Source organism: Virgifigura deserti (genome assembly GCA_003576685.1).
GTDB lineage: Bacteria > Pseudomonadota > Alphaproteobacteria > Dongiales > Dongiaceae > Virgifigura > Virgifigura deserti.
Genome location: QOZR01000007.1, coordinates 1 through 112930 on the forward strand (window position 1 = coordinate 1; position 112930 = coordinate 112930).

The 112930-nt window shown below is 65.0% G+C and carries 108 protein-coding genes, 1 tRNA gene and 2 pseudogenes (1 of these 111 cut by a window edge); 47 read left to right on the plus strand and 64 right to left on the minus strand.

The window, feature by feature from the left end:
• The coding region (locus DT069_RS13090; protein ID WP_119460776.1) for an alpha-amylase family glycosyl hydrolase at positions 1-1241 on the plus strand (1241 nt) is incomplete at its 5' end.
• A gap of 6 nt (positions 1242-1247) precedes the next feature.
• Here the strand turns inward: DT069_RS13090 and DT069_RS13095 are convergent.
• Positions 1248-2264, minus strand: a complete 1017-nt coding sequence (locus DT069_RS13095) for an SDR family oxidoreductase (RefSeq protein ID WP_119460777.1) — start codon at positions 2262-2264, stop codon at positions 1248-1250.
• Positions 2265-2427: 163 nt separating this feature from the next.
• Here DT069_RS13095 and DT069_RS13100 point away from each other — a divergent pair, with 163 nt between their 5' ends.
• The 4 genes from DT069_RS13100 (at position 2428) to DT069_RS13115 (ending at position 6068) form a co-directional block, all read left to right on the plus strand.
• Positions 2428-2634 carry a DUF2795 domain-containing protein gene (locus DT069_RS13100; RefSeq protein WP_119460778.1) on the plus strand — a complete coding sequence of 69 codons (207 nt, stop codon included), beginning with the start codon at positions 2428-2430 and terminating at the stop codon, positions 2632-2634.
• Positions 2635-2801: 167 nt separating this feature from the next.
• Complete coding sequence (locus DT069_RS13105) at positions 2802-4433, plus strand: alpha-amylase family protein (RefSeq protein WP_119460779.1); 1632 nt, start codon at positions 2802-2804, stop codon at positions 4431-4433.
• Positions 4399-5184, plus strand: a complete 786-nt coding sequence (locus DT069_RS13110; RefSeq protein WP_119460780.1) for a DUF72 domain-containing protein — start codon at positions 4399-4401, stop codon at positions 5182-5184. The genes DT069_RS13105 and DT069_RS13110 overlap by 35 nt, the downstream gene beginning before the upstream one ends.
• On the plus strand, positions 5184-6068 hold the full coding sequence (locus DT069_RS13115) for a Clp1/GlmU family protein (protein ID WP_119460781.1): 885 nt from the start codon (positions 5184-5186) through the stop codon (positions 6066-6068). The genes DT069_RS13110 and DT069_RS13115 overlap by 1 nt, the downstream gene beginning before the upstream one ends.
• On the opposite strand, the gene nfi is transcribed toward DT069_RS13115, so the two are convergent.
• Positions 6065-6721: a deoxyribonuclease V gene (nfi, locus tag DT069_RS13120; protein WP_425450211.1), complete on the minus strand. Its 657-nt coding sequence runs from the start codon at positions 6719-6721 to the stop codon at positions 6065-6067. The two genes, DT069_RS13115 and nfi, sit on opposite strands and share 4 nt — an antisense overlap.
• 173 nt (positions 6722-6894) lie before the next feature.
• Between nfi and DT069_RS13125 the strand changes: the two genes are divergently transcribed.
• Positions 6895-7503, plus strand: coding sequence for an outer membrane protein (locus DT069_RS13125; protein ID WP_162913178.1), 609 nt, complete (start codon positions 6895-6897; stop codon positions 7501-7503).
• A 380-nt stretch (positions 7504-7883) separates the two neighbouring features.
• Here DT069_RS13125 and DT069_RS13135 read toward each other — a convergent pair whose 3' ends face one another.
• Positions 7884-8150: a PGPGW domain-containing protein gene (locus tag DT069_RS13135; RefSeq protein ID WP_162913179.1), complete on the minus strand. Its 267-nt coding sequence runs from the start codon at positions 8148-8150 to the stop codon at positions 7884-7886.
• Positions 8151-8283: 133 nt separating this feature from the next.
• Between DT069_RS13135 and DT069_RS13140 the strand changes: the two genes are divergently transcribed.
• Positions 8284-8691, plus strand: coding sequence for a DUF3775 domain-containing protein (locus DT069_RS13140; RefSeq protein WP_162913180.1), 408 nt, complete (start codon positions 8284-8286; stop codon positions 8689-8691).
• 21 nt (positions 8692-8712) lie between these two features.
• Here DT069_RS13140 and DT069_RS13145 read toward each other — a convergent pair whose 3' ends face one another.
• A complete protein-coding gene (locus DT069_RS13145; RefSeq protein WP_425450212.1) occupies positions 8713-8949 on the minus strand; it encodes a DUF3072 domain-containing protein in 237 nt (78 codons plus the stop codon).
• A 158-nt stretch (positions 8950-9107) separates the two neighbouring features.
• On the opposite strand from DT069_RS13145, the gene DT069_RS13150 reads away from it, so the two are divergent.
• Together DT069_RS13150 and DT069_RS13155 are read left to right on the plus strand one after the other, a co-directional pair.
• On the plus strand, positions 9108-9662 hold the full coding sequence (locus DT069_RS13150) for a superoxide dismutase family protein (RefSeq protein WP_119460786.1): 555 nt from the start codon (positions 9108-9110) through the stop codon (positions 9660-9662).
• A 30-nt stretch (positions 9663-9692) separates the two neighbouring features.
• Entirely contained in the window at positions 9693-10253 is a 561-nt protein-coding gene (locus DT069_RS13155) for a vitamin K epoxide reductase family protein (RefSeq protein ID WP_425450213.1), read from the plus strand.
• On the opposite strand, the gene DT069_RS13160 is transcribed toward DT069_RS13155, so the two are convergent.
• From DT069_RS13160 to DT069_RS13185, 6 genes are all read right to left on the minus strand, one after another.
• Positions 10180-10950 (minus strand): GntR family transcriptional regulator, encoded by a 771-nt coding sequence (locus DT069_RS13160; RefSeq protein ID WP_119460787.1) that lies wholly within the window; start codon positions 10948-10950, stop codon positions 10180-10182. The genes DT069_RS13155 and DT069_RS13160 overlap by 74 nt on opposite strands.
• A 23-nt stretch (positions 10951-10973) precedes the next feature.
• The gene (gene ehuA / locus DT069_RS13165; RefSeq protein ID WP_119460788.1) at positions 10974-11747 is read right to left on the minus strand and encodes an ectoine/hydroxyectoine ABC transporter ATP-binding protein EhuA; all 774 of its coding nucleotides are present in this window, start codon (positions 11745-11747) and stop codon (positions 10974-10976) included.
• 1 nt (position 11748) lies between these two features.
• Positions 11749-12408 (minus strand): ectoine/hydroxyectoine ABC transporter permease subunit EhuD, encoded by a 660-nt coding sequence (gene ehuD, locus DT069_RS13170; protein ID WP_119460789.1) that lies wholly within the window; start codon positions 12406-12408, stop codon positions 11749-11751.
• Positions 12408-13136, minus strand: coding sequence for an ectoine/hydroxyectoine ABC transporter permease subunit EhuC (ehuC, locus tag DT069_RS13175; RefSeq protein WP_119460790.1), 729 nt, complete (start codon positions 13134-13136; stop codon positions 12408-12410). The genes ehuD and ehuC overlap by 1 nt, the downstream gene beginning before the upstream one ends.
• A gap of 183 nt (positions 13137-13319) precedes the next feature.
• Entirely contained in the window at positions 13320-14192 is an 873-nt protein-coding gene (gene ehuB, locus DT069_RS13180) for an ectoine/hydroxyectoine ABC transporter substrate-binding protein EhuB (RefSeq protein ID WP_119460791.1), read from the minus strand.
• Between the two features lie 313 nt (positions 14193-14505).
• Entirely contained in the window at positions 14506-16074 is a 1569-nt protein-coding gene (locus DT069_RS13185) for an OpgD/OpgG family glucan biosynthesis protein (protein ID WP_119460792.1), read from the minus strand.
• A 61-nt stretch (positions 16075-16135) separates the two neighbouring features.
• On the opposite strand from DT069_RS13185, the gene DT069_RS13190 reads away from it, so the two are divergent.
• The 7 genes from DT069_RS13190 (at position 16136) to DT069_RS13220 (ending at position 22592) form a co-directional block, all read left to right on the plus strand.
• A complete protein-coding gene (locus tag DT069_RS13190) occupies positions 16136-16798 on the plus strand; it encodes a class I SAM-dependent methyltransferase (RefSeq protein WP_425450214.1) in 663 nt (220 codons plus the stop codon).
• 155 nt (positions 16799-16953) lie between these two features.
• Positions 16954-17433 carry a hypothetical protein gene (locus tag DT069_RS13195; RefSeq protein ID WP_119460793.1) on the plus strand — a complete coding sequence of 160 codons (480 nt, stop codon included), beginning with the start codon at positions 16954-16956 and terminating at the stop codon, positions 17431-17433.
• 247 nt (positions 17434-17680) lie between these two features.
• Positions 17681-18577 (plus strand): phosphoserine phosphatase SerB, encoded by an 897-nt coding sequence (gene serB / locus DT069_RS13200; protein WP_119461013.1) that lies wholly within the window; start codon positions 17681-17683, stop codon positions 18575-18577.
• Positions 18578-18590: 13 nt separating this feature from the next.
• A complete protein-coding gene (locus DT069_RS13205) occupies positions 18591-19757 on the plus strand; it encodes a phosphoserine transaminase (RefSeq protein WP_119460794.1) in 1167 nt (388 codons plus the stop codon).
• A 13-nt stretch (positions 19758-19770) separates the two neighbouring features.
• Positions 19771-21345 carry a phosphoglycerate dehydrogenase gene (gene serA, locus DT069_RS13210; protein WP_119460795.1) on the plus strand — a complete coding sequence of 525 codons (1575 nt, stop codon included), beginning with the start codon at positions 19771-19773 and terminating at the stop codon, positions 21343-21345.
• Between the two features lie 73 nt (positions 21346-21418).
• Positions 21419-22090, plus strand: coding sequence for a dienelactone hydrolase family protein (locus DT069_RS13215; RefSeq protein ID WP_119460796.1), 672 nt, complete (start codon positions 21419-21421; stop codon positions 22088-22090).
• Positions 22091-22127: 37 nt separating this feature from the next.
• Positions 22128-22592, plus strand: a complete 465-nt coding sequence (locus DT069_RS13220) for a GFA family protein (protein WP_425450215.1) — start codon at positions 22128-22130, stop codon at positions 22590-22592.
• A 12-nt stretch (positions 22593-22604) separates the two neighbouring features.
• On the opposite strand, the gene DT069_RS13225 is transcribed toward DT069_RS13220, so the two are convergent.
• The 13 genes from DT069_RS13225 to DT069_RS13285 form a co-directional block, all read right to left on the minus strand.
• Positions 22605-23468 carry a TIGR01459 family HAD-type hydrolase gene (locus DT069_RS13225; RefSeq protein ID WP_119460797.1) on the minus strand — a complete coding sequence of 288 codons (864 nt, stop codon included), beginning with the start codon at positions 23466-23468 and terminating at the stop codon, positions 22605-22607.
• Positions 23465-24754 carry an FGGY-family carbohydrate kinase gene (locus DT069_RS13230; protein ID WP_119460798.1) on the minus strand — a complete coding sequence of 430 codons (1290 nt, stop codon included), beginning with the start codon at positions 24752-24754 and terminating at the stop codon, positions 23465-23467. Before DT069_RS13230 ends, DT069_RS13225 begins: the two co-directional genes overlap by 4 nt.
• Before the next feature lie 13 nt (positions 24755-24767).
• Positions 24768-25556: a class II aldolase/adducin family protein gene (locus DT069_RS13235; protein ID WP_119460799.1), complete on the minus strand. Its 789-nt coding sequence runs from the start codon at positions 25554-25556 to the stop codon at positions 24768-24770.
• Between the two features lie 40 nt (positions 25557-25596).
• On the minus strand, positions 25597-26634 hold the full coding sequence (locus DT069_RS13240) for a class II aldolase/adducin family protein (protein WP_425450216.1): 1038 nt from the start codon (positions 26632-26634) through the stop codon (positions 25597-25599).
• Between the two features lie 30 nt (positions 26635-26664).
• Positions 26665-28209: a glycerol-3-phosphate dehydrogenase gene (locus DT069_RS13245; protein WP_119460800.1), complete on the minus strand. Its 1545-nt coding sequence runs from the start codon at positions 28207-28209 to the stop codon at positions 26665-26667.
• 32 nt (positions 28210-28241) lie between these two features.
• Entirely contained in the window at positions 28242-29285 is a 1044-nt protein-coding gene (locus DT069_RS13250) for a 2-hydroxyacid dehydrogenase (RefSeq protein WP_119460801.1), read from the minus strand.
• 1 nt (position 29286) lies between these two features.
• The gene (locus DT069_RS13255; RefSeq protein ID WP_119460802.1) at positions 29287-30840 is read right to left on the minus strand and encodes an FGGY-family carbohydrate kinase; all 1554 of its coding nucleotides are present in this window, start codon (positions 30838-30840) and stop codon (positions 29287-29289) included.
• A gap of 2 nt (positions 30841-30842) precedes the next feature.
• Positions 30843-31994, minus strand: coding sequence for an ABC transporter ATP-binding protein (locus DT069_RS13260; protein WP_119460803.1), 1152 nt, complete (start codon positions 31992-31994; stop codon positions 30843-30845).
• Positions 31995-32030: 36 nt separating this feature from the next.
• Complete coding sequence (locus DT069_RS13265; protein ID WP_119460804.1) at positions 32031-33122, minus strand: ABC transporter ATP-binding protein; 1092 nt, start codon at positions 33120-33122, stop codon at positions 32031-32033.
• Positions 33123-33132: 10 nt separating this feature from the next.
• A complete protein-coding gene (locus tag DT069_RS13270; RefSeq protein ID WP_119461016.1) occupies positions 33133-33975 on the minus strand; it encodes a carbohydrate ABC transporter permease in 843 nt (280 codons plus the stop codon).
• A gap of 10 nt (positions 33976-33985) precedes the next feature.
• On the minus strand, positions 33986-34912 hold the full coding sequence (locus tag DT069_RS13275) for a carbohydrate ABC transporter permease (RefSeq protein WP_425450217.1): 927 nt from the start codon (positions 34910-34912) through the stop codon (positions 33986-33988).
• 94 nt (positions 34913-35006) lie between these two features.
• The gene (locus tag DT069_RS13280; protein WP_119460805.1) at positions 35007-36443 is read right to left on the minus strand and encodes an extracellular solute-binding protein; all 1437 of its coding nucleotides are present in this window, start codon (positions 36441-36443) and stop codon (positions 35007-35009) included.
• Positions 36444-36467: 24 nt separating this feature from the next.
• Positions 36468-37541 carry a sugar-binding transcriptional regulator gene (locus tag DT069_RS13285; protein ID WP_425450218.1) on the minus strand — a complete coding sequence of 358 codons (1074 nt, stop codon included), beginning with the start codon at positions 37539-37541 and terminating at the stop codon, positions 36468-36470.
• 174 nt (positions 37542-37715) lie between these two features.
• Here DT069_RS13285 and DT069_RS13290 point away from each other — a divergent pair, with 174 nt between their 5' ends.
• Complete coding sequence (locus tag DT069_RS13290; RefSeq protein ID WP_119460806.1) at positions 37716-37979, plus strand: DUF1127 domain-containing protein; 264 nt, start codon at positions 37716-37718, stop codon at positions 37977-37979.
• A 9-nt stretch (positions 37980-37988) separates the two neighbouring features.
• Here DT069_RS13290 and DT069_RS13295 read toward each other — a convergent pair whose 3' ends face one another.
• The 6 genes from DT069_RS13295 to DT069_RS13320 all read right to left on the minus strand — a co-directional run bounded on the left by DT069_RS13295 (position 37989) and on the right by DT069_RS13320 (position 43943).
• A complete protein-coding gene (locus DT069_RS13295) occupies positions 37989-38783 on the minus strand; it encodes a crotonase/enoyl-CoA hydratase family protein (RefSeq protein WP_119460807.1) in 795 nt (264 codons plus the stop codon).
• 11 nt (positions 38784-38794) lie between these two features.
• Positions 38795-40045 (minus strand): MFS transporter, encoded by a 1251-nt coding sequence (locus DT069_RS13300; protein ID WP_119460808.1) that lies wholly within the window; start codon positions 40043-40045, stop codon positions 38795-38797.
• Positions 40046-40181: 136 nt separating this feature from the next.
• Complete coding sequence (gene gcvA / locus DT069_RS13305; protein WP_119460809.1) at positions 40182-41069, minus strand: transcriptional regulator GcvA; 888 nt, start codon at positions 41067-41069, stop codon at positions 40182-40184.
• A gap of 222 nt (positions 41070-41291) precedes the next feature.
• Positions 41292-41885: a LysE family translocator gene (locus tag DT069_RS13310; RefSeq protein ID WP_119460810.1), complete on the minus strand. Its 594-nt coding sequence runs from the start codon at positions 41883-41885 to the stop codon at positions 41292-41294.
• A 139-nt stretch (positions 41886-42024) separates the two neighbouring features.
• Positions 42025-42771, minus strand: a complete 747-nt coding sequence (locus tag DT069_RS13315) for a glucose 1-dehydrogenase (RefSeq protein ID WP_119460811.1) — start codon at positions 42769-42771, stop codon at positions 42025-42027.
• A complete protein-coding gene (locus DT069_RS13320; protein ID WP_119460812.1) occupies positions 42768-43943 on the minus strand; it encodes an MFS transporter in 1176 nt (391 codons plus the stop codon). Before DT069_RS13320 ends, DT069_RS13315 begins: the two co-directional genes overlap by 4 nt.
• A gap of 116 nt (positions 43944-44059) precedes the next feature.
• On the opposite strand from DT069_RS13320, the gene DT069_RS13325 reads away from it, so the two are divergent.
• Complete coding sequence (locus tag DT069_RS13325) at positions 44060-44956, plus strand: LysR family transcriptional regulator (protein ID WP_119460813.1); 897 nt, start codon at positions 44060-44062, stop codon at positions 44954-44956.
• Positions 44957-44966: 10 nt separating this feature from the next.
• Here the strand turns inward: DT069_RS13325 and DT069_RS13330 are convergent, their stop codons facing one another.
• Positions 44967-46430, minus strand: a complete 1464-nt coding sequence (locus tag DT069_RS13330) for an aromatic amino acid lyase (protein ID WP_119460814.1) — start codon at positions 46428-46430, stop codon at positions 44967-44969.
• A gap of 76 nt (positions 46431-46506) precedes the next feature.
• The gene (locus tag DT069_RS13335; RefSeq protein WP_425450219.1) at positions 46507-47640 is read right to left on the minus strand and encodes an alanine racemase; all 1134 of its coding nucleotides are present in this window, start codon (positions 47638-47640) and stop codon (positions 46507-46509) included.
• 172 nt (positions 47641-47812) lie between these two features.
• On the opposite strand from DT069_RS13335, the gene DT069_RS13340 reads away from it, so the two are divergent.
• From DT069_RS13340 to DT069_RS13360, 5 genes are all read left to right on the plus strand, one after another.
• On the plus strand, positions 47813-48949 hold the full coding sequence (locus DT069_RS13340; RefSeq protein WP_119460815.1) for an NAD(P)/FAD-dependent oxidoreductase: 1137 nt from the start codon (positions 47813-47815) through the stop codon (positions 48947-48949).
• 100 nt (positions 48950-49049) lie between these two features.
• Positions 49050-50621 carry an ABC transporter substrate-binding protein gene (locus DT069_RS13345; protein WP_119460816.1) on the plus strand — a complete coding sequence of 524 codons (1572 nt, stop codon included), beginning with the start codon at positions 49050-49052 and terminating at the stop codon, positions 50619-50621.
• 90 nt (positions 50622-50711) lie between these two features.
• Complete coding sequence (locus DT069_RS13350; protein ID WP_119460817.1) at positions 50712-51728, plus strand: ABC transporter permease; 1017 nt, start codon at positions 50712-50714, stop codon at positions 51726-51728.
• Positions 51729-52643, plus strand: coding sequence for a D,D-dipeptide ABC transporter permease (gene ddpC, locus DT069_RS13355; protein ID WP_119460818.1), 915 nt, complete (start codon positions 51729-51731; stop codon positions 52641-52643).
• 11 nt (positions 52644-52654) lie between these two features.
• Positions 52655-54685: a dipeptide ABC transporter ATP-binding protein gene (locus DT069_RS13360; RefSeq protein WP_162913181.1), complete on the plus strand. Its 2031-nt coding sequence runs from the start codon at positions 52655-52657 to the stop codon at positions 54683-54685.
• A 19-nt stretch (positions 54686-54704) separates the two neighbouring features.
• Here DT069_RS13360 and DT069_RS13365 read toward each other — a convergent pair whose 3' ends face one another.
• Positions 54705-56162, minus strand: coding sequence for a M81 family metallopeptidase (locus DT069_RS13365; RefSeq protein WP_119460820.1), 1458 nt, complete (start codon positions 56160-56162; stop codon positions 54705-54707).
• A gap of 273 nt (positions 56163-56435) precedes the next feature.
• Between DT069_RS13365 and DT069_RS24960 the strand changes: the two are divergent.
• The 3 genes and pseudogenes from DT069_RS24960 to DT069_RS13380 form a co-directional block, all read left to right on the plus strand.
• Positions 56436-56623 (plus strand): annotated as a pseudogene (locus tag DT069_RS24960) (integrase core domain-containing protein); the annotation flags it as partial.
• 191 nt (positions 56624-56814) lie between these two features.
• Positions 56815-57462 (plus strand): sigma-70 family RNA polymerase sigma factor, encoded by a 648-nt coding sequence (locus tag DT069_RS13375; RefSeq protein ID WP_119460821.1) that lies wholly within the window; start codon positions 56815-56817, stop codon positions 57460-57462.
• Positions 57459-58037: a cupin domain-containing protein gene (locus DT069_RS13380; RefSeq protein ID WP_119460822.1), complete on the plus strand. Its 579-nt coding sequence runs from the start codon at positions 57459-57461 to the stop codon at positions 58035-58037. The genes DT069_RS13375 and DT069_RS13380 overlap by 4 nt, the downstream gene beginning before the upstream one ends.
• Positions 58038-58355: 318 nt before the next feature.
• Here DT069_RS13380 and DT069_RS24645 read toward each other — a convergent pair whose 3' ends face one another.
• A complete protein-coding gene (locus DT069_RS24645; RefSeq protein WP_162913182.1) occupies positions 58356-58520 on the minus strand; it encodes a hypothetical protein in 165 nt (54 codons plus the stop codon).
• Between DT069_RS24645 and DT069_RS13385 the strand changes: the two genes are divergently transcribed.
• From DT069_RS13385 to DT069_RS13400, 4 genes and pseudogenes are all read left to right on the plus strand, one after another.
• Positions 58520-59101: a cupin domain-containing protein gene (locus DT069_RS13385; RefSeq protein WP_119460823.1), complete on the plus strand. Its 582-nt coding sequence runs from the start codon at positions 58520-58522 to the stop codon at positions 59099-59101. The genes DT069_RS24645 and DT069_RS13385 overlap by 1 nt on opposite strands.
• A 2-nt stretch (positions 59102-59103) precedes the next feature.
• Positions 59104-59706 (plus strand): MEDS domain-containing protein, encoded by a 603-nt coding sequence (locus DT069_RS13390; protein ID WP_119460824.1) that lies wholly within the window; start codon positions 59104-59106, stop codon positions 59704-59706.
• 29 nt (positions 59707-59735) lie between these two features.
• A pseudogene (locus DT069_RS13395) lies at positions 59736-59819 on the plus strand (integrase core domain-containing protein); the annotation flags it as partial.
• A gap of 176 nt (positions 59820-59995) precedes the next feature.
• Positions 59996-61087: a sensor histidine kinase gene (locus DT069_RS13400; RefSeq protein ID WP_425450220.1), complete on the plus strand. Its 1092-nt coding sequence runs from the start codon at positions 59996-59998 to the stop codon at positions 61085-61087.
• Between the two features lie 111 nt (positions 61088-61198).
• Here the strand turns inward: DT069_RS13400 and DT069_RS13405 are convergent, their stop codons facing one another.
• From DT069_RS13405 to DT069_RS13435, 7 genes are all read right to left on the minus strand, one after another.
• Entirely contained in the window at positions 61199-62359 is a 1161-nt protein-coding gene (locus tag DT069_RS13405) for a xanthine dehydrogenase family Fe-S subunit (protein WP_119460825.1), read from the minus strand.
• Positions 62356-63183 (minus strand): FAD binding domain-containing protein, encoded by an 828-nt coding sequence (locus DT069_RS13410; RefSeq protein ID WP_119460826.1) that lies wholly within the window; start codon positions 63181-63183, stop codon positions 62356-62358. Before DT069_RS13410 ends, DT069_RS13405 begins: the two co-directional genes overlap by 4 nt.
• Positions 63180-65540: a xanthine dehydrogenase family protein molybdopterin-binding subunit gene (locus tag DT069_RS13415; protein WP_425450221.1), complete on the minus strand. Its 2361-nt coding sequence runs from the start codon at positions 65538-65540 to the stop codon at positions 63180-63182. Before DT069_RS13415 ends, DT069_RS13410 begins: the two co-directional genes overlap by 4 nt.
• A gap of 91 nt (positions 65541-65631) precedes the next feature.
• Positions 65632-66732, minus strand: coding sequence for a TRAP transporter substrate-binding protein (locus DT069_RS13420; RefSeq protein WP_119460827.1), 1101 nt, complete (start codon positions 66730-66732; stop codon positions 65632-65634).
• Between the two features lie 67 nt (positions 66733-66799).
• Positions 66800-68182: a TRAP transporter large permease gene (locus DT069_RS13425; RefSeq protein WP_119460828.1), complete on the minus strand. Its 1383-nt coding sequence runs from the start codon at positions 68180-68182 to the stop codon at positions 66800-66802.
• Positions 68175-68744, minus strand: coding sequence for a TRAP transporter small permease subunit (locus DT069_RS13430; RefSeq protein ID WP_162913183.1), 570 nt, complete (start codon positions 68742-68744; stop codon positions 68175-68177). The genes DT069_RS13425 and DT069_RS13430 overlap by 8 nt, the downstream gene beginning before the upstream one ends.
• Complete coding sequence (locus DT069_RS13435) at positions 68699-70153, minus strand: amidase (RefSeq protein WP_162913184.1); 1455 nt, start codon at positions 70151-70153, stop codon at positions 68699-68701. Before DT069_RS13435 ends, DT069_RS13430 begins: the two co-directional genes overlap by 46 nt.
• 397 nt (positions 70154-70550) lie before the next feature.
• Between DT069_RS13435 and DT069_RS13440 the strand changes: the two genes are divergently transcribed.
• Positions 70551-71060, plus strand: coding sequence for a MarR family winged helix-turn-helix transcriptional regulator (locus DT069_RS13440; protein ID WP_425450222.1), 510 nt, complete (start codon positions 70551-70553; stop codon positions 71058-71060).
• 206 nt (positions 71061-71266) lie between these two features.
• Here the strand turns inward: DT069_RS13440 and DT069_RS13445 are convergent, their stop codons facing one another.
• Together DT069_RS13445 and DT069_RS13450 are read right to left on the minus strand one after the other, a co-directional pair.
• The gene (locus DT069_RS13445; protein ID WP_425450223.1) at positions 71267-71785 is read right to left on the minus strand and encodes an aromatic-ring-hydroxylating dioxygenase subunit beta; all 519 of its coding nucleotides are present in this window, start codon (positions 71783-71785) and stop codon (positions 71267-71269) included.
• A 23-nt stretch (positions 71786-71808) separates the two neighbouring features.
• Positions 71809-74772, minus strand: a complete 2964-nt coding sequence (locus tag DT069_RS13450; protein WP_119460832.1) for an FAD-dependent oxidoreductase — start codon at positions 74770-74772, stop codon at positions 71809-71811.
• A 322-nt stretch (positions 74773-75094) separates the two neighbouring features.
• Between DT069_RS13450 and DT069_RS13455 the strand changes: the two genes are divergently transcribed.
• From DT069_RS13455 to DT069_RS13465, 3 genes are read left to right on the plus strand one after another with little or no spacing between them, the layout of a single operon-like run.
• On the plus strand, positions 75095-75463 hold the full coding sequence (locus tag DT069_RS13455; RefSeq protein ID WP_119460833.1) for a putative quinol monooxygenase: 369 nt from the start codon (positions 75095-75097) through the stop codon (positions 75461-75463).
• A 23-nt stretch (positions 75464-75486) separates the two neighbouring features.
• Complete coding sequence (gene maiA, locus DT069_RS13460) at positions 75487-76125, plus strand: maleylacetoacetate isomerase (protein WP_119460834.1); 639 nt, start codon at positions 75487-75489, stop codon at positions 76123-76125.
• Positions 76126-76127: 2 nt separating this feature from the next.
• On the plus strand, positions 76128-77315 hold the full coding sequence (locus DT069_RS13465; protein ID WP_119460835.1) for an amidase: 1188 nt from the start codon (positions 76128-76130) through the stop codon (positions 77313-77315).
• 281 nt (positions 77316-77596) lie between these two features.
• Here DT069_RS13465 and DT069_RS13475 read toward each other — a convergent pair whose 3' ends face one another.
• Together DT069_RS13475 and hpxZ are read right to left on the minus strand one after the other, a co-directional pair.
• A complete protein-coding gene (locus DT069_RS13475; protein WP_119460836.1) occupies positions 77597-77836 on the minus strand; it encodes a hypothetical protein in 240 nt (79 codons plus the stop codon).
• Between the two features lie 78 nt (positions 77837-77914).
• Positions 77915-78298 (minus strand): oxalurate catabolism protein HpxZ, encoded by a 384-nt coding sequence (hpxZ, locus tag DT069_RS13480; protein ID WP_119460837.1) that lies wholly within the window; start codon positions 78296-78298, stop codon positions 77915-77917.
• A gap of 478 nt (positions 78299-78776) precedes the next feature.
• Between hpxZ and DT069_RS13485 the strand changes: the two genes are divergently transcribed.
• The 3 genes from DT069_RS13485 (at position 78777) to DT069_RS13495 (ending at position 81678) form a co-directional block, all read left to right on the plus strand.
• Positions 78777-79775: a TRAP transporter substrate-binding protein gene (locus tag DT069_RS13485; protein WP_425450224.1), complete on the plus strand. Its 999-nt coding sequence runs from the start codon at positions 78777-78779 to the stop codon at positions 79773-79775.
• A 93-nt stretch (positions 79776-79868) separates the two neighbouring features.
• The gene (locus tag DT069_RS13490; protein ID WP_119460839.1) at positions 79869-80375 is read left to right on the plus strand and encodes a TRAP transporter small permease; all 507 of its coding nucleotides are present in this window, start codon (positions 79869-79871) and stop codon (positions 80373-80375) included.
• Positions 80376-80394: 19 nt separating this feature from the next.
• A complete protein-coding gene (locus DT069_RS13495) occupies positions 80395-81678 on the plus strand; it encodes a TRAP transporter large permease (protein WP_119460840.1) in 1284 nt (427 codons plus the stop codon).
• Between the two features lie 77 nt (positions 81679-81755).
• Here DT069_RS13495 and DT069_RS13500 read toward each other — a convergent pair whose 3' ends face one another.
• The 3 genes from DT069_RS13500 to DT069_RS13510 form a co-directional block, all read right to left on the minus strand.
• A complete protein-coding gene (locus DT069_RS13500; RefSeq protein ID WP_162913185.1) occupies positions 81756-82235 on the minus strand; it encodes a cache domain-containing protein in 480 nt (159 codons plus the stop codon).
• Between the two features lie 452 nt (positions 82236-82687).
• Positions 82688-82777: transfer RNA gene (locus DT069_RS13505), tRNA-Ser, on the minus strand.
• A 30-nt stretch (positions 82778-82807) separates the two neighbouring features.
• A complete protein-coding gene (locus DT069_RS13510) occupies positions 82808-83239 on the minus strand; it encodes a winged helix-turn-helix transcriptional regulator (RefSeq protein WP_425450225.1) in 432 nt (143 codons plus the stop codon).
• Positions 83240-83372: 133 nt separating this feature from the next.
• Here DT069_RS13510 and gstA point away from each other — a divergent pair, with 133 nt between their 5' ends.
• The 4 genes from gstA to DT069_RS13530 all read left to right on the plus strand — a co-directional run bounded on the left by gstA (position 83373) and on the right by DT069_RS13530 (position 85705).
• Entirely contained in the window at positions 83373-83978 is a 606-nt protein-coding gene (gstA, locus tag DT069_RS13515; RefSeq protein ID WP_119461024.1) for a glutathione transferase GstA, read from the plus strand.
• A 64-nt stretch (positions 83979-84042) separates the two neighbouring features.
• Positions 84043-84675 carry a glutathione S-transferase family protein gene (locus DT069_RS13520; protein WP_119460842.1) on the plus strand — a complete coding sequence of 211 codons (633 nt, stop codon included), beginning with the start codon at positions 84043-84045 and terminating at the stop codon, positions 84673-84675.
• Between the two features lie 170 nt (positions 84676-84845).
• Complete coding sequence (locus DT069_RS13525; protein ID WP_119460843.1) at positions 84846-85151, plus strand: hypothetical protein; 306 nt, start codon at positions 84846-84848, stop codon at positions 85149-85151.
• Positions 85151-85705 (plus strand): DUF3280 domain-containing protein, encoded by a 555-nt coding sequence (locus DT069_RS13530; protein WP_162913186.1) that lies wholly within the window; start codon positions 85151-85153, stop codon positions 85703-85705. Before DT069_RS13525 ends, DT069_RS13530 begins: the two co-directional genes overlap by 1 nt.
• 167 nt (positions 85706-85872) lie before the next feature.
• Here the strand turns inward: DT069_RS13530 and lepA are convergent, their stop codons facing one another.
• Positions 85873-87675: a translation elongation factor 4 gene (gene lepA, locus DT069_RS13535; RefSeq protein ID WP_119461025.1), complete on the minus strand. Its 1803-nt coding sequence runs from the start codon at positions 87673-87675 to the stop codon at positions 85873-85875.
• A 271-nt stretch (positions 87676-87946) separates the two neighbouring features.
• On the opposite strand from lepA, the gene DT069_RS13540 reads away from it, so the two are divergent.
• Entirely contained in the window at positions 87947-88540 is a 594-nt protein-coding gene (locus DT069_RS13540) for a P-loop nucleotide/nucleoside kinase family protein (protein ID WP_119460845.1), read from the plus strand.
• A 75-nt stretch (positions 88541-88615) separates the two neighbouring features.
• Here the strand turns inward: DT069_RS13540 and DT069_RS13545 are convergent, their stop codons facing one another.
• The 9 genes from DT069_RS13545 to DT069_RS13585 form a co-directional block, all read right to left on the minus strand.
• Positions 88616-89008, minus strand: coding sequence for a phasin family protein (locus DT069_RS13545; protein WP_162913187.1), 393 nt, complete (start codon positions 89006-89008; stop codon positions 88616-88618).
• Positions 89009-89149: 141 nt separating this feature from the next.
• A complete protein-coding gene (gene pheT / locus DT069_RS13550) occupies positions 89150-91546 on the minus strand; it encodes a phenylalanine--tRNA ligase subunit beta (protein ID WP_119460847.1) in 2397 nt (798 codons plus the stop codon).
• Positions 91543-92652 carry a phenylalanine--tRNA ligase subunit alpha gene (pheS, locus tag DT069_RS13555; RefSeq protein ID WP_162913201.1) on the minus strand — a complete coding sequence of 370 codons (1110 nt, stop codon included), beginning with the start codon at positions 92650-92652 and terminating at the stop codon, positions 91543-91545. Before pheS ends, pheT begins: the two co-directional genes overlap by 4 nt.
• A gap of 274 nt (positions 92653-92926) precedes the next feature.
• The gene (rplT, locus tag DT069_RS13560) at positions 92927-93292 is read right to left on the minus strand and encodes a 50S ribosomal protein L20 (protein ID WP_119460849.1); all 366 of its coding nucleotides are present in this window, start codon (positions 93290-93292) and stop codon (positions 92927-92929) included.
• 14 nt (positions 93293-93306) lie between these two features.
• Positions 93307-93507 carry a 50S ribosomal protein L35 gene (gene rpmI, locus DT069_RS13565; protein WP_119460850.1) on the minus strand — a complete coding sequence of 67 codons (201 nt, stop codon included), beginning with the start codon at positions 93505-93507 and terminating at the stop codon, positions 93307-93309.
• A 158-nt stretch (positions 93508-93665) separates the two neighbouring features.
• Positions 93666-94985 carry a PepSY-associated TM helix domain-containing protein gene (locus DT069_RS13570; RefSeq protein WP_119460851.1) on the minus strand — a complete coding sequence of 440 codons (1320 nt, stop codon included), beginning with the start codon at positions 94983-94985 and terminating at the stop codon, positions 93666-93668.
• Between the two features lie 167 nt (positions 94986-95152).
• Complete coding sequence (locus DT069_RS13575) at positions 95153-96421, minus strand: ATP-binding response regulator (protein WP_119460852.1); 1269 nt, start codon at positions 96419-96421, stop codon at positions 95153-95155.
• A gap of 5 nt (positions 96422-96426) precedes the next feature.
• Complete coding sequence (locus tag DT069_RS13580) at positions 96427-96903, minus strand: response regulator (protein WP_119460853.1); 477 nt, start codon at positions 96901-96903, stop codon at positions 96427-96429.
• Positions 96903-98879, minus strand: a complete 1977-nt coding sequence (locus tag DT069_RS13585) for a sensor histidine kinase (protein WP_425450226.1) — start codon at positions 98877-98879, stop codon at positions 96903-96905. Before DT069_RS13585 ends, DT069_RS13580 begins: the two co-directional genes overlap by 1 nt.
• A gap of 298 nt (positions 98880-99177) precedes the next feature.
• On the opposite strand from DT069_RS13585, the gene DT069_RS13590 reads away from it, so the two are divergent.
• The gene (locus DT069_RS13590) at positions 99178-99954 is read left to right on the plus strand and encodes a Tll0287-like domain-containing protein (protein ID WP_425450227.1); all 777 of its coding nucleotides are present in this window, start codon (positions 99178-99180) and stop codon (positions 99952-99954) included.
• 228 nt (positions 99955-100182) lie between these two features.
• Here DT069_RS13590 and infC read toward each other — a convergent pair whose 3' ends face one another.
• The 3 genes from infC to DT069_RS13605 form a co-directional block, all read right to left on the minus strand.
• Positions 100183-100719, minus strand: coding sequence for a translation initiation factor IF-3 (gene infC / locus DT069_RS13595; protein WP_119460855.1), 537 nt, complete (start codon positions 100717-100719; stop codon positions 100183-100185).
• A gap of 90 nt (positions 100720-100809) precedes the next feature.
• Positions 100810-102723, minus strand: coding sequence for a threonine--tRNA ligase (gene thrS, locus DT069_RS13600; protein WP_119461027.1), 1914 nt, complete (start codon positions 102721-102723; stop codon positions 100810-100812).
• Between the two features lie 321 nt (positions 102724-103044).
• Positions 103045-104295 carry a glycosyltransferase family 4 protein gene (locus DT069_RS13605; RefSeq protein WP_119460856.1) on the minus strand — a complete coding sequence of 417 codons (1251 nt, stop codon included), beginning with the start codon at positions 104293-104295 and terminating at the stop codon, positions 103045-103047.
• A gap of 23 nt (positions 104296-104318) precedes the next feature.
• Between DT069_RS13605 and DT069_RS13610 the strand changes: the two genes are divergently transcribed.
• Positions 104319-105140: an alpha/beta hydrolase gene (locus DT069_RS13610; protein ID WP_119461028.1), complete on the plus strand. Its 822-nt coding sequence runs from the start codon at positions 104319-104321 to the stop codon at positions 105138-105140.
• Here the strand turns inward: DT069_RS13610 and DT069_RS13615 are convergent.
• Positions 105098-106000: an SDR family oxidoreductase gene (locus DT069_RS13615; RefSeq protein WP_119460857.1), complete on the minus strand. Its 903-nt coding sequence runs from the start codon at positions 105998-106000 to the stop codon at positions 105098-105100. The genes DT069_RS13610 and DT069_RS13615 overlap by 43 nt on opposite strands.
• A 77-nt stretch (positions 106001-106077) precedes the next feature.
• Between DT069_RS13615 and DT069_RS13620 the strand changes: the two genes are divergently transcribed.
• Positions 106078-106854 (plus strand): tetratricopeptide repeat protein, encoded by a 777-nt coding sequence (locus tag DT069_RS13620; protein ID WP_119460858.1) that lies wholly within the window; start codon positions 106078-106080, stop codon positions 106852-106854.
• 14 nt (positions 106855-106868) lie between these two features.
• On the opposite strand, the gene DT069_RS13625 is transcribed toward DT069_RS13620, so the two are convergent.
• Positions 106869-107537: a glutathione S-transferase family protein gene (locus DT069_RS13625; RefSeq protein WP_119460859.1), complete on the minus strand. Its 669-nt coding sequence runs from the start codon at positions 107535-107537 to the stop codon at positions 106869-106871.
• A 215-nt stretch (positions 107538-107752) separates the two neighbouring features.
• Between DT069_RS13625 and DT069_RS13630 the strand changes: the two genes are divergently transcribed.
• The gene (locus DT069_RS13630; RefSeq protein ID WP_119460860.1) at positions 107753-108661 is read left to right on the plus strand and encodes an LOG family protein; all 909 of its coding nucleotides are present in this window, start codon (positions 107753-107755) and stop codon (positions 108659-108661) included.
• 186 nt (positions 108662-108847) lie between these two features.
• On the opposite strand, the gene DT069_RS13635 is transcribed toward DT069_RS13630, so the two are convergent.
• The gene (locus tag DT069_RS13635) at positions 108848-109444 is read right to left on the minus strand and encodes a TetR/AcrR family transcriptional regulator (RefSeq protein WP_119461029.1); all 597 of its coding nucleotides are present in this window, start codon (positions 109442-109444) and stop codon (positions 108848-108850) included.
• Positions 109445-109537: 93 nt separating this feature from the next.
• Here DT069_RS13635 and DT069_RS13640 point away from each other — a divergent pair, with 93 nt between their 5' ends.
• The gene (locus DT069_RS13640) at positions 109538-111007 is read left to right on the plus strand and encodes an MFS transporter (RefSeq protein WP_119460861.1); all 1470 of its coding nucleotides are present in this window, start codon (positions 109538-109540) and stop codon (positions 111005-111007) included.
• 108 nt (positions 111008-111115) lie between these two features.
• On the opposite strand, the gene gltB is transcribed toward DT069_RS13640, so the two are convergent.
• Positions 111116-112930: the final stretch of a glutamate synthase large subunit gene (gene gltB, locus DT069_RS13645; RefSeq protein ID WP_119460862.1), read on the minus strand. 2736 nt of this gene lie beyond the right edge of the window; 1815 of the gene's 4551 nt are visible here — the last part of the coding sequence; its start codon lies beyond the right edge, outside the window — the gene reads right to left on this strand; it ends in the stop codon at positions 111116-111118.

The following is a 112930-nucleotide window of genomic DNA, read 5'->3' on the forward strand; positions in this document are numbered from 1 at the left end:
CCAAGCGTGCCTGGTACATCTGGCATGATCCCGCCCCGGACGGCGGCCCGCCGACCAACTGGCTGTCCGAGTTCGGCGGCAGCGCCTGGGAATGGGACGCGGCCACCGGCCAGTACTACTACCACGCCTTCCTGAAGCAGCAGCCCGACCTCAACTGGCGCAACCCGGAGGTGGTCGCCGCCATGCACGATGTGCTGCGCTTCTGGCTCGACAAGGGCGTCGACGGATTCCGGGTCGATGTGATCTGGCACATGATCATCGACGACCAGTTCCGCGACAATCCGCCGAACCCGGACTGGCGGCCCGGCATGCGGCCGCATGACCGCCTGAAGCCGCTCTATACGGCCGACCGGCCCGAGATCCACGACGTCGTCGCCGGCCTGCGGCGCGTGCTCGACGAATATGACGACCGGGTTCTGATCGGCGAGATCTATCTGCCGATCGAGCGGCTGGTCGCCTATTACGGCGTCGGCCTGTCGGGTGCCCACATGCCCTTCAATTTTCAGCTGATCGACGCGCCGTGGGATGCGCAGCACATTGCCGGCCTCATCCGGGAGTATGAGGAGGCGCTGCCGGAGGGCGGCTGGCCCAACTGGGTGTTGGGCAATCACGACAAGCACCGGATCGCCACGCGGGTCGGCCGGGACCAGGCGCGCATCGCGGCGATGCTTCTGCTGACCCTGCGGGGCACGCCGACGATGTATTACGGCGACGAGATCGGCATGGCCGACGTGCCGATTCCGCCCGAGCGGGTGCAGGACCCGTTCGAGAAGAACGTGCCGGGCATCGGCGTCGGCCGCGACCCGGCACGGACGCCGATGCAATGGAGCGGCGCGCCCGGCGCCGGCTTCACCGCGGCCGAGCCGTGGCTGCCGCTCGCCGCGGACTACGCTACCGTCAATGTCGCGGCGCAGCGGGACGACCCCGCCTCGATGCTTGCGCTCTACCACCGCCTCATCGCCCTGCGCCGCGCCGAGCCGGCGCTCATCGTCGGGTCTTATATCGACGTTACGGCTTGGGACGGCGTGCTAGCCTATCTGCGGCAGCACGGAGACCGCCGTCTCCTGATCGCCCTCAATCTCGGCCATGAGTCGTGCGAACTCGATCTGCCGAGCGGATCCGAGAACGGCCGCACGCTCCTGTCGACCCATCTGGACAGAACCGACGAGCCGATCAGAAGCCGGATCAAGCTTCGCGGCGACGAGGGCGTCGTCATCAGCCTGGAGGCGCCGTCAACCTAAGATCTTCTATCGACGCGACAACGAACGGCGGGCACGCAGCAAGGCGGCGGTTGCGCCCAGGCCCACGGCAACAGCCGCCGCCGCCAGCGGATTTAGGCTTGCCCTGGTGTAAAGGCTCCCACCGCGGACGAAGCGATTGCCGCTGCCCCGCTCCGAGCCATCCGTCGACGGCTCATAGAGATTGTCATGTGGGCGATCGTCGACCGGCCTGTCGGACTGCTGCGCCTGCCCGGCCGTCTGCTCCATGACGACGTCGGAGAGACGCGGCGCCCAACCGCCCATCGACGCCAGCGCCTTGGCGGCGCCGCCGACATAAAGGTCGCGCACCGGATGCTGCGCGGCATGGAGGATCGCGTCGGCGACGACATCGGGCGCATAGACCGGCGGCGGAAGTTTGGGCTTGGATGCCATGTAGCTCTTGGCATGGTCGGGATAGGGCGTATCGATCGAGGCCGGCTTGATCAGCGTCACCGATATAGGCGCGCCATCCATCTCCAGCTCCATGCGCAAGGCATCGGTGAAGCCCTTAACGGCGTGCTTGGCCGCCGAATAGGGCCCCTGCAACGGCAGAGCGCGGTCGGACAGTACGCTGCCGATGTTGATCAGCGCGCCGCCGCGCGCCCGCAGATGCGCCACCGCGACGATCGAGCCATGCACGACGCCCCAGTAGTTGGCCTCGAAGAGCTGTCGCTGCTCGGCGACGGGAACCTCCTCGATCTTGCCGAAGATCGCGACCGCGGCGTTGTTGACCCAACTGTCGAAGCCGCCGAACGTCTCGATCGCCGCATCTGCGATCTTCCGGACCTCCGCCTCCTTGCCGACATCGGCGGCGACATGCGCGGCTTGGCCGCCCTTGTCGCGGATCTCCTCGACGATCTTTCGTAGCGCCGCCTCGTTCCTTGCCGCAAGGACGACCCGTGCCCCGCGCATGGCGGCCATTCGGCTGGTCGTCAGGCCGATCCCGCTCGACGCGCCGGTGATGACGATGACCTGTTCGCTTATGGTCTTGAGCCGTGGCCACATCTGGCCCTCCCTGCCCTGTCCGGGCTCTGTGACTGCTCTTCCATAACACCGGAGAGACGGGCTGGTTCACCGGGATCGACCGGAAGTCCGGAACTTGCGAGCCGCCGCATCGTTCACATTGCGACCGACGAAGCTGACGATGAAACTGACAAGGAGACGGCACATGACCCGTGGAATGGGCGGGCATTCGCCCGCAAATGTCGCGCATCATTTGAGCGGTATCGATTTCCCCGCAAGCAAGCAGGATCTCGTCAGGCATGCAAAGGAGAAGAACGCCGATCAAGAGGTGATCCAGGTTCTCGATCAGATGCCGGATCAGGACTATGGCAACATGGCCGATGTCATGAAGGGGGTAGGAAAGGTCGAATAGTCATTTCCGACGGACGGCGGCATTCCAGGAGAATGCCGCTGCCTCGCATGTAGGGCCAGACGTCACATCACCACGCCTGCGGGTGCTGGTGCGATTTTGTCCGTTCGCGGCAAGGTGGGTCGGCCGCCTCGACGGTTCCGCTTCAAACAAGAGGTCGGTCGAACCCTATGGACGAGCCTTGGTACAAGAACGCCGTCTTCTACGCGGTCGATGTGGCGCTGTTTCAGGATTCGAACGGCGACGGCATAGGGGACTTCAAGGGCCTGACAAGCCGGGTCCCCTACCTCGCCGATCTCGGCGTCACCTGCGTTTGGATTCTGCCCTCCTATCCGTCGCTAGGACGGGACAACGGCTACGACGTCACGGATTACTATCAGATCCGGCCGCAGCTCGGCACGCTCGACGACTTCCTGGAGTTCCTGCACAAGGCGGGAGAGCATGGAATCCGCGTCATCCTCGACCTCGTCGTCGATCACACCTCCGATAAGCATCCGTGGTTCGAGGCGGCGCGGCGCGACGAGCAATCGCGCTACCGCGACTACTATATCTGGTCGCATGACCCGCCCCCGCCGCCGCCGGGCCAAGGCACCATCTTCCCCGGCCAGGAAAGCAGCGTCTGGAGCTATGACGATGTTGCCCGCGCTTTCTACTATCATCGCTTCTACAGCTTCGAGCCGGGCCTGAACGTCGCCAATCCGGACGTCCAGGACGAGATCTGCCGGATCATCGATTACTGGCTGTCCTTCGGCATCTCAGGCTTTCGTGTCGATGCCGCCCTGCACATGGTCGAGCCGAAGCTTCTCGACAGTACCGAGGCGGAGGACCCACACGGGATCCTGCGGCGGTTTCACGACTTCGCGACATCGCGCCGCCCCAACGCGCTTCTGTTGGGAGAGGTCGACGAGAACCCCGATATACTCGAGGCGACCTTCGGCTCCGGAAACCAGCTCGACATGCTGTTCAACTTCTATCTGAACAACGACATCTTCCTCGCGCTGGCACGGGAAGACAGCGGCCCGGTCATAAAGGCGCTTCAGGTGCTTCCAGAACCGCCGAAGACCGCACAGTGGGCGAACTTCCTCAGGAATCTCGACGAGCTCGACCTCGAGCGCCTCTCCGACGAGGAGCGGGACGAGGTGTTCAAGGTCTTCGCGCCGGAGGACGGCATGCGGATCTTCGGACGCGGCATAAGGCGCCGGCTGGCGCCGATGCTGAACGGCGACCAGCGCCGGATCGAACTCGCCTTCAGCCTGCTCTTCTCGCTGCCGGGAGCGCCGCTCTTCGTCTATGGCGACGAGATCGGCATGGGCGAGGATCTCGCGCGCGAGGGACGCGATGCGGTCCGAACCGCGATGCAGTGGTCCGACCAAGCCAATGCCGGCTTCTCGACGGCAGCAGCGGACAAGCTGACCGCCCCCGTGATCGACAGGGGAGATTTCGCTTACCGGCAGGTGAATGTCGCTAACCAGCTCGAGAGCCCCGACTCTCTTCTGTCGAAAGTTCGAAGCTTCATTCGTCTGCGCCGCGAGCATCATGCGATCGGTTCGGCGGCCTTCCGCCTCGAAGACACCGCCGAGAGCAGCATCCTCGGGCATAGCTACAAAAGCGGGAAGGCCTCGCTCATCCTGCTGCATAATCTGCGGGGTGCCGAGCGCAAGGCGCAGATCGACATAGTCCAAGCCGAGGGGGGTCGTCTGCGCGACCTGCTGAGCGGAGAGGAGCAGCGTCTGGAGCGCAGAACGCAAACCGTCCGGATGGAGCCCTATGGCTATCGCTGGCTCCTCGCCACGCCCGATTGAGCAGAGTGGCGGCATCCGCGTCGGCTGCGCCGGATGGGCCGTGCCAAAATCGTCGGCAGAGCATTTTCCGGCCCAGGGCAGCCACCTCGAACGCTACGCTTGCCGGTTCGACGCCGTCGAGATCAACTCCTCCTTCTACCGGCCGCACCGGCCCGCCACCTATGCGCGCTGGGCGGCCACCGTTCCGGAGCAGTTTCGTTTCTCGGTGAAGATGCCGAAGGAAATCACGCATCTGCGGCGCCTCAAGAATGTGGAGGAGCCGCTCGATCGCTTTCTGGCCGAAGCCGGCGCGCTGTCTGGCAAGCTCGCGGTGATCTTGGCGCAGTTCCCGCCGAGCCTGCGTTTCGACGCGCGCGTCGTCCGCACATTCCTGGCGGCCGTGCGGACGCGCTTTACGCACGCGCTCGTCTGCGAACCACGCCATGCGAGCTGGTTCGACGGCCATGCCGACGATCTCCTCGCAGAGTTTCAGGCGGCCCGCGTCGCTGCCGATCCGGCGCTGGTGTCGGCCGCCGGCAAGCCTGGCGGCTGGAACGGATTCGTCTATTACCGCCTGCATGGCACGCCGCAGATGTATTATTCCGCCTATGCGGCTGAGACATTGGATGCGCTCGCTGATCGCCTGATCGCGGAAGCGCAGCGTCGCGTGCCGGTCTGGTGCATCTTCGACAACACCGCGCTGGGTGCCGCGACGGAGAATGCCTTGAGCCTCGGCGAGCGGTTGCAGCGGGCTGCGATGCTGTCACCTTGATGACCGCGTCCGATCTCGACATTCCGCCCGCCTGGAGCAAGGCCGCCGATCTGGTTCTCGGCAGCGGGTGGCGAAGGATTCTGGTGATCGGTGCGACCGATGTCGGCAAGAGCGCCTATTGTCGCTATCTGAGCGGCAGGCTTCTGGACGCAGGCGCCCGGGTCGCCATTGTGGACGGCGATATCGGCCAGAAGGATATCGGGCCGCCCGCGGCGGTCACTTTGGGCTTTCCCGAACGATCACAGACGTTCTCGGCAACGCCGCCCGTCGGTTTTCATTTCATCGGATCGACGAATCCGGCACCACGGATCACGTCGCTCGTGGTCGGTGTGGCGCGGCTGTCGGAAGCGGCGGCCGGCGAGGCCGTCACTCTGATCAATGCCTCAGGATTGGTCCACGGCCCCGGTCGCCGCCTCCAAGCCCGGCAGATCGAGGCTGTTCGCCCGGACATGATCATCGCCCTCGAACGGGATCGGGAGCTCGCCGCCCTGCTCGATGCCCATAGCCACTATCGCATCCTTCGACTGCCCCGCTCGCCGAAGGCGAAGCGCAAGAGCGCGGCAAAGCGGGCAGCGGCCCGTCGCCGCAGATTCGCCGCGTATTTTCAGGCGGCATCGTGTCACAGACTCCCTCTGGATGATCTTGTCATTCAGCGGTCGCTCTTGTCCGACGAGTCGGCGGAGATTACGCCGAACCTGCTATGCGGCATCGCGGATCGCGCCGGCGCGGGCACGGGGCTGGCGATCATCGAAGCGATCGACGGTCGCGACGACACGATCTCTCTCATCACACCGGTCCCGCGCGATCGGATCAACCTGCTTCAGCTCGGGGACATGCGTATCGACCGCGACGGCCGAGAACTGACAACCGAACCCTCCTCTTAAGGGGCGTGCTCCCGCGACAGACGATCGGCCAGCCGGATCGGCTCGGACAGGCGGAAGCGCGGCGTGCAGCGCAGAACGAGGTCGATCGCCGTCGACAGGCCGACCCTGTGCCCTGGGGAAACGAAGAGCGGCCGCGTTCCCGGGCGGGTTCGCAGCACCGCCCCCACCACCTCGCGGCGATGAAGGAGCGGCGACCAGGCGCCGCGCGCCGGACCGGGTTCCTCGTAGCGCCCGACGAGGCGCGTCTTCGCGACCCCGATCGTCGGAATATCGGCCAGCAGGCCGACATGGCTGGCGAGCCCGAGCCGGCGCGGATGGGCGATGCCCTGCCCGTCAACGAGCAGCAGGTCGGGCGTCCGCGACAGCCGGGCCAGAGCGTCGAGCATCGTCGGCGCCTCGCGAAAGCTCAACAGTCCCGAAACATAGGGGAACGCGGTGCGCTGGCAGGCGAGGACGCTCTCCTCAAGCTCGAGATTCTCGAAAGTCGCGATCACGGCGGCAGCCCAGGTCAGCCCCTGCACCGGAGCATAATGGGCGTCGGCGCCCGCAACGGCGCGGACGGGCCCCAGGCGATCCTCCGTGACCACCTGATCGCGAAGGCGCTCCTGCAGGCGGCGCGCTTCCTCGGGCGATGTCGGCCAGGATTCGGTCAAGGGATGCACTCCGCGGCTGTAAGCCTCTCCGCAATAGAGGCGCACAGAGTTGATTTGGCGTCTTTTGGTTTTGTTTACCAGTCCTGTGTATCATGCCCCGTAGGTACGCGATACTTACTTGGACTAGACTCGAGGAAATTATGAGAAAACTAGGACTTCTAAAGAATGCAACCTTGGGTGTAGCCGCGTCCGTCTGTCTGGGAGCTCCTTCTGCAACTGCCGCTGATGCCGGACCATATGCTTCGGTAGGCATCGGCCTTCTTTCCGTCATGGATAGGGACGGCAGTACCGGCAGTGTTAGCGCCACCGAGTCATATGAATATGGGCCGACAATCAACGGCGCTGTGGGTTACACCTTCGGCAACGGGTTTCGTTCGGAGCTTGAGGTGGGCTACAGCAGCGTGGACGTCGATGAGGTCAAGGCGAGCGATGGGGTTACCTCCGTCACCTTGGATGCTGGTTCTGTCGATGTCAGCATCCTGACGGTTACCGCCAACGCCTTCTATGACTTCCGGCCGGATGAACAATTCTCACCCTATGTCGGCGGCGGGATTGGCTTCGCTCGAATCGAAGCCGATGATTTCTCGCAGGGGGGCTACAACGTCGAAGGCGTTAGTGAAACCGATCTTACGGCCTTCGCTGAGCTCGGCGTTGGCATCGCCCTAAGCGATAAAATAACAGTTGCGCCCGCTTACCGCTTTATGTGGGTCAATAACGGTAGCGGCGGCTGGGACGACAGTCAGGCGCACCTCTTCAAGGTGGGCGCGCGCTTCGCCTTCTGACAGCATCACATAGGCGACGATTGGGGGCGGCTCTTCAGAGCCGTCCTATTCGTTTCGCCGGCTTTGCCTTGTGCCCGGGAACTGCTACATTGCCCGCCCAGTCTGGAGGGGAAAATTGCAGGGTTTCTGCGGGTTTCAGGGACCGCACGGTTTCGCGACCAAAATCCGCCGACCGCAGGGGCGCGGTGCGCTCTGGAAACTCCTCTTCTCGAGACAAGGCCGATCGATGACCGGGACGGTGGTCGCCGTTTTCGTCGCGACCTATCTCGGCATGGCCGTGGGGCGCGGGCCGGGATTCCGATGACGATTCTGTCGATGGGTTCCGCCGTCGCCTGGCTGGGAATCATCGGGTTGATGCCCTGGGGTTGATCGCCGCCGGCTCAGGAGCGTCCGAAGAGCCGCTGCCGTTGACGGTTCAGCCAGTTCGCAGCCTCGTCGGATTTCCTGGCCAGGCCGGGATAGCGCTTCCGCAGACGCTGCCTAAGGAGCCGCGCGCGGGCGGATTCGAGCGACAGGAGATAAAGCCCGACGAGCAGAAACAGGATGCCCTGCAGGAACGGCAGGAACAATCCCGCGACTCCGAGCAGGATGAAGGCCCAGCCGAAACCGAGAATCGCATAACGTTTGAGAGGTGACCGTGCCGCCATGGCGGAGTTATCGACCGGGAGCCGAGCGGAAGGAAAGCGCTTTCTCTCGGGCCGACCGGAAAAACCGGCCGCCGCCGGCAACCCAGGGATCGCTTCTGTGTTCTCCGCAGAAGAGCATTTAGCGGAGAAACGCATGTTGAAGGAGATTTCGGTCGATCAGATCAACGAGATCGCGGATCTGTCGAATGAGGCACGCGATGCGCAAGGCCGTCTTTTGGACAAGACCCAGATCGTCGACCAGTTCGACGATGCCCAACTGGTACAGGAAGAGATCGGCACGTTCGAGACGCTCGATGCCTCGCTGAACAACGAACCACTGACCCGGTTGAAGCAGACGGTCGACGCGCTGGCGCCCGCCGCGCGCCGCGAGCTCATCGCGGTCATGCTGATCGGCCGCGGCGATTTCGCGGCCGGAGAGTGGGACAAAGCCCTGAGCCAGGCGGAGAATACGTCCAACGACTCCGACACGGCGCGGCTAACCGAGAAGGTCCTGCTGCACGATTATCTGAAGAAGGGTCTTTACCTGCTGAGGCCGGCCTGATGACGACCGCTTAAGGCAGGCCTACGGCTTCTTCCCGGTCTTTTGCTGGAGTTCGTCGATCCGCCGCTCGGCGGCTGTCCGCGTCAATGAATCGGTGAAGGGTTCGTTCGCCTCCTGCGACAGGACCTTGAGCTGCGCGGCCTGCTCGTCGGTCATCGGCTCGTCCTGCTCATCGAAATCGTCTGGGCTCTTGGCCGTACCCTTCGCCCAACTGGACGCGGACATCGGCTCTGCACCCGGCTTGTCGCGGTCACCCATGATCGCCCTCCTACTTTGGCAAGACTCCGACATCTCTCGGAGTCTTGCCGGTTCAATGCAGAACGCCCTGGAAGGTTCCGGCCGAAAAGTTCCGGAGGAGGAACAATAGAAGCGCCATTCTGTTTCAGATGGAGTGACGAACCTCGAGGGAGCAATCGATGATTCGGTTATCCGCCCTTGCGCTTGGCGCGCTTCTCGCCGGCCCGACCCTGGCGATTGCGCAAACCGACGAGTTCACGGCCGGCGATCAAAGCCTGGCCACGGCAAACGTGATCAATCCGGACGGCCAGACGATCGGCACGATCGCCTTCGTCGAGACGCCCAGCGGTCTTATCATCCAGCTCGACATCGAGGGCCTGCCGCCGGGCCAGCACGCGATTCATATCCATGAGACCGGGACCTGCGAGCCGCCGGATTTCGAGTCCACCGGCGATCATTTCAACCCGACCGACGCAAATCATGGCTTTCTGAGCGAGGGCGGCCCGCATGCCGGCGACCTGCCGAACGTCTATGCCGGGTCCGACGGACGCCTGCAGGGCGATATCCTGTCGTCCACGCTCAGCCTCACAAGCGGCGAGGGCGCCCTGTTCACGGACGATCAGGGCCGGGCGATCGTGATTCATGAATCACTGGACGATTACGAGACGGACCCGTCGGGCGCCTCGGGTAGCCGGATCGCCTGCGGGGTGATCGAGCTGCAGGCTGCGGAATAGGCATTCTTGGCCCTTCTTGCGAGGGAGCATATGAAACAGGCACTGATGCAGGCTACCAGCGGCGATATGAATCCGCAGGATCTCCGCCGCCGGATCCAGTGGGATGACAGCGCCGAGATGCGGCTTCGCCGGGCGGCGATCGGCACCTCGCTGGTCGGCATCGCCAGCATGGCGATCGTCACCTTGTTTCAGACCGGGGTCATCAAGCATCTGCCGGATCCGCCGCTCGAAAGCTTTCATTCCGACAAGGTCAATTCCTCGAGCGTCGCCTTCGGCTATGGCATGCCCGACGGGCCGATTACGCTCGGCGCCCATGCCGTCAATATCGCCCTGGCGGCGGCCGGGCCGCCCGAGCGGCACCGCGACCGGCCCTGGATCCCGCTCCTCGCTACGGCGATTGCCGGCGCGCAGGCCGCCGTCGCCGCGAAGTATCTGTTTTATCAAATGCCAAAGGTCGACAAAGCTTGGTGCGGCTATTGCATCACCGATGCGCTGACGCATTTCGGGACGTTCGCACTCACCCTGCCAGAGGCCGGGAAGGCGGTCGCCGCCCTGATGGAATCACGCCTTCCCGGGCCACAGCCTCATTGACCCGGGCGTGATGGTGCGACAGGCGCAGAAAGCTCATCGAGACGTGGTTGCGGCGGATCAGCCCGACGGCCCGCATGTCACCGGCGCGTAGCGCCGTCGCGATCTCGGCGATCTCCCGCGCGAAGGCGTCGACCTCCTCCTGCCAGTAATCCATCCCGGGTTCAGACTGGAGCCACATCCGGGCGGTTTGGAAATAGAGGCGTTCGGTGATCTCGCGCAGCGGTGCATTGCCGATGAAGCCGGAGAGCTTCAGCGTGAACAGCATGTTGATGCGGGCAAACTCCTCCGCGTTGCGCTCGTTTCGGAGCGCGAGGCACCGTCGGTGCAGCGCGTCCAGATCCGTAAGATCCGCCGCGGTCGGCGGCACCGGATCGAGTTCGCCGATCAGCTCCGCCAGACGCATGCGCAGCGCATAGACCGTCTTCAGCTCGGCGATGTCGATGCTGGTCACGATCGTGCCGACCCCATGCCGGCTCTCGACCAGCCCTTCGAACTCCAGCCGGTTGAGCACGCGGCGCAGAGGCGTGCGACTGACGCCGAACTCGGCCGCCAGAGCGGTTTCGCTGAGATGCATTCCAGGCGGATAGCGCAGCAGGCAGATGCGCTCGCGCATTTCCTCGTAAAGGGCGGTGAACCGGCTGCGCGCGGTTTCCCGGGAGGGACGGCCCGGGTCCAGCTTCCCCGGGTCTAGCTTCATGGGGCTGGCTTCATGGGCCGCGCTTAATGCGCCTCCAGGACGGCGCTCAAGAAGGCGCGGGTCCGCTCGTTCTTCGGATCGGTGAAGAACTCGTTCGGGGGGCCCTGCTCGGCAATGCGCCCCTCATAGAAGAAGCAAACCCGGTCGGCGAACTCCCGGGCGAAGCCCATCTGGTGCGTCACCATCAGCATCGTCAAGTTGTGCTCGTCGCCCAGCTTGCGGATGACGTTCAGAACCTCGCCGACGAGTTCCGGATCGAGCGCCGAGGTGACCTCGTCGAACAGCATCACCTTCGGCCGCATGGCGAGCGCACGCGCGATCGCCACCCGCTGCTGCTGCCCGCCGGACAGGCGGTTCGGGCGCGATTGCATCTTATCGGCGAGACCGACCATCTCCAGGAGCTCGCTCGCTCGCGCCTGGGCATCCTGCCTCGACAGGCCCAGGACATTCATCGGCGCCTCCATGCAGTTCTGCAGCGCCGTCATATGCGGGAACAGGTTGAAGTTCTGGAAGACCATGCCGATCTTGCCGCGCACGCTGCGCTGATAGCGCTCGTCGGCCGGGACCAGCGCGCCGTTCCGCTCCATATGCGTGAGCGGCTGGCCGTCGACATAGATGATGCCCTCCTGAATCTGCTCGAGCGTCATCAGCACGCGCAGCAAGGTCGACTTGCCGGAACCGGACGGCCCGATGATCGCCACCTTCTCGTTCGGCGCGACGTCGAGGTCGAGTTCCTTCAGCACGCTGAGATAGCCATAGCGCTTGGTTACGCCCTGGAAGCTCACGATCGGGTCCATATCAGCTCCTTCTGCGCCGCAGCCAGGCTTCGCCCTGCCGGATCAGGGCGGCGGAGACAAGGCTCATCACCAGGAAGAATAGACCGACCAGCGTAATCGGCTCGAGATAGCGGAAGGTGTCCGACCCGATGATCTTCGCGGTCTGCATCAGTTCCAGCACGGCAATGGCAGAGAGCAACGGCGTCTCCTTGAACAGCGCCACCAGGTAATTCGCCAGCGCGGGTATGATCGGCGGGATCGCCTGCGGCAGGATAATGTCGCGGAAGGTAGCCATAGGCGCGAGATTGAGGGCCGTCGCCGCCTCCCATTGTCCGCGCGGCACGTTCTCGAGGCCGGCCCGGTAGACCTCGGCGCAATAAGTGCTGTAATGCAGTCCCAGCGCCAAGATGCCGGCCACGAGCGCCGGAAGGACGATCCCGAACTTCGGGAAGACGAAATAGAGGAAGAAGATCTGGATCAGGAGCGGGGTCGAGCGGATGAACTCGATGAAACCCGCTGCCGGGAACGAGATGAAGGGATTCCGCGACATCCGCGCGAGCGCCAGCGCCAAGCCCAGCAGGAGGGCGAGGACGAAGCCGATCAGCGTGGCCTCGATGGTGATGACCGCCGCCTGTGCCAGGATCGGCAGGATCTCGAGGGCGAAGCTCCAATCGAACAGCATCACAGCACCCGTCCGGTTCCGAAGTCGGCGCCGACACGCCGCTCGAGCGCCCGCATGCCTATGGTAATGACCAGCGAGAGGGCGAGATAGACGACGAGGACCAAGGTGAAGATCTCGACGGTGCGCAGGGTCACTTGGTTCAGTTGATAGGCGCGGAACGTCAGGTCGGTGATGGTGATTAGCGAGACCAGCGCCGTCGCCTTCAAGAGCTCGATGAAGAGATTGCCCCAGGGCGGCAGCATCGCCGCGACCGCCTGCGGGATGATGATCCGGCGCATGGTCAGGCTGCGGCTCATATTGAGCGCCGTAGCCGCCTCATACTGTCCCTTCGCCACCGCCTGGATACTGCCGCGGACGACTTCGGCCCCATAGGCCCCGACATTCAAGCCCAGCCCGACCACGGCGACGGTCATCGCCGACAGGCTGATCCCGAAATGGGGCAGGACGAAATAGAGCCAGAAGAGTTGCACCAGCGCGGAGGTGCCGCGGAAGATCTCGACATAGATATTGGCGATCCAGCGCAGCACGCGGATCCGGGAGAGCTTCGCCAGCCCCGCGGCCATCGCCGCAACCACCGCCAGAATGGCCGCCAGCACCGTGATCTGCACGGTAACCCAGGCACCCATCAGCAAACCCGGAATGAACTCCCGGAAGCCGGCAAAGCTGGCCACCATAAGTCCGCCGGTGAAGCCCATGAGCGCGATCAGGAAAGCCAGTCGGATGGTCATCGACCTGCCCCCGTTCCCCCGGTACCGGCTTTCCGTGAAAGTCGGTACATCGGCTTGTTTCCAAGCAACTGGTCCAGGGGATCAGGCCCTGTGACCAGGCACCGGCGCCGCGGTGCGGGCGGCAAGCCGCAGCCGCCGCCCGACAGACTTGCAGTCAGCCCCTGCGGACCCGCGGACGCCGCCTCATTCCCCGGCGCAAAGCTCCGCGGTGGTCTTGGCCGGCAGCTCCGCCTTGGTGAAGCCGAACGGCTCGACCAGCGCAAGGTGCTCCGGCGATCCGATGAACTCTGCCAGATGCTTGTTAAACTCGGCGAGCAGCGCCTCGTCTTCCTTGCGGAAGCCGAAGCCGCCATGCCCCTTAACCGACTCGCCGGCGACCATGCCGAAGGGCTCCGCCCGTTCGACCCCGGCGCCCTCGCCGGCCTTGGCGACGAGATCGCCGATCGACAGGCTGGTCAGCGCAAAGGCATCGACCCGGCCCGCCTGAACGGCGGCCAAGCCGCTGGGCCCATCCGGGAAGGTCAGGATCTGGTCGGCCGGCACACCCGATTTCGTCGCATAGTCCTTCTCGATCGCCCCGGCCATCACGCCGAGCGTCGCCTCGGAATCGGCCGCGATGTCCTCATAGGTCTGCAGGTCCTTCGGATTCCCCTCCTTGACGAGGAAGGCTTGGCCGATGCCATAGCTGGGCTCCGAAAAGGCGATCTGCTCGCAGCGCTTGGGCGTGATGAACATGCCGGCCGCGATCATGTCGAAGCGTCCGGCCTGGAGGCCGGGGATCAGCGAGCCGAACTCGGTCAGCACGCCGTCCACTTCCTCGATCCCCATCTTCTTCAGGACCGCCTTGGCAATCTCCGGTGCCTCGCCGGTCAGTTCGCCGGCCGGCGTCGCATAGCCGTAGGGCGCCTCGTTCGCGAAGCCGACACGGATGTAGCCCTGTTCGCGAGCCTGCTCGAGCGTGTCCTGCGCCGTCGCCGACATAGTCAGGGCCGCCGTCGCAATGAGCCCGGCGAGCGCCGCAACCGCCGTACGATGCAATGCCATCTTGGGTGTCATTCTTAAGTCTCCCTGAGATTATTGTCTGCTTATTGCGCGCCCGAGGGCGCGGGTGCCGGGGACCTCCCCCTCGATCCGGGGATGGGAATCAGACTCTAATCCAAGACCCGCCTATTCGGCAACTGTTGTATACAACACCCTCCGATGCAATCGGAAATATCGGAAGAATGAGTTCTTGCGGCTTAGTTTCCCGAGTCGCCGCCCATAGGGCAACGCCGTTGACCTATTGTTGTATACAAGAGCCGATTTCGGATTCGAGCGCCCAAGAATCAAACGCCCGGCTGTCAGTCCCCGCCGAGACGGTCTGCACCGCTCAGAATTCGAATGGGATGTATTGATAGAGCCAGGTTTCGGTCAGCGTACGGTCGCCGAGACGTAAGTGGCAGCGGAGGTCGACCGGCTCCTGACCGTCGACCGCCAAGTCGAAGAAGGCGCGCCAGCGCTTGGTGCCGACGACCTGAAGCGCATAGACATTATCGACGAGCCCGCGTGAGGCGCTGATCACCGGCTCCACTGGGTCGGGCTTTTTGAGCGCCTCAAGGGTGCCGCCCGCGAAGTCGATCACGAACTTCTTCTTGCCCTCCGGTCGCGGCTGGCCGGGAATGCCGCCGCGCCCGATCCGCGTCGCGATGACGTGTCCGGTGGAAAGCGGGTAGGGCTCTTCGGCCAGCCAATGCAGGCGATAGGAAAAGGACCATTCCGAGCCGGCGCGGACCGGCTCCTTCGGCACCCAATAAGCAACGATGTTGTCGTGGATCTCGTCGTCGGTCGGGATCTCCACAAGCTGCACCGCGCCCTCGCCCCAGGGTTCCAGCGGCTCCACCCAAACGCTGGGCCGGCGATGGTAGAAGACCCCGTCGTCCTCGTAATTGGCGAAACTCCGGTCACGCTGAATCAGCCCGAAGCCCTTCGGGTTCGAGTCGACGAAACTGTTGGTCATCACCGTCGGCGGATTGTTCAACGGTCGCCAGATCCGTTCGCCGGAACCGGTCCAGAGCGCGAGCCCGTCGGTGTCGTGCACCTCCGGACGCCAGTCCGTCGCCCGATGCCGGTTGCTCTCGCCGAACCAGAACATGCTGGTGAGGGGCGCCACCCCCATTCGCTTGATGTCGAGACGCGGAAACAGCTCGGCCTGGACGTGCATGACCACGCCTTCCTGCTTGGCCGCCTCGATGCGAAAAGCCCCGGCGATGCTGGGGCTGTCCATCATCGCGTAGATGATGACCGCATTGGGATTCGCAGCGGACGGCTCCAGCCAGAAATCGGTGAAGCGCGGGAACTCCTCGGGCGTCGACAGGGCGGTGTCGATGGCGACCCCGCGCGCCGACTGGCCATACTGGTCGAGCGCGCCGGAACTGCGGAAATAGGCGGCGCCGAGAAAGGCGAGCCAATCGCTCTTCTGGCCCCGCTCCATCACGCGAAAGCCGGCAAAGCCCAGATCGGCCGGCAGTCCGCTGGCGAACTCGGCTTCGCCGAAGGTGAAGAGGTCGGGCGAATAAAGGACTTCGCGCGCCATGCCCTCCGCAACGACGTGAAGCGCCACCGGCGCCTTGAAGTAGCGGCCGAGGTGGAAGAGCTGAACCGGATAGGAGCCGCTCTCCGTCCAGAGGGCATGATCTGGGCGAAATCGGATCTGCTGATAGGCGTCGTAGTCGATCTTCTCGAGGACGTCAGCAAAACGGATCGTCGGCTGCAGATAGGGGCGTGTCGCCGAGAGCCGCGCCGCCTCGCGCAGCCGGTCGAAACCGAAGGGCTGGGGCGGGCCGAGTTCCGGCCCCTCCGCCGCGACAGCAGCTTGGATCCCGGACGCGCCGAGCCAATGAAGGGCTGGAAGGGAGAGGGCGCCGGCGAGAAGCCGTCGACGATTGAATCCGGATCGCATGAGTTTTCGTATCTAGGTAGAGTTGTCGAACGGGTCAACAGGATTTCTGGATGGAAGCTTCATGCCACCTGAGAATCCGCTATGGCACTATGACGAACTTCGGCAGGTTGGTCTCGATTTCGAGGATGCGGCAGCAGTCGCCGCCTATGACCGCAACCAAGGGTCGAGCCATGTCGAGGACAATGCCCTGCTCGATCGGCTCGAGATCCAGGCCGACCACGTCATGATCGATCTCGGCGCCGGCACCGGGGCCTTCGCCGTCGAGGCCGCCAAACGATGCCGGAAGATCTTCGCGGTCGATGTCTCGGGAGCGATGCTCGCCTTCGAGACGCGGGCGGCCGATGCCGGCGTGGACAATATTGCCTTCAGGAAAGGCGGATTCCTCAGCTACGAGCATGAGGAGCCGTTAGCCGATTTGGTCGTCACCAAATACGCCCCCCACCATTTCCCCGATTTCTGGAAGGCCGTGGCGCTGCTGCGGATCAACCGGATGCTTCGTGTCGGCGGCGTCCTGTTCCTTCGCGACGTGATCTTCTCCTTTCCGCTTGCGCACTACCGCGCCGGGATCGACGCCTGGATCGCCCCGGGTGGCGAAGCCCGCCGGCGGGGGTTTCACCGAAGCCGAATTCGCCATCCATGTCCGCGACGAGCACAGCACCTTCGGCTGGATCATCGAGGGCATGCTTGCGCGCGCAGGATTCCGGATCCGGAAGGCCGACTGTGAAGACCCGGCCCGTGGCGACTATGTCTGCGTGAAGATCGGCGATGCGGAGCCGCCGGGCAGCCGTCCGCTGTAGGTCGTATCTGCCTGGAACCTTACCCGCAAGATATTGTTCTCCTGAAGTTAGGGGCGCTATATCTTGATGAGGTGAGGCGGGTATGACTCGGACTGCCAACCTGCTCCGAAAATGTCGGGATGACCTTCTCCGGCGCGGCGCGTGCTCCGTCGATGATGTGATCCGGTATGCCAAGCAGCGTTACAGGACGGAACTCGGTGCGGAGCGTGAGCGGCTTCTGGAGCTGGCGCTGCGGCGCGAGGTCAAGGATCTGATGCGGGAGGCGACGGGAGAGGACGCGGACGGCCGCGGCGAGATGACGGCGCTGCTCCCCGGGTTGGACGCGCCGCTCGCGATCGCCGTTCCGACGGACACGGGCGGCTACCGCTATGTGCCGTTTCATGCCGCGACCTGGGACGACCTTCTGAAGGCGCGCGCGGAGCGGGCATCGAACTATGCGCGCGCTGGCGAGCGGCTGCGCGATTTCGACCGGAAGCTGGAGGTCTTGCGCCGGTACATGCAGGGCAGCAATAACGTGACTGTCGCCGACGCGTGCGAAATGATGGCGCGGGACGTCGCATAGACGAAAAAAGCGGTCGGTTGGAAAGAAGATATTGCGGTTCCGGTCATGATCCGCAACAGTGTCGGCCGGCATCGACTCCTCGCCACCCGTATTTCCAGTAGCGGATCGCGTAGAATCAGGAACCGTGACGGTTCCCGAACCGACGCGTGCCTCGGATATTTGGAATTGAGCCGGACGCAGAAATCGGGGAAGGGCCTTGTCACGGACCCGTCCGTCGCCGCTGCTTGAACTTGATACGACCTCGACCATGCGAAACGTCCTCACCCTGCTCGGGCCTCCATCCGCCACTGCCCTCAAGGAAGAGGTGATTGCGACCGCCCGCGCAGCGCTCCTCGAACGTGGTGGCCGGGTCGGCGAACCCGACTGGCTTGCCCCCGGCATCGCCTGCGATCTTCCCTTCGAGGGCCGCGATCCGGCGGCGGCCGAAGCGGCGGTTCGCGCCCGACTCGCGGGTGCCGCGCTCGATCTCGCCGCCCAGCCCGCCGAAGGCCGCCGCAAGCGGCTGTTGGTCGCCGACATGGAATCGACGATCATCACCCGCGAGATGCTGGACGAGCTTGGCCGCCTCGCCGGGCTCGGCGACCGAATCGCTGCGATCACCGCACGCAGCATGCGCGGCGAAATTGACTTCGCCCAGTCGGTCCGCGAGCGCGTGGCGCTGCTCGCCGGCCTCTCCACTGAGGTGCTCGACGGCGCAAGGGACCTGATCGAGCTCACACCCGGCGCGCGCGCGCTCGTCCAGACCATGCGGGCGCATGGCGCCTACAGCGCGCTCGTCTCCGGCGGGTTCGATTGCTTCACGGCGGTGGCGCATGCAGCCTGCGGGTTCGACGAGCACCGGGCGAACCGGCTGGTGATCGAAGACGGCCGGATCACCGGGCAGGTCGCGGAACCGATCCTCGACCGCCGAGCGAAACTGGCCGCCCTGGAGCAGCTCGCCGCCGTCCGCGGCCTGCCGCTCGCCGCCACGGCCGCGGTGGGCGACGGGGCCAACGACATTCCGATGCTGCAGGCGGCCGGCCTCGGCGTCGCGTTCCGCGGCAAGCCCGCCGTTGCAGCCGCCACCCGTTTCCGTCTCGACCACGCCGACCTGACCGGCCTCCTGTACCTGCAAGGCTATCGGGCGGCAGAGTTTCAGCACTAAGAGAAGAGAAGTCATGAGTCCGTCCCAGAAGCCGACCCGGCAGCCCCACTGGCCGTTCTTTTCCTCCGGCCCCTGCGCCAAGCGGCCCGGCTGGTCGCCGGCGGCGCTCGAAGGCGCCTGTCTCGGCCGCTCGCACCGCTCGAAAGCCGGCAAGGCGAAGCTCGCCGAGGTGCTGGAGCGGAGCCGCGCGATCCTCGGCATTCCGGCCGATTATCGCATCGGCATCGTGCCCGGATCGGACACGGGCGCGGTCGAGATGGCGCTGTGGTCGCTGCTGGGCGCGCGCGGTGTCGACATGCTGGCCTGGGAGAGCTTCGGCAAGGGCTGGGTCACCGACGTGGTCAAGCAGCTGCGCCTGAAAGATGTCCGAGTGCTCGACGCACCCTATGGCCAGCTGCCCGACCTCGCCCGGATCGACGGCGACCGCGATGTGGTCTTCACCTGGAACGGCACGACCTCGGGCGTGCGCGTGCCCGACGGCGCCTGGATTCCGGCCGATCGCAAAGGTCTGACGATCTGCGATGCGACCTCGGCCGCGTTCGCGATGGAGCTGCCCTGGGACCGGCTCGACGTCATCACCTGGTCCTGGCAGAAGGTCCTCGGTGGCGAAGCCGGGCACGGCATGCTGGTCCTGAGCCCGCGCGCCGTCGCCAGGCTGGAGGCGCACCGGCCGGCTTGGCCGATCCCGAAGCTCTTCCAGCTCGCCAAGGATGGCAAGCTGATCGAAGGCATCTTCCGCGGGGAAACCATCAACACCCCATCCCTCCTCTGCGTCGAGGACGCGATCGACTCGCTGCGCTGGGTGGAAGAGATCGGCGGGCTGCCGGCGCTGATCGGGCGCGCGAACGCGAACTTCGCGGCGATCGCCAGTTGGGTGGAGGCGACACCCTGGATCGACTTCCTGGCCGAGAACCCGGCGACGCGCTCGCCGACCTCGGTCTGCCTGAAGCTGGTCGATCCCTGGTTCACGACGCGCAAGCCGGCGGACCAGGCGCGGATCGCGAAGGATCTGGCGGCCCTGCTTGAGACGGAGGGAGTCGCGTACGACATCGGGGCCTATCGGGACGCGCCGCCGGGTCTGCGGCTTTGGGGCGGTGCCACCGTGGAGACGGCCGACCTCGAAGCCCTGTTTCCATGGCTCGAGTGGGCCTATGACGAAATCCGTCGCAACACTCCATAAGGGCAGGAATATCATGACCAAAGTTCTGATCGCCGACGAGCTGAGCCCACGCGCCGTCGAAGTCCTCCGCGAGCGCGACATCGCGGTCGATGTCCGCCCCGGCCTACCGGCCGCGGAGCTCGAGGCCTGCATCGGCGACTATGACGGGCTCGCCGTCCGCTCCGCCACAAAGATCACGGCGCGGATTCTCGACGCTGCGGCGAACCTCAAGGTCATCGGCCGCGCCGGTATCGGCGTCGACAATATCGATGTGCCCGCGGCGACGCAGCGCGGCGTCGTGGTGATGAACACGCCGCACGGCAATGCGGTGACCACGGCCGAGCATGCCATCGCGCTGATGATGGCCCTGGCCCGCCAGATCCCTGCGGCCGACCGCTCGACCCAGGCCGGCAAGTGGGAGAAATCGCGCTTCCTGGGCATGGAGCTCGCCGGCAAGACGCTCGGCATCATCGGCTGCGGCAATATCGGTTCGATCGTCGCCGACCGGGCGCACGGCCTGAAGATGAAGGTGATCGCCTTCGATCCCTTCCTGTCGGAGGAACGGGCCCGCGACCTCAGCGTGCAGAAGGTCGAGCTCGACGAGTTGCTGGCCCGGTCGGACGTCATCACCCTGCACACGCCGCTGACCGACTCCACGCGTCACATCATCGACGCGGCGGCGCTCGCCAAGACGAAGCCCGGCGTACGGATCGTCAATTGCGCGCGCGGCGAGCTGCTCGTCGAGGCGGACCTGAAGGCGGCGCTCGAATCGGGCCATGTCGCCGGCGCCGCGCTCGACGTCTTCGCGGAGGAGCCGGCCCGCGCCAACCCGCTGTTCGGGCTGGACCAGCTCGTCGCCACGCCGCATCTCGGGGCGGCGACGAGCGAGGCGCAGGAGAAGGTGGCGGTGCAGATCGCCGAGCAGATTGCGGACTTCCTGCTGACTGGCGCCGTCAGCAACGCTCTCAACATGCCGTCCGTCACCGCCGAGGAGGCGCCGAAGCTCAAGCCCTATATGACGCTCGCCCAGCAGCTTGGCAGCTTCGCTGGCCAGCTCACCCGGTCCGGCTTGCGCGCCGTCACGATCGAGTATGAAGGCCACGCCGCCGAGCTCAATACGCGGCCGCTGACCGCGATTGCGCTCGCCGGCCTGCTTGGCCCCGTGCTGGACAGCGTCAACATGGTCAACGCGCCGATCCTCGCCCGCGAGCGCGATATCGCGGTGAGCGAGGTGAAGCACGATCGGCCGGGCGACTACCAGACGCTGATCCGCATCACCGTGACGACCGACCGGCGCAGCCGCGACCTCGCCGGCACCCTGTTCGGCGACAAGCCGCGGATCGTCGGGATCAAGGGCATCCCCATCGAGGCCGAGCTCGGCCGCCACATGCTCTATACCACCAACGCCGACAAGCCGGGCTTCATCGGCCGCCTCGGCACGCTCCTGGGCGATGCCGGGGTCAACATCGCAACCTTCCATCTCGGGCGCGACGCGCCGGGCGACCAGGCGATCGCGCTCGTCGAGATCGACCAGCCCTTGACCGACGATCAGCTCGAACGGGTCCGGAGAATCCCGCACGTCGTTCAGGCCGAGGCCCTGGCGTTCTGACGCCCCCTGGACCGGCGAGGAATGCCGCGTAGATATAGAGTCGGATCCGACGGCAGCCAGCGAGGAGGCGAAGATGGGTGATTGGATCGAGCTCACGGCGAAGGACGGACACAAGCTCAAGGCTTATGAGGCGCCGCCATCGGGCGAGAGCAAGGGCGCGGTCGTCCTGCTGCAGGAGATCTTCGGCGTGAACGGCCATATCCGTCGCGTCGCTGACGACTATGCAGGCCGCGGCTATCACGTCGTGGCGCCGGCCCTCTTCGACCGCGTCGCGCGCGATGTCGAGTTGGGCTACGATTCCGAGTCCATTGCCAAGGGCCGCGACCTGCGGCAGCGCATCGCGCTCGAGGCGGTCCTGGACGACATCCAGGCGGCGATCAACCGCGCCGGCGAGAGCGGTAAGGTCGCCGTCATCGGATATTGCTGGGGCGGCAGCCTCGCTTTCCTCGCCGCCACCCGCCTCGACGGCCTTGCCTGCGCGGTCGGCTATTACGGCGCTATGATCGCGCAGCACAAGGGCGAGCGGACGCGCGTCCCGACGATTCTGCATTTCGGCGAGCGGGATTCCTCGATCCCGATGAGCGATGTCGAGGCGGTGCAACGGGCGCATCCGGACATGTCGATCTTCACCTATCCCGCCGGGCATGGGTTCAACTGCGACGCACGCAAGGATTACGACGCGCAGCAGGCCGACCTCGCGCTTCAGCGGACCCTGCGCTTCATCGCGGAGAAGCTCACCAAGTAATTGCGGAAGTTCAATAGCTGAGCCAACCGGAGGACGGATGATGTCCGATATGTGGAGCGGCGGCTGTCAGTGCGGCGCGGTCCGCTACGAGATCGCGGCCGCGGAAGTCCTCACGCTGGTTTGCTGTCACTGCCGTGAATGCCAGCGCCAGTCGGCGAGCGCCTTTGGCATGTCGCTGATCCTGCCGCGTGCGGCCTTCGCCCTGGTCCAGGGGCATCTCCAGAGCTTCCAGTGGCGTTCCGAGCGTGGCACTGCCCGGCGCGGGAACTTCTGCCCGACCTGCGGCGTGCGGATCTACAATGACGACGCCGAAGCAGGCTCTTGGGTCAGCGTCAAGGCCGGCACGCTCGACGACACCAGTATCCTCGACCCCGTGGGGCATCTCTGGACCAAGCGCGCCCAGCCGTGGGTGAGCCTGCCCGAGGAGCTGCTGCTCTATCCGGCGGAACCGGAAACTGACGACGCAATCAACGCAGCCTATCAGAAGCGGACTCGCCCATAGTCCGCTGCCGCGCTACCATCGAAAGGCCGGGATCGTGAAGTCCGGCATCACCGCATACTCGGCGGCGAGCGCGGCGAGCGCGGCCGAATCGTCGGGGTCGCTGAAGCGATCGGCGTGAATGCCACCGACGACGAACGCCGTCGCCGTGCCGGCTGCCGCCCCGCCGGCGATATCATGCTGCAGGCTATCGCCGACCGCGACGACGCGCTCCGGCGCCATCCCGCCGAGCAGGCTAAAGCAGAAGCGGTAAACCTCCGGATAGGGCTTCCCCACATAGTGAACCTGCCCGCCCAGCTCTTCATAGCGCCGGGCGAGTGCGCCAGGGCTGGGCACGAGCCCCGCTGCCGTGACGCCGACGAGGTCCGGGTTGGTGCAGAGCATGGGCAGACCACGCTTTGCGCCGGACCGCAGATGCGGCTCGTAGTTCACGATCGCGAAATCCGGCTCGTTGGTGCTGCTGGCGAGAAGGAAGTCCGCCGTCTCGACCGTCTGGGCGGTTTCGAGATCCAGCCCGTCGAGCACACCGGGGTCGGCGCGTGGCGCCAGCCGAAAGCAGCGGCGGCCGAGGTCAGCATAGAACGGGTCCGACCGCTCTTGCAGGGCGTGCCATGCGACCTCGCCGGAGGTCACGAGCGCGGTGTAGCTCTCCGCCGGGAATCCGAGGACAGCCAGGCGCTTTAGATTGGAGGCGGCCCGCTTTCCGGAATTGGACAGGATTACGACCGGCTTGCCGAACTCCCTGAGGCGGGCCAGGCACGCGACGGCGCCGGGATAGGGCGCCACGCCGTTATGCAGGACGCCCCATTGATCCACCAGAAAGGCATCGAACCGTTCGGCGAACGCGCCAACACCGGAACAGAAGAGGCTCTCCTTCATGCGGAAGCCGCGCCGCGTTGCGCAAGAAGGGCCGTGCCATAGGCCGCCTCGAGGCTGACCGGCTCCGGCATCGCGACACCGAGACGGCGCGCGCGGATCGCCGTCCAGGCTGGGTTCTGCGCACCGCCGCCGACGTTCCGGACGCTGCGCAGCGCGGGCGCGCCGAGGTCGCGCAGATGCCGGTAGGCCGTCACCTCGATCTCGGCGATGCCTTCGAGCAGGCCTTGCAAGAACAGCGCGTCGTCATCGGGCCGCGGCTCGGTGATGGACGACTTCCCGGGATCGTGGATCGGAAAGCGCTCACCCGACGCGGGCAGCGGATAATAAGAGAGGCCGGTGGGCCGGTCGGGCTGAAGCCGGGGCGTCAGCTCTACCATCCGCTCCGCCGTGAAGAAGCGCAGCAGCGCCGCGCCGCCACTGTTCGACGCGCCGCCCGGCAGCCACAGGTCGCCCAGCCGATGACTGTAGACACCCGAGGTCGCGTCGAACAGCGGTGCATTCGAGAGCAACTTGACCACGAGCGTGCTGCCGAGCGAGGTCACCGCATCGCCGATCTCGAACGCGCCGGTCGCGAGGAAGGCCGCGACGCCGTCGGTCGTGCCGGCGACCATGCGGACGCCGCGCGGCAGGCCCAGCTGATCGGCGACCTTGTCGTCGACCGGCCCCAGCACAGTACCGGGAACCCGAACCTCCGACAGCAGGTCGCGACGGACGCCGAGCGCATCGAACCAGTCGGGCCAGCGTCGGGCAACCACGTCATAACCCATCTTCAGACAGTTGTTCTCGTCCGTTACGCCAAAGCAGTTGGTGAGCCGGCCGGCGATCCAGTCGGCCTGATGCAACGCGTGCCGAGCACCGCCGAGATCTCCGCGGCCCTGGAAATGCAGCAGCTTGGCGAGCGCCGAGGTTGCACCGTGGCCACCACTGTCCGGTGGGGCAACCTGTTTCACCCGCGCCGCCTCGCCGGTGCTTCGCGCGTCGTTATACATCAGCGCGGGCGCGAGCGGCGTACCCGCGCCATCGGTCACGAGCAGCGTGCCGGAGGTCCCGTCAACAGCCAGCGCCACAATCCGCTTGGCCGGCACCGCGGCCGCGAGTTCGCCCAACGCCGTCTCGACCGCGCGCCACCACTGCGCCGGATCCTGCGAAAGCCCGCCGCCCTCCCGATCCGGGGCCGGCATTGCGGCTGACGCTTGGCCGGCAAGAGTCCCGCCCCGGTCGATCGCAACAGCGCGCACGCCCGACGTGCCGACATCGATCCCAACAAAGAGAGGGTCGTGCGCCATGCTCGCCCGGACCTCAGGAAACCCGACGCCGGCCCGTAGATTTGGCCTTCGACTTGGCTTTCGATTTGGCCAGCTTCTTGCGAGCCGCCACTTTTCGCGGTGCGTCCCTGCGCGGTGGCGGCGTCACCGCCAGCGCGTCACCCGAGGCCAGATCCTGCGTCTGCTTTCCATAGGTCTTGAAGCGCTCGAGAACGGTCTGCACTTCCGCCTCGTCGAGCAGGGCCGGCGCGCCGACCTGGCGGGCATACCAATATTGCCGGGCCAAGGTCTCGACCTCCGTGGCGAGCCACAGCGCCTTCTTCAGATTGGGCCCGAAGCAGATCATCCCGTGATTGGCAAGGAGGCAGGCGGTCCGCCCCTCGAGTGCCTCGAGCATATTCTCGCTGAGCGACTGGGTCCCGAAGGTGGCGTAGTCGGCACAGCGGATGTCGGTGCCGCCGCTGACCGCGATCATATAGTGGAAGGCCGGGATGTTTTCGTGAAGGCAGCTCAGCGCGGTGCAGAAGGTGGCATGGGTATGCACCACCGCGCCGGCCTCCGACCGGTTGCGATAGATGTCGAAATGCATGCGCCATTCGCTCGACGGCAGGAACTCGCCGTAATAGCCGCCATCGAGATCCATCTCGACGACCTGCTCCGGCTTCATCGCGTCATAGGGCATACCGGAGGGGGTGATCAGGAAGCCGCCATCCGTCCGCACGCTGACATTGCCGGACGTTCCCTGGTTGATGCCGAGCGCGTTCATCTGCTGGCAGGTGGTGATGATGTCCTGGCGCAATTGCCGCTGGCCCCGACTCGTCATGAAAGCTCCTTTGTCTCGCTCGAAACGCGTGTCGTATGGTTCAATGGTCCAGACTCTGGCGATATTTCTCCGCATCCCATCCGAGCAGCTCCGCCTCCTGCGCGGGCGTCAGATAGACGAGCGGCGCATCGGACGGTAGGCGCCGCAGCACGTCGGCGAGGCAGGACACCATTGCCTCTCCCCCCGCCGAGAGATCGTTGCGCACCAGAACGCCGGCATCCGGCGCCAGCAGCATGGCGGGCGGCTTGCCGTCATGGGTTTGGATTCGCCGCAGGGCATCGGCCGGATTCTCGCCGGATCGGAGCGCCACCGCTCCCGGTCCGAGGAAGATCAGGTGATCGGGATAAAGCGTGCCGCCGGTCGCGGTGGTGCGTAGGGCGGGATCGACGGCGATGATGTGGGCGTTCGTATCCCGGCAGGGCCGGAACGGGGTGCCCTTTGCCAACTCCGACAATCTGTCGGCGTCGCCGGACCGAGCCGGTCGGGGCGAAATGGCGAGACGCCGTTCGACTTCAGTGAGCAGGGCATCCGCAGCGGCACAGTCGGCACCGCCGACCACGAGTCCGTGATTGGCCATGACGATGACATCCGGTTCGGCGCGCTCGACCGCCCGAGCCACCGCCTGGGCCAGCGGCAGGCCGGGACGAACGTAGGGGATCCAGGCCCAGCGCAGCCCTTCGAGACGCTCCGCCAGCGCCTGCTCCCCATCGACGCGCACGGCCCAGGCGATCGTGTTCACGGAATGCACATGGAGCACCACGGCATGCGGCAGGATCGCGTGCAGCGTGGTCTCGATCGAGGGGCGCAGCGGCCGATCGGTCTCGGCCGGCAGCCGCTCGGCGCTCACCGGGTCCGGCTCCGCGGCAGCGATGCGCGCCCGCACACCGCTCAGGCGAACCGGCACGAAGATCGACTCCTCCTCGGCCCGGGCCAGCCAGGTGCCCGACGCCTTGACGAGAAGCACATCGCCCTGCTTGATCGAGCTGTTGCCGCCCGCGCCCTGGATCAGCGACCCGTCCCGCCCGAGGCGGGCCGAAAGCCGCCGCAGCTCGACGACCGCCGGGTCGTTCATGACCATGTCTCTCCTCCGCGCATCAGCATCGCCCCGTCAGACCGCGTGCGCCTGCGAGGTGCCGCGCTCGCGGGCGAGCCAGGCGGCGAACCGGGCGATCTCGTCTTGTGACAGATGCAGGTAGTATTTGGTGCGGCGCTCGATGATGTCCTCCAGGGTCATGGCCCATTCCTCGTCGACGAGATAGCGCACCTCGCGCTCATAGAGGCCGGCGCCGAAATGCCGACCCAGATCGTCGAGCGACCGGGCCTCGCCGAGGATGCGTTCGGCGATGGTGCCGTAGCAGCGCAGATAATGCTGCGCGACGGCTTGCGGCAGCCAGGGCCGCTCGGCCCGGAACCGTATGCCGTAGGACTCGTAATCCGCATCGGGCATGTCGCCGCCGGGCAGCGGCGCATTGCCGGTCCAGGCCGCGCCCATCTTCGGCATGAAGGGCTTCAGCTTCTCGAGCGCATGTTCGGCGAGCTTACGGTAGGTCGTGATCTTGCCGCCATAGATCGACAGGAGCGGCGCGCATCCGGCTTCTGCGTCGATGTCGAACACATAGTCGCGGGTCACCGCCGAGGGATCCTCAGCGGCATCGTCATAGAGCGGCCGCACGCCGGAGAAGGAATGCACCACGTCCTCGGGCGCGATCTTGCGCTTGAAATAGCGGTTGGTCGCGGCACAGAGATAGGCGACCTCCTCCGGCGAGATCGCCACCTGATCAGGGTCGGCGTCCTGCGGAATGTCGGTGGTGCCGATCAGGTTATAGTCGCCTTCATAGGGGTTGACGAAGATCACCCGCTTGTCGGTGTTCTGGATCAGATAGGCCTGCGGGCCGTCATAGAGCCTGCGCACGATCAGATGGCTGCCGCGCACCAGCCGAACCCGGCTGCGGGCGTTGTAGCCGACGACGCCGGCAAGCATCTTCTCGACCCAGGGGCCGGCAGCATTGACGACGATGCGGGCGCGGATCTGCCGCTCGGCCCGGCTATGGTCGGCGCGCAGCGTGGCTTGCCAGAGATCGCCATCGCGGCGGATCGAGACGCATTCGGTCCGCGGCAGCACGACCGCGCCGTTCTGCTCGGCCGACTTCGCGTTGAGCACCACGAGCCGGGCGTCATCGACCCAGCAGTCGGAATATTCGAACGCCTTGCTGTAGCCGGGCAGCAGCGGCTCGCCTTCCGGCTCCGTCCGCAGATCGAGCCTGCGGCAGCCCGGCAGCTTCTGGCGCCCGCCGAGATGGTCGTACAGGAACAGCCCGAGCCGGACCAGCCAGGCCGGCCGCTGGCTCTTGTCGTGCGGCAGGACGAAGCGCATCGGCCAGATGATGTGCGGCGCGCTACGCAGCAGCACCTCGCGCTCGATCAGCGCCTCCCTCACCAGCCGGAACTCGTAATATTCGAGATAGCGCAAGCCGCCATGCACCAGCTTGCCGCTGCGCGAGGAGGTGCCACTGGCGAGGTCGTCCCTGTCGCACAGCACCACCGACAGGCCGCGTCCGGCGGCATCGCGGGCAATGCCGGCGCCGTTCACGCCGGCACCGACGACCAGCAGATCGACCGGATCCGCGATGCTGGCGTTGGTGAGATCAGCCATGCCGTCTCGACGCTCCTGCCCTGCCGACGCCGTCAGGCGGGATTGAGCGCAGGATCGCCGGCTGCGAAGCGCCGCACCTCGTCGGCGACCATTTCGGCCGCGTAGGCGATGGTCCGCCGCGACGAGCCGGCGATATGCGGCGTCAGCGTCACATTGTCGAGCCTGAGCAACGGCCAGTCCGGCGGCGGCGGCTCCCTTGCGAAGGTTTCCAGGCCCGCGCCGCGTAGATGGCGGGAGCGGAGCGCCTCGTAAAGCGCGTCGTAATCGACCATCGGCCCGCGGGCGGTGTTGATGAAATAGGCCCCCGGCTTCATCCGCGCGAATTGCGGTCCGCCGAGGAATCCCTTCGTCTCCTCGGTCACGCGGGCATGCAGGGTGACGACGTCGGATCGCCGCAGGAGCTCGTCCATGCCGACCTGCTCGACGCCGTCGGCGGCATCCTCCGGCGACAGCGCGACATAGGGATCTGAGACCAGGATGGTGCAGCCGAAGGGCTTCAGCAAGCGGACCACCCGCGTGCCGATATGGCCGTAGCCGATCACGCCGACCACCTGCTGGGACAGTTCCTCGCCCGTCCGGTCCTCGCGATAGAGATCGCCGCGCCACTGCCCCTGCGACAGGGACTTGTGGCCGAGGGTGATGAGGCGCGTCTCGGCCAGGATCATGCCGATCGTGAACTCGGCGACGGCGCTGGCGTTACGGCCGGGCGCGTTGACCACCGGAATGCCGCGGGCGCGCGCCGCCGCCATGTCGATGTTGACCGGCCCGCCACGCGAGACCGCGATCAGCTTCAAGGCCGGCAGCCGGGTGAGCATGGCGGCGCTGATCGGGGCCACGTGGTTGATCAGCACTTGTGCATCGCCGATGAAGTCCACGACCGCGTCGGGGTCGCCGACGAACTCGCGCAGGCCCTCGAGCTCCGTGCCCTTCTCGCCATGGATCATCGGCGTATCCGGCCAATCGAGCTCTAGCGTACGCGCATGGAATTCCAGCCCCTCGACCGCGTCCAGCGCGCGCCGGAAATAGTCGGGCTTCATGAAATGATCGCCGACGATCGCAATGCGGAGCGGAGTCATCTCACTGTCCTCCCCGCACAGTGTGGAGGGCATGCCAGACATCGAACATGGCTTGATAACCTTGGCGGTAAATGGGGAACAGGGCGTCGTAAGCCTTGACAAGTTGCGGGTCCGGGGATTCGAGCGCACCCAGGAACGGATCGACCCAGGCCTTGCAGATCGCCTCCAGGCTCGGCGTCGCGCCGATGGCCACCGCGGCGATCATCGCCGCGCCGGCTGCCCCGGCCTCCTCGCGTTCGACGAGGCGGACCGGCGCATTGACCGCGCTCGCCAGAATCCTGCGGCAGGTCGGGCTGCGCGCCGCGCCGCCCGCGAGGCGGATCTCGCATGGGGCGTGGCCGAGCGCCTCGTAGCAATCGCGCGCCGCGAAGCCGAGCGACTCGTAGACGCCGCGCATCATGTCGAAGAACGTGACCTGTGACGTCAGGCCGAGGAACTGTGCCCGCGCCCGCGGCTCGACGAACGGCCCGCGCTCACCGGCCTCGTAGATGAAGGGATGGAACAGGACACGGCCCGGCTCCGCCTCGGCAGCGCGGCGGTCCATCAGCGCCAGCAGATCACCGCGCGACACGCCGCCCGGCATGAAGGCGCCCAGCACATCCTCGGCCCGGTCGAGCAGCCAGTCGACATTGAGCGTCGCCGACATGTTGGACATGATGCCGGCCCAGGCGTCGATCATCACCATCGTGTAGCCGACCGGAGCCTTGAGCTGGACCGCGTCGGCGCTCCGGTAAAGCCGCATATGCGCGCCGGTACTGCCCAGGATCGTGCAACCGACAGGACGCTCGGGCTCATAGAGCCCGGCGCCGAGCGCGGTGCATAGGATATCGACCGGCGCCAGGCAGACGGGCATGCCCTCCTTGAGCCCGGTTTCCCGCGCGGCCTCGGCGGTAAGCCGGCCATGGTGGCGCATGCCGTCGACCTGCTCGGGCAGTAGATGCCGGAATGCGGCGAGGCCGAACAGCCTCAGGACCTCGTCGCTATAGTCCCGTGTGCGGAAGTCGCCGAAGGTGAAGTTCGCTTCCGACTGGTCGGTCGCGCGTTCCCCGGTCAGGTTGAAATAGAGCCAGTCCTTGCAGTGGAAGGCGGTCGCCGCGCGCGCGAGCAGCTCGGGCCGATGGCGCCGCAGCCAGAGCAGCTGCCCGCTTTGGTTCGACGGGTTGAGGCCGGTTCCGGTGATCCGGTGAACCTCTTCGCCGACGCCGTTGCGGCGCAGCTCCTCAACGATCGGCCCGGCGCGGCCGTCGAGCCACAGCCAGGCGGGTGCCACCGGCCGCCCCTCTGCGTCGATCAGCCAAGTGCCGTCGCCTTGGCCTGTGATCGAAAGCGCGGCGACGCGGTCGGCGAGTCCCGGCACCTCGTCGCCCAGCGCGCGCAGCGTCTTGGCGGTCGCGGCCCAGGTCTCGTCCATGTCCTGCTCGACGCCGCCCTGCGGCACATGCGCCAGCCGGTTCTTGACCGAAGCGCAGGCGACCTGCTCGCCGTCGAAAGTGAAGACGACCGCCTTGATCACCGACGTGCCGGCATCGAGTCCGATGAGCAGATCGGCGGCCATCCTCAGGCCTCCGCCGGGCTCATGCCATGCAGCAGGGCGCGCTCGTCGTCGCGGTCGAAGACGTGCAGCGCACCGAACGGCAGGCTGACATCGACCGCCTCGTCGGTCCTGAGCGCGACGTCGCGGTCGCTGACCGCGATCATGAAGCAGCCGCCGACATTGATGCCCAGATGGCTCTGGTCGCCGAGCCACTGGTTCGACAGCAGCATGCCGCGCGCCACGGCGTTCGCCCCGTCATTGACGCCGACGGGACCGACGCGGATCCGGTGCGGGCGGATTCCAAGATGGATCTTGCGACCGGGATGCAGGATCTGCGCGGCCGCATCGCCGGCGCCGTCGAGATCGATCGAGAAGGCCTTCTCGTCAGCGCGGTTGATCACCTGGATCGCGTTGTTCGAATCCACCTCGGCCGGGAACAGGTTCATCGGCGGCTCGCCGACGAAGGAGGCGACGAACAGGTTCGCCGGCTTCTCCTTCAGATCCTCAGGCGAGGCCAACTGCTGCAGCTCGCCCGCCTCCATGATCGCGATGCGGTCGGCGAGCGCGATCGCCTCCGTCTGGTCGTGAGTGACGAACACCGTCGTCATCTTATGCTCGATCAGATAATCCTTGATTCGCGCACGCAGGATGGCGCGGAGCTGCGGCTCGAGCTGCGACATCGGCTCGTCGAGCAGATGCAGGTCGGCGCCGCGGACCAGGGCGCGGGCAAGCGAGACGCGCTGCTGCTGGCCGCCCGAGAGAGTCGACGGATAGCTGCCGAGGATGTTCTCGATCTCGAGCAGCCGGGCGACGTCCGCCACCTTGCGGGCGACCTCGGCCTTCGGCATGCGGGCGCGCAGAAGGCCGAAGGCGATATTGTCTTCGATCCTGAGCGGGGGATAGAGCGCATAGCCCTCGAAGGCCATGGCCACGCCGCGCTGCGCCGGCGGCAGATCGTTGAGGCGCCTGTCGCCGATCCGAATTTCGCCCTGCGTCACGCTCTCGAAGCCGGCGATCATGCGCAAGGTCGACGTCTTGCCGCAGCCGGAAGAGCCGAGCAGGCCGACGATTTCGCCATCGTCGATCCGCATCGTGAGGTCGCGCACCGCCAGGACCCCGGCTTGCCGCCGCGGCCCATAGATCTTGCTGACCTTGTCGAGACTGAGAGACGCCATGCTGCCCTGTGTTTCCTGCGTTCTTCCCTGGGTTCTTCAGTGAATTCGCATCTCGGTCGCGCGGTCGAAGAACAGCGCGCGGCCGAGATCCAGCCGCGCCCAAACCTGGCGGCGTCCGCGGCTCAGCGGCGGGCGATCGTCCTCCGGGCAGGAGGCCAGGATCTCGGTTCCCTGCCCGTCCCGCAGCAGCATCACCGCGCGTACGTTGAGCGGCGTGAGCGCATCGAGCTCGACCGCGATGGCGCCCTCCGCCGGCTCGGTCAGCACCTCGATATCCTCGGGCCGGATGCCGACCAGCAGATCGCGGCCGACGAGGCTCTCGAGCGACGGCGGCCCGACCAGATCGCTGCCGCCGATGCGCAGCTTGGCACGGCCGTCGCCGCTCAATTCGGGCCGGGCGGGCAGGAGATTCACGGGCGGATCGCCGAACAGCCGCGCGATGCGGATGCTCTCGGGCCGGCCATAGATGCCGGCGGGCGTGTCCACTTGCTGGAAGGTTCCGTCATAGAGCACGCCCACCCGGTTTCCGAGCGCCATCGCCTCCTTGTAGTCCTGGGTGACGTAGAACACGGTCGAGCGGTATTCGCGCAGCACGCGCGGCAGCTCCAACCGCATCTCGTAGCGGATCTTGGCGTCGACATTGCGCAGCGGATCGTCGAGCAGCAGCACCGCCGGCGGCGCCGCCAGGCTGCGGGCCAGCGACGTTCGCTGCTTCTGCCCGTTCGACAGCTCGCGTGGTGTGTGGCCGAGCACATGGTCGATGCGCAGCAGCTCGGCGAGCTCGTGAACGCGGCGGCTGATTTCCGCCTCCGCAAGCTTCCGCGCGCGCAAGGGGCTGGCGATGTTCTCGAACGCCGTCATATGCGGGTAGAGCGCGAAGTTCTGGAACGCCATCGCCACGTCGCGGTGATCCGGCCCCAGATGGGCGATGCTCTCGCCATCGATCCGGATGTCGCCGGCATCGGCGCGCAGCACGCCGGAGATCAGACGCAGGAGCACCGTCTTGCCGCAGCCCGACGGGCCGAACACGACGACCGATTCGCCCTGCCTCACGGACAAGGACAGATTGTCGATGACCTTGCTCTTGCCGAACGACTTGGAGAGGCGGTCGATCTCGAAATAAGCCATGGCCCCCTCCCTATCCTTTCACCGCGCCGAGGCTCAGCCCCTCGACCAGATAGCGCTGCGCGAACAGCGCCAGGATCAGCGTCGGCACGACGGACAGCACCAGCGCCGCAGCGATCTGGCCGTAATTGATGCCCGATGCCGTGATGAAGGCGAGCGCACCGACGGTCACCGGCTGCACGTCGCTCGAACCCAGGATCAGCGCGAAGATGAAATTGTTCCAGGCGAAGATGAAGGCGAGCAGCGCCGCCGCCGCGATTCCCGGCCGCGCGAGCGGAATCGCGATCCTGAGGAAGGTCGCGAGCCAGGAATGCCCATCGAGCCGGTAGGCATGCTCGATATCCTCGCTGATATCCTCGAAATAACCCCGTACGATCCAGAGGATCAGCGGCAGGGTGATGAGCTGATAGACCCAGATGAGTCCGAAATAGGTGTCATAAAGGCCGAGCTGCTGGAAATAGAACAGGAGCGGCAGCAGCACGAGGAGCGGCGGCGCGAACCGGAAGCTCAGCAGCGTGAAGGCGATGTTCTCGCCGAGCCTGAAGCGGAACCGGGCGAAGGCGTAGGCGGCCGGCACCCCCAGCAGCAGCGACAGCAGGACTGAGCCGACGCCCAGGATCAGGCTGTTCATGAGGTTGCGCATATAGGCGACCTCGAGCGTGCCGACGCTGGTATCGAGCTGACCCGAGATCAGCGCGACGTAGTTTTCGAGCGTCGGCTCGAAGATCAGGCTGGGCGGGCTGCGCAGGATGTCCTGGTTGGTCATCACGCTCATCAGCAGGACCCAGAAGATCGGGAAGAGAAAGAACAGCGCGACCAGGGCCAGCAGCACGGCGCGGACAGCTTTGACGATCATGACGCCCTCCTCACGCGTTGCCGTGCCGGCGTTCACGCAGCTTCAGCCAGCGCTTGATCACCAAGTTGCTAAGCAGGAAGGTGATCGCCCACAGCACCATCAGGACCGCGGCCGAGCGGCCGATATTGGTGTAGGTGAAGGCCGAGAGATAGGCCTGGATCTGGAACACCATGAGCGTGTCGCCGGGCCCGCCCTGCGTCATCGCGTAGATGATGTCGAACTGCTGGATCGCCTCCAGCATCCGGAAGAGGCCGGCCGTCAGGATATAGGGCATCAGCATCGGCAGGGTGATGCGGAAGAACACGAAGCTTTGCGGCACGCCGTCGAGCTCGGCCGCCTCGAATGGCTGCTTGGGCAGCGCGCGCAGGCCTGCGAGCAGCAGAATGGTGATGAACGGCGTATAGACCCAGGTATCGACCAGGACGACGGTGAAGAGCGCCGTGTCCGGGGACGAGGCCCAGGGAAACCGCTCGACGCCGACGAGCGTGAGCAGATAACTCAGGATCCCGAAGCTCGGGTTCGTCATCAGCTTCCACATCAGGCTGGCGATCGCCGGCGCAACCATCAGCGGCAGGATGAGAAGCACGCTCATGACGTCGTTGAACCAAGTGCGCCGAACCAGAAGCAGCGCGATTCCAAGGCCCAGCAGAAGCTGGATGCCGACGCAGAGCAGCGTATAGAGCAGCGAAACCTGCAGGGTGTTCCAGAAGCCCGGATCGCCGAACAGGCTGATGTAGTTGCCGAACCAGATGAACTGCCGGCCCGCCGGGAACGCCAAGTTATAGCGCTCCATCGAGTAATAGACCGCGGTGCCGAACGGGATCAGGATGCCGATCGTCACCAGCAGCGACGGCAGGCTGAGCAGATAGGGCAACAACCAGTCCCTGGCGCTGGATCGCGCCCGGGGCAGCGCCCGGTCCTGGGCAAGTTCGACCACGGCTTGGACTCCCTCGATTCAGTCCACGGGGTTGAAAAAGGGACGCAGGTGCGGCGCGGATCGCCAGCGCCGCACCTGCGCCGCGTCGACGCGCTTACTGGGCAATGCCCGCGTTACGGAGCTGCTGGTTGACCGACTCGGCAAGTTGGTCCAGCCCCTCGTCGACGCTCACCTGGTTCGCATGCATCTTCTGCAGGCTGGCGGCCCACTCGGTGGTCAGGTTGAAGAACAGCGGCTGCGGCGTGAAGTAGATCTTCGAACCGTCGCTCGACTGCTGGTACTGCTCGAGATAGCCGGGATAGTCCTTCTTCAGCCGGGCCTGGAAGTCGGCATTGTTCCACACCGATTGGCGCACCGGGTTCACCAGGTCGGCCTGCGTCGCGCCGAAGGTGGTGTGCTCGGTGCCGGTCGCCCATTGGATAAAGTGCCATCCGGCATCCGGCTGCTCGGAGAAGGCGCTCAAGCCCAGCGACCAGATCCACACATTCGGCGTCGGCTGCTCGGCCTCCGGGTTGGGCGCGAAGGCGGCGTAGCCGATGTTGCCCGCCTCCTTGGTGCCGCGATTCTGGAAGTAGCCGAGGATGTCGGCGTCGTAGATCATCGCCGACGCACCGGCGCCGAGATCGTTTCCGACCTCGTACCAGGTGTAGGTCGTCCAGTTCCGCGGGCCGGACTTCTGCAGCATCTCGATCCACATCTGCGTGAACTTCTTGCCCTCGGGGCTGTTCATCGCGGCTTTCAAATTGCCGTCCTCGACGACGAAGTCGCGGGCGCCGAAGTTGGTGAAGCCGGACAGATAGCCCGGGTGGATCGTCGCCCAGCTGCGCGTGCCGCGGGCGCCGATGCCGTATACGTCGCCGCTGGTCAGCTTCGCGGCCTTCTCCATCAGGTCTTCCATGTTCTCCGGCGGCGTCACGCCGGCGGCGTCGAACATCCGCCGGTTGTAGGAAATGCTGTTGAGCTCGAAGCCCCAGGGCACGGCCCATTGCTTCGCTCCGGATCCGCCCAGCGCCTCGCCGGGGACGCCGCTCCAGGCGGTCGAGGCGCGGAGATTGGGCAGCAGATCGTCCCAGTTGTAGGTGTCCGCAGTCTTCGACGGATCGCCGATCCATTCGTTCACGTCGCGGAGCCACCCGGCCGGGCCGTACTGCCAAGTCTGATAGGCGCCCGTCATGAAGGCGTCATATTGCGAGGAGCGGCTGGAGAGGGCCGCGGTGACCTTGTCGAAATAGACGTCCTCGGGGAAGACGTCGTAAACCACATCCATCCCGGTCAACTCCTTGAAGTTGTCCAGGTTGTTGATCATGGCGTCGGTATAGGGGTGCTTGTTCAACAGCAGCCTGACCGTCGTGCCCTGATGCGCCTTCCAATCGAAACTTCCCGCGGCGAGCGCCCGTGTGCCGGCCGCGTTGAGAAGATAGCCCGCAGCAACACCGCCGAGCCCCAGTCTGGCCGCCCGATTCGCCAGTTCGCGGCGCCCCAGCTTCTTCGATAAATGGGCGTCGAACAGATCGTCTACGCGTTTGGACATTAGTCTCCTCCCTATCGCAGGTGATTACGCCGTTCGCGTCCGGTCGAGCCGGTTCCCGGCGGTGATTGAAGCGGATCGTGCATCCTGTTCGAGGGCCACGATCTGTTGGGCCGCGACCTCATCGGTGATCAAGCCGGTAAGGACGCCGCTCCGAAGCGCCGCAAGGATGGCATCGCGCTTGCCGCCGCCGCCGGCGACGGCGATGACCTCGCGGTCGCGCAGATCCTCGATTCGCAGGCCGAGGGTGCGCTCGTTGACCTCGCAATCGACGGGCTTGCCGTCGGCGTCGAGGAAGTGTCCGATGAGATCGCCGATCGCGCCGGCCTCGCGCAGGGCCTCATATTCCAGGTCGGTCAACTGACCGACCTGCTTCATATGCGCCTCGGCGCCGAGCTCGCCGACACCGACGACGAACATCTCCGCCTGCCGTGCCAGCCGCACGATCTCGCGCACGCTCTGCTGCGCCATCAGGACCGCCTTGGCCTCGGCGCTGTCGGCAATGAACGGGATGGGCAGGAAATAGCCCTCGCCGCCGGTGCGCTCGGCCAGGCGGTGGATGACATCGAACGGGTTCGTCGCGGCCCGCCGCGTCAAGCTTCCGAGCAGCGACACGAACCGGTGATCGGGCCGCGGAATGGTCGGAAGCTGGTCGGCGACGGCCGCGAGCGTTCGGCCATGGCCGACGCCGATCACCTTGGCGCCGACCTGCTCGAGATAGCCCGCCAGGAACTGGGCGCCTGCAACCCCCAAGGCCGCGATGGTGCGGGTGGACTCGTCGGATCCGGGCATGGACATGGCCGGGATCACCGTGCAGAAGCGCAGACCGAATAGCCGGACGAGACGATCCTCGACCTCGATGCATTCGGCCGGGGCCCCTTCGACGAAAACCTTGATGAGACCGAGTTGGCGCGCCTGGGCGATCAGCCGGTGAACCTTGACCGCGGACACGCCAAGCCGCTCCGCGATCTGCCCCTGGGTATAGCCCCCGACAAAGGACAGCCAAGCGGCGCGCGTGGCGAGGCTCGCCTCTGGTGATGCGACGCGAATCGTTTCCTCCTGAAATTTTTTTCGTTCATTGTATTTTTTTCCACTCTTCACCCGTCAGCCGAAGGCGTCAAGCGAAAATGCGCGTCAGCCGAAGTCCGGCAGTGCGGTCGGTCGCTTGGTGAGTGTTGCTCACGCATCGAGGAGAAGAACTCGTTTGCCTACAGACACTCGGCCCTGCATCCATTGGGCATCCGAAGACTGTGAGGTAGCAAGCGGGCGAACTCGATGCGGTCACGATTCAGCGCCCCCTTCATTGAGCCGAGGCCTTGGTTCGCCAAACGCCGATGCGCCGCCGCGAGTAAGCCGCACAGCAGCACGCACGTTCCCTCGACCATTGCTCGAAGAGCGATCGATCTCGTTCTGGCGTGGCGTGAGAACGCACGTCAGCGGCGGGTGCTCGCCGCCCTCGACGAGCGCATGCTGAAAGACATCGGCCTCAACCGGCTCGAGGTCGTCCGCGAGGTTCGCAAGCCGTTCTGGAGATCGTGATTCGAAAGTTCAGATGTCCCCGAAGGAAGCTTGCCGCTTTTCTAGGAATGCGCCGACACCTTCCGCGACATCCTGCGTGGACGCGACGCGCGCGAACTGGCTTGCTTCGATCGCCAAGCCTTCATGAATTCCGACATTGAGGCCGCGCGTGACGCTGGCGAGGCAGGCGGTCACGGCAAGCCGCGATTTCCGCCGAATCGCGGCCGCGAGCTGATAGGCTTCATCGAGCAACCGATCCTTCGGCACGACCCGGTTCACGAGGCCCATTGCAAGCGCTTCCTGTGCGGAAATCGGCTCGGCGGTCAGGATCATCGCCAATGCGCGCTTGCGACCGATCAGCCGCGGCAGGCGTTGCGTTCCGCCGAAAGGCGGCGGAAAGCCGAGGTCGATCTCCGGCTTGGCGAAGGTTGCATCCTCACTTGCGATCGCCAGCGGCGCCGCCTCGGTGATCTCGCAGCCGCCCCCATAAGCCAGCCCGTTGACCGCAACGATGATCGGCTTCGGAAAGGCCTCGATGCGGCCGGTCAGCGCTTGACCCCGCCGCACGAACTCACGCATCGCGACCTCCACGCCGTTCTCAAGGCTTTGAGCGAGACCGAAGATATCCGCGCCGGCACTGAACGCCCGATCGCCGGTTCCGGTCAGAACCACGACGGCGATCGACTCGTCTGCCTCGATTCGGTCGAGTTCCTGCATTATCGCGTCGATGGTTGCATGGTCGAGCGCGTTGAGCCGCTCCGGCCGGTTCAGGGTCAGTGTGCTGATGCCATCGGCATTCTCGCGAAGCAGTGTTCTTGTCGGCATAGCAGGCCTCCTCAGCAGTGGGATGGACGCGGTGCGCCTGGCGCGGCGCGGTCGCGGATTGGAATATGAACGGCAGCGGCGAAGAGTCCGGCGAGTGCGGTGAACACCCAAACGGAGTTGTAGGAGCCGGTGGCCTCGAACGCATAGCCGCCCAGCCAGGCGCCGATGAACGAACCGACCTGATGACTCAGGAAGCAGATGCCGAACAGCGTTCCAAGATGACGGACACCGAACATGCGGGCGATGAGATTGCTCGTGAGCGGCACGGTTCCAAGCCAGAGGAGCCCCATCACCGCGGCGAAACCGAGGACCAGCGCCTCACTCGGGGGCAGGACTAGGAGTGCTGCGATCGCCGCGGCTCGGATCAGGTAAAGCCAAGCCAGGAGATGCTGCGGGCGCCAGCGCGCGCCGAGCCAGCCGCAGAGCCAGCTGCCGATCGTGTTGAACAGCCCGATGACGGCGAGAGCCGTCGCGCCGAGCGCGGCCGGCATGTGGCAGGTCGCGAGATATCCCGGCAGGTGCGTGCCGATGAAGGCAAGTTGCAGGCCGCAGGTGAAGAAGCCGATCGTGAGCAGCTGATATCCACGATGCCCGCCTGCCTCGCGCAACGCCTCGCCCAAGGTCGGCTGGCGCAGGCCGAGTTCTGATAGGCTCGACGGCGCAGCCTTGGCACCGCCAAAGGCAAGGCAGAGAGGCGTCGCAAGCAGAACGACGAGGCCGAGGAAGAGTAGCCCAGCCGCGACCCCGCTGCCGTCGATGACGGTCTGCGCCAGAGGAACGACGCCGATTTGACCGATCGATCCGACGGCGCTCGCCACGCCCATGGCCACGCTGCGCCGCTCCGGCGATACCGCACGCCCAACGGCGGCCAGCACGACGCCGAAGGTCGTGCAGCTCAAGCCGATTCCGACGAGGATGCCGATGCCGACGATCGCGCCCAGGCCGGTCGGGACAAGCGCCGTGAGCGCCAGCCCGGCGGCGTAGACGATAGCGCCGAAGCCCACGATGATGGCCGTCCCGAAGCGGTCCGCGGCGGCGCCGGCGAAGGGCTGGGCCAGGCCCCAGACGAGATTGTGCAGGGCGATGGCGAAGGCAAAGACGGTGAGCGGCAAACCCCGTTCGAAGGAGAACGGGCCGAGGAAAAGCCCGAAACTCTGCCGCGCGCCCATGGCCGCCGCCATGACCAAGGCACCGGCGACGATGATGACGGTCGCGTTGCCGATCCAACTCGATCGTTTGGACGAGACGAGCTCAGCGGTCATGGCATCCTCTGGCGGTCGAGCCCTGAGGATGCAACCCCTCCAGAAGTCGGACAAACGAATTGGCCTGCAGGGCAGTTGAGTCGTTTTCACCTGTCGCGGCGGCGCGACATGCATCATCCAGCATCGCCGCTCGGTCTCAGAGTTGCGCTGTCTCGGCGACGAGCCAGCGCTTGAACGCAGCGATCTCGGGGCGGTTTTCGGCCGCCTCCGAGCTGACGAGCCAATAGGCCGTCGCGGCGGGTACGACGGGGTCGAGAGCCCGCACGAGACGGCCGCTGGCGAGATCGCGATCAACGAGCGGCTTTCGCCCGATCGCAATTCCAAGACCGCTTGCGGCTGCATCGAACGCTATGCGAGCCGTGTCAAACTGGAACCCGCGGGAAAGGTCGACGTCGCCGATTCCTGCCGCCTCGAGCCAGGCGGCCCAGTCTTCTGTAGCGGATACGACGTGCAACAGCGTGACCCCTGCCAAGCGGGCAGCGCCGTCGGCGCCAAGCGTCGAAAGGTACGTCGGCGAACAAACCGGAACGAGCCATTCCTGCATCAGCTTGACAGACGCGAGCCCAGGCCAGGGACCGCGCCCCATGCGGATTGCCAGATCTACGCCATCCGTGGGGAAGTCCAGTTGGCGGCGTGCCGTGTCGATCGACACCACGATCGGCGGATGCTGCTTGTGGAACTTGTGGAGGTTCGGAAGCAACCAGTTCGTCGCAAAGGTCGGGGCGACGCTGACGAGGATTCGGCGGTCGGTCCGGCGGCTGGGCAGCCGTTGCGTTCCGGTTGCGATCATCGACAGCGCCTCGGAGACGTAGGGGAGGTAATCCTGCCCCGCGACGGTCAGGGAAATGCCGCGCGGTCCACGGTCGAACAAGTTTACGCCGAGCCATCGCTCGAGCGAGACGATGCCGTGGCTGACGGCGCTCGGCGTGAGATGCAATTCCTCCGCCGCCAGCTTGAAGCTCTGATGCCGGCCGGCGGCTTCGAAGAGGCGAAGCGCATTCAGCGGCGGAAGGCGAAGCGCCATCGAGACCACCCCATCGAGACCACGGTCGAAGGCCTTACTCCGAACCCTGGTGAAAAACTTCATCCACCCACACAGCTGAAGCAAGTGAGCGGAATTCACTCACTAATGAAAAATACTACCCTGATCAGGGAGGTGCGCGGTTGCCGGCCGAAAGGCCAAGGCTTCCGCACTCCTCCCAACTCATAAACTCGTCTGTTTAACGGCCGCCAGCGGCCTGGGAACTCAGAACAACGACGCGAGCGCGAGGGACGCGACGAGAAGGACGGCAAAGGTCATATTGATGAACCGGTTGGCACGAGGTTCCCGAAAGAAGCGGGTGAGCCCCGCCCCGGCAAAGAGCCATGCCGAACTGGCCGCGATGATGATCGCCACCAGAACGATCACCTTCACCGCCGCGTCCAGTTCGAGGCGCTCCTTTACCAGGACAAAGCCGGAGAACAGGGCTGCCATGGCGGCATAGCCCTTCGGATTGACGAGCGACAGGAATATGCCGGCAGCGAAGGACGGCTGGCGACGCGGACCGGCCCCCTCCGCCAAGGGCGGCGCGGTGGCGATGCGGATGGCGAGATAGGCAAAGTACGCGGCCGCCAGGGTGGCCGCGACGGGCTTCGCCCCCGGCAACGCCAGCAGAAGGCCCGCCACGCCTGTCGCGATGATCCCCATCACGATGACCATGCCGATGACGATCCCGGTCAGGTAGCCGAGACCGCGACGAGCGCCAAACGCGGCGCCGGTGGCGGCAAGACTCAGCGTGGCCGGGCCGGGGCTGCCAGCCAGCGCGAGACCAGCCAGAACGAAGCCAAGCAGCCCTTCCATCTCACGGCCCTCCCATGTCGAGCAAGCGCAGCGTCTCTTATGGACGGGAGGGTGGCCGCGCGTCTTGAACGATCGTGCGGCGCACCTGCCTTTCACGGGAGCAGCTTGATCCGTCGCTCTGCCGAGATCGCTCCATGGCTTAGAGCCCACCGGAGACGCGCAGGATCGAACCGGTCACGTAGGATGCTTGTTCCGACAGCAGCCAGAGAACAGCGCTTGCGATTTCGTCAGGTTCGCCGATCCGTCCCATCGGCACGCGGGAGACGACGCGAGCCGGACGGTCCGGTTCGCCCGCGCGTGCGTGAATGTCGGTGAATACGGTGCCAGGTGAGACGGCATTCACCCTTATGCCGCTTGGCGCCAGTTCCTTGGCAAGGCCTATGGTGAAGGATTCGACCGCTCCTTTGGTGGCCGCATAGTGGACATATTCGTTCGGCGCGCCCAGCGTGGCGGCGATCGAGGATATGTTCACAATGGCACCGGCGGTGCTGCGACGCTCCCATCGGCGGATGGCTTCCTGGGCGCAAAGCATTGTCCCGACCACGTTGACCTCGAGAACGCGACGCAGAACGGCATGGTCCAGCTCGCGAAAGCTGCCGATCGGCCCTGTCACTCCGGCGTTGTTCACGAGCGCCGAGACCGGACCCAGCGTACTCTCAGCCTGGTCGAACAAGCTGCGTGCCGGTTCGGGTTCGGCGACGTCGCCCTGCACGGCCAGCGCTTGGTGCCCCGACCTTTCGAGCTCTTCGAGCAGTTGGCCCGCCGACGCCGAATCCTGCGCGTAGCTGAAGCACACCGCATATCCCTGGCGTGCGGCCTGTCGCACGATTGCCGCTCCGATGCCGCGGCTTCCTCCGGTGACGACAAGGACACCTCGATCGGTCATGTTCGAACCCTCCGGAAATGCATGTTCAGCAACAGGGCGGACCCTAGCGTCAGTCCGGCCAGGAAGAAACAAAGGCCTATGGCGACGGCTTCGCCGAACCGCTCGATGACGACAGCGAAGATCAAAGGCGCCATTGCGGAGACGACAAAGCTTGGGACCAGGAGCCGCCCCACCAAAGCCCCATAGGTGCGATGGTCGAAGAGAACCAGCGGCAGCGTCCCCTGCGTGATGGTCACCACGCCATGGCCGGCACCATAGAGAAAGACGAATGCCGGGGCGGCGAAAACGAATGTACCGCTGAAGAACGCCAGAGCGAACGAGAGGGGAAGCAGAAGCATCGCCAGGAAATTGAGCTTGAGCGGATGCATGTGTACGCCCAGCAGAACCTGGCAAAGCCGTCCGGCGACCTGGCCGATGCCGCGGAGCGTGCTGACCCAGACAGCAACGGACGCGGCAAGGCCGAGCCCGGTGAGCAGTCCGATCACGTGAGCGGACATCGCTGAGCTCAGGAAATGCACCAAGGCGAATGCGAGCGCGTAAAGACCTCCCGCAACGATCTGATCCCGGCGTGTTCCGGCCAAGGGAGGTGCGTGGCCGGCAATCTCGGCCGAGGAATCGTACCGAACGACCGGGATGCCGAGGTGCAGAAGAATAGTCGCGAGCGCCAGGCCCGCATAGACGAGAAGCGCGCCGCGCCAGCCCAGCCAATTTGCCAGAGCGTCGCCGAACGGCCAGAAGACGGTCGAGCTAAGTCCTCCGAAAAGCGTGACCTGAGCCATCGCCGTCTTGGCGTGAGGGCCGCCGATGCGCGCAAGGGAGGCAAAGGCAGCGTCGTAGAGCGTAAGGCGCATGGCGACGCCGAGGCAGATCCAGGACGCATAATAGGGCAGCAGTCCGTGAGAAAGCGCCAACCCGATACAGCCGACTGCGGTCAGCGCTGCGCCCACCGCCATGACACTGCGCCCGCCGTGACGGTCGATGAGACGACCAGCGAACGTTGAGATGCCCCCCATGGTCAGGAGAGCGACCGTGAAGCCGCCGTGAACCAGGGGCAGGCTCCATCCGAGGTCGGCGGCGATGCGGTCACCGAAAACGCCGATGAGATAGTAGGACACACCCCAGGACACGAGCAGTGACGCGCCCATGCAGAACACGATTCGAGGCGCGATCATTGCCTTTATCACGAGCTGACCATTGTGAAGTTCGCTTCCTTTCAGGTCAGCTTGTGTGACAACGTACAATAATTGAAGCTTTGATTTGTTATGGATCGCATAAGGGAAACTTTGACTTGCGGGAGCTGGATCTCGGGCAGTTGAAGACGTTCTGCGCGGTCGTAGAGCTCGGCAGCTTTTCAGCGGCGGCCGCTCGTTTGAGCTTGTCGCAGCCCGCTGTCAGCTTGCAGATCCGGCGGCTTGAAGGGCATCTGGGCACGCGTCTGCTCGAACGGCTCGGGCGGCGTGTCACCACCACGGCAGCGGGGGCCGAGCTCCTGCGGCACGCGAGCGCCATCGAGGCTGCCGTTCAGTCCGCCCTCGAAGCGGTGAGTGAGCACAGCAACGGCGCGGTTGGACGGGTCCGCCTGGGGACCGGAGCCACGGCTTGCATCTACTTCCTGCCTTCGATCCTTCGCGACCTGCGGGCTCGCTTTCCCGGTCTCGAAATCACCGTCACCACGGGCACCACGACGGAGATGCTGGCTCTGGTCGCAGAGAACCGGATTGACATCGCGCTCGTCACCTTGCCTGTCACAGGCCGGACCTTCGACGTCAGTCCGATCCTGACCGAAAGGTTTCTCGCCGTTGGCCCGGCCGACGGGGATTCCTTTCCAACGGTGGTCACGCCACAATTTCTCGTTGGAAGGCCATTGGTGCTGTTCGAGCCCGGCGGAAGCACACGCCGCCTCGTCGAGGCATGGTTCTCAGCCGCAGACTTGTCTCCTGCTCCCATTATGAGTCTCGGCAATGTCGAGGCGATAAAGGAGCTTGTCGGCGCCGGACTCGGCTATTCCATCCTACCGGGCATGGCGCTTCGGCAGACCGAATCTCGGAGATGGGTCTCCCGCCCCCTCTCGCCGAAGCTCGACCGCACGCTCGGACTGGCCGTTCGCGGCGACAAGCCGCGCAGCCGGGCGTTGCGGGAGGTGATCAGCGCCTTTGGCCGCTGGCAGGACAGCCCTTGTTCGTGATCCGCGCTGATCAGGAGGGGTGATCCGTCGCCGAGAACACACCGGCAGTGAAGGAGTCGGCGAGCCTTTGCAATTCCGGTCCGAGGACCCGGTCGTCGTCAACGGGCGGAACGACGGCGCGCACCTCGTCGAGGAACTGGCGAAGCGGCGGCGGAGCGGAACGGCCGGTTGCCTGCAGCGCCTGCGAGGCGATGACGGCCAGCATGGCGAGCGCCGCATCAAGGCATCGCCCGGCCCGCTCCTCTTTCGACCAGGCGAGGAAGACCGGCGATGCGACATCGTCCTGTCCGGACCCGGCGCTCTCGCTGCCGGGAATGAAGGTGCGTTGCGCGGCGGCCCTGGCCTGCTCCAGATAACCGATGACCGCCATCGGCACATAGCCGAGCGCGCCATGGCCGTCGGAGTCGCCCGGCTCCCTGCCGACCAGCAGCAGGTCGGGGAGCAGCGAAACCCGGCCGTTGAGCAGCTTCGAACTATGCCGGTCGCAAAGCAGGCAGAGGTCCGCCCAGATGGCCGCCAGACCATCGAGCGCGGGCGCCGCCATCGCGTTGTGATACCCGCCGGTGCTGAGGCAACGGCCGTAAGGGTGGGTGCCGTCGGGAGGAACATAGACCGGGTTGTCGGACACCGAGCTGAGCGACACCGCCGCAGCCTGCTCCGCCGCTGCCAGCGCCCGGTGCGCCTGACCCAGCACGCGCGGCAGAATTCGATAGCTGACGGGCGCCTGATAGTTCCGACGCCCTGTCCCGGTGCCGTCAAGATAGGCCCTGAGGCCGCACAGCGCCGCCGCCTCATGCTCATCGCCCCACAGCGCGTCGAGCGCAGCATCATAATGCTCCAGCGGGGCCCGGAACGCCTCGATCGAAAGTGCGAAGACGCGATGCACGAGGCGAACCCGGTTGCGCGCCGCCAGTGCGGCATCGGCGACCAGCGCCGCGCCACAAGGCGATCCGTTGATCAGCGACCCGCGCTCCTTCACCTCCAGGTCGAACCGCGTCGACAGTTCGGCGAACAGCGGATAGAGCGCGAGGATCTCTCCGGCGCCGCCCTGGCCCGACGCCGGGACCGTCGGCAGCGGCCCGCCGTCGAGCATAGCGGCGACGGCCAGTGCGATCCGTGGGGTCGTCGCGGCGTGGCCTTCGAGAAAATTCGCCAGCCGGGCAAGAACGATGCCCCGCACCACGCGATCGGGCAGCGGATCGCCGAATGCGGTGGCGGCGGCGAAGGGTTTGAGCCTGGCGTGCTTATCGCGCTCCGCACGGGCCAGCCGGCTGCTGGCGAGCTCGCCCATGGCGGTCGTCACGCCATAGATGACGACCTCGGGATCGTTGTCGATGAGCTGTAGGAACGACTGCCGGCAGGCGGCGATGCAGTGCAGCGCCTGGTCGCTGATGCGAACGATCTCACCCTGCCAGGCGACCCGGTGGACCGCGTCGAGCGTGATATCCGCACGCGTCGTCAGAACGACCGTCATGATCCGCCCACTCCTGACATGATCCGACCACTCCTGACCGGCCTCCGGTCCGCCGGCTATGTCTCCGTCCGCCTCCTCACCAGCCGTTGATCCGGCTCCAGAAGCCGGCAAGCCGGCCGCCCTGCAGGATATGGTAGCCGTCATAGGCGGCGGCGGTCATGCAGGCATGGTTCGGCAACACCCGCACCTGCGCGCCGATCGGGAGCCGGTCAAACCACCCTTCGTCGGGAACGGGCACGATCCCATGCTCCTGATGCACGTCGGCGACGACCAGCGGGTCGAGGGGCACGAGATCGTCGCTGCAAAGCAGGCCATAGCCGACCCCTGGCATGACGGCGCCCGCGCTCGTATCCTTGGACAGCGCGAGCCCTCCGGCGTCGATCAGGATCTGGCCGACCTGACGGTTGTGCCCGACCACGCTCGCCAGAACCGAAAGCGCGATATCGTCGATCCCGCAGACGCCGATCCCGACTTGGTCGAGGTCGAAGAACATATAGACGCCGGGCCGCATCTCCGTGACGCCCTCGACATCGCGGGCGACCACGGCGGTGGGAGTCGACCCGGTGCTCACGATCGGGCAGGGGAACCCGGCCTCGCGCAGCCGGCCTGCCGCCTCGGCGACCGCCGCGGCTTCGTCCCTCGCGACCGCCTCGATCGCTTCACGGCCGTGCGCTTGGTAGGAGTGTCCGGCATGAGTCATGACACCCGCGAGGCTGGTGCCGGCGTTCCCGGCAAGCCGACGCGCGATCTCGAGCAGCCGGTCATCCTGCGGCAGCACGCCCGCGCGTGCACCCCCGCTGTCGATCTCGATGAGCACCGCGCAGACGACGCCCTCCGCCGACGCTGCTCGGCCGACGGCATCGGCCGCCTCCGGCGTGTCGACGATCATCTTGAGGTCGACTCCTTGCCGGAGCAGCCGCGCCACACGCGGCAGCTTGGTCGGCGTCATGCCGACGGCGTAGAGAATGTCGCGGAAGCCGTTCTCCGCGAAGCCTTCGGCCTCGCGAAGCGTCGACACCGTGATCGGCCCGCCGTCGCCGACCGCCAGCCGGGCGACATCCACGGACTTCGCCGTCTTGAGATGCGGGCGCAGCGTGACGCCGAGCGCCGCCATCCGCGCCCTCATGGCGTCGAGGTTGCGTTCCAGGCGATCCCTGTCGAGCAGGAGCGCCGGCGTGTCGAGCCCCGAGTCCTTGTCAAATACGCTCAACGCTTCCTCCCAGATTGCGATCCCATGGCACCCGTCGGAACATAGAGCCGCGAAACGCCATCCCGCAAGATGACGGTCGACTCCGGCCGGCTTGACCCGCTATGAGATCGACACTGGAGAAGCCGGGTGGATGCACCTGGACCTGGATGAATAGTTAACAAGACAGCCGATCATGGATGAGTTCGAGTTCATAGTCATCGGCGCGGGCATGGCCGGCGCCTCGGTCGCCTGCGAGCTTTCCGAGCATGCGACGGTGCTCCTTCTCGAGCAGGAGAGCCAGCCTGGCTATCATTCGACCGGCAGGTCCGCCGCACTGTTCGCCGAAACCTATGGCAATCGGACCATTCGCGCCCTGACGAGCGGTAGCAGAGCCTTCTATCTCGATCCGCCGCGGGGATTCACCGAGCACCCGCTGCTTACACCGCGCGGTGCGCTCTTCATCGCACGGCCTGACCAGACGGAATCGCTCGATCGGCTTCTCGAGGAGGTCGCGGGGTTGCGCAGCAACATTCATCGCCTCGACGGTCGCCAGGCCACGAACATGGTCCCGACCCTCAAGAGTGACTATGTAGCCGACGCGGTCGTCGATCCCGACGCGATGGATATCGAGGTGCATGGTCTTCTCCATGGCTATCTTCGCGGCTTCCGGGCGAGAGGCGGCAAGCTTGTCGCCGATGGCGGCGTCCAGGCGCTGGAGCGCGATGCCCAGGGCTGGAGCGTTCGAACGCGGACCGGCGGCGCCTATCGGGGACAGGTCGTCGTCAACGCGGCAGGGGCCTGGGCCGACGAGGTGGCGGGACTGGCCGGTGCGCAGCCGGTCGGGCTGACGCCAAAGCGTCGGACGGCGATCCTGTTCGCGGCGCCGACCGATGTCGATTCCAAACCGTGGCCCCTTGTGATCGACGCCGACGAACAGTTCTATTTCAAGCCGGATGCCGGCAAGCTTCTGGCCTCGCCGGCCGACGAAACGCCGGTGCCGCCCTGCGATATCCAGCCCGAGGAGCTCGACATCGCCATTCTGGTCGATCGGCTGCAACAGGCTACGGACCTGACGATTCCGCGCATCGAGCATAGCTGGGCGGGTTTACGGACATTCGCGACGGACAAGACCCCGGTTGTGGGCTTCGACTCGGAACTTTCCGGCTTCTTCTGGCTCGCCGGGCAAGGCGGTTACGGCATCCAGACGGCGCCGGCCATGGCCCGGCTCGCGGCGGCCCTCGCCCGACACCGGCCGGTCCCGTCCGATCTCGCTGATCTCGGCGTCACCACCGAATCGCTTGCCCCGGGCAGATTTGCCGCCGTTGCCTGAGCCGGATCTCCATCCTATGCTCGTTGCCCTGCCCTCTTAGAGGCTTGGCAAGAAACGGAATCTGATCCGTCCGAAGATGAATTGAAGACTGGGAGGAACCATGAAACGACTTCTACGCGGATTACTCGCTGCCACCGCCTTCTGTGCGTCGGCGGCCCTGGTTGGCGGCGGCGTCGATCCGGCGCAGGCCACGGATCTACATACGTTGGTGATCGGCAAGTCCGGCGACCCGGACAATCTCGACCCGGCGGTCACCATGACCAACAATAGCTGGACCGCGACCTATCCGGCCTATGAACGGCTGGTCAGGTTCAAGGTCGAGGACGGCCGGGGCACGACCGAGGTCGAGGGCGAGCTCGCCGAGTCCTGGACGGTGAACGAGGACGGCACGGTCTGGACCTTTACCCTCGCCGGCGGCCATAAGTTCGCCGACGGCTCGCCCGTCGATGCCGAGGCGGTCAAGTTCAGCTTCGATCGCCTGCTCAAGATCGGCAAAGGGCCGTCCGACGTCTTTTCGTCGGTCGAGAAGGTCGAGGCGGTGGACGACCGCACCGTCAGGTTCACGCTGAAGGAGCCGTTCGGCCCCTTCCTCTCCACGCTGGTCGTGGACGGCGCCGGGATCGTCAATCCGGCCGTGATGGAGCATGAGGTTAATGGCGACATGGCGCAGGGTTATCTCGCCGACCATAGCATGGGAAGCGGCGCCTTCCAGGTTGCAAGCTGGGAGAAGGGGCAGCGGATCGTGATGGAGCCGAACCCCCATTATGGCGGGCCGGAGCCGTTCTTCGAGCAGGTCGTCATCCGGATCGTCAAGGAAGCCACGGCGCGCCGTCTCCAGCTGGAGAAGGGCGATCTCGACATCGCCGAGGAGATTCCGGTCGACCAGCTCAGCGCGATGGCGGAAGTGCCCGGCGTCACGATCGTCGACGAGCCCAGCTTCTACGTCACCTATCTTTATCTGAACAACGAGCGCGCGCCGCTCGACAACGTCAAGGTTCGCCAGGCCCTCTCCTACGCGATCGACTATCAGGGGATCATCGACGGCATCCTGCTCGGCCAGGGCATTCAGATGCGCGGCGCAATTCCGAAGGGCCTGTGGGGCCACGACCCGTCGGTCATGCAGTATGAGTATGACCTGGAGAAGGCCAAGGCGCTTCTCGCCGAGGCCGGGGTCGAGGACCTCAAGCTCAGCTATCTCTACGCCAAGACCGACCCGAACTGGGAGCTGATCGGCCTGGTCCTCCAGCAGAACCTGGCGCCTCTCGGCATTGAGGTCGAACTGCAGGAGTTCGCCTATCCGACCATGCGCGACAAGCTCGACACCGGCGACTTCGACATCGCGGTGGGCAACTGGACGCCCGACTATGCGGACCCGTCGATGTTCATGAATTTCTGGTTCGATTCGGAGCGCCATGGGCTGGCGGGCAACCGCTCCTTCTACACCAACCCCAAGGTCGATGAGCTGATCCGCGAGGCGGCGACCGGGTCCGACCAGGCAGAGCGGACCAAGCTCTATCAGGAGGCCCAGGAGATCGCGGTCGAAGAGGCGGCCTATGTCCTGCTGTTCCAGCGAAACTACCAGTTCGCGATGCGCGATGACGTAGAGGGCTATGCCTACAACCCGATGCTGCTGCAGATCTGGGACTTCGCCCGCATGTCCAAGTCCGAGTAGCGTCCGAAGACGGTCATTCCCGGCCGGGGCGGATTGCCTGCCCCGGCCGGGAGCCTTCGGACGGCTCTTCCTTCATCGGACCGTCAAGCCATGTCATTTCTGAACATCATCCGACGACGCCTCGTCCTGCTGATCTTCGTCGTCTTCGGCGTCTCCGTGGTGACCTTCGTCATCTCGCACATGATTCCGGGAGACCCGGCCAGGATGATGGCCGGCGAGCGCGCCTCCGACGAGACGGTGGCGCAGATGCGCGAGGCGCTCGGCCTCGACCGGCCGCTGCACATCCAGTACCTCACCTATGTCGGCGACCTTCTGCAAGGCGATTTCGGCGTCTCGATCCGCACGCAGCGGCCGGTGATGGATGACATTCTCCGGTTCTTCCCCGCCACCATCGAGCTGGCGGTCGCGGCGCTCCTTTTCGCGATCGTGCTGGGCATACCGCTCGGCGTGCTGTCCGCCGTCGCCAAGGACCGCGGCATCGATCATCTGACCCGCACGCTCTCGGTCACGGGGATCTCGACCCCGGCATTCTGGCTCGGACTGCTGCTCATCTATCTCTTCTACGGGCAGCTCGGCATCCTGCCCGGCTCGGGGCGCCTCGCCGGCAATATGTCGCCGCCGCCTTTCGTGACCGGCTTCTACACCGTGGATTCGCTCATCGCGGGCGACTGGGCCGCACTGCGCAGCGCGCTCGCGCATCTGATTCTGCCGGCCCTCACGCTGGGTTTCATCCATCTCGGCGTCGTCACCCGGCAGATCCGCTCCGCCATGCTCGAAGTGCTGCAGGAGGATTATATCCGGACCGCGAAGGCGAGCGGGCTCTCGCGCGCCCGGATCGTCCTTGATCACGGCCTGCGCAACGCGCTCATCCCGTCGGTCACCATGATCGGCTTGGCCTTCGGCGACCTGCTCTACGGCGCCGTCTTGACCGAGACGGTGTTCGCCTGGCCGGGCATGGGGAACTATGTCGTCGAGTCGATCGCCGCCCTGGACTTCCCGGCCATCATGGGGTTTACCGTCGTGGCCTCGACCGCCTATGTGCTGCTCAACCTGCTGGTGGACCTGACCTATATGTTCCTCGATCCGCAGATTCGCGAGATCGGATAGATGACCGTCACCGATCGCCCGGAGACACTCCCATCGGCCGAGGCCGATACCAACGGGCCGGCAGGCGCGACGTCGTTCGACTGGCGCTATGTCTGGTACCAGCTTCGCCGCAGCCCGCTGGCAATCGTCGGCCTCGTGATCATCATCCTCGTTCTTGCCACCATGATCTTCGCGCCGGTCCTGGCGCCCTACGATCCCAACGCGATCAACCTGCTGAACCGGCTGGCGGCGCCGAGTTTCGAGCACTGGTTCGGCACGGATCAGGTCGGGCGGGACCTTCTGTCCCGGGTCATCTACGGCGCGCGGACCTCGGTGACGGTCGGCTTCGCGATCGTCGGCATCTCGATGGGCTTCGGCGTCGTCATCGGCGCGTTCTCCGGCCTCGCCGGCGGCCGCATCGACACGGTGATCATGCGCTTCATGGACGTTCTGCTGTCATTCCCGTCCTTCGTGATGGCGATGGCGCTCGCGGCCGCGCTCGGCCCCGACCTCATCAACGCGATGCTGGCCATCGCCGTGGTTCGCATTCCCTTCTATGTGCGGCTGGCGCGCGGGCAGGCGCTGTCGCTGCGCGAACGGCCCTATGTCAAGGCTGCCGTCACCTTCGGCTCGTCCCGGCTTCATATCGTCCGGCGTCACATTATGCCGAACTCGCTGGCCCCGATCATCGTGCAGGGCACGCTCGATATCGGCGTCGCGATCCTCACCGCCTCGGCGTTGAGCTTCATCGGCTTGGGCGCGCAGCAGCCGACCGCGGAATGGGGCGCCATGGTCAGCAACGGCCGGGATTTCCTGCTGGACCAGTGGTGGTACCCGACCTTTCCGGGCCTCGCCATCCTGATCACCGCCGTGGGCTTCAACCTCTTCGGTGACGGGCTGCGCGACATCTTCGACCCGAGACTACGCGCCAAATGACGGAGGCGAACATGTCGGCTGTTGTCGAGGTCCGCGACCTTTCGCTCGAGTTCCCGACCTATCGCGGCCCGGTGCACGCGCTGAGCAACGTAACGCTGTCGGTCGGTGCCGGCGAGATCGTCGGGCTGGTGGGCGAATCGGGATGCGGGAAGTCAGTAACGTCGATGTCGGTGATCCGGCTTCTGCCGCCCGCCAGCAACCGGATCACCGAGGGGACGATCCGCCTCATCGGCCGCGATATGCTGGCGACCGGCGAGCGCGAGCTACAGGACATGCGCGGCAAGCTGGTCTCGATGGTGTTCCAGGAGCCGATGAACGCGCTCAACCCGACGATCCGGATCGGGCGCCAGATCACGCAGGTGATCCACCGCCACGAGCGGGTGAGCCGAGCCGAGGCGGAGGCCAGGGCCGAAAGGCTGCTGGCGGAAATGCAGGTCCCGGACGCGAAGCGGGTGATGAAGAATTACCCCTTCGAGCTGAGCGGCGGCATGCGCCAGCGCGTGCTCCTCGCCATGGCGTTCTCCTGCAACCCGAAGGTCCTGATCGCCGACGAGCCGACCACGGCGCTCGACGTCACCGTGCAGGCCCAGGTCTTGACGCTCTTGCGCGAGAAGGCGAAGGAGCGCGGAACCTCGGTCCTGTTCATCACCCATGATCTCGCTGTCGTGGCGCAGCTCTGCGATCGCGTCTATGTGATGTATGCTGGGAAGATCGTCGAGCAGGGCCGGACCGCCGACGTTCTTCGCCGCCCGCTTCATCCCTATACCCAGGCCCTGCTTCGCTCCCTGCCCGAACTCGGGCAGCCGAAGCAGCCGCTCGCCTCCATCGCCGGCACCGTGCCGGACCTCATCCATCCGCCGGGAGGCTGCCTCTTCCGGCCGCGCTGCGCCTTCGCCCATGATCGCTGCGTCGAGGTTCCGCCCCTTCTCAGCGGTGGCGGCGAAGAGGTCCAGCACGCGGCCGCCTGCTGGCTTCTGGCGGACGGGCATCGCGATTCCGCGGACACGGGCCGATCGGACCTGCCATCAAACGAGGCAACCACCCTTCCGGCCAAGCCCGCGAAGCAGACGCTGCTGACGCTCGAAGGAATCGGGATGCGATTTCCTGTCGGGGCGAATTGGCGCGGGCGTCCGCGCGGCTATGTGCATGCGCTGAACGGCGTGGAGCTCGAGGTTCAGCGTGGCGAGACATTGGGCATCGTCGGGGAGTCGGGCTGCGGAAAGAGCACGCTGGGCCAGATCGTCATGGGCCTCCTCCGACCGACCGACGGGCGGGTCCTGTTCGACGGAACGGATCTCGGCAATCTTCCGGGATCGGAGATGCGGCGGATGCGCCGCCGCTTCCAGATTGTGTTCCAGGATCCGCAAGCGTCCCTGAATCCCCGGATGACCGCCTGGCGGGTGATCACAGAACCGCTCGCCGTAGCCGGCGGTCGCACCACCTCCTGGCTCAAAGGCAAGGCGCGCGAACTCGCGCTCCAGGTCGGGCTGCGCCCGGACCAACTGGAGCGCTATCCGCATGAGTTCTCGGGCGGGCAGCGTCAGCGAATCGCGATCGCCCGGGCGCTGGCGTTGGAGCCGGAGCTTCTGGTCCTGGACGAACCGACCTCAGCGCTCGACGTCTCGGTCCAGGCGCAGATCCTCAACCTCCTCCTGAGGTTGCAGCGCGAGCTCGACCTCACCTATCTGTTCATCTCGCACAACGTCTCGGTCATCCGGCATGTCGCCGACCGGGTCGCCGTCATGTATCTGGGGCAGGTGGTCGAGCTTGGGCCGACGGCCGAGGTTCTGAACCATCCCGGGCACCCCTATACGCGCGCGCTGCTTGCCTCCGTTCCGAGCCTGGACCAGAGCGCCGAACTCGCGGCGCCGGTCCGCGGCGTCGAACTGCCGAGCGCGATCAGGCTTCCGACCGGATGCTTCTTCCGCGAGCGCTGCCCCTTCGCGGCGGCCGGCTGCGACCAGCCGCAACCGCTTCGCGGTGCCGAGGCCGACCGCCATCTGGTCCGCTGTCACCGGACCGGCGAGCTGCCGCCGGCGTAAGACTCAATCCGCTCCCGGATCAGCCGGCAAACGGATCCTCCGCCAGCGGCCAGACCGGGCGCGTGAGCTTGGTATAGGGGATCGCGTCGAAGACGGGCTGCAGCGCGCCCAGCGGCGCGGCGTAGAGGATGCGCTTGGCGATCGGTGCGAACCCGGCGTGAAAATGCTGCGTCGACTTCACCACGACGATCTTGCGCCGCGTCGGGTCCAGGCCGAGCTTGGTCATGCCCTCCGGATGGAAGACCTGGGTGCGGAGCGTGGTGAGGACCAGGTCCACGCCGTCCGCGACGACCCAAGCGGATGGCCCCATGTCGTCCGGCGCATGGCCGAAGCGCTGGGTAATCGTTTCCGCCAGCCCCTTCACCGTGACGCGGAGGTCGACCGGATCGCCGGACGCCGTGCCGCATTTGCCGCCGATCCGCAGATCGAAGCTTGCCCCTTCGCCCGCCTCCATGCAGAAGCGCACCGCCACGGGGTCCCAGTAGAATCCAGTTGCGATATCGGTGATCCCGCGCTCGAGGATGCGCTTCAGGAAAAAGGTCGAGTCGCCCGGCGCGCCGCCGCCGGCATTGTCGGAAACATCGGCAATGACGATTGGCCCGGCTTGTTCGGCCAACGCGATGTCGAGCGCCTCGTCGATCGTCAGGAAATGCGGTGTAATCTCGTGCCGCATCCGGAACAGTTCCTCGCCGAGCGTCCGGGCCAGGGCAGCAGCCTTCTCCCGATCATTATCCGTGACGACCAGGGTCTTGGCCCCGACATCGGCGACGTCGCCCCAGGGAAAGCCGTGTCCGAACGACACCGAAAGCACGCCGTCCCTGCCTTCCAGGGCGGCCATCCGATCGACGAAGCCGCGCAGCGGCTGTTCCGTCGTGCGGAAGGTGTTGATCATGCGGCAGTCGAAGGCCGCCATGACCGGCTTCGTCTTGCCCTCGGCCGCATCGGCGATGAGCGAAAACAGCTCCTCGGCGCGATCCGGGATATCGACATGCGGATATTCCTTATAGGCGACCAGCGCCGTCGCGTGATGAATCATCGCATCGGTGATGTGACAATGCAGGTCGAGCTCCGCACCGACCGGCACGTCGGGCCCCACGATCTCGCGCACGCGTGCAAGGACGTCGCCCTCGCAATCATCATAGCCTTCCGCCACCATCGCGCCATGCAGGGCGAGCAGGACCATGTCCACCGGCATCGCCCGCCGGAGATCTTCGAGGATCTCGTCACGGAACGCTTCATAGGCACGGCGCACGGTCGTGCCGCCGGGCTCGGCAAAGGCGCACAGGCCCTCGGCCACGTTCCAGCCGCGCTCTTCGGCGCGCCGCCGCCAGACGTAAAGCTGCGCCGAGCAGTAGTTCTCCGGCCGCCGCGTGGCGTCACCGTGAGCGATGAAGGCTTCGGCGAAGGACTGATGACCGGTCGGGATGGGAACAAAAGTGTTGGTCTCGGTATCGAGCCCAGCAATGAAGATTTTCATGGGACAGGAGCGGGAGCAGTTTCGACGGTGCGGCGCCGAGCATTCAGCATCGATATCCGTCGGTCAAGCGACAAACCCTTCGAAAGCAAAGGCGGTGCAACGCAGGAAGCCGCACCCTTACTGCGGCGGCCACGGGCGCTGTTTTGCCTCCCTTGGCTTGTCTATGACCGATCCCGGCTCGGGATCAGTCTGTAGGCTATTGCCGTGCGATTCGTTTTGGATTTCATTAAGGTGCGCTTGCGAATCTCGCCTGCGCCTGACCTGCCCTCGGTATTTCGGACCAGGGATTATCGGGAGGAGATTCCCAAGGAGGCCCGGGTCGTGATCGAGGGGTGGCGGCGGCACTACAACGAGGTCCGGGCGCATTCGAGCCTGGGATATCTCACGCCGGCTGAGTTCATCGCCAAAGAGATTGCAGCGTCCGTGCATGCAACGAGCCGGGACACGGCGGTATCGGGTGAGGGAGTCAAGCGCTGTCAAATGGCTGCAGATCTATAGGAGCAGCGGTTGTACGCGACCGCGGCCGATGGGCGGGGACCGGCGTTCGGTGCTAAAGCCGCAGACGGGCTAGCGGCTTCAGGTGAGGGAAAAGCGCGTACCTTCCATCGTTGACCTTGATTGACCGGCAAAGAATCTTGCAAGATCTCGGTCAATGGCGAATCAGTCGGTCATGGCCAAAGAAGGTACGCAAAAGTCGCCGGCAACACTGGGCGACGTGCTGTATGCCAAGTCCAAGGCTCCGGTGCCAGAGCAGGACTGGGCGATGCTCGTCCAATCGATTGCCGTGGGCGACCAGCTCGCGCTGCATGCGCTCTACGAGATGGCTCATCGCATCGTCTTCACTTTGATCATGCGAATCACAGCCAACCGGGAAACTGCTGAAGAGCTCACCATCGACGTCTTCCACGACGTCTGGCGGCGCGCGTCGCGTTACGACACCGCGAACGGCACCGTGCTCGGCTGGATCATGAACCAGGCGCGCTCGCGGGCGATCGACCGCCTGCGCTTCGAGAGCCGAAAGAAGCGCAGCCACGGCGGCGATGTGCAGCCGCTGGCCGAGGTAGCTGCCGATCCGCGCGACGTGCTCGAGCTGCGCGAGCAGGGCGAGTCGCTGCGCGCGGCATTGGCGGCGCTCACGCCGGACGAGCGCCAGGCGATCGAAACGACGTTCTTCGCCGGGCTTACGCATGCCGAAGCCGCGGCGCGGCTGAATCAGCCGCTCGGCACCATCAAGACGCGTATTCGTTCAGGACTGCACAAGCTGCGACACACGCTGACCGCGGAAGCGGGGAAGCCATGAGTACGTTCCATAGGGACCGCTGCGAGCAGAGCGAGGTAACGTGCGCGTACGCCGCTCAGGCGTTAGCGGCGAGCGAGGTTGCCGCGGCCGAAGCCCATATCGCCTCGTGCCCGGATTGCCAGCGCGAGTTGGAGAGCCTCCGCCCGGTGATCGATCGGTTCGTCTCCTGGCCCACCGATGTGCTGCGTCCGACCTCATCGCTGCAGGCGCGCCTTGCGCTTCGCATCGCCGAGGAGACCGGGAAGCAACCAGTGCCGCCGCCGGCGCGGCGGTGGTCCGAGCCGGACTGGGAACAGGTCGCGCCCGGGATCGAATGCAAGCTGCTCGCGACCGACGCGGAAAGGCACCGGGTCAGCATGCTGGTCCGCCTCGCCCCCGGCGCGAGCTACCCAGCGCATACGCATGCGGGCGTGGAAGAGTTGCATCTCCTTGACGGTGAGCTGTGGATCGACGAGCGCAAGCTCTTTCCGGGCGACTACAACTACGGTGCGCCTGGAGCGGGCGACGAGCGCGTCTGGAGCGAGACAGGCTGCACCTGCGTTCTCGTCACCAGCACCAAAGATACCCTTCGCTGAAGCGCCCCAGTTGGAGCGCTTCGGGGCGCATGATGCGCCCATACGGCGACCACCCGTCCGCGCCGGTCGTCGGCGTGGGCGCCCACGCGTAAGAAATACTTTGGCACCATCGAGATCGAGAACGCCGCCGGCCGGCTGAGGGCGCTCCTTTCGTCCCGCCACCACCTCGGGCCAATCCAAAAGCTCGCATTTGACGTTTTAGGGGTATGCAAACCTCGCATTCCCCCTACATCGGACAATCGATGAACTCGACTGCGGTGAAATTGCTGCAGACCGCCGCCGAATTCGTGGGCGGAGAGAAGCAGCTAGCCGTGCCCCCTAGGCATCGCCCAGTCGTTGCTGGGTAAGCTCATGGCCGATCTCCATCACGCGCCCGCCCCCCTCCTCCGGGCCGTGGACATCGTGCTCGCCCATCGGCAGTCGCCAATCCCGCTTGCCGCCGCTCGGACGTCCGGTCTTGGCGGGGATTCCGCCATAAGCCAATGAGCCCGAGCCCAAACCTGAACCGTTGCGAAAGGGCCGAGCTGGCGTGCGCCTATGCCCTGCAGGTCCTGCCTACGAGCGAAGTGCCCGCGATCCAGGCGCACATCGCCTCGTGCCTGGATTGCCAGCGCGAGCTGGAGAGCCTCCGCCCGGTGGTCAATCGGTTCGTCTCCTGGCCCACCGATGTGCTGCGTCCGACTTCATCGCTGCAGGCGCGCCTTGCGCTTCGCATCGCCGAGGAGACCGGGAAGCAACCAGTGCCGCCGCCGGCGCGGCGGTGGTCCGAGCCGGAATGGGAACAGGTCGCGCCCGGGATCGAATGCAAGCTGCTCGCGACCGACGCGGAAAGGCACCGGGTCAGCATGCTGGTACGCCTCGCGCCCGGCGCGAGTTACCCAGCGCATACGCATGCGGGCGTAGAAGAGCTGCATCTCCTCGACGGTGAGCTGTGGATCGACGAGCGCAAGCTCTTTCCGGGCGACTACAACTACGGTGCGCCTGGAGCGGGCGACGAGCGCGTCTGGAGCGAGACGGGCTGCACCTGTCTTCTCGTCACCAACACCAAAGACGTTCTGCGCTGACCATGGAGAACCTCTCCCATATCACGCGTTGCGGCTTGCCGGGAATCGACCGCGTCCCTTTCGGGATGCACGCCTGCCACTTTTATAGCAACCGCGACCAGCTCGTTGCGGCGCTGGTGCCGTACTCTGTCGCGGGGCTGCGCGGCAACGAGCGCTGCCTCTGGGTTACTGCGCCGCCGCTGCCGGCGCGCGAAGCCGTTCAGGCGCTGCGCGGCGCGTGGGACAGCGTCGACGACGCCATCCAGGCGGGTGCGCTTCACATCCTCGACTCGGCGCGGTTGAAGGGACTCGACTTGGTACAGTTATGGCTCGAGGAGGAAGAGCGCGCGCTCGCCGAGGGCCACAACGGCCTTCGCATCGCCGGGAATACGAGCTTCGTCACGCCGGGCGACTGGTCGACGTTCATGGAGTACGAACAGGCCGTGACCGCGCGCTTCAACGACCGGCGCATCGTCGCGCTTTGCAGCTACGCGTTGGCGCAGTGCAATTATCAGCAGATGAGCGAAGTCATGCACGCGCACCACTGCACGTTGGAGCGTCTGGACGCCGACTGGCAGGTGTTCGCGGTCCCTCAGTTTCGTGGAGGCTCCGAGAGCAGGTTGTGACCTGATTGAATCGGGAGGGGATTCCCAAGGAGGCCCGGGTCGTGCTTGAGGGGTGGCGGTGGCACTACAACGAGGTCCGGCCGCATTCGAGTCTGGGCTATCTCACGCCGGCGGAGTTCATCGCCAAAGAGATTGCAGCGTCCATGCATGCAACGGGCCGGGACACGGCGGTACATCGGGCCTTCGCACCCCGGCCCGTTGCACCACATCAGCAGCAGCCGGGGGCCATTCTCTCAAGTTAAGAGTGGTCCGAAGAATCTGGGCAGATCACGCCAACTGGAGCACAGAATTGATCGAGGTCGACGCAAAGCATTTCCTGGACGGCGGAGGCGCAATGGCGGCTGCCATTCGAGCATATGATTGGGTGTCCAATTCTCTTGGCCCTCTCGACGGCTGGCCCGCATCACTCAGGATAGCGGTTGGAATGATGCTTAGTTCGAGGTTTCCCAAATGCATCGTTTGGGGCCCCGAGCTTGTTACCCTCTACAATGATGCATTCCGGCCTATCCTGGGCGACAAGCCGGAAGCTCTGGGCAGATCGTTCCAGGCCGTTTGGCACGAGGCCTGGGACATCATTGGTCCAATCGCCGAAAAGGCGTATGCGGGCGAAGCGACGTTTATCGAAGACTTCCCGCTCGTTATCGAGCGGCACGGTTATCCAGAGCAGGCCTATTTCACATTTTGCTACAGCCCTATCCGCGATGAAACAGGCCGTATCGCAGGAATGATCGACACGGTCATTGAAACGACAGGAAAAGTTCAAGCCGAGAAGAACGCGCAGCTCCTCAACGCAGAGCTTGAGCACCGGATCAGGAATACGCTTGCGATGGTTTCCGCCATCGCCAATCAAACATTCCAATCCGCGGTGACAAAGGAAGATGCGCAAAGCACGCTGATGCAGCGGATCGCTGCACTTGGGCACGTACATGGGACGCTCACCCAATCCAGTTGGAGCGGCGCGCCAATTCAAGCGGTGATCGAAGATGCGCTGTCGCCCCATCGGATTGGGTGTGGGCAAATTTCCATAGAAGGTCCGCCTCTCACTCTGGCGGCCAGGCAGTCGCTGTCGCTCGCCTTGGCTATAAACGAGCTTGCAACGAACGCGATCAAGTACGGAGCGCTGTCTGTCGACCGGGGACGGGTGATTGTCTCCTGGCAAATCGGCGCGCCGGAGACCGAAGAAGCGTTTCGTCTCCTGTGGATCGAGCAGGACGGACCCGTCGTGTCGAAGCCTGATCGTCGCGGCTTCGGCTCTCGATTGATCGAGCATGCGCTCGCCGATGATTTCCGAGGCGAGGTACGGATCACCTATGACCCGCGGGGCGTTCGATGTGAACTGACGACAAAGATGAACAATCTGCGCATTGAGGCGCAGGATTAGACGGGTCCCGGCTTCACGGGACGATCAAAATTATCGAGATCCACTCGGATACAGGAGACCGCCGATCATCGCCTCACCAGGCATAGCTACTTATCCGATCGGGGTTTACCCCTAGCCCTTCAGGAGCGATTTGAGTCGCCGCCAGAGCACCGAGAAGATCAAGGCAATGGCGTTGACCTCCTTCGTCTCGCCGGCCGGAAGCGCGGAGCCCCCCTCGCCGGAAAGGCGCAGGGAGAGGTTCCGCGCGAAGTCGGCGGTGAGCCGATGGGCGAAGTCCTTCACCAGCCCCGAGCGCGAGAACTGGGCGAGCATGCCGGTGAGCTGAAACTCCACCTGCACCTCGACGCGTGTCGCCCTGCCGCCCTGTTCCGGTACGAGCCTGTAGGTTACGAGGCCCTTGGCGCGCGAGTTGCTCCGCCGGTCCGCCCCCTCGCCGGAGATCGTGCCCTGCTTCGCCGCGGCATCGGAGTCGACGGTGCCCTCGCCTTCGAACGCGGCAGAGATCGGGCCGAACTTGACGCGGACACGGCCCCGAAGCCGGCGCCCGTCGAATTCCACCACCTCGGCCCCCGGCATGCAGCCGGCGACGTCGGGTACGTCCTGCATCAGGGCCCAGACGTCATCCGGAGAATGCGGTACATCGAAGCTCTCGGCCAGCACCGTCCAGTTCTTGCGATCGGTCGCCCGTGTCGCGAGCTCGGCCTGCTGCGGCGCAGGCGACGGTTTCGACGGCGCGCCGTCCGACCGGCGCTCGAACGTCGCCGGACCTGCCGCCCGCCGAGGCTTGACCGCAATGTCGGCGGGGACCGTTCTTCCTTCGGCAAGAACGCTCTTGACCGCCTCGACGATGCCGACATAGCCGGTGCAGCGGCACAGATTGCCGCTCAACTCGAGGCGAATGCGGGCTTCGTCGGGACCGTCCAGCCGGCCGGCGATGTCCCGCGAGGTGATGAGCATTCCAGGGGTGCAGAAGCCGCATTGCAGGCCATGATGCGTCGAGAAGGCCTCGCGCAGGCGCCCCATCAACGGGTCGCCGTCGAAGCCTTCGATAGTCCGTACCTCGCTGCCGTCACAGGCGACAGCGTAGGTGATGCAGGACCGCATCGGCTTGCCGTCGATCATGACCGTGCAGGCGCCGCAGACGCCCTGTTCGCAACCGAGATGCGTACCGGTCAAGCCGAGGTCCGAGCGGAGAAAATCGGCGAGATGCGTGCGCGGCTCGACCGCCGCGGTCACCGCTTCGCCGTTCACCGTCAGGGAGACCTGCTTCATCGTCCGTATACCTGTCCAATCGCCCGGCGCACCGCAACGGCATGAAGCTGCCGCGCCGCCGGCGCCGCCTCCGGCAGCGCCACCTCGACGGCCGCATCTAGCTTCGCCAGGCCGGCTTCCGCGCCGCCGGCGGCCAGCGCCTCCGCCATCTCCTCCAGCAGCACCGGCGGCCCGTCGACGGCGCCCATGACGACGCGGCAGTAGCGGCGCTCGGGGTCGACGACCACGGCGCCGATGGCGTCCGCGAACTCGCCCGCCTTGCGGCAGATCTTGTGATAGCCCCAGGCGCTTGCGGCCGACAGCCTGGGTACGGCGACCGCTTCGATCATCTCGTCCTCGGCAAGCGCCGTCGTGAAGGCGCCCAGCACGAAATCCGAAAGACAGATGACACGCTCGCCGGCTTGGCTGCGGACCTGGACGGCGGCATCGACGGCGGTCAGGGCAGACAGCCAGTCCGCGGCGGGATCGGCATGGGCGAGACTTCCGCCGATGGTCCCCCTGTTGCGCACCGCGCGGTAGGCGATGCCGCCCGCGACATGCCGCATCAGGCCGCCGGTCGGATCCGGCACCTCGCCGTCCTCGAACTCGGCATGGGTGAGCGCGGCGCCGAACAGGATCCGGTCGTCGGACTCCTCGACCCGGCGAAGGGATTGGAGCCGCCTGACGTCGATCAACAGTTCGGGTCGCACCAAACGCAGATTGAGCATTGGCCCAAGGGATTGGCCGCCGGACACGAGCTTGGCGCCGGCGTCAGCCCGCCTCAGCAGGGCGACGGCCTCCTCGAGATTGCCGGCACGTTCGTAATCGAAGGCTACGGGCTTCACGGTCGCGCGACCTCTTCCGACTTCGGGCGCGCCTTGGCCGCCAGGATGGCATCCAGGACCCGCCGCGGCGTCGCCGGGATCTCCGCGATCTCGGCGCCGAGCGATCGCAGGGCGTCGTTGATCGCGTTCACCACGGCACCAGGCGGCGCGATCGCCCCGCCTTCGCCCACGCCCTTGATCCCATGCGCCGTATAGGGCGACGGCGTCTCCATATGGCCGATGCGCATCGCGGGCAGCTCGGCCGGCCCCGGCAGCAGGTAGTCCATCAAGGTCGAGGCAAGCGGCTGTCCGGCGCCGTCATAAGTCGACTCCTCGAACAGCGCGGTGCCGATGCCCTGCGCCGTGCCGCCGAAGGTCTGTCCCTCGACGATCATCGGGTTCACCATGCGGCCGCAATCCTCGACGATGATGTAGTCGAGGATGCGCGTCAGTCCGGTGTCGGGATCCACCGCGACCACCGCCGCGTGCGTCGCATAGGTGAAGGCGCCGGTATCGACCTGGGGGCGGAAGCCCTCGGTCACCTCGAGCCCCATGGTATCGACGTCGTCCGGAAGCTGCTCCGGCCGCAGATACCAGGCCCGTCCCACCTCGGCGAAAGAGATGCTGGCGTTGCGGCCGAAGATCTTGCCGTCGCGCAGTTCCACCTCCTCGGCCTCGCATTGCATGAGATGCGCCGCGATATGTCGGATTCGCCGGGCCAGCTCCTCGCAGGACCGGGACACCGCGCCCCCCGCCATGACCATGCCGCGCGAGGCATAGGCGCCGGTCGAGTAGGGTGTCAGGGCCGTATCGCCGAGCACCACCTGGATCTGGTCGACCGGGAGCGTGAGAATCTCGCTCGCCACCTGGGACAGTGTCGTCTCCAACCCCTGGCCGATGGTGTGGATGCCGGCGCGCAGCTCCAGCCCGCCATCGGGCGTGAGCCGCGCCGTGGCCTGCTCATAGCCAGGGACCAGCGGGATGCCCCAGGCGGCGAAGACCTTCGTACCGTGCGCGGACTGCTCCGTGAAGGTGGAGAAGCCGACGCCGACGAGCTGGCCGTCGGGCTCTCCCCTTTTCTGGCGTGCACGGACGCCCGGAAGGTCGATCATCCGAACCGCGCGGCGCAGCGACTCCGGATAGTTGCCGCTGTCGTAATGCTTGTTGGTGACGTTGTCGTAGGGCATGTCGCGCGCCTGAACGAGGTTCTCCTCGCGCACCTCGGCGGGCTCGCGCCCCACCGCGCGGGCGATGGCGTCGATGGTCAGTTCGATCGCGAAGCAGACGCCCGTCCGGGCGACGCCGCGATAGGGCGTGAAGGGCGGCTTGTTGGTCGCGACCGAATAGGTCCGGCACCGATAGCCCCTGAAATCATACGGCCCGGGGAGATTTCCCCCTGCCTGCGCCGCTTCCAGCCCGGCCGTGAAGGGCCATACCGAATAGGCGCCGACGTCGATCGTCACCTCGGCATCCAGGGCCAGCAGACGTCCGCGCTCGTCGGCATAGGCGGTCACGGAATAATGATGCTGGCGCGTGTTCGCGCCGGCCGTCAGATGCTCGCGCCGATCCTCGACCCAGCGGAACGGGCGCTTCTGCGTGAGCGCCAGCCACGCGACGCAGACCTCTTCCGGCTGGAGCACGCATTTATAGCCGAAGCCTCCGCCGACGTCGGGCGGCACCACGCGGATCAGGCGCTGCTCGATGCCGAGGCACTCGGAGAGGCCGGTCCGGATCATGTGGGGCACCTGGGTCGAGGAACAGACCACAAGCTGCCCGGCTTGGTGGTCCCAATAAGCGAGGACGCCCTTCCCCTCCATCGGATGCATGCACTGCCGCGCGGTCCGATATTCGCGTTTGACCACGATGGGAGCGCGCTTAACGATATCGTCTATATCGCCATTGGCGACGGTCTCGAGGAACAGGTTGTCGCCCCAGGACTCGTGCACCAGCGGCGCCTGCGGCTCGCGGGCGGCCAGGCTGTCGACGACCGCCAGAAGCTCCTCGATCTCGATTTCGACCGACTCGGCCAAGTCCTCGGCTTCCGCGCGGGTCCGGGCAACGCACATTGCGACGGCTTCGCCCACGAAGCGCACCTTGTCCTTGGCGAGCGCGGGGTAGTCGGAAATCTTGAAGCCCGGGATCCCGGACTTGGCGAGGATCGGCCGAACACCGTCCATGTCGGCGCTCGTGAAGACCAGATGCTCCTGCCCGGCAGGCTTCCGGACAGCGCCCAGGCGGCCATGCGCGACGGGACTCCGCAGGAAGGCGACCTCGCGCAGCCCCGGCATCGTCATGTCGCCGACGAAGCGTCCGCGGCCGTGCAAATGCCGATCGTCTTCCTTTCTGCGCACCCTTGCGCCGATACCCTGCGATCCCACGATCTTGCCTCTTCGAACTACCTGCCGCGGACGGGTGAGCGACCGACCGGCCGCTCACCCATTTCCCGATCGTCCCGTTAAGCGCCGCCCGTCAAGCGCCGTAAGGGAAGTCCAGCTTGCGCGCCTGCATGAACGCAAGCTCCGTCAGATTGGTGTATGGCAGCACCATCTTGCGGAACGACATAAGGCTATCATAGACCTCGCGGCTCAGCGCATCGGCCGAAGCCGCCGCCTGGACGACATCGTTTGAGACACGGCCGAGCTCCGTCAGGGTCTCGTCGTTCAGCATGCGAATCTGTACGTCGTGCTCCTCGACCATGGTCTTCAGCGCTTGGCCGTTCTTGGCGACGAACTCATCGACGACGATCGCATTGGCGACGGTGCACCCCCCCTTCACGATCTCCTTGAGATCGTCGCTCAGCGAGTTCCAGGCGTCGAGATTGATGAAGGTGTCGAGCACGCCGCAGGGCTCCATCCAGCCGGGCCAATAGTAGAATTTCGCCACCTTGTGGAGGCCGAACGCCATGTCGTTGAACGGCCCCACGAAATCGGCACCGTCGACGGCCCCCGACTGCAGGGCTTGCGGCACTTCGCCCAAGGGAATTTGCACCGGCGTCGCGCCGACTTCGCTCAGCACCTTCGAGCCGAGGCCGCCGCTGCGGATCTTGAGCCCTCTGAAGTCACCGATGGAGTTGATCTCCTTGTTGAGCCAGCCTGCCGCCTGGACCGAGGTGTTCCCTCCAGGGAAGAACTTGACCCCCATTTCCGCATAAGCCTTGTCCGCGAGCTCCTGGCCGCCGCCCCAGCGATACCAGGCATTCTGTTCCTGGGTGGTGACGGCGAAGGGGACCGGCGCGAAGAAGTTCAGCGCCGGTATCTTGCCGACCCAGAACGAGGGATAGCCGTGGCCCATCTCGACCGCTCCGTCCGCCACGGCGTCCATCGTCTGGAACGGCGGCGCGATCTCACCGGAGCCATAAAGCTTGATTGTCAGGCGTCCATTCGATGCCTTGGCGACATGATCCGCGATCACCTCCACGCCCGTCCACAGGAGGGGGGCGTTGCGCGGCCAGGTCGCCTGCAGCCGCCACTCCTTCCGATCCTGCGAAATCGCCGGAGCCGGGAATGCCGCCCCAAGAGCCCCGACGGCCCCCAATCCACCTGCAGTCTTGACGAAATCCCTACGCTTCATCGCTGTTCTCCCCGTGGTTGATTACGCTCTTCCTTGCCGGTGCAAACGCCAGCCCGGTTCCCAGACGTCAGAAAAGAATGCTCGGCAGCCACGTCACCAACTGAGGGAATGTGCCAATCAGCACCACTGCCATCAGTTGGATGACGATGAACGGACTGACCCCGCGATAGATCGTCGTCACGCCGAGTTGCGGGGCCACGCCCTGAAGAAAGAAGATCGCGAAGCCGAACGGCGGCGTGAGATAGCTCGTCTGGAGGACAATGCCCATTGCCACGCCGAGCCAGAGCGGGTCCGCGCCCATCATGATCAGCACGGGCGCGAAGATCGGCACCACGATGAAGATGATCTCGAAGGTATCGATGAGGAACCCGAGGAAGAACATCACCGCAAGCACGAACGCGGTCGCCGCGATGACGCCGCCCGGGATATCGCTGATCAGGGAGGTCACGACCTCCTCGCCGCCGAGGCCGCGGAACACAAGTGAGAAAATCGTCGCGCCGATGAGGATCGCGAAGATCATGGTGCTGATCATGAGCGAGGACCGGGATACCTCGCGGAGAATGGAGAGCGTGAAGCTTCCGCGTAGCGCGGCCAGCACGCAGGCACCAAGCGCCCCCATGGCCGCCGACTCGGTCGCCGTCGCGATGCCGGTGAGAATCGATCCCAGGACGATGATGATCAGGGCAAGCGGCGGCACCATCGCCTTGAGAATCCGCGACGGCAGGGTGCGCCGCTCCTCGTCCGTCATGATGAGCGGGGGGCAGGCTTTTGGATCCATCAGCGCCTTGATGGCCATCCACGCCATATAAAGCAGGACCAGGATAAGGCCGGGCATCAGCGCGGCGGCGAAGAGATCCGTGACCGTGACCATGTTGGCGTCGAAGCGGCCGAGTCGCAGGTTCGCCTGGGTGTTGGCGTTCTGCAGCATGATACCGAGCAGGATCAGCACCGTGGAGGGCGGGATGAGCTGGGCGAGAGTCCCGGAGGCGCAGATCACGCCACTTGCGAGCGATTTGGAATAGTTGGCCCGCATCATCGCCGGCAGGCTGATCAGCCCCATGGTCACCACGGTCGCACCGACGATCCCGGTGGATGCCGCCAGCAGCGCACCCACCATGATGACCGACAGGCCGAGGCCGCCATGCATGCGGCCGAAGAGCTGCCCCATGGTGATCAGAAGATCCTCTGCGATCTTCGAACGTTCCAGGACGATGCCCATAAAGATGAAGAGCGGCACCGCCACAAGCGTCTCATCGACCATGATCGAGACGATCCGCCCGGCGACCGAGGACAGGATCACCCAATCGAAGACGCCGACCCACCAGCCGATGGCGGCGAAGATCACCGCCACGCCGGCCAGCGAGAAGGCGACCGGGAAACCCAGAAGGAGGCCAGCCAAGGCTCCGGCAAACATGAGAAGCGAGAGAGCCTCGCCGAACGACTCAAGCATCGGAATCGCCTCTCCGTCCGGCAAGCGTCGCCACGCCGCCGAGGACGAGCGACAGGCCTTGCAAAGCCATGACCACGCAGAACAGGAGCAGGCAGCTCTTGAGGAGATACATGAAGGGAAGGCCGTCCATCGTCGGCGAGGCTTCGAGCCTATTCCACGAGCGCGTGACCACGGGAAGGCTGGTCCAGGTGATGACCGCCATGGCCGGCCAGAGGAACAGGCAGACGCCCACGATGTTCACGACGGCGCGGGCGCGTGCGGACAGCCGGCCATAGAAGAGGTCGACGCGCACATGCTTGTCGTGGAGCAGCACATAGCCGGCGCCGACCGTGAAGACCATGCCGTGCAGCCAGATGAAGCTCTCGGTGAGCCAGGGAAGGCCGATCCCGAAGGCATAGCGCAGGACGACCACGGATGCCGCGACAAGCACGATGATCGGCATGAGCCAGGTAAGGCTGCGACCGACCGCCTCGTTGAGGCCATCGATCCCTCGCGCGATGGTGCGCAGCGACCACATCACGCTTTCGTCCGCGACGGCAAGGACGGACGCTGTCTGCCCCACGGACAGGCAGCCTCATAGAGCGCGGCAGCGCGCAGAAGCGCGGCGTCGGCATACCAGCGCCCGGCCAGTTGCACGCCGAGAGGCAGCCCGTCCTCGGTGAACCCGGCCGGAAGGCTTACGGCCGGATGACCGGACAGATCGAAGGCATTGAGATAGGGCGTCCATTCCCGGCGCATGTCTCCCACGACCTCTCCCTCGATCTCGATCGGATCGAGGACCGGATGATCGGCCCGCAGGGGCGGTGCGCTCGCGACGGGCGTCAGGACGAAATCGTGACTGTCGAACCAGGACTGCGTCTTCCGGAACAGTTCGGTCCGCTTGTAGAGGGCGCGCTGCAGTTCGAGCCCGCTATAACTCCCACCCTCCCGGATGCCGGCGGCGAAGCTGCTGTCGATCTTCGCCTCGATCTCGTCGATCCGATCGAAGAAGCGCGCCGCCCAGTTCGACTGCTGCAGGATGCGCCAGGTCGGCTCGGCATTCTCGACGGGCGACTCGTCCACCTCCACCTCGGCACCGAGGTCGCGGAACGCGTCGGCCGCCGCCAACAGCTGGGCCTCTACGGCACGATGCAGGCGTTTGTTGCCCATGAGCGGCTTGCACAGGATCCGCAAACCACGAAGATCGCCGCCCTCCTCGACAGACTGTGCCGCCGACATCTGCGGCGCCCTCAGCGAGTGCGGATCGCTGGAATGCGCACCGGCCACGACGTCGAGCATGAGGGCGACGTCACGAACCTCCCGCGCCATCAGGCCGAGATGGATGAAGTTGGCGAAGCCTTCGGGAATCTGGTTGTGCGGCACGAGCCCCAGCGTCGGCTTCAGCCCGACCACGTTGGTGCAGGCAGCCGGCAGTCGTGTGGAGGCGCCCGCATCGGTCGCCAGCGCCAACGGCACGAGCCCCGCCGCGAGCGCGACGCCCGAACCCGCGCTGGATCCGCCGCAGGTACGATCGGGATGCCAGGGGTTCCGCGTCAGTCCGGTGAGCGGCGAAGACCCCATCATGGAGTGGGCGAACTCGGTCGTCGTGGTCTTGCCCAGCACGATGGCGCCCGCCTGCTTCAGCCGCGTGACCGCGACGGTGTCGGCCGGCGCGATCGCGTCGGCCATGAGCCGCGAGCCCCAGGCCGTCCGGACGCCGGCCACATTGAGAATGTCCTTGACCGCGAGGGGAATGCCATGAAGCGGGCCGAGAGACTTCCCTTCGCGAGCGGCGGCATCGGCGGCATCGGCAGCCTGAAGCGCATCGTCCGCGCAAAGGGTCGCGAAGGCGTTCAAGCTGTCCTGCGTGGACCGGATGCGCTCCAGAAGGGTTTCGACGACCGTTCGCGCCGAAAGCTCCCCCCGACTCAGCCGCTTGGACGCCTCATGGGCGCTCAGATAGCCGACCGAGTCTCCTGACAGAAACGTCACCTGTCTCTCCCTGCGGCTGCTTTCGCGCAACAGCCCTTATCTTTGCCGTCGGCATGGGAGATTTCTTCCGCGCCCGATGCGCCGCGGCAACCCCCATCGGCGATTCCATTTAGGAGGTATACCGATCTTTTTCCGCCCTCATTGTCAATGAAAAAATGTCGGTATACTGATGATAATTGCGCGATGCAGCGGAAGATTTATTATCAAACATTCCGCACCAGATGGCCGCGGCCCTAAAATTTCTATTATATATCAGTTCATTATGTGAGTGTTGCCGATTCAGAAGATCATCCAGCGCCACCATGCCGTTATGACAATTTTCCGCAGATTCCTTGACGGCGAATCCTGCGAGTTCTACTGGTAATCAAATAGATGGTGGACACCGATGGAGAGCCGCGTGCCGAAGAAAAAGAAAGCCGAGTCACAGACGATTGCGCCCCACAGCCTCGTCGATCGTCTGCCGCTTTGGGCGCGGCCGGGATTCCTCATTCGGCGCGTGCATCAGATTCATTACGCCCTTTTCTTCGAGGAGTGCGCCGATTTCGGAATTACGCCGGTGCAATATGGCCTCCTGACGACTCTCTCGCTCACCCCCGACCTCGATCAGAATTCGCTCGGCCAAGAGCTTGGAATCGACCGTACCAATGTGGCCGACGTGCTGCATCGCCTGAGCAGGCGGGGGCTTCTGGAGCGCCGTCGCAGCGAGACCGATCGCCGAATGGTGCTTGCGCGACTGACGCCGGAGGGCGAGCGGATCACCAAGGAGATGTACGCCGCCATGCAGCGGGCGCAGGAGCGGCTCTTGGAACCGCTGCGCCCGGAGGAGCGGGGCGCCTTCATCACCATGCTGATTCGCCTGATCGACGCCAACAACCATCTGGGCCGGACGACCTTTCGCCCGAGCTGAGCGGCGACCGTGCCCCTCCTCGCTCTCCGATCCTGAGCCGGAACCGTTCATGAGCGGGCTTGGAAGAGCCTCCATTTTGTCATTACCGGGCTTGACCCGGCAATCCAGGGACGCTGGCGCCGATCATGCCTTGCGGCCCCTGGATGCCCGGAGCAAGTCCGGGCATGACATGAAATGAAACCTCCAAACAAAATTGCAGCCTCGCCTCAAATCGGCAGCACGAGCGATGTCGGCACCATGAGATTGTCATAGACGCAGTGCCGCTGCTTCAGGCGCAGCGCGCCGTCCACGCGCACGAAGCGATCGATATAGCGGCCCGTCTGATGGATATGCGCTTCCGGATTGTCGAGCAGCGTCTCCAGGACGAGGTAGTTGGCCGTGGCGTGAATCGTCCCGCCATCCTTGACCGGCTCGACCAGCAGGTTGGTGATGTAATGTCGCAGATAGCGCGGCGCGAACATGGCCGTCTCCCGGATCGCCAGAGCGCGATCCTCCATCATGCCCTTGCCTTCGCAGTAGATCAGGCCGACGGGAAGGTTCGCGTCATAGTTCTCGCGCGCCGTCACGACGTAGGTCGCGTCGTCGGTGAAGAAGGCCGGCCACTGGCGGAGGTCGCCATCGTCGAGCACGCGGGCGTACTCGGCATTGAATGCCTCCAGCTCAAGGCGAAGGAACAAGCCGTCGACGCCGACCGCGGGCGCCGGAAACTTTTGAGCCGTCATCATGAACCCCTCCCGTTTCCTCGCCGTCAGAGTCCGAGCTCCTGACGCCAATGCTTGTACATCGCCCGGATCGCCGCTTCGGAAATCAACGTATCGGACGATCCGGCCTCGGTGTCGGGATCAAGGGCGACGAGATGGCGTCCCTCCGGACAGCGCAGCATGCCGTCCTGAACGAACTTCATGGCCTCGTTGTCCTCGAGCCCGAGGAAACCGGCCGGCCCCATGAGGTTGCCTTGCCGCAGGCGGTGCCGGATCATCTCGTCGCTGTCGCCCTCGAAGCCGAACATGGTCCAGTTCATGACGAAGCTATTCGGACCCTGCGGCACGATCTGGCGCACACCGAGCGTGTTCAGCTCGCGCTGAACGATGAGGTTCGGCCAGATGGTCTGCATCGTCACCGACCACGGTGAGTCGAACTCCTCGACATAGTCGATGAGGCGCGGCTCCTTGAGCGTCATTCCCTCCCGGTAGGCGCGCATCTCCTTGCGCCTGTCGGCGTCCACGCCGCCCCCTTCGCTCTTGGCCGAGGCCATGACGCCGTGCCGCCCCGTCGCGTCGCACATCATGGCCGACTTGTTTCCGGCGACGAGCAGCCCGAAGGTCACGAGGAAGGTATGCAGCAGCGTCGCGTGATAAGGGTCCTTCAGGTTCTCGTGATAGAGCTTCCAATTGCCCGGTACCGTGTTGCGGTAATAGCCGAGCACCTTGAGCTTGCGCCCGTCGAAGGTGGCGTCGAACTCGCGCAGGATGTCCGGACCGAGATAGTTTTCGAGCGGCTCCATATCCTCGGCATAGGACGCGAAGACGACGCCGCGACGCGTCGTCACGGTCAGCTTGCGGAGTCCGTGGTCGGCGGTGCTGAAATCCTTCGGCATGCCGCCCTTGTTGTCGACGCCGCGCCGAAACGGCACACCGACCAGATTGCCGCGAAGGTCATAGGACCATTGATGATAGGGGCAGACGAACTCCTTCGCATTGCCCCGCAGCGATCGGCAGAACTCCGCGGCGCGATGGGCGCAGCGATTCTCGAAGACGTGAATAGACCCGTCTTCGGCTCGCGTGACGACGATCGGGGTCGGCCCGAGAAAGGACCGTGTAAAGTCGCCCGAATTGGGAATTTCGGCTTCCAGCGCCACATAGTTCCAGGTGCGCCCATGGAAGATCCGCTCCACCTCCCGGCGGTAGATCTCCTCGTCCGTGTAGACCCAGTCCGGCACGCGGACGAGGCCCTCCTCCGGCCAGACATAAGCCTGTGAAGGAGAGCGACCGTCGCTCCGCGAGTCGGCCGGCTGCTGCAAGCTGATCATGGTTTCGTCTCCTCGGCCTTTCGGCTCCAAGTCCATCGGTTCCGAATCCATCCTGGGCGCCGCATGCGTGGGAGCGGTCGACGTCGCCCCAGATTGGGTCCGGCGTTCGGCAAGCCGTACGGGATCGACCGACGCGCCGCTTTCGATGAGCCGCCGCCCCAGGCGGATCGCCTCCGGATCATCGAAGGCGATGACGCCCGTCAGCCGGCTTTCACTCATGAAGAAGAGTGCGGAAGATCCGCCGAGATCGCTGCGGCACGCGACCAGGTCCGTGAGTTGCGGCAGGCCGATCATCTGCAGGTTCGCGCCGAACTGATCCGACCAGAACCAGGGCGTCCCGCGATAGGGCGCCAGATGGCCGGCCATGCTCCGCGCGGCGGCGATCGCCTGCTCCTGCGCGTTGTGCCATGATTCGAGGCGCAGTCTCCGCCCCCTTACAAGATAGGGATAGACGGCGACGTCGCCGGCGGCGAACACGTCCGGCGCGGAGGTCTGTCCGTACTCGTCGACGAGAATGCCGTCGGCTGCGGCAATCCCCGCCTCGACGGCCAGCTCCTGGTTCGGAATCACGCCGATGCCGATCACCACGATATCCGCCTCGAGGCGTCGGCCATCCGCGAGGCGCACCACCTCGACGGCGGCTGTTCCCTCCAGGGCGGTCACCCTTGCGCCGGTCAGGAGTCGAACGCCGGCCTCGGCGGCGCGTTCGGCAATGGCGTCGCCGGCCGCCGCCGGGAGAATCCGATTGAGAATTCGCGCTTCCTGCTCGACCACGGTGACGGCACAGCCGAGATCGCACGCGCTGGAGGCGACCTCCAGCCCGATGAAGCCGCCGCCGATCACCACGAGGCGGGCTCCCGAGCGGAGCGCATTTCGTAGCCCCAGGCCATCCGCCTGCGTGCGCAAATAGTGAACGCCAGGCAGATCCGCGCCAGGCACCGCTAGGCGGCGGGCCCGAGCGCCCGTGGCGACGAGAAGCTTGCCGTAGGGAAGTATAGAGCCGTCGGACAGCGCAACGACATGCGCCGTCGTGTCGATCCGTGCGGCGCGGGTCGAAAGACGCAGCACGATATCGAGCTCGCGCCACCGCGGCTCCGCCAGAAGCGCGCAGCTCTCCACCCCCGCCTTTCCCGTCAGTATCTCCTTCGATAGCGGCGGTCGCTCATAGGGCGGCACGGGCTCCTCTCCCACCAGGACCACCTCGCCGGCGAAGCCTGCGGCCCGAAGCGCCTCGGCCGCCCGCCCGCCCGCCTGGCCCGCGCCGAGGATGACGAACCGCTCGCCGCCGGCGTCGCTCGATCGCCGAGCATGATCGGCGCTTGCCGCCGCGGCGGGCGAGGCCACGTCGGCCACCGAAACATCGCTGGAGACGGGCGCATCGAGAGACACGAAGATGACACCACCCTCAACCCGAACGGCGTAGGTGCGTATTCCTTCGCTGACAGGCGCACAAAGGGCCTTGCCCGTCCGAACGTCGAATCGCCCCTGATGGAGCGGACATTCGATGCAGCCATCCTCCAGATAGCCGTCCGACAGGAGGGCGAACTGATGGGTGCAAACGTTGTGCGTGGCGTAGACACTTCCGTCGAGTCGATAAAGGGCGACCGGCGTGCCGTCGATGTCCACCGCGATGACGCCGCCCTCTTCGACGGCTTCGGCCATGGCGGCGCGATGCCACTTCATTGCGGGTTTCCTCCCCTTAAACGATTTCATCAGTATACATCGGACTTTTTCACCGCACAACAGCGACCGGGCGACCGACTCTCGCGCGGCATTAATGAGCAGCAGACGTTTGAAGCGCTGGCGACCAACGTTTGCCTAGACATTCAACAAAAAGCTGGCTGCGGCATCGGCTGCGGAACGGAGCATTGCCACGCCGAATTAATCAGTATACCGTCCCATTCTCATTCGCGATGGCCCGCTCGAATTCGGGCCGAGGAAACCAACCCTATCGAAAGCGCGCCGGACTTGCGGCGCCGCTTCAGCACAAGGATGGAGAGCTTTGATGGTCATGGTGCCCTTAGCCGAGAAGGGAAATTTTCTTCATATCTACGAGTTTCGGGTGAAGCCCGGACATGAGGAGGAGTTCATCAGGCTGTTCGACGAGTTCGACTATTCGGACGGCAACCCGATGCACAAGTCGGCTGCGCAGGTGAAGGACGGCGTGCTCTGCCGGGACACGGCGGACCCGACCCGGTTCTACCTTCTCGGCGAGTGGGCCGATATCAAGGAACATGCCCGGATTCGCAAGATCCTGGCCGAAGAGATCAAGCCGGCGTTCGTCCAGCATATCGAGGGCGGCGGCGCCGCCTTCGTGCCGCGATATGCGGAGGTGGTTTCCAGCACACCGGAGCATATCCTCAACAAGGCTTGAGACCACTTCCGGGTGGAGGAGTCATGGAACTCTATACGTTCTTCCGGTCGTCGACGTCCTATCGCGTCAGGATTGCCCTGGCCTATAAAGGGCTGGCCTACGACCCGCGCTTCGTCAGCCTGCCGAAGATGGAGCACAAGCGGGACGACTATCTCGCCGTCAACCCTCAGGGCCTGGTTCCGGCGCTGGTGGACGGCGGCCACGTGCTCTCCCAGTCGCTGGCGATCATCGAGTATCTCGATGAGGTCTATCCGGCGCCGCCGCTGCTGCCCGAGGATCCCTTCGACCGCGCCTATGTGCGGTCGCTCTCCCAGATCGTCGGCTGCGAAATTCACCCCCTGAACAATGTTCGGGTGCTCAAATATCTGCAGGGGCGCTGGAGCTTCAGCGACGCCGATCGTGACGAATGGTATCGGCACTGGATCGCCGAGGGCCTTGCCAGCCTCGAGCGCTCCTTGCTCCGAGAGCAACGGCACGGCGCCTTTTGCCTGGGCGAGGAGGTGACGATGGCCGATGTCTGCCTGGTGCCGCAGATCTTCAATGCGCGGCGGTTCGATTGTCCGCTGGAGGATTACCCGACGGTCATGCGCATCTTCGAACGCTGCATGACGCTGGACGCCTTCACCGCGCCGCGGCCGAACAGCCAGCCGGACGCCGTTTGAGCATGGCGGTGCCCGGAGCGGTATTCGACCGACAGACCCTAGGCGCGTTATGCCCACATGGCGACATCGTCCTGGAGCCCCTTGCGCAGGGACCGCTCAGCGGCCTCGCCTTCGCGGCCAAGGACAATCTCGACATCGCGGGCCATATCACGGGCGCGGGTAGCCCGGACTGGCTCCGGACGCACCCGCCGGCCGAACGAACGGCACCCTCCATCGTGGCCTTGCTCGCCGCAGGCGCCCGCCTGACCGGCAAGACCGTGATGGATGAGATCGCCTGGAGCCTGACGGGCGAGAACGCGCATTACGGGACGCCGCTGAACCCGAGAAACCCTGACCGAATCCCCGGAGGATCGTCGAGCGGCTCGGCCTCCGCCGTCGCGGCCGGCGTGGTCGACTTCGCGCTGGGCAGCGACACGAGCGGATCCGTCCGGATACCGGCCGCCTATTGCGGTATCCACGGCATCCGAACGACGCATGGCCGGCTTCCACTCGACGGCGGTGTGCCGCTCTCACCATCCTTCGACTGTCTCGGCTGGTTCGCACGCGACGCCGACCTGCTGCGTCGGGTCGGGGAGGTCTATTTCGGGCCGATCGCCGCGACGCCCGCCAAGCCGCGTTTTCTCCTGGCACGCGACGCCTTCGCGCTCGTCGAGGAGCCGGTCCGCGATGCGCTTGGCCGGACGGTCTCGGGCCTCGCTCCCGTCCGCGAAATCACGATATTCGATGGGCGCGAGGAGGATTGGCTCGAAACCGTCCGTGTCCTCCAGACACGCGAAGTATGGCTCGCTCACGGCGACTGGGTGAAGGAGAGTCGACCGACATTCGGCCCGGGTGTCCGCGAACGCTTCGCCGCCGCCCGCGCCTTGGCCCAGGAGGACATATCGAAGCCCCTCGCCTTCCGGCAGGATGTGGCGCGGCGCCTGAACGACCTTCTCGGCGACGACGTTCTGCTCGTTCCGGGCGTTGCGGTGGGAGCTCCGCGTCGCGGCAGCGCCGGCCCGGTGCTGGATGCCTATCGCAGAGCGACCCTCATGATCACCTGCATCGCCGGGCTCGGTGGCCTGCCGCAGATCACCCTGCCCTGCGGAATGGCCGATGGCAGCGCGATTGGCCTCGGCCTGATCGGCGCGCGTGGATCGGACGAGCGCCTGCTTGCCCTCGCCTGCAATATGAATATTCCGGCGGTGTGACGCGACATTGCCAACATCCTGCAAATGGCGGCCTTGCGGCACGCGTCGAAAGGGATGCGCGGAGCAGGCCCCTCAGGCCGCGTATGACCGCATAGAGCTCGGCCTTGCGCTCGAAGCCGATTCCGGGCGCGTCCGGCAGCGCGACATAGTCGCCCTCGACGGGGCAGTCGTCGGCAAAGCCGTTGAACGGCCGGAAGACGTCCGGATAGGACTCGTTGCCGCCGAGCCCGAGCCCGGCCGCGCAGCCCTGCGCCGGATGAGAACCTTCGGCGTTTCGACAGCTAGGCGGCGCGTATCCGATTCAGGAAGTCCCGCACTTCACGTCGCATGGTCTCGGCCTTCTCCTGCATGGCGGCCGAGGTCGCCGACAGCGATTTAGCTGCGTTGTCGGTGCCGTTGACCGACCTGGTAACCGCATCGATCGCATGGGTAATCGACTGAGTCTCCTGCGACGTCACATCGGTGTTGCGGCTGATTTCGCTGGTTGCCGCGCTCTGCTGCTCAATGGCCGCCGCGATCACCGTGGTGGTCTCTTGCAGATCGCCGTTGCGGCTGCATCGCCCTGCTGCTCGGATCGTCGCCGCTGGCCATGATGCGAATCAGCCAGCCGCGGTCAAGGAGACATGCGCGCTGACGATCCGCCACCCGTCCTCGGTTCGGATCCAGGTCTGGCTCTGGCGGCCGGGCGTCTTCTGGCCGTCGCGGTGAAAGAGAGTGTTCACCGTCCCGAAGTCGCGCCCGAAGGTAGTGATCACGGTATCGCTGAGGACTCGCTGCAGGCCAGCCGGAGAGCGGGCCTTGCGGAAGGCGGCGATCGCGTCATAGCCATAAAGGTTCTCCGAGGCGCCGAAACGGATCGTCAGCGGGCTGCGCCAGAATAGGGCGTCGAGCTCGGAGATGTTGTTGGTCACGAGCGCCCGCTCATAGCGCTGAAACACCGCCGTGAGTTCGGCGATGATCTCGGGAATGTTGACCTCGTGCATGATGCTCCTTCCGCTCACCAACGCTGTGCCACGCTTTGTCGTTTGTAAAAAGCATCTACTTTCTGCTTCGGTCAACGCCGAGGCTGGTTCTGCGACGAGCTCCGGCGTCGCGATGTTCAGCTATTCCGCCAGAGTTGCCACCGCGCTTAAGAGCTCTGTTGCTGCGGGCCCCTGATGGAATCTGAAGGTCGATGCCCCATCACGTTAGCTCTCTGGAGCTCTCTGACGCGTACGCTCTTACAACTTTGATGCTCCGTCGGGCACTTTCATGCCCAATATTGAAAGCATCGCCGACCGATTGGGCGGAATGTGCTGCGAGTGATTTGTAGTTTTGGTTAATGTGACAATTGCAACGGGGCTCAATTCTCTCTTGGCCGCTTGTGTATTAAGTAAGAAGATGATTACGTACTCATAACGTCGGGCGCATGAAACGCTCTGCGGGCTGCCGGCGGCAATGACCTGAAAGGGGGAGAATAAAGTGCAACGCAGGAATTTAGTCTCAGCGATCGCTCTCGCAACGTCCATGCTCGTCTGTGGGAATGTCGCTGCCCAAACGATACTCAAGTTCCATCATGATCTGCCCGAGAACAGCGCCCAGCACGTGGCGGCGGAGAAGTTCCGCGACCTCGTGGCCGAACGCACGCACGGCAAGATCGAGGTCAGGATCTTCCCGAACAACTCGCTGGCGGACGACGTTCAGGCTGCACAGCAGATGCAGTTCGGCGCGATCGAGGGTGGCATCATCCCCACCGCCAAGCTGTCGAACTTCCAGCCGGCCATGCAGTTGCCGGACCTACCGTTCATTTTCCCCTCGCCGCAGGTGGCGCACGCGTTCCTCGACAGTGAGGTAGGCGATGAGCTGCTGGCCACGCTCGACGAGATCGGGCTGAAGGGCGTGACCTTCTGGGAGAGCGGCTTCAAGCAGTTCACCTGCAACAATGCGGTCGAGACGCCGGCCGATTTCGACGGGCGCAAGGTGCGCGTCATGGAAAGCCCCATCATCATCGCGCAATTCCGCTCGATGGGCTCGACGCCGGTACCAATCGCGTTCTCCGAGACATACACCGCCCTGCAGCAGGGTGTCGTCGACTGCCAGGAGAATCCGCTCGTTTCCATCGTGAACATGAAGTTCCACGAGGTTCAGTCGCATGTCGTGATCTCGAACCACGCTTATCTCGGCTACGCCTTGGTTTTCAGTAAAAAGTGGTTCGAGGGGCTTGATGAGGAGACGCAGAACATCCTCGTGGAAACGGCGCGTGAGGTGACCGACTTTCAGCGTGAGGAGACCGCGCGCCGCGAGGCAGGCTACATCGAGACCATCAAGAACAGTTCGGCTGAACTCAGCGAATTGCCCAATGAAAGCCGCGGGGCTTTTGAGAAAGAGACCCGTCCGGTCCACGAGGCGTTCCGCGACCAGATCGGCACCGATCTTCTCGACAAAGCCTATCAGAAGATCCGCGAGCTTCGCGGCTCGTGAGGCAAGCGCCTATTGCTTGAAGGAGGGCGCGGGCGGGCTGGCAGAAGATCGCCCGCGCGCCTCCGGAGCAGGCGGATTTCACCAGTGGGACATATGATGCTCGATCGATTGGACCGGGGACTTTCCTGGGCCGAGGACGCATTCATCTCAACGTTGCTAATCACGGCTTCGGCGATTCTGTTCGTGAATGTCGTTGCCCGGTATGTCTTCAACACCGGCTTCGTCTGGGCCGAGGAGTTCGTCCGCTACGAGATCGTCTGGCTCGTCTTCGTCGGCGGCAGTGTGGCAGCCCGCAGGGGCATCCACATCGGCGTCGAGGCGGTCGTCCATTTCCTGCCGCCAACCGCCCGACGGCTTGCAGCGGTCGCCGTTCTGGCGCTGTGCGTCGCCTTCTGCATCGTGCTGATGATCTATGGCGGCGAACTAGCCGCGCAGACGCGCATGTTCGGTCAGCGGACCTCCGCGATGCAGGCGCCATTCTGGATCGTCCAACTCGCGATCCCGGTCGGCGCTGCTCTGATGGCGCTGCGGTTTTCCCAGCGTCTCTACCTCGAGGCGACTGGTGTTCACCGCCGCGCCGAGATGGAAATGATCAACTGATTCCGCGGCAGCGCCATCCATGACGACGATCTTCTTCTCTCTCCTCGGTATCCTTTTGGCCAGTAGCGCGCCGCTCTTCATTGCGCTCGCCGGCACAGTCGTGATCATCATCTGGCTCGACGGCATGATGCCGATGGCGATCGTCATCGAGCGGATGTTCTCTGGTATCGATTCGTTCGCGCTGATGGCAATTCCGTTCTTTGTTTTGACCGGTAATGTTATGGGCGTTGGTGGCCTGTCGCGGCGCATTATCAGGTTCGCCGACCTCATCGTTGGACGATTGACCGGCGGCCTCGGCATTACAGCGGTCAGCTCCAGCATGTTCTTCGGAGCAATCTCAGGGTCGAGCCCGGCTACCGTGGTCGCCGTCGGCGGCATCCTCTATCCGGCCCTAAAGACGGCGGGTTATCGGCCGCCCTTTTCCATCGGACTCATTATTGCCTCCGGCTCGCTCGGCATCATCATTCCCCCCAGCATCGTAATGATCGTCTATGCCGCGGTAACGGGCGTGTCGGTCGGTGCGCTGTTCATGGCGGGGATCGGCGCCGGCCTCGTCTATGGCCTCGTCTTTATCCTTTACGCCGTCTTCCATGCTTGGCGCCACGACGTGCCGCGCAGCCCTGCTCCGTCGTGGGCGGAGATCTGGGAGGGCCTCAAGGACGCGTCCTGGGGGCTCGGCGTGCCGATCGTCATTCTGGGCGGCATCTATGGCGGTGTCTTCACGCCTACGGAGGCCGCAGCCGTCTCAGTGATCTACGCGCTATTCGTTTCGGCGGTAATCTACCGCGAGAAGACGATCGCTGAACTGTTCGCTGCGGTTCGCGACTCCGCAGCCACCACGGCACAGATCATGATCATTCTCGCCGCCGCAGCAGTCCTTGCCTGGTATCTTACCTCGACGGGACTCGCGGTTGCGATCGCTGACGGCATCCTGTCGCTGAGCCAAAATCCGATTCACCTGTTCATGCTGATCAACGTGACGGTGCTGATCGTCGGCATGTTCCTCGATGCCGCGTCGATCATGGTCATTCTCGGCCCGCTTCTTTACAAGGTCGGCCTTCAGGTTGGTATCGATCCGATCCACCTTGGTGTGGTGCTCACGGTCAACGGCGCAATCGGCATGTTCACGCCTCCCTTTGGGCTCAATCTGTTCGTGGCGAGCAGTCTGGGCGACGTGACCTATGAACAGGCGGTACGCGGAGCGCTGCCCTTCATTGCGCTCGCCATTCTTGCGCTCGCGGTGGTGACCTACGTGCCCGAGATCAGCATGCAGCTGCCGCGCACGCTCTACCCCGGGATCTGAGCCGTGGCCTTCGGCGCGGTGTGCCCGCTGAAGGCGCCGGCGGGAGTCCGCCCTAAGACGGACGCCCGCCGACATATCTAGCCCTTGTAGTAGCCGGAGCCGCACACGATCCGGTCGCCGACCTTGACCACATAGGCGGCCTTCTGTTCGACCTTTTTGGTGGTGGGATTCGGCCACTTGAACTCCACCCAGCCGGAGCCTTGCTCCATGCCTGTCTTGATGAGCGCGGCTGTGCTCGCGAACCCGTCGGGATCCTTTATGCTCATCAGGTTCTTACCAAGGAGCGCCGCGTTGCCGCCATGCGCCTGTGTCGTGCCATCGGGAGTAAAGCAGAACATATAGAGTTCGCCATCGATAAAGCCGCCATCGGGCCGGCTGAAATCCGCGAACGCTTGCTTTTGGCCGACGGCCTCGATGTGCGCTACCGCCTTCTCGACGAAGGCCTTGGTTTCTTCGGCCGTCTTGGCGAACGCCGACGAGGTGCCGCAGATCAGTAAGGCCGTGAGTGCGCTAGCGAAGGCCGTCTTTAACGTGATGGCCCGAGAAGCAGTGGTCATGCTCGATCTCCTTGAATCCCTAAACGATTTCATGCGCAGAAACGTTGTGGCGTCTCAACCGCTCGCAAAATGTAGTTTCTGACCGTTAATAAAAATTCTATGCCACAGTCGCGACTCTGGAAATTGATAATACGCTGAATACTTATTTAGCATTTATTGTTAACAGAACGATTTCATAATCTATGAATCTATACATGCGCAGCCCGAGCAATTAGATTGCTGGGGGTTTCCGCACTTGCTGTCGTGGATGGAGTGTCAACGGCAGTCGGATTTAAGGCCGGCGTGGCGGCGCAAAAACAAGCGTTGGAGCCGCGAGACGGCGATCTGCAAATAGCGCAGCAGCGTCTCTGCCGACCGGAGGCAAAGCCGCACCCGGGCAGAGGTCCCGGAAACACCGCAGGAATTTCCGGCTCCGACAAAAATATTGTCGATCTGATTAGATATTTAGAAGCTGGCGGAGGGGGCGGGATTCGAACCCGCGATACGTTTTACCGTATGCACGCTTTCCAAGCGTGTGCCTTAAGCCACTCGGCCACCCCTCCGGAAGGTACCGCGCGTAGCGAGGCCGCAACCTAGCCGAGGCCTCGCGACGATGCAAGATGGGGCTCGGCTAGCGTTCCCGCAGGCGCCGGCTCTTCATCGGACTCGGCCGGCACGCAGACATAATCCGCCGGGACGGCGCCGTCCGCGCGCTGCCAGCGCAACGCCACCGCGTTCAACTGATCGAGCACCGCGCGCAGTTCCTGGCCCCGTGGCGCGAGGCCGTATGTCACCTTCGGCGGAATCGTCGGCTCATACTGCCGGTAGATTACCCCGGCCTCCTCCAGCGTGCGCAACCGCTCGGTCAGCACCTTGGCCGAAATTCCCGGGACCCGGCGCTTCAGCGCGCCGAAGCGGGTCGGCCCCTCGCTCGCCAGCACCCACAGGATATAGGTCGTCCACGGCCCCATCAGCAGGCGCAGCAGCGAGTCCATGGGGCAGCCGATCGGGCTCTTGGGCAGCATCGCGCACTCTCTCTCGGTTAAGGTAGTTACTATATAGTACCTACTTTACATACTCAACTGGTTTCAATAAGTGATCGACATGGCGGCCACTTACTGCCCCGTCTTTGCAGCAACAGCCCAGGAGATGATGACGATGCAGCTCTATTATTCCCCAGGCGCCTGCTCGCTTTCGCCGCACATCATATTGCGGGAAGCGGGCCTGGCGTTCGATCTCGAGCAGGTTGACCTCAAGGCCAAGAAGACGAACAGCGGCGCCGACTACACCCAGGTGAACCCGAAGGGCTATGTTCCCACGCTTCGGCTCGATGACGGGCGGATCCTGACGGAAGGTCCGGTGATCGTGCAGTATCTTGCCGATCAGAAGCCGGAGTCCGGCCTCGCCCCGGCCGCCGGAACGATGGAGCGCTATCGCCTCCAGGAGTGGCTCGCCTTCATCAGCACCGAACTGCACAAGACTTTCAGCCCGCTCTTCAAGCCGGACACTCCGGAGGAGAGCAAGAAGATCGCGAAGGACAATATCGCCAACCGGCTCGACTATCTCGACCGGCATCTCGCCGGCAAGCAGTACCTCACCGGCGACCGGTTCACGGTGGCCGACGCCTACGCCTTCACGGTCGTGAACTGGTCGAAGCCGATGCAGATCGACCTTTCCCGATGGCCGAACCTGACGGCCTACATGGAACGGGTGGCGGCGCGGCCGAAGGTCCAGGAAGCGCTGAAGGCGGAAGGCCTCGTCTGATAACCGCCCCATAGCCCACCCCACCACACCCTCACATCACGACCGACGGACGAGGAGCATTTTCGTGATCGATTTCTACACCAGCGCCACCCCGAACGGACGCAAGGTCGCCATCATGCTTGAGGAGACGGCGCTGCCCTACAGGGTGCATCGCATCGACCTTGGCGCCGGCGACCAGCACCGGCCCGGCTTCCTCAAGCTCAATTCCAACAATAAGATCCCGGTGATCCACGACCCGGACACCGGCGTGACCTTGGCCGAGTCCAGCGCGATCCTGATCTATCTTGCGGAGAAGACCGGCCAGTTCCAGCCGGAATCTCTGCAAGACCGGTACGAGACGCTGCAATGGGTGATGTTCCAGATGGCTTCGGTCGGGCCGATGATGGGACAGCTCTGGTGGTTCCGCCGTTCCGCGCCCGAGGAGATCCCGCTCGCGATCGACCGCTATGAGGCCGAAACCAAGCGGATCTTCAGTGTGCTGGACGGCCGGCTGGCGGGCCGCTCCGGCATCGCCGGCGACTACGGCATCGCCGACATCGCGACCTGGCCCTGGATCGACGCCCACCGGCCGCTCGGCATCGACATCGCGGCCTATCCGAACCTCGCCCGGTGGTACGCGGCGGTCGGCGCCCGGCCGGCGGTCCAGCGGGGCATGGCCGTTCCCGCCGCCGACGCGCCTCGCGCCTTCCCAGCATAAAGCGCAATAGCTCCAACTCCCCCGGCCCCATCACGATCCTGAGAGCGCCCGCCGAGAACAGTTGTACTTCGGCGGGCGCTTGCTATCGTGCCGACAGGTTGCGGCTAGAGTGCGATTCACCGATCACATCGCTTCGATGTAACCGGATCAGTCCCTAGGAGGGTTTCGCGTTGATCGTCCTGCGCATTCTCGGCTGGGTGCTCGTCGCCGCCGCGCTGTTCCTGGTGGGACGCGAGGCGCTGGTCTGGCAGGAAACCGGCGACTGGGCTGTGATTCCCACCGGCCAGCTCTGGTTCGAGCTCCATCGCGAGAGCCTGCTGCTGCTGCAGCCGGTGATCGAGCGCTATATCTGGCCGCCGCTCTGGGATCCCGGCATCACGACGATCCTGCAATGGCCTGCCTGGGCGGCGGTCGGCGGGCTGGGCCTGATCCTGCTGCTGATCGGGTCGGTCCGACCCAGGCGGCGACGCGCCTGATGTTGGTGAATCTCACGCAATCGATGCTACGCCTTGCCGCGGCGGCCGGCCTGTGGCTCTTCGCTGTTGGAGCGGCTCACGGCGCCGTTCCGGAGCCGATCGCTATTTTCGACGTGGAGCTCTGGGACACGACCGGAGAAGGTCACGAAGCAGCCTATGCCGAGCGCCTGCAAGCCTTATCGCGGCTGGCTCGCGACCGGTTCCGGGAAAGCCAACAGTATCGCGTGGTGGATGTCACTCCCGTCTCCCCCAGCATCGAGCGGAACCGTCCTCTCTTCCGCTGTGGCGGCTGTCAGCTGGCGATCGCCAAACAGGCCGGAGCCGGTCTCGCTCTGAATGTCATCGTCCGGCGGATGAGCACGCTGGTTCAGGAGATCAGCGTCATTCTGGCTGATGTCCGAAGCGACGAAATCGTCGCCTCGCACAGCGTTTCGATCCGGAATGACAGCTTGGAGGCCTGGCAGCGCGGCCTTCTTTATATCCTGGACAACCGGCTGCTTCCCGAAACCGCAGCGCGGCATGATGGCGACGGAAGCGCGATCGTAGAGCCCTAAAAGTGCTTCGGGATTACCCTTGGAATTTATCATCCTTGTCATGCCCGGACTTGATCCGGGCGTCTAGGAGTCGCAAGGCGCGATCGGAGCCGGCGTCCCTGGATTGTCGGGTCAAGCCCGGCAATGACAATGAAGGATTCAGGCTCCAGACCTATCCGTAATCAGCATTAGCTGTCGCTCATCTTGAGCGCGGCGAGGAAGGCCGACTGCGGAATTTCGACATTGCCGTACTGGCGCATCCGCTTCTTGCCCTCCTTCTGCTTCTCGAGGAGCTTGCGCTTGCGGGTGATGTCGCCGCCATAGCATTTCGCGGTCACGTCCTTGCGCAGCGCGCTCACCGTCTCGCGCGCAATCACCTTGCCGCCGATCGCCGCCTGGATCGCGATCTTGAAGAGCTGGCGCGGAATCAGGTCCTTGAGCCGGGCGCAGAGCGCGCGGCCGCGGGTTTCGGCCTGGCTGCGGTGGACGATGCAGGCGAGCGCGTCGACCGGCTCGGCATTGACCAGGATAGACAGCTTCACGAGGTCGCCTTCCTCATAGCCGTCGACCTGATAGTCGAAGCTGGCATAGCCCCGGCTCACCGACTTCAGCCGGTCGTAGAAATCGAACACGACCTCATTGAGCGGCAGGCGATAGACCAGCATCGCGCGGTTGCCGGCATAGGTCAGGTCCTGCTGCACGCCGCGCCGGTCCTCGCACAGCTTCAGGATCGGGCCGAGATAGGTGTCGGGCACCAGGATCGTCGCCTTGATCCACGGCTCCTCGATGAAGTCGATCTTCACCGGTTCCGGCATGTCCGCCGGGTTGTGCAGATCGAGGATCTCGCCGCTCGTCATATGCACCTTGTAGACGACGCTGGGCGCGGTCGTGATCAGATCGAGACCGAACTCGCGCTCGAGCCGCTCCTGAATGATCTCGAGATGGAGCAAGCCCAGGAAGCCGCAGCGGAACCCGAAGCCGAGCGCGGCGGAGGTTTCCGGCTCGTACTGGAAGCTGGCATCGTTGAGACGCAGCTTCGCCAGGCTCTCGCGGAGCTGTTCAAAATCGGCCGCGTCGATCGGAAAAAGGCCGCAGAACACAACCGGCACGCTCGGCTTGAACCCCGGCAGCGCCGCCGCTGCCGGCCGGCGCTCCTCGGTGATCGTGTCGCCGACTTGGCAGTCCGCGACGGTCTTGATCCCGGCCGTCAGGAAGCCGATCGAGCCGGGGCCAAGCTCGTCCACCAGCACGCCCTTCGGCGTCAGGATACCGACGCGCTCAGCCGGATGCACGGCGCCGGTCGACATCATCCGGATCTTCATGCCGGTCTTCAGTCGGCCGTCCTTCACCCGGACCAGGATCACGACGCCGAGATAGGGGTCGTACCAGCTGTCGATCAGCAGCGCCTTCAAGGGCGCCGCCGCGTCGCCCTCCGGCGGCGGCAGGCGCGTGACCAAGGCCTCCAGCACCGCGTCGATGCCGAGGCCGGTCTTGGCCGAAATCGCGATCGCGTTCGAGGCATCGAGGCCGATCACCTCCTCGATCTCCGCCTTGACCTTCTCCGGCTCCGCAGCCGGCAGGTCGATCTTGTTCAGGACCGGGACGATCTCGTGGTTGTTGTCGATCGCCTGGTAAACGTTCGCCAGCGTCTGCGCCTCGACCCCTTGGCTGGCATCGACCACCAGGAGCGAGCCCTCGCAGGCGGCGAGGCTGCGGTTCACCTCATAGGCGAAATCGACATGGCCCGGCGTGTCGATCAGGTTCAGCTCATAGGTCTCGCCGTCCTGTGCCTTGTAGGTCAGACGAACGGTCTGGGCCTTGATGGTGATCCCGCGCTCGCGCTCGATCGCCATGGAGTCGAGCACCTGGCTCTTCATCTCGCGGTCGGTCAGCCCGCCGCAGAGATGGATCAGCCGGTCGGCCAGAGTCGATTTGCCGTGGTCGATATGGGCGATGATCGAGAAATTGCGGATATGCTTGAGGTCGGTCATGTGCCAGCGCCAGAGCCAGATTGCGGCAGGAAGATAAGGATGCCGCGGGCGCAACGCAACGACCGTCAGCGTTCCCGCCGCCGGGCATGACGAAAAGGCCTAAAAAGGCGCCGCAAGGGGGTTTATCCAGAATAGAGCGGATGATCGAATGACGGGTCGAGAGGCGCCGATTTCCGCCATTCTGCAGGACCGTCTTTCTGGAGGTCACTTCGGGATGTGAGCCCGCAGCCGGGCTCGGCGATGCGCCACACGAAACGAAAGGGATCGAAATATGAGCATGGTCATCAATCCGAGGGGCACCAGCGGCGCAGGCAAGACGGAGTTCGTCCGCCGGATCATGGCGATCTACGGATGGAATAGGGGCGGTCATATGGAGCCGATCTACCGCGAGGGTCGCAAGCGGCCGATATGCTATCGGTTTCGCCACCCGCTTGGCGGCCGCCCGCTCGTCGTGCTCGGGCATTACGAGGTGACCTGCGGCGGCTGCGACACCATCGGCGCCATGGACGAGGTGTTCCAGCTCGCAGGCGACTATGCCTCCAGCGGCCACGACGTACTCTTCGAAGGCCTGCGGGTTAGCCATGAGTATCAACGATCGGCCGCGTTGGCGAAGGCGCACAGGCTGCATGTCCTGCACCTCGAAACGCCGCTCGACCAGTGTATCCGGAACGTGATAAGGCGACGGCGCGCCGGCAGCGCCAAGCGGCCGCTCATATCGAAGAACACGGCGGCGAAGCATGAGGACGTCGGGGATGCCTGCGATCGGCTACGGTGGTGCGCCAACGTCGATGCCGTCAGCTTCGACGACGCGCTCCTCCGGGCGCAGGACCTGCTTGAGCTCGGGCAGCGCAAGGCGGCGGCGTGATACGCCGCCGCGCCTCAAGGCGACGAGCCCCGGGGCGTCATTCCGGAGCTCTAGCCGGTGCGGATTTTGGGGAACTCAGCGCCCGTTCAACCGACTTAGGGTCTCCTTCGTGCGCTCCTCGAGCGGCGCCCAGCTCTGCCGCGTCATGCTCGCGGTGAGGTTCATCAGCTTGTTCGCCTCCTGGAGATAGTGCTGCGTCGCCGTTCGCGCGAAGTCGCACTGGAGACCGAAGGCCTGACTCAGGTCGTTGCAGCCCATCAGCGACTGCGAGGTCTCGAGATTCTGCTTCACGCGCGTATTCGCGAAGTCGACCATCTCCTGGCCGAGCGCCGCCACGCCCTTCAGCATCGCGTCGCTGGCCTTCACCATGGCATCCATGGTCGCATCGTTGGGTTGGAAAAGGCTCAGATAGTCGGCGTTTGGCGCTACGCCGTCGGGAGCGTCGTTTCTCTCAGTCGATTTCGCCATTGCCCGCATCCTACTCCACATTGCTCGTTTCGCACCAATTTCTTGATTGGCTGGAGCTTGCAATAGCGCACCTGGCCACCTCCCATCCTTAACGGAAGTTAACCGAACCCCGCTTGAGGCGTGACATTTGCGTGACCGGAATCAGCGGCGCAGTTCGCCGCCTGTCGCCTTCGCCACCGCCGCCACGATCTTGGCGCTAACAGCTTCGATCTCCGCATCGGTCAGGGTCTGCGCGGTCGGCTGCAACGTCACGCTGAGGGCGATCGACTTCTTGCCTTCGCCGATATTGGGGCCGCTATAGACGTCGAACACGCCGACCGCAGCGATCAGCGCCTTGTCGGCGCCCTTCGCGGCACGGATCAGCTTGTCCGCAGGGACCCCCTCGTCCACGACGAAGGCGAAGTCGCGCTCGACCGGCTGGAAAGGCGAGGCCTGAAGCAGCGGCCGGGCCGCTCCGCCCTTGCCGCGCGGCAGCGGAACCCGATCAAGCACCGCCTCGAAGGCCACGACCGGCCCCTTCAGGTCCAGCCGTCGCAGGATCCGGGGATGCAGCTCGCCGAAGCAGGCGAGCACCGTGGGGCCCAGCCGCAGCACGCCCGAGCGCCCGGGGTGGTACCAGGACGGTGCGTCCGTCGTCACCTGGAGGTTGTCGACCGGCGCGCCGCAAGCGGCGAGCACGGCCTGCGCATCGGCCTTGGCATCGAAGGCGTCCACCGCGCGCGGCGGTGCCTGCCAGTGACGCGGGCCGGTCTGCCCCGTGCGCAGGCCGGAAGCCGCAAGCGATTGGCCCTCCGGCGTCTCGTCGGCATATTGCGGCCCGACCTCGAACAGCGCGACATCGGGAAAGCCGCGGGTGGCGTTCCGGGCCGCCGCCGTCAGCAGGTTCGGCAGGATCGAGGGCCGCATCGCGTCGAGGTCGGCGCTGATCGGGTTGGCAAGCCGCACGTCCCCGCCGCCGAACAATTCCGCCAGATCGCCGGGCATGAAGGAATAGGTTACCGCCTCCAGCATCCCCCGCGCGGCAAGCGTGCGTTTCGCCAAGCCCGTCCGGCGCTGCGCCGGGGTCAGGGCCGGTTCGGGCAGCGGCGTCGTCCGCTCGAGCGGCACGGCCGGGATCCGGTCATAGCCGGCGACGCGTACCACCTCCTCGACCAGATCGGCTTCGCCCTCTACATCGCCGCGCCAGGAGGGCACGGCGGCGGAGAGGCGGCCATCCTGCCGCTCCACCTCGAACCCCAACGCGTCCAGGATGCGCACGGACTCTGCCTCGGGCAGATCGAGGCCACCGAGGCCGGAAACGCGCTCCGGCCGCAGGCTCAGCTGCCGTTGCCACGCCGGCATTGCACCGGCGCTGACGGTCTCGCTCGCCTCGCCGCCGCAGATCTCCAGCACGAGGCGCGCCGCCACCTCGGCGCCCCACTCCGCGGAAACCGGATCGACGCCGCGCTCGAAGCGGTAGCGCGCGTCGCTCTCGATGCCGAGCTTCCGGCCCGTCGCGGCGACGCGGACGGGATCGAACAAGGCGACCTCGAGAAACATCTCCGTCGTCTCGGTCGTGCAGCCAGTCAGCTCGCCGCCCATGACGCCGCCGATGCCGTGTACACCCTTGGCGTCCGCGATCACCACCATCGACGGGTCGAGCCGATAGGTCCTGTCGTCGAGCGCCAGGATCTCCTCGCCCTCGCGCGCGAACCGCATGGTCAGGTCGCCCGCCAGCTTCGCCGCATCGAACACATGCAGCGGCCGGCCGAGATCGAAGGTGACGTAGTTGGTGATGTCGACCAGGGCCGAGATCGGCCTTAGCCCGATCGCCGTCAGTCGGTCCTGCAGCCATTTCGGGCTGGGCCCGTTGCGCAGGTTGCGGAAATAGCGACCGACCACCATCGGGCAGGCATCGCCGGCCCCCTCCGGGAAGTCGCGGTGCCAGCGGATCGGGCTTTCGAAGCGGCCCGGCACCGGGTCGAGTTTGGCGGGCTTCAACCGACCCACGCCGGCCGCGGCCAAGTCTCGGGCGACGCCGCGAACGCCGAGGCAGTCGGCCCGGTCCGGCGTGATCGCGATGTCGATCACCGGATCGTCGAGTCCCATCACCGCGGCGAAAGGCTGACCGACAAGCGCGTCGGCCGGCAACTCGATGATGCCATCATGGTCTTCGCCCAGCCCCATCTCGCGGGCCGAGCAGAGCATTCCGTTAGATTCGACGCCGCGGATCACGCCCTTCTTCAGGTCGAGACCGGTTCCGGGAATGCGGCTACCGGCCGGCGCGAAGACGCCCTTCATGCCGGCCCGCGCATTGGGCGCGCCGCACACGACCTGCACCGTCCCGCTGCCGGTTTCCACCATGCAAACCCGCAACCGGTCGGCGTTGGGATGGGGCGCGCAGTCTGTGACATGGCCGACGGTGAAGCCGGCGAAATCCTTCGCCCGGTCCTCCACACCCTCGACCTCGAGTCCGAGCGCGGTGAGCCGGCGGGTGATCTCCTCGATGCCGGCCTCGGTCTCCAGATGGTCCTTCAGCCAGGACAGGGTGAACTTCATCGCATCGCCCCCCGCACCAGATTCGGCATGTCGAGCGGCAGGAAACCGTAATGGCGAAGCCAGCGCAGATCGGCCTCGAAGAAGGTGCGCAGATCGGGGATGCCGTATTTCAGCATCGCGATCCGCTCGATGCCCATGCCGAAGGCGAAGCCCTGATAGCGGGCCGAATCGATGCCGCACATCTCCAGCACCTTCGGATGCACCATGCCGCAGCCGAGGATTTCGAGCCAATCGTCCCCGGCGCCGATCTTAAGTTCGCCGCCCTTGCGCGAGCAGCCGATATCGACCTCCGCTGAGGGCTCGGTGAAGGGGAAGAAGCTAGGCCGGAATCGGACCGGCAGGTCGGCGATCCCGAAGAAGGCGCGGCAGAACTCGATCAGGCAGCCCTTCAGATGGCCCATATGCGTCGTCTCGTCGACGACCAGCCCCTCGACCTGATGGAACATCGGCGTATGGGTCATGTCGGAATCGCAGCGATAGGTCCGCCCCGGCGCAATGATCCGCAGCGGCGGCTTGCTCGCCTGCATGGTCCGGATCTGCACCGGCGAGGTATGGGTCCGCAGCAACCTGGCGCCGTCCTCTTCGCCGGGGCTACTGGGGTTGGCGGGGCGGCCAGTAGCCCCGGCAAGATAGAAAGTATCATGCATCTGCCGGGCCGGATGGTTCGGCGGGATGTTCAGTGCCGTGAAATTATGGAAGTCGTCCTCGATGTCCGGCCCCTCGGCGACCTGGAAGCCCATCTCGCCGAAGATCAGGACGATCTCGTCCATGGTCTGGCTGATCGGATGCAACCGGCCTTCCGCCTCGGGCCGCACCGGCAAGGTGACGTCGATCCGCTCAGCCGCGAGCTGTGCCTCGATCGCCGCCTCGGAAAGCGCCGCCTTCCGCGTCTCGATCGCCGCGGCGACGGAGTCCTTGATCTCGTTGAGGCGGGCACCGGCTTCGCGCCGTTCGTCAGGGGCCAGGCCGCCGAGCCCCTTCATCAGGGCGCTGATCTCGCCCTTCTTACCGAGCGCGCCGACCCGGACCTCCTCAAGGGCGGCGATCGTCGAGGCCGTCGCCGACGCCTCGATCCACTTCACCTTCAGCTCTTCGAGATTTTCCAGCATGTCTCATATCCGCAAAACAAAAGGGGCCGAACTGGCTCGGCCCCTTTTCGCCTCGATGTCCGGTCGGCGCCTCAGACGTACGCCACCGGAAGCAACCGCGAAACCGCAGGCCGCGCCGAACGCGTCGATACGCTGCTAAATCGAAGATCGACCGGATAGTCCATGGCGCTTCGGTCTCGATCAGGCGATGAAAACGCCGCGGAGTATAGGGCGTCAGGCGCGCGCCGGTCAATCAATCACCGGCAACGCCGGGCGCGCCTGCCTGTACCGTTCAGTCCGCGCCGGAGAGCGCGCCGCGCGCCTTCTCGACCAGCGCCCGGAAGGCCTCCGGCTCGCGAATCGCGAGGTCGGACAGAACCTTGCGGTCGATATCGATGCCGGCGCGCTTGATGCCGTTCATGAACTGCGAGTAGGTCAGGCCATGCTCGCGCACGCCGGCATTGATGCGCTGGATCCACAGGCCACGGAAGGTCCGCTTCCGGTTGCGGCGGTCGCGATAGGCATATTGCAGCCCCTTCTCGACCTTCTCGATGGCGATGCGGAAGTTCGTCGAGGACCGGCCGCGATAGCCGGCCGCCATATCGACGATCTTCTTGTGCCGGGCGTGGGTGGTGACGCCGCGCTTAACACGTGCCATGACTCAATCCCCCCTCAACCGTTCGGCAGAAAGAATTTGGCGACGATCTTCGCGTCGGCCGGATGCATCAGCTCGGTGCCGCGATGCTGCCGCTTCATCTTCTGCGGACGACGGCGAAGCATATGGCGCTTTTTTGCGGGATTCATCCGGACCTTGCCGGTCGCGGTGAAGGAGAAGCGCTTCTTGGCGCCGCTCTTAGTCTTCATCTTGGGCATTTCGGATCTCCGATCTTGAAGGAAACAGCGAGCGGTTGGGCATGCCCACCATGGCCGAGGCCGCTCGAATAGGACGGAGGCTTATACAGAGCAGGCCGGCAAAAGGCAAGCCCCGGCTGGCGCTTGCGACTCTTCGGGAGCGGCCGGCCGGCAGTCGCTCAACCGGGTTCGGGATCGAAGGCGCCGTCCTCTGGGCGGTGATCGGCGGACGCCACGCGACTTGCCCGGCGGGCGCGCCCACGGGAGTGGGCGGGCTCGTCCCTCGCTGCGCTCAGGGCGTCCGAAATGCGCCGGTTCCTGGCACTCCTCCACCCCATCGGGCGCCCTCCGCCACCATGCAGCGCTGCGAGCCTCTGAGCATTCTGCTGGACCCTGACGCGGCGCTTGGTCCACCAAATCAGCATTCCGGTCGCGAACAAGGCGGCAGGCACGAGCCCAGTCACCAGGACCAGAATCCGCCCGGGAAGCCCCGCGACGCGCCCTGTATGGATCGCGTTCATCGTCTGGCCGAGGAAGTTCGCCCCCGCCGATTTTTCGCGTGGATCATCGATCTCGACGACGGCGCCGGTCCGGAGATCGAGCCACACGGTGCTGTAGCCATAGGCATGCGTGTTGTCAGTGAACGTCTTGCTGACGGATAGCGGCGCCTCGGAAGCCTCGGGCAGAGCGATTTCGATCACCCGCCCGCCGGGCAAGGCATCTTCGGCCCGTTGCAGGAGATGATCCACCGACAGGCGCTGCATCTCGCCCGGGCCGGTCGACCTCGGCACAATGGCCGTGGAACCGGCCGATCGGACGAGTTCCCTGAAGACCAGAACAGACCCGGATGTGGCGGCGACGAGAATGAACAGACTGGCCACGATGCCAACGACCCGGTGAAGGTCCCAGTTGGTGCGCTTCCAGGAAAGCCTCCGGTTGATTTTCAGGACATCGCTGAGTTTCCGCCGCCCCGGCGAGGACAAATAGAGGCCAGTCACGCAGAGGGTGATCGCGGACAGGCCGAACAGGCCGACGACATATTGCCCGATGCCGAGGTCGCCCCGCACCGTGATGAACCCGTCGAGGCCGGAACCGGTGACGCGACCGACGAGGAGCGTGCTGTGAAGCTCGCGCAGGAACTCGAGAATGCCGGGCGGGCGGCTGTTCAGAATCTCCCCCGTATAGGGATTCACCGAAACGCAAAGCCAGGATTCATCCGCCTCCGAGACGACAAACTCGAACGCGTCGTCAGGCCGATCCGGAAAGATGATCCGGGCGATCCGAACGCCGGGATAGGCGGCGCGGACGGTTTGGATCATCGCTTCAAGCGAAACCGACTGCCCGGAGGCCGCCATCATCGCGACGCGTCCGTTTATGCCGTCGTCTATCTCCTTCTTGAAGACGAGAGAGCTGCCGCTCAGTGCGATTATAACGATGACGCCGCCGGCCAGAAAGGCCAGATAGCGATGCAGCTTTACAAAAAGGATTCGGGCCTTCATCGCAGCGCTTTTTGCTCGATAACCTCAGAATAGTTCCGGAGCGCATCGCGTAAGGCGTCACGCAAAAGCCCAATTTATTGCGATCAACACAAACGTTCCGTTAATATCAGTAATGTGAATATTTTACCAAATAACAAATTGTACAGAACTTCGGCAGATGGCCGGGTCTATGGGCGGCGCAAATGCTTGATCCAACGGGGACTTGATTTTGCGATTATGACCCCCTCCCCCTGTTTCCCCTCCGCCGCATCCGGTGCATCCTTGGATTCGGCATCGCTTGCAGAACCGCGCAGGCCGTCGGTGGGGGACAGGCGCTCCGCGGGGAACCGAATCGTCACTGTGGTGCCGACGGAGAATTCGCTCCGCAGCTCCAGCCTGCCGCCATGCAGCTCGACCATGGCGCTGGCCAGTGGCAGGCCGAGCCCGGTGCCCGGAAACTTCTTGCTCAACGAACTGTCCACCTGAAAGAACGGCTTCGTTACCTTCGGAATATCCGCCTCGGCGATTCCGATACCGGTGTCCGTCACCGCGATTCTCAGCGTCTCGTCGTCATCTACCAGCGCGAACACGGTGACTGCGCCGCCGTCCGGCGTAAATTTCACCGCATTGGACAACAGGTTGAGGATGATCTGCTTGACCATCCGCTCGTCCGCGCGCAGCGCCGGAAGATCGTCTCCGATGGTCACCGTCACGGCGATTCCGGCGTCAACGGCACGCCCTTGGATCAGCCGGACGCAGGAATCGATCGCCTTGGGAACCGCGATCAGATCTTCCCGGAGCTCGAACTTTCCGGTTTCGATCTTCGAGATATCCAGGATGTCGTTGATGACCTCCAGCAGGTGCCTGGCGCTGTCGTGGATGTCCGCGCAGTAGGTCTTGTAGCGATCCTCGCCGAGCGGACCCAGAAGCTCGGATTTCAGGATCTCGGAGAATCCGATGATCGCGTTGAGCGGTGTGCGAAGCTCGTGACTCATGTTCGCGAGGAATTCGGACTTCGCCCGATTGGCGATCTCCGCCTTCTCCTTCGCATCAAGGAGCAGCAGTTCGCCACGCTTGCGCTCGATGGCATAGCGCAAGGCGCGCATGATGAGCTCGCCGGTCCCCTGGCCTTTCACGAGATAGTCCTGGGCGCCGCTCTGCACCGCCTCGATCGCGCGCGTCTCGTCGTCCAAGCCGCTGAGAACGACGACGGGCATGCGCGGCGCCCCATTCCGCAACCGCTCGACCGTCGTGAGCCCCTGCGCATCCGGAAGCGACAGATCGAGCAGGACGACATCGAAGCTCTCTTGCTCCACCCGCTCGAGAGCAGCCTTCAAGCTCTCGACATGAATCAGCTCGAACCGCGCGTTCCCGACCTCCGACAGCAGCTCCCGCGTAAGCCGCGCGTCGCCCGGATTGTCCTCGACCAGCAGGATCTTGAAGGCAGCCCCGAGCATCGCCGCTATTTATCGGTCGTTGGCCGCGCCTTCGCGGTCACCATGCTGGGCAATTTCACGATCGACAGCCAAAACTCCTCCAGCCCCTTCACGATGTCGACGAACTTGTCCAGATCGACTGGCTTGGTGATGTAGCAGTTGGCATGCAACTCATAGGTCTTGAGGATGTCCTGCTCCGCCTCCGACGTCGTCAGAATGACGACCGGGATGCGCTTCAACTCCTGATGCTGCTTGATCTCCGCCAGCAGCTCGCGGCCATCCTTTCGCGGAAGATTGAGGTCGAGCAGAATGAGATCCGGCCTCGGGACCTCCTGATACGGCTCCTGCTGGGTCAGGAACGCCAGCGCCTCCACGCCGTCCCTGGCGAAGTACAGGTTGTTCAGAATCCGGCTCTCCTTCAGAGCCTCCTTGGTCAGGCGGACGTCGCCGGGGTTGTCTTCAACCAGCAGGATGTCGATCGGCCGAACTGTTGTCGTCACCATTACTGAAGCCTCGCCGTTTCGGGGATGGTGAAATAGAAGGTGCTTCCGCTGCCGGGCGCGGAGTCGACCCAGATCCGGCCGCCATGGCGCTCGACGATCTTCTTGCAGATGGCGAGTCCGATGCCGGTGCCGGCATATTCGGACCGGTCATGGAGCCGCTGAAAGATGATGAAGATCCGCTCGCTATATTGCGGGTCGATGCCGATGCCGTTGTCACGCACCGAAAAGACCCAGTCGCCGTCCTTGAGCACGGCCGAGATTTGAATCGCCACCGGAACCTCATCCGGAGGCGGCTTGCGGAACTTGATGGCGTTCGCGATCAGATTCTGGAAGAGCTGCGTCAACTGCACGGGATCGCCGGAGATCCGCGGCAGCGGATCATGCGCGATCTGCGCCCGCGTCTCGGCGACGACCGTCTGCAGATTGGAAAGCGCGGCGTCGAGCACGTCGTTGCAGTCGGTGTCCTCGAACGGCTTGCCCCGAGTGCCGACCCTGGAATAGGCGAGCAGGTCGTTGATCAGCCGCTGCATCCGGGCCGCGCCCTCCACGGCGAAGCCGATGAACTCCTCCGCATCGCCGTCGAGCTTCTCCTTGTAGCGTCGCTGCAGGAGCTGGCAGTAGCTCGAGATCATCCGAAGCGGCTCCTGCAGATCGTGCGACGCGACATAGGCGAACTGTTCGAGCTCCGAGTTCGAGCGCTCGAGCTCCTTTGCATAGTTCGACAGTTTCCGAGTGTGCTCATTGATCTGCAGCGTCGCGTCCCGGAGACTCTCGAGCGACCCGATCAGCGCATCCAGTTCATACAGCCGGGCACGCGGGAGGGATGCCGCCGCTCCGCCGCCTCTCAGGGCATCGAGAGCCCGGGTCGCCCGAGTAAGAGGGACGAGGACCTCGCGCCGGCCGATCAGAGTCAGAATTGATGCCAAGCCGACTAGGAACACCGCACCGATCAGCGCCGTCGACATGATCTGGCCGATGCGTGCCTCGATTCCCTCGATACCGGTCGTTGCGATGCGGTCGGCGTCCGTGGAGAGCCGCTTCGTCAAGGCCGAGAGCGCTTCGATCGCCGCCGTCCCTTCCCTTCTGCCCAGTCGCCGCTGGGCCAAAGCCAGGGTCTGCAGCGGGAAGACTTCGGAAAGCTCCTTGAAGTCGCGGATCAGGCGGGCCAGCCGATCCGACTGGACCTGTCCACCGAGCAGGACCAGCATGACCTGAAGTCGGTTGCTCAGTGTTTCGTAACTCTCCGTCCGCTCCTTCACCATCGCGTCGTCTTCGGCGCTCGGGAGGCTGAGCAGGGTCGCGCGCATCAGGCCCAGCGTCATGAGCAGGCGATTGCTCGTCTCATTGATCGTCGGGAGGGAGGCCGTCCTCTCTTCCAATCGGCCAATGACATAGGCCGACGACTCCGATCCGTCTGCGACTTCATCGACCCTCGTCGTCGAATATTCGATCAGATCGTCGATCGCCTGTTCCAACTCAGTCGAGGATTCGGCGGCGATTCCTTCGACGATTTCCTTCGCCTCCTCAACGAGGAGATCGGAGGCCAGCAGCGTCTCGTTGATTCGCGCCGTCAGCTCGTCCGCCGTGTTGTTGTGGCGAGCCGCCGCCCTCACCGCCACGATGGCCGAGTTCAGCGTCTCTTTCTCGGCGTCCGGCAGTTGAGCGCCCAGTCGACGAGCCAGGTCATTGGCCGTAGCAAGGGCCTTCCGGCGCATGTCGACGTCACGGCTCAGAACGACCGTTTCTGCGTATCGACCGAGCCGCTCGGCATCCAGGGCCCGTTCCGCCTCCGCAACGGCGAAGGGAATCACCTCCGAGCGGGTGTGGGTCGCAAGCTCCCGAATCTGCAGCAGGTCGCGGCCGATGAAGAGGGCGACGCCGAGGCCGCTCGCGATCACCACGAAGGCAACGATCACTGCGGAGCCGGCCAGGGTCAGCGTCGGCTTCTTCCGTTTCTCGCCACTGGACGTGGGCATCGTTCGCTCACTGTTGATCCGGTGCTGAAAGGCGAACGCCATTAAGCGCACGAGGCGCAACAAGGGCATTGCCGAAGGCTGCCGCACAATAGCGGCAGACTTTATACGGAATTCCTTAACTAACCCCCAATATTAGCGCTAGATATTAGCGAATTTCATTAGAACTATATTAACGCATATTATTCATTTTCTCCGTCAGCCTTCGACTCGGCGGTCGCGGCCAGACGAATAGGCGCGGCACCCGACCGCGCTGGCGGCGCGATCGGCGACGCAGGCGACGGCAGCTTTGGAGGTGGAGATGAGCGGGTTCCATTTTGCAAGACCGACCGGGGCCGCGGCGTCCCGCATGGTTCCGGCGGCGCTCCTGCTTGCGCTCCTGCTCGGCGCTATGCCGACGGCGCGGGCCGATACGCGCGAAGAAATCGCGCTGAGCCTGGCCGAAATGCTCCGGTCGGCCCGCACGGTCATCTCGGCCAATCAGGCGCTGATCAACGACCCCGCGGTTGGCGACAAAGGGTTGTCGGGAGATGTGGTCCTGCAGAAGACGAGAGCGAAATACAGCCAGGCAACGTCACAGGACCCGGGGGAGATCGACCCCAACAGTCTCCATGGCAAGCTGCTGCGAGCATTGATGGCGTCGATCACTGAAGTGATGGACGAGAATCAGCCTCTGCTCAACGAGCAGGGCGTCGCCTTCAAGGCCTTTCTGCCCGCCACCTTCGCCCGGCTGGTTACTGAACGCTTCCGCTCGAAGGCGGGGGCCGACGCCGTCATCAAGGTCACCGGTCCAGACGAGCTTGTGCGCAATCGCTCCGCCCGCCCCGACCGGTGGGAACAGGAGCAGATCGAATCCGTTCTCCTCCGCCACGACTATCCGAAGGGGCAGCACTTCGCGATGGTTGCGGAGGACCGGGGCCGGAGGGCGCTGCGCGTTCTGATCCCCGAATATTACACGGAAAGCTGCCTTGCCTGCCATGGCGGCCCGAAGGGTGAGCCCGATATCACCGGCTATCCCAAGGAAGGCGGACGCGTCGGCGATCTCGGCAGCGTGATCAGCATCACCATTTTCGATTAGAGTGCGATCCGATCAGACTGATTCAACCTGATCGGTGAATCGTCCTCTACCCCATACGAACAGAGCCGCACCTCAACCCCGCCCGCTCCTGCATGACGAGAGCGGGCGGGGTTGAGGGAAAACAGCCCGTCGGGCGCCCTGTTCAGGCCCCTGGGGTTCAGCCCCCCGGAGTTCAGGCCCCCGGAGTTCAGACCCTCGGGATCCGGAGGAGTATATTCGAGCGGGCGCTTATTTCGGCGCCATGACCATGACCATCTGGCGGCCCTCGAGCCTCGGAAACTGCTCGACCTTGGCCTGCTCCTCAAGCTCGCCGCGGACCCGCTCCAGCAACTTCACGCCTAGGTCCTGATGCACCATCTCGCGGCCGCGGAAGCGCATCGTGACCTTGACCTTGTCGCCCTCCTCGAGGAAGCGATGGATGGACCGCATCTTGACCTCGTAATCGTGGTCATCGATGTTCGGCCGCATCTTGATCTCCTTGACCTCGATCACCTTCTGCTTCTTGCGCGCTTCGTTCTTCTTTTTCTGCGCTTCATACTTGAACTTGCCGAAGTCAAGAATCTTGCAGACCGGCGGGTCAGCATTGGGCGAGACCTCGACGAGGTCGAGACCGACATCAGCCGCCATCTGCATGGCTTCCCTTACGGGGACGACGCCGACCATATCGCCATTCTCGTCAACGAGCCGAACGGTCGGCACATTGATTTGGTTATTGATCCGCGGCCCGTCGCGCGACGGCGCGGCATCGAAAGGTGGCCTGGCTATAGAAAACCCTCCTTCATCATGAGAAACGACGGCAGCATCGGGGACCGACCCATCGTCCCCCGACCCGCACGCTCGCGGCGGTCCGTCCGGTCAAGCTGCCGGCGAAGCCGCCTCCACACTAAGTCTATGAACTGCTTCGCCGAGCGCAAGAAATTCTTGCTCCTTGCCGCCGAGACGTCGGACGGCGACCGTTTGGCCTTCGGCCTCGCGCTTGCCGACCACGAGAAGGACCGGCACCTTGGCGAGGCTGTGCTCCCGCACTTTATAGGTGATCTTCTCGTTGCGCAGGTCGAGTTCGGCCCGTAGCCCGGCGGCGTCGAGCGCCGCCTTGACCTCGGCCGCGTAATCGTCGGCATCGCTCGTGATGGTGGCGACGACGACCTGCAGCGGCGCCAGCCAGAGCGGAAACTTTCCGGCATAGTGCTCGATCAGGATGCCGGCGAACCGCTCCAGCGAGCCGAAGATCGCCCGGTGCAGCATGACCGGCCGGTGCTTGGCGCCATCCTCGCCGATATAGCTGGCATCGAGCCGCTCCGGCAGCACGAAATCGAGCTGCAGGGTGCCGCACTGCCACTCCCGACCGATCGCGTCGCGCAGGACGAACTCCAGCTTCGGACCGTAGAACGCGCCTTCACCGGGATTCACCACATAGGGCAGGCCCGCCGCCTCGACCGCCGTGCGCAGCGAGGCTTCTGCCCGGTCCCAGACCGCATCCGAACCGGCGCGGACCGCCGGCCGGTCGGAGAACCGCACATGGACCTCATCGAACCCGAAATCGCGATAGACCAGTTGGAGCAGGTCGCAGAAGGCGACCGCCTCCGCCTCGATCTGGCTCTCCATGCAGAAGATATGCGCATCGTCCTGCGTCATCTGCCGCACCCGCATCAGGCCGTGCAGGGCGCCCGACGCCTCGTTCCGGTGACAGGAACCGAACTCGGCCATGCGCAGCGGCAGGTCGCGATAGCTGGTGATGCCCTGCCGGAAGATCTGAACATGGCCGGGGCAGTTCATCGGCTTCAGCGCGAGGACCCGGTCCTCCGTCTCAGCCGTGAACATGTTCTCGCGGAATTTGTCCCAATGGCCGGAAGCTTCCCAGAGCGAGCGGTCGATCAGCTGCGGGGTTTTCACCTCGACATAGCCGGCGCGGCCGAGCCGGGTCCGGATATATCCCTCCAGCATGCGGTAGAGCGTATGGCCCTTCGGATGCCAGAAGACGCTGCCGGCCGCTTCTTCCTGGAAATGGAACAGGCCCATCTCACGGCCGAGGCGGCGATGGTCGCGTTTCTCCGCTTCCTCGAGCTGATGCAGATATTGCGCGAGCTGCTTGTCGTCCGGCCAAACCGTGCCGTAGATGCGCTGAAGCTGCGGGTTCTTCGGATCGCCGCGCCAATAGGCGCCGGCGAGCTTCATCAGCTTGAAGGCCTTGCCGAGCTTGCCGGTCGAGGGCAGATGCGGGCCGGTGCACAGGTCCAGCCACTCGCCCTGGCGGTATATCGAGATCTGTTCCTCGGCCGGGATCTCGCTGACCCATTCCGCCTTGAACTGCTCGCCATGCTCGCGGAACCAGCGCACCGCCTGATCGCGGTCCCAGATCTCCCGGGCGATTGACTCGTCACGGTCGACGATCTCGCGCATCCGCGCCTCGATCTTCTCGAGATCATCGGGCGTGAAGGCCTCGTTCCGCGCGAAGTCGTAGTAGAACCCCGTCTCGGTCGCCGGGCCGAAGGTGATCTGGGTGCCGGGATAGAGCTCCTGCACCGCCTCGGCCATCACATGGGCGGCGTCGTGGCGGAGCAGATCGAGCGCGTCCGGGTGGCTGCGCGTCACGATTTCGACATGCGCGTTCCGGTCGATGACGGTCGCCAGATCCTTGACAACACCGTCGACTTTCACCGCCAGCGCCGCCTTCGCCAAGCCGGGACCGATCGCCGCCGCCAGATCGGCACCCGAGACCGGCCTGTCGAAGTGACGCAGATTCCCATCAGGAAGCGTGATCGCGACCATATAACTCCAGAACTTGCCGTACAAACGCCTGTTGCGGGCCCCTGCCCGCATTCCGAACGCCGGAATTTAGAAGGATTCAAGCATCTGTCAAGGTGGGGCGCATCAAGAAGAAATCAACCCAAAGTATATGTTCCGGCGCCGATTCTCTCTTGACCTGCCACGCGCCCTCATCACTGTCATGCCCGACCATAGTAAAAGGCAAGAGACTGAAGTCATAAGCGTGCGAGTACTGGCCAAGAGCAAGACCGCCACAGAGGCATAGAGAAAAACGAAACCCTCTGCGCCTCTGTGGCTTCAAAAACCGAATGGCTACCTAAAGCCTTACTGCCTTTCGTCTTGCACCTGCTCCGCACCAAGCAGCTCCCAATAGACGCCCAGCGTCTTGGCGCACATCACGCCATTCGAGAAGCGCGCCCGCACATTGGCGATCGCCGCGCGGGCGAGCGTCGCCCTTTCCTCATTCGAGAGATCGAGCGCGGCGACGATCGCATCCGCCAGGGCGTCCGGATCGCCCGGCGGAACCAGCCAGGCCATGGGGGCGCTAGCGAGCTGCTCATGCGCGCCGCCGTGGTCGCTCGCGATGACGGGGCACCCCATCGCCTGAGCCTCCGCGATCGTGCGGCCAAAGGATTCCGGGCTGACCGAGGCGGAGATCACGACATCCGCCAGCATGTAGGCGGCGGGCATGTCGCCGCAGGTCTCGGCGAAATGGACCCGGGTGCCGAGATCGCCGATCAACTTCTCGAGCTCGCGACGATAGGCCGACCGGCCATGCCCGGAGCCGACCAGAACGCAGACCAGCTCGCGGTCGCGGATGCGCCCTAACGCCTCGATCAGGACGCGGTGTCCCTTCAATCGGGTCAGGCGGCCGGGCAGCATGACCACGGGGACGCCATCGGGCAGGCGCCATTGCTGCGCGAGCTGGACCACCCGATGGCCGGTCACACGCTCGGGATCGAAGAGCCACAGATCGACGCCGCGATGGATGACGCGAAGCCGGTCGGGATCGACGGCATAATGAGCGCGGATGTGATCGGCGATGAAGTCCGACACGGCGATCACGCGATCGCCCTTGGTCATCACCGCGTTGTAGCGATGCTTCAGCCGGCTTCCGAGCGAGTAGGCGCCGTGGAAGGTGGTGACGAAGCGGCAGCCGGTGCGGCGGGCCGCGATCATCGCGCTCCAGGCGGGCGCCCGGCTGCGGGCATGGATGATGTCGACCCGATGCTGCCGAATCAGCTTGACCAGCCGGCGGGCGTTGGCGTGGATGACAAAGGGATTCTTGCTGTCGAGCGGCAGCTCGATATGCTGTGCACCGACGCGCTGCAGTTCGCGAACCATCGGCCCGCCGGCGGAGGCGACGAGCGCCGTTCCGCCCGCCGCGACGATCGCGGCGGCGACATCGACCGCGCCGCGCTCTGCCCCGCCGCCCCGGAGACTTGGCAGGACCTGCAGCACGACAGGCCCGCGGCCATCCGGCAAGTCGCCTTCCGGCCCGCCGCCTTCCTGCTCGATCGCATTGGTGTTAGAACTGTCGATGACGGCCTCCAAGGCATTGATCTCAACGCCCATTCATCGCCAATCCTAGTATCATGATGTTACCCAATCCTTCTGCGCCGACCGCACTCGAAATACTAGCACGGCCGGATGGCGCGACAATTGCCTACCATCGGCTTTCCGGCAAGTCCGAGGACGGGCGGCCGGGCATTATCTTTCTCAGCGGCTTCGCCTCCGACATGACGGGGACGAAGGCGACGGCCCTCGAAGACTTCTGCCGCGCGCGCGGTCAGGCCTTCGTCCGATTCGACTATTCCGGTCATGGCCAATCCTCCGGCGCGTTCCGCGACGGCACGATCGGCCGGTGGACGGCGGATGCGCTGGCGGTAATCGATGCGGTCGCCACGGGCCCGCAGATCCTCGTCGGCTCGAGCATGGGCGGCTGGATCATGCTGCTGGCGGCGCTGGCCCGGCGCGAGCGTATCGCCGGCCTCGTCGGCATCGCCGCCGCACCCGACTTCACGGAGGATCTGATGTGGGAGGCGCTCGCGCCCGGCGACCGCGAGACGCTGGCGCGCGAGGGCGCGGTGGTCCAGCCCTCCGACTATGCGGACTACCCCCACACCATCACCCGGGCGCTGATCGAGGACGGGCGGACCCGCCTCCTGTTGCGCGGGCCGATCGACCTCACCTGCCCGGTGCGGCTGCTGCACGGAATGCGCGACGCCGACGTCCCCTGGCAGACGAGCCTGCGGCTCTCCGACCAGCTCGCGAGCGACGACGTCCGGATCCTGCTGATCAAGGACGGCGATCATCGGCTGTCCCGCCCCCAGGACCTCCAGCGCCTTTTCGCCGCCGTGACAGAGCTGTCCGATGGTCACGCACCGCTCTCGAGCAACGCCGTCAGCCCCGCTCGATAATCCGGATAGCGCAAACGCACGCCGAGCTCGCTCTTGATGCGGGCGTTGCGCACGCGCTTGTTGTCAGCATAGAAGCTGCGCGCCATCGGCGACAGGTCCGCCGCCTCGAAGGGTATCGGCGGCGGCGGCGCTACGCCCAGAAGCGCGCAGGCGAAGGCGATGACGTCGGCCGGCGGCGCGGGATCGTCGTCGCAGACATTGTAGGCGGCGCCCGGATTGGGCCGCGCCATGGAGGCCCGCAGCACCGCGGCGATATCCGCGACATGGATGCGGCTGAACACCTGGCCCGGCTTCACGATCCGCTTTGCGGTGCCGGAGCGGACGGCGTCGAGCGCGCTGCGCCCGGGTCCATAGATGCCGGGCAGCCGGAAAAGATGGACAGGCAGATCGTGAGCGCGCTTCAGCTCCAGCCAGCCGGTTTCGGCGGCGAGGCGTCGGCGTCCGCGCTCGCCGCTGGGCCGAAGCGGGCTGTCCTCGTCCACCCACTCGCCGCCCCGGTCGCCGTAGACGCCGGTCGTCGACAAATAGCCGACCCAGCTTGGGCGATCGAGGGCGGCGAGATCGCCAGCGTGATGATCGAGCACCGGATCGCCGGCCGCGTCGGGCGGAACGGTGCTGAGGACATAGGGTGCCCCGGCCACGGCTGCCGCGGGATCGGCGAGCGGCCGGTCACGATCGAACAGATGCGCCACGATGCCGCGTTGCGCCAGCGTTGCCTGCTTGTCTGTGCTACGGCAGGTGCCCGCCACCTGCCAGCCCTCGCCAAGGAGGCGATCGGCGAGAGCGAGCGCGCTGTAGCCGAGGCCGAAGCAGAACAGGCGACGCGGCCGATCCGCCGCGGATGTCGAGTCGGTCGTCATGAGGTCCGCGCTTGCATTTGCCGGCCGTGATCGCGATGGTCTGCGACTGTATGGATCAGGCAAACCGAACACAAGCCATGCAGCCATTTCGAATACTCAAATCGGCGGTCGCCGCCGCGCTGCTTTTCTCGACCGCGACGGCCCTCGCAAGCGACGAGGAGCCGCCGCCGATCGATCATTCCCAGGAATATGCCGACTGCATCACCCTCGCGCAGCGGATGCCGGACGAGGCGTTCGAAAGCGCGCTGACCTGGGAGTCGGTCGGCGGCGGCAGCGCGGCACGGCATTGCGCTGCCGTCGCGCTGATCAATGTCGGCGAGTTCGCGGAGGCAGCCACCCGGCTGGAGGCGATTGCCAAGGATACGCCGGTCGACAAGCCGCAGCTTGCCGCCGACCTGCTCGGGCAGGCGGGCCAAGCTTGGCTGATGGCCGGCATGGTCGAGCGCGCCTATGCGGCGCAGACTGCGGCGCTGGAACTCGCGCCGGAGGATGTCGACCTGCTGATCGACCGTAGTGTGACGCTCGCCGACGCCGCCAATTACTGGGAAGCGATCGACGATCTCAACCGCGCCAACGCGCTGGCGCCGAACCGGGCGGATGTGCTGGTGCTCCGCGCCACCGCCTACCGCTATGTCGACGGCCTCGAGCTTGCGCGCGCGGATATCGAGCAGGCCTTGCGGATCGAGCCGCAGAACGCCGATGCGCTGCTGGAGCGCGGCATTCTGCGTCGGCTGGCCGGCGATGCCGATGGTGCCCGCAGGGACTGGCTGCAGGTCGCCATGCTCGCCGCTGGAACGCCCACTGCCGACGCCGCGCAGATGAATCTGGAGACTCTCGACCTGAAGACCGAGTAACGATCGCTACCGGATCAAAAATCGAGGTCGGCGTAATGGCGCGGCGGCGGCACGCCCGGCAACTGATCGGTCAACAGGGGACGAAAGCTCGGGCGCGACTTCACCCGGGCATACCAGTCCTTCGCCTCGGCATGTCGAGCCCAGGGAACATCGCCGATATAATCCAGCGCCGAGAGATGCGCCGCGGCCGCGGCATCGGCGAGGGAGAAATCGTCGCCAGCCAGCCAGGTTCGCCGGTCGGTCAGCCAGGCGATATAGTCGAGATGGTAATGGATGTTGGCGCTGCCGGCGCGCAACGCCTGGGACGCAGGCCCGCCGAGCCCGGCAAGCCGCCTGAAGATCTTCTCCTCGAGAAGATTGGTCGTGACCTCGCGGTAGAACTTCACGTCGAACCAGGCGACGAGTCGCCGGATCTCGGCCCGGGCCAGAGGCGTCGTCGCCAGCATCGGCGGGTCGGGATAGACTTCGTCGAGGAACTCGCAGATCGCCGTGCTGCCGATAAGAGCCGAGCCGTCCGGCTCGACCAGAACCGGAACTTCGCCCGCGGGGTTCAATGTCAGGAAGGCGTCGCGCCGCTCCCATGGCTTCTCGTCCTGCAGATCGAACTCCAGGCGTTTCTCCCGGAGAACGATTCGCACCTTTCGCGAGAAGGGTTGAAGCGCAAAATGATAGAGGAGGCGCATGGGCAAAGAGTGTACTTCAAGGGCAACGCATTAAACAGATCTTGGGGAAGCGGAGCGATAATGGAAGCCGGAGCCCCTCCGCATGATCCGCTTCTCCATCTGCCGGATGTGCGAAGCGAACAATGAATTGAGGCAACTGAGTGGCGAAAAGACAATCCGCGCCGCGAACCGAAGACGCCCGACTCGAGGACCGCGATGACGATGGGCGTTCAACAGTGACCGAACGGAGATCGAAAAGCGCCTTCCCCAGCGCGGGTGAGGACGCCGCGACAGCCGAGATCACTGAGATCGCGAAGAGCACGCCGCAGACGCGCTCGCCGAGCTATCAGCTCGCCTTCACCGACCAGGACTTCCTGCTGCGCGAGGAGCTGCGGCCGGTGCGGCTCCAGCTCGAGCTGCTGAAGCCGGAGATGCTTCTTCAGGAAGAGAAGATCGTCTCGACCGTGGTGGTCTTCGGCAGCGCCCGGATTCCCGACCCCGACACGGCGCGCGCGCGCCTGGCCAAAGCCGAGGCCGCGCTCGAACGCCACCCCGGCGACCCAGTGCACAGGAAGCGCGCCGAAGCGGCTCGACGAACGCTGGACCGCAGCCATTATTATGAGGAGGCGCGCGCCTTCGCGCGACGGATCTCCGAAGCCGGTCAGGCGCCGAACGCGCGTCGCTACGTCGTCGTCACCGGCGGCGGTCCCGGAATCATGGAGGCGGCGAACCGCGGGGCGCATGATGTGGGCGCCGAGAGCATCGGACTCAACATCGTTCTGCCGGCGGAACAGGGACCGAACCCCTACATCACGCCGAAGCTCTGCTTCCAGTTCCATTATTTCGCGATCCGGAAGATGCATTTCCTGATGCGGGCCAAGGCGCTGACCTGCTTCCCCGGCGGCTTCGGCACGCTGGACGAGCTGTTCGAAACCCTGACCCTGATCCAAACGGGCAAGATCGAGCGGATTCCCGTGCTTCTGTTCGGCGAATCCTACTGGCGGCGGATCATCGATTTCGAGGCCATGGTCGAAGAGAACGTGATCGCGCCCGACGATCTGTCGATCTTTCGCTATGTCGAGACGGCGGAAGAGGCGTGGAACGCGATCACCGAATTCTACGAGGGATTGAAGGGAACGACCTAACCCGCTCTGCTCATCATGTCGTAAGACCATCGAGCGTCAGTGGAGCCGGTTGACCCGCCTGATTCCCCGATGTCGGGTCACGCTCGACCGACAATGGCCCGGCGACTCGCAAGAGATAACCTCGACACTAGGGCCGCCGCGGTCAGCGGGCCTCAGACGGATGGGAATCCTTGGTTCGCCCGGAGTCTACGCTGTGACCGTGTCCAAGGCCCGTAATGCTGGTGGAATCAGGGCGAGAAGCCGGTCCTTCGGCACACCGTCGCGAGCCAGGATCGCCATTCCGTTCAAGACCGTCGCGAAGTAGTCACCCAGCGCTTGCACATCCGCGTCCGCCCTCAGTTCACCGTCATCCACAGCTTTGCGCAGGCGGTCGACGACGGCATCGATTCGCGTCCGCCGATGCTCGGTGAGCCAATCCATCACCGCGTCATTGCTCTTTGAGCAATTCGTGGCCGCCGAAACCACCATACAGCCACGCGGCTTCCCGGGCAGGAGAAAGGCCTTCACCCCGTCCCGCAGCATGCGCTCGATTGCGCACCGCGCCGTCGGCTCCTCCTCCAACGCACGTACAGCGAAGCGGCCCTCTCTTGCGCGATAGAGCGATACGGCTTCGCGAAAGAGATCCTCCTTCGATCCGAAGGCAGCATAGATGCGCGGTGGGGTAAGCCCCAACACCGCTACGAGATCCGCCATTGAGGTTCCCTCGTAACCGCGGAGCCAAAAGGCATCCCGCGCGCGCTCCAGCGCTTCGTCGCGATCGAACTCTCTGGGGCGTCCAACCATCTCGAGCTCCTTATTTAATGATCGATAAATAATCTGCTTGACGCCGCTTTGCAAGTCAGCATTATTTATCGATCATTAAATAAGGAGAGGTCCATGGACACGCTTGAAGGAAAGATGGCACCGGCCGCAGGTGTGAGCGGCACGGCCAACCAACGGCCGATCGGTACACGCCGCGCGAGCTTGGCGCTGCTCGCGTTCGCACAGCTCATCTACTCGCTCGATATCTACGTCGTGTTCGTGGCATTACCGGAGATAGGCACCGACCTCGGGTTCTCGGGGCAGACGCTTCAGTGGGTAGTCAGCGCCTACACCGTTTTTTGTGGCGGCTTTCTACTATTGGGGGGACGTGCGGCCGACCTGCTTGGAAACCGTCGGATGTTCGTCCTCGCCCTGGCGCTCTATGCGGCATCGTCTCTGGTGGGTGGGCTGGCCTGGAGCCCAGGTGTCATCATCGCAGCACGCGCCGTTCAGGGGATCGGCGGCGCCCTTCTGTTCCCGGCTACGCTGTCGTTGATCAATAGGCTTTTCGCCGAGGGGCTTGAACGTAATCGCGCGCTGGCGGTGTGGGGCGGTGCCGGAGCGACCGGATTGACGCTCGGATCACTGGTCGGCGGCTTTCTCACCAACGCTTTCGGTTGGCCGTCCGTCTTCTTCGTGAACGTGCTGCTGGCCGGTATCGCGATCCTGGCGGCTTTCGCCGTCATTCCGCGCGACCGGCCGCGGCAAGAGCGGCGCAGCTTCGATATTCCCGGCGCGGTCACCGTCACGGCCGGCGCGACGCTACTTGTCTATGTGCTGGTGCAGGGGCCGGAATATGGGTGGAACTCGACGAGCATCGCCGTCAGCGCGGCGCTCGCGGCCATTCTGCTCGTCCTGTTTGCAATCATCGAGGCCCGCAGCAAGGACCCGCTCATGCCGATGCGCCTCTTCCGTAACCGCCATCTGATTGCGGGGATAACAATCACCTTCATCTTTATGGGCACGTTCGGCGCGCTTCCTTACTTCCAGACGGTGTTTTTCCAAAAAGTGCTTGGCTTCACACCGCTGCAGACAGGCCTCGCTTTTCTCGTACCGTGCGTCGCGATAGCGACCGGCACCCAGATCGGCGAACGTCTTGCCACCCGTTTTGCGACGCGTAACACGTTGCTGATCGGCATGATTGTGGGGGCAATTGGCACGGCGGCGATGGCGCCCGGCGCAGTTGCCGACAGCGGCTATCTGGCAATTGTCCCAGGGCTGGTCATCTCCGGCATCGGCCAGGGCATCACCTGGACGGCGATGTGGATCGCGGCTGCTTCCGGTGTGCATAATGACGACCAGGGTGTTGCGTCGGGCATGGCTTCCACGACACTCAATGTCGGAAACGCCATCGGCCTCGCCACCCTGATTGCCATTGCCAATGCGGGAATCAACGGGCTTGCGGGAGACCAACTCCGCATTGCCATAGCCGATGGCACCCAAATAGCTTTCTATCTCACGGCCGCCGGCGTTCTGTTTGGTCTTCTCGTCAGCCTGACCTTGCCGCGCAAGACCACATCCGTGATCGCCTCTCAAGCGGCGTGACGGCCATCTCCAAGCATCACCGCGCCGATATCGGCGCGGTGATGCTGCAATGACGAGTAATCGCCACTGCTGTCAAAGGCCATATGTCGGCCCTACAACCGATCCGTCTCAGGCCAGCTTGGCCATCTCTTCCGCCGGCTCGCTCAGCGGATGCTCGAGCCGGGAGAGCATCTCCTTCGGCACGACCTGCCAGAACTTGCCGCGCTCGAGCGGCCAATCATGCAGCAGCCGGGCGGCGAAGCGGGACTGGGTCTCGGCCGCATGCTCGGCGATCAGGTCCTTCAGCACGGCTTCCCAATGGGCGGTGCCGAGCCGCTGGAAGACGACGCTGTCCGGATTGACATAGCGCGGGAAGATCTCCGCCTCGTCATAGACGAAGGCCATCCCGCCGGTCATGCCGGCGGCGAAATTGTCGCCGACGGCGCCGAGGATAACGGCGATGCCGCCGGTCATGTACTCGCAGCCGTTGGATCCGCAGCCCTCGACGACCACCAGCGCGCCGGAGTTGCGGACGGCGAACCGCTCGCCCGCCTGGCCGGCCGCGAACAGCTTGCCGGCGGTTGCGCCGTAGAGGACGGTGTTGCCGATGATCGTATTCTCGTTGGTCGCGAGCGGGCTGGACGGCATCGGGCGGACGACGATCGTGCCGCCGGACAGCCCCTTGCCGACATAGTCATTGGCATCGCCCAGCACCTCGAGCTTCAGGCCCTGCACGGCGAAGGCGCCGAGCGACTGCCCGGCCGAGCCGCGCAGCCGCACCGTGACGTGGTTCGGCTTCAGCCCGAACATGCCGAAGCGCCGCGTGATCTTCGAGCTGAACTTGGTGCCGATCGCGCGATGCGTGTTGCGGACGTTGTACTGGAGCTGCATTTTCTCGCCGTCGTCGAAGAGCGGCCGTGCATCCTGGATCAGCTGCGCATCGAGCGTTTCCGGCACCTCGTTGCGCCCCTCCAGCGTGCAATAGCGCGGATAGTCGCCCGGGTCGGCCTGGGCAAGCAGCGGATTGAGGTCGAGATCGTCGAGATTGGCGGCGCCGCGGCTGATCTGGGTCAGGAGGTCGGTGCGTCCGATCACCTCGTTCAACGACCGGAAGCCCAGCGAGGCCAGGATCTCGCGCACTTCCTCGGCGACGAAGCTGAACAGGTTCACCACCTTCTCGGGCGTACCCTGGAACTTGTCCCGCAGCCGCGGATCCTGCGTGCAGACGCCGACCGGGCAGGTGTTGGAGTGACACTGCCGGACCATGATGCAGCCCATCGCGACCAGCGAGGCGGTGCCGACGCCGAACTCCTCGGCACCGAGCATCGCGGCCATCACTACGTCCCGGCCGGTCTTGATGCCGCCGTCGGTCCGCAGCCGCACTCGATGACGGAGCCGGTTGAGGGTCAGGACCTGATGGACCTCCGAGAGGCCCATCTCCCACGGCACGCCGGCATATTTGATGCTGGTGTTGGGGCTGGCGCCGGTGCCGCCGCTATGGCCGGAGATCAGGATGACGTCCGCCTTCGCCTTGGCGACACCGGCCGCGATTGTGCCGATGCCGGAACGCGACACTAGTTTGACGCAGACCTTTGCGTCCGGGTTGATCTGCTTCAGGTCATAGATCAGCTGCGCCAGATCCTCGATCGAGTAGATATCGTGATGCGGCGGCGGCGAGATCAGCATCACGCCCGGCGTTGCATGGCGCAGCCGTGCGATCTCCTCCGTCACCTTGAAGCCCGGAAGCTGGCCGCCCTCGCCGGGTTTCGCGCCCTGGGCGACCTTGATCTCGATCTCGCGGCAGTTGTTCAGATATTCGGCGGTGACGCCGAACCGGCCGGAAGCGATCTGCTTGATCGCGGAGTTCTCGTTGTCGCCGTTCGGCCGCGGTCGGAAGCGCGCCGGATCCTCGCCGCCTTCGCCCGAGTCGGATTTCGCGCCGAT

What these genes read in the sequence shown, in the direction of transcription:
- DT069_RS13095 (WP_119460777.1), bottom strand. Translation starts at nt 2,264, where the DNA reads ATGTGGCCACGGCTCAAGACCATAAGCGAACAGGTCATCGTCATCACC.
- DT069_RS13100 (WP_119460778.1), top strand. Translation starts at nt 2,428, where the DNA reads ATGACCCGTGGAATGGGCGGGCATTCGCCCGCAAATGTCGCGCATCAT.
- DT069_RS13105 (WP_119460779.1), top strand. Translation starts at nt 2,802, where the DNA reads ATGGACGAGCCTTGGTACAAGAACGCCGTCTTCTACGCGGTCGATGTG.
- DT069_RS13110 (WP_119460780.1), top strand. Translation starts at nt 4,399, where the DNA reads ATGGCTATCGCTGGCTCCTCGCCACGCCCGATTGAGCAGAGTGGCGGC.
- DT069_RS13115 (WP_119460781.1), top strand. Translation starts at nt 5,184, where the DNA reads ATGACCGCGTCCGATCTCGACATTCCGCCCGCCTGGAGCAAGGCCGCC.
- DT069_RS13135 (WP_162913179.1), bottom strand. Translation starts at nt 8,150, where the DNA reads ATGGCGGCACGGTCACCTCTCAAACGTTATGCGATTCTCGGTTTCGGC.
- DT069_RS13140 (WP_162913180.1), top strand. Translation starts at nt 8,284, where the DNA reads ATGTTGAAGGAGATTTCGGTCGATCAGATCAACGAGATCGCGGATCTG.
- DT069_RS13145 (WP_425450212.1), bottom strand. Translation starts at nt 8,949, where the DNA reads ATGGGTGACCGCGACAAGCCGGGTGCAGAGCCGATGTCCGCGTCCAGT.
- DT069_RS13150 (WP_119460786.1), top strand. Translation starts at nt 9,108, where the DNA reads ATGATTCGGTTATCCGCCCTTGCGCTTGGCGCGCTTCTCGCCGGCCCG.
- DT069_RS13155 (WP_425450213.1), top strand. Translation starts at nt 9,693, where the DNA reads ATGAAACAGGCACTGATGCAGGCTACCAGCGGCGATATGAATCCGCAG.
- DT069_RS13160 (WP_119460787.1), bottom strand. Translation starts at nt 10,950, where the DNA reads ATGAAGCTAGACCCGGGGAAGCTGGACCCGGGCCGTCCCTCCCGGGAA.
- ehuA (WP_119460788.1), bottom strand. Translation starts at nt 11,747, where the DNA reads ATGGACCCGATCGTGAGCTTCCAGGGCGTAACCAAGCGCTATGGCTAT.
- ehuD (WP_119460789.1), bottom strand. Translation starts at nt 12,408, where the DNA reads ATGCTGTTCGATTGGAGCTTCGCCCTCGAGATCCTGCCGATCCTGGCA.
- ehuC (WP_119460790.1), bottom strand. Translation starts at nt 13,136, where the DNA reads ATGACCATCCGACTGGCTTTCCTGATCGCGCTCATGGGCTTCACCGGC.
- ehuB (WP_119460791.1), bottom strand. Translation starts at nt 14,192, where the DNA reads ATGACACCCAAGATGGCATTGCATCGTACGGCGGTTGCGGCGCTCGCC.
- DT069_RS13185 (WP_119460792.1), bottom strand. Translation starts at nt 16,074, where the DNA reads ATGCGATCCGGATTCAATCGTCGACGGCTTCTCGCCGGCGCCCTCTCC.
- DT069_RS13190 (WP_425450214.1), top strand. Translation starts at nt 16,136, where the DNA reads ATGCCACCTGAGAATCCGCTATGGCACTATGACGAACTTCGGCAGGTT.
- DT069_RS13195 (WP_119460793.1), top strand. Translation starts at nt 16,954, where the DNA reads ATGACTCGGACTGCCAACCTGCTCCGAAAATGTCGGGATGACCTTCTC.
- serB (WP_119461013.1), top strand. Translation starts at nt 17,681, where the DNA reads ATGCGAAACGTCCTCACCCTGCTCGGGCCTCCATCCGCCACTGCCCTC.
- DT069_RS13205 (WP_119460794.1), top strand. Translation starts at nt 18,591, where the DNA reads ATGAGTCCGTCCCAGAAGCCGACCCGGCAGCCCCACTGGCCGTTCTTT.
- serA (WP_119460795.1), top strand. Translation starts at nt 19,771, where the DNA reads ATGACCAAAGTTCTGATCGCCGACGAGCTGAGCCCACGCGCCGTCGAA.
- DT069_RS13215 (WP_119460796.1), top strand. Translation starts at nt 21,419, where the DNA reads ATGGGTGATTGGATCGAGCTCACGGCGAAGGACGGACACAAGCTCAAG.
- DT069_RS13220 (WP_425450215.1), top strand. Translation starts at nt 22,128, where the DNA reads ATGATGTCCGATATGTGGAGCGGCGGCTGTCAGTGCGGCGCGGTCCGC.
- DT069_RS13225 (WP_119460797.1), bottom strand. Translation starts at nt 23,468, where the DNA reads ATGAAGGAGAGCCTCTTCTGTTCCGGTGTTGGCGCGTTCGCCGAACGG.
- DT069_RS13230 (WP_119460798.1), bottom strand. Translation starts at nt 24,754, where the DNA reads ATGGCGCACGACCCTCTCTTTGTTGGGATCGATGTCGGCACGTCGGGC.
- DT069_RS13235 (WP_119460799.1), bottom strand. Translation starts at nt 25,556, where the DNA reads ATGACGAGTCGGGGCCAGCGGCAATTGCGCCAGGACATCATCACCACC.
- DT069_RS13240 (WP_425450216.1), bottom strand. Translation starts at nt 26,634, where the DNA reads ATGGTCATGAACGACCCGGCGGTCGTCGAGCTGCGGCGGCTTTCGGCC.
- DT069_RS13245 (WP_119460800.1), bottom strand. Translation starts at nt 28,209, where the DNA reads ATGGCTGATCTCACCAACGCCAGCATCGCGGATCCGGTCGATCTGCTG.
- DT069_RS13250 (WP_119460801.1), bottom strand. Translation starts at nt 29,285, where the DNA reads ATGACTCCGCTCCGCATTGCGATCGTCGGCGATCATTTCATGAAGCCC.
- DT069_RS13255 (WP_119460802.1), bottom strand. Translation starts at nt 30,840, where the DNA reads ATGGCCGCCGATCTGCTCATCGGACTCGATGCCGGCACGTCGGTGATC.
- DT069_RS13260 (WP_119460803.1), bottom strand. Translation starts at nt 31,994, where the DNA reads ATGGCGTCTCTCAGTCTCGACAAGGTCAGCAAGATCTATGGGCCGCGG.
- DT069_RS13265 (WP_119460804.1), bottom strand. Translation starts at nt 33,122, where the DNA reads ATGGCTTATTTCGAGATCGACCGCCTCTCCAAGTCGTTCGGCAAGAGC.
- DT069_RS13270 (WP_119461016.1), bottom strand. Translation starts at nt 33,975, where the DNA reads ATGATCGTCAAAGCTGTCCGCGCCGTGCTGCTGGCCCTGGTCGCGCTG.
- DT069_RS13280 (WP_119460805.1), bottom strand. Translation starts at nt 36,443, where the DNA reads ATGTCCAAACGCGTAGACGATCTGTTCGACGCCCATTTATCGAAGAAG.
- DT069_RS13290 (WP_119460806.1), top strand. Translation starts at nt 37,716, where the DNA reads ATGCGGTCACGATTCAGCGCCCCCTTCATTGAGCCGAGGCCTTGGTTC.
- DT069_RS13295 (WP_119460807.1), bottom strand. Translation starts at nt 38,783, where the DNA reads ATGCCGACAAGAACACTGCTTCGCGAGAATGCCGATGGCATCAGCACA.
- DT069_RS13300 (WP_119460808.1), bottom strand. Translation starts at nt 40,045, where the DNA reads ATGACCGCTGAGCTCGTCTCGTCCAAACGATCGAGTTGGATCGGCAAC.
- gcvA (WP_119460809.1), bottom strand. Translation starts at nt 41,069, where the DNA reads ATGGCGCTTCGCCTTCCGCCGCTGAATGCGCTTCGCCTCTTCGAAGCC.
- DT069_RS13310 (WP_119460810.1), bottom strand. Translation starts at nt 41,885, where the DNA reads ATGGAAGGGCTGCTTGGCTTCGTTCTGGCTGGTCTCGCGCTGGCTGGC.
- DT069_RS13315 (WP_119460811.1), bottom strand. Translation starts at nt 42,771, where the DNA reads ATGACCGATCGAGGTGTCCTTGTCGTCACCGGAGGAAGCCGCGGCATC.
- DT069_RS13320 (WP_119460812.1), bottom strand. Translation starts at nt 43,943, where the DNA reads ATGATCGCGCCTCGAATCGTGTTCTGCATGGGCGCGTCACTGCTCGTG.
- DT069_RS13330 (WP_119460814.1), bottom strand. Translation starts at nt 46,430, where the DNA reads ATGACGGTCGTTCTGACGACGCGTGCGGATATCACGCTCGACGCGGTC.
- DT069_RS13340 (WP_119460815.1), top strand. Translation starts at nt 47,813, where the DNA reads ATGGATGAGTTCGAGTTCATAGTCATCGGCGCGGGCATGGCCGGCGCC.
- DT069_RS13345 (WP_119460816.1), top strand. Translation starts at nt 49,050, where the DNA reads ATGAAACGACTTCTACGCGGATTACTCGCTGCCACCGCCTTCTGTGCG.
- DT069_RS13350 (WP_119460817.1), top strand. Translation starts at nt 50,712, where the DNA reads ATGTCATTTCTGAACATCATCCGACGACGCCTCGTCCTGCTGATCTTC.
- ddpC (WP_119460818.1), top strand. Translation starts at nt 51,729, where the DNA reads ATGACCGTCACCGATCGCCCGGAGACACTCCCATCGGCCGAGGCCGAT.
- DT069_RS13360 (WP_162913181.1), top strand. Translation starts at nt 52,655, where the DNA reads ATGTCGGCTGTTGTCGAGGTCCGCGACCTTTCGCTCGAGTTCCCGACC.
- DT069_RS13365 (WP_119460820.1), bottom strand. Translation starts at nt 56,162, where the DNA reads ATGAAAATCTTCATTGCTGGGCTCGATACCGAGACCAACACTTTTGTT.
- DT069_RS13375 (WP_119460821.1), top strand. Translation starts at nt 56,815, where the DNA reads ATGGCGAATCAGTCGGTCATGGCCAAAGAAGGTACGCAAAAGTCGCCG.
- DT069_RS13380 (WP_119460822.1), top strand. Translation starts at nt 57,459, where the DNA reads ATGAGTACGTTCCATAGGGACCGCTGCGAGCAGAGCGAGGTAACGTGC.
- DT069_RS13385 (WP_119460823.1), top strand. Translation starts at nt 58,520, where the DNA reads ATGAGCCCGAGCCCAAACCTGAACCGTTGCGAAAGGGCCGAGCTGGCG.
- DT069_RS13390 (WP_119460824.1), top strand. Translation starts at nt 59,104, where the DNA reads ATGGAGAACCTCTCCCATATCACGCGTTGCGGCTTGCCGGGAATCGAC.
- DT069_RS13405 (WP_119460825.1), bottom strand. Translation starts at nt 62,359, where the DNA reads ATGAAGCAGGTCTCCCTGACGGTGAACGGCGAAGCGGTGACCGCGGCG.
- DT069_RS13420 (WP_119460827.1), bottom strand. Translation starts at nt 66,732, where the DNA reads ATGAAGCGTAGGGATTTCGTCAAGACTGCAGGTGGATTGGGGGCCGTC.
- DT069_RS13425 (WP_119460828.1), bottom strand. Translation starts at nt 68,182, where the DNA reads ATGCTTGAGTCGTTCGGCGAGGCTCTCTCGCTTCTCATGTTTGCCGGA.
- DT069_RS13445 (WP_425450223.1), bottom strand. Translation starts at nt 71,785, where the DNA reads ATGATGACGGCTCAAAAGTTTCCGGCGCCCGCGGTCGGCGTCGACGGC.
- DT069_RS13450 (WP_119460832.1), bottom strand. Translation starts at nt 74,772, where the DNA reads ATGAAGTGGCATCGCGCCGCCATGGCCGAAGCCGTCGAAGAGGGCGGC.
- DT069_RS13455 (WP_119460833.1), top strand. Translation starts at nt 75,095, where the DNA reads ATGGTCATGGTGCCCTTAGCCGAGAAGGGAAATTTTCTTCATATCTAC.
- maiA (WP_119460834.1), top strand. Translation starts at nt 75,487, where the DNA reads ATGGAACTCTATACGTTCTTCCGGTCGTCGACGTCCTATCGCGTCAGG.
- DT069_RS13465 (WP_119460835.1), top strand. Translation starts at nt 76,128, where the DNA reads ATGGCGGTGCCCGGAGCGGTATTCGACCGACAGACCCTAGGCGCGTTA.
- hpxZ (WP_119460837.1), bottom strand. Translation starts at nt 78,298, where the DNA reads ATGCACGAGGTCAACATTCCCGAGATCATCGCCGAACTCACGGCGGTG.
- DT069_RS13490 (WP_119460839.1), top strand. Translation starts at nt 79,869, where the DNA reads ATGATGCTCGATCGATTGGACCGGGGACTTTCCTGGGCCGAGGACGCA.
- DT069_RS13495 (WP_119460840.1), top strand. Translation starts at nt 80,395, where the DNA reads ATGACGACGATCTTCTTCTCTCTCCTCGGTATCCTTTTGGCCAGTAGC.
- DT069_RS13500 (WP_162913185.1), bottom strand. Translation starts at nt 82,235, where the DNA reads ATGACCACTGCTTCTCGGGCCATCACGTTAAAGACGGCCTTCGCTAGC.
- DT069_RS13510 (WP_425450225.1), bottom strand. Translation starts at nt 83,239, where the DNA reads ATGCTGCCCAAGAGCCCGATCGGCTGCCCCATGGACTCGCTGCTGCGC.
- gstA (WP_119461024.1), top strand. Translation starts at nt 83,373, where the DNA reads ATGCAGCTCTATTATTCCCCAGGCGCCTGCTCGCTTTCGCCGCACATC.
- DT069_RS13530 (WP_162913186.1), top strand. Translation starts at nt 85,151, where the DNA reads ATGTTGGTGAATCTCACGCAATCGATGCTACGCCTTGCCGCGGCGGCC.
- lepA (WP_119461025.1), bottom strand. Translation starts at nt 87,675, where the DNA reads ATGACCGACCTCAAGCATATCCGCAATTTCTCGATCATCGCCCATATC.
- DT069_RS13540 (WP_119460845.1), top strand. Translation starts at nt 87,947, where the DNA reads ATGAGCATGGTCATCAATCCGAGGGGCACCAGCGGCGCAGGCAAGACG.
- DT069_RS13545 (WP_162913187.1), bottom strand. Translation starts at nt 89,008, where the DNA reads ATGGCGAAATCGACTGAGAGAAACGACGCTCCCGACGGCGTAGCGCCA.
- pheT (WP_119460847.1), bottom strand. Translation starts at nt 91,546, where the DNA reads ATGAAGTTCACCCTGTCCTGGCTGAAGGACCATCTGGAGACCGAGGCC.
- rplT (WP_119460849.1), bottom strand. Translation starts at nt 93,292, where the DNA reads ATGGCACGTGTTAAGCGCGGCGTCACCACCCACGCCCGGCACAAGAAG.
- rpmI (WP_119460850.1), bottom strand. Translation starts at nt 93,507, where the DNA reads ATGCCCAAGATGAAGACTAAGAGCGGCGCCAAGAAGCGCTTCTCCTTC.
- DT069_RS13570 (WP_119460851.1), bottom strand. Translation starts at nt 94,985, where the DNA reads ATGAAGGCCCGAATCCTTTTTGTAAAGCTGCATCGCTATCTGGCCTTT.
- DT069_RS13575 (WP_119460852.1), bottom strand. Translation starts at nt 96,421, where the DNA reads ATGCTCGGGGCTGCCTTCAAGATCCTGCTGGTCGAGGACAATCCGGGC.
- DT069_RS13580 (WP_119460853.1), bottom strand. Translation starts at nt 96,903, where the DNA reads ATGGTGACGACAACAGTTCGGCCGATCGACATCCTGCTGGTTGAAGAC.
- DT069_RS13585 (WP_425450226.1), bottom strand. Translation starts at nt 98,879, where the DNA reads ATGCCCACGTCCAGTGGCGAGAAACGGAAGAAGCCGACGCTGACCCTG.
- DT069_RS13590 (WP_425450227.1), top strand. Translation starts at nt 99,178, where the DNA reads ATGAGCGGGTTCCATTTTGCAAGACCGACCGGGGCCGCGGCGTCCCGC.
- thrS (WP_119461027.1), bottom strand. Translation starts at nt 102,723, where the DNA reads ATGGTCGCGATCACGCTTCCTGATGGGAATCTGCGTCACTTCGACAGG.
- DT069_RS13605 (WP_119460856.1), bottom strand. Translation starts at nt 104,295, where the DNA reads ATGGGCGTTGAGATCAATGCCTTGGAGGCCGTCATCGACAGTTCTAAC.
- DT069_RS13610 (WP_119461028.1), top strand. Translation starts at nt 104,319, where the DNA reads ATGTTACCCAATCCTTCTGCGCCGACCGCACTCGAAATACTAGCACGG.
- DT069_RS13615 (WP_119460857.1), bottom strand. Translation starts at nt 106,000, where the DNA reads ATGACGACCGACTCGACATCCGCGGCGGATCGGCCGCGTCGCCTGTTC.
- DT069_RS13620 (WP_119460858.1), top strand. Translation starts at nt 106,078, where the DNA reads ATGCAGCCATTTCGAATACTCAAATCGGCGGTCGCCGCCGCGCTGCTT.
- DT069_RS13625 (WP_119460859.1), bottom strand. Translation starts at nt 107,537, where the DNA reads ATGCGCCTCCTCTATCATTTTGCGCTTCAACCCTTCTCGCGAAAGGTG.
- DT069_RS13635 (WP_119461029.1), bottom strand. Translation starts at nt 109,444, where the DNA reads ATGGTTGGACGCCCCAGAGAGTTCGATCGCGACGAAGCGCTGGAGCGC.
- DT069_RS13640 (WP_119460861.1), top strand. Translation starts at nt 109,538, where the DNA reads ATGGACACGCTTGAAGGAAAGATGGCACCGGCCGCAGGTGTGAGCGGC.